General features: G+C 59.5%; 79 protein-coding genes and 1 tRNA gene (1 of these 80 running past the window's edge). 36 read left to right on the forward strand and 44 right to left on the reverse strand.

Annotated features, from left to right (window positions below; translation table 11 throughout):
• On the reverse strand, positions 1-117 hold the beginning of the coding sequence (locus CXU21_RS09490; protein WP_102725846.1) for a hypothetical protein. It extends 1,041 nt beyond the left edge of the window; the window shows 117 of its 1,158 coding nt (coding positions 1-117); the start codon lies at positions 115-117; its stop codon lies off the left edge, out of view.
• Between the two features lie 226 nt (positions 118-343).
• On the opposite strand from CXU21_RS09490, the gene CXU21_RS09495 reads away from it, so the two are divergent.
• A complete protein-coding gene (locus CXU21_RS09495; RefSeq protein ID WP_180972756.1) occupies positions 344-2,698 on the forward strand; it encodes a glycoside hydrolase family 95 protein in 2,355 nt (784 codons plus the stop codon).
• 153 nt (positions 2,699-2,851) lie between these two features.
• On the opposite strand, the gene CXU21_RS09500 is transcribed toward CXU21_RS09495, so the two are convergent.
• The 6 genes from CXU21_RS09500 to galE form a co-directional block, all read right to left on the reverse strand.
• Positions 2,852-4,222, reverse strand: a complete 1,371-nt coding sequence (locus tag CXU21_RS09500) for a DUF2851 family protein (protein ID WP_102725848.1) — start codon at positions 4,220-4,222, stop codon at positions 2,852-2,854.
• Between the two features lie 15 nt (positions 4,223-4,237).
• A complete protein-coding gene (locus CXU21_RS09505; RefSeq protein WP_180972510.1) occupies positions 4,238-4,765 on the reverse strand; it encodes an STAS domain-containing protein in 528 nt (175 codons plus the stop codon).
• A gap of 155 nt (positions 4,766-4,920) precedes the next feature.
• On the reverse strand, positions 4,921-6,447 hold the full coding sequence (locus CXU21_RS09510; protein WP_102725849.1) for a prenyltransferase/squalene oxidase repeat-containing protein: 1,527 nt from the start codon (positions 6,445-6,447) through the stop codon (positions 4,921-4,923).
• Positions 6,448-6,677: 230 nt separating this feature from the next.
• Positions 6,678-8,180 (reverse strand): prenyltransferase/squalene oxidase repeat-containing protein, encoded by a 1,503-nt coding sequence (locus CXU21_RS09515; RefSeq protein ID WP_102715314.1) that lies wholly within the window; start codon positions 8,178-8,180, stop codon positions 6,678-6,680.
• 150 nt (positions 8,181-8,330) lie between these two features.
• Positions 8,331-9,854 (reverse strand): prenyltransferase/squalene oxidase repeat-containing protein, encoded by a 1,524-nt coding sequence (locus tag CXU21_RS09520; RefSeq protein WP_102725850.1) that lies wholly within the window; start codon positions 9,852-9,854, stop codon positions 8,331-8,333.
• Between the two features lie 270 nt (positions 9,855-10,124).
• On the reverse strand, positions 10,125-11,114 hold the full coding sequence (gene galE, locus CXU21_RS09525) for a UDP-glucose 4-epimerase GalE (protein WP_102716007.1): 990 nt from the start codon (positions 11,112-11,114) through the stop codon (positions 10,125-10,127).
• A gap of 322 nt (positions 11,115-11,436) precedes the next feature.
• Here galE and rsmA point away from each other — a divergent pair, with 322 nt between their 5' ends.
• From rsmA to CXU21_RS09545, 4 genes are read left to right on the forward strand one after another with little or no spacing between them, the layout of a single operon-like run.
• Positions 11,437-12,789: a 16S rRNA (adenine(1518)-N(6)/adenine(1519)-N(6))-dimethyltransferase RsmA gene (gene rsmA, locus CXU21_RS09530; RefSeq protein ID WP_102725851.1), complete on the forward strand. Its 1,353-nt coding sequence runs from the start codon at positions 11,437-11,439 to the stop codon at positions 12,787-12,789.
• 14 nt (positions 12,790-12,803) lie between these two features.
• Positions 12,804-13,265 (forward strand): hypothetical protein, encoded by a 462-nt coding sequence (locus tag CXU21_RS09535; protein WP_102715320.1) that lies wholly within the window; start codon positions 12,804-12,806, stop codon positions 13,263-13,265.
• Between the two features lie 19 nt (positions 13,266-13,284).
• A complete protein-coding gene (locus CXU21_RS09540; RefSeq protein WP_102725852.1) occupies positions 13,285-13,548 on the forward strand; it encodes a hypothetical protein in 264 nt (87 codons plus the stop codon).
• Between the two features lie 56 nt (positions 13,549-13,604).
• The gene (locus CXU21_RS09545; protein WP_102725853.1) at positions 13,605-14,423 is read left to right on the forward strand and encodes a hypothetical protein; all 819 of its coding nucleotides are present in this window, start codon (positions 13,605-13,607) and stop codon (positions 14,421-14,423) included.
• Between the two features lie 210 nt (positions 14,424-14,633).
• Here CXU21_RS09545 and CXU21_RS09550 read toward each other — a convergent pair whose 3' ends face one another.
• Together CXU21_RS09550 and CXU21_RS09555 are read right to left on the reverse strand one after the other, a co-directional pair.
• Positions 14,634-15,971, reverse strand: a complete 1,338-nt coding sequence (locus CXU21_RS09550) for an MATE family efflux transporter (protein ID WP_102725854.1) — start codon at positions 15,969-15,971, stop codon at positions 14,634-14,636.
• 140 nt (positions 15,972-16,111) lie between these two features.
• Complete coding sequence (locus CXU21_RS09555; protein ID WP_180972757.1) at positions 16,112-17,911, reverse strand: TrkH family potassium uptake protein; 1,800 nt, start codon at positions 17,909-17,911, stop codon at positions 16,112-16,114.
• A 201-nt stretch (positions 17,912-18,112) separates the two neighbouring features.
• Here CXU21_RS09555 and CXU21_RS09560 point away from each other — a divergent pair.
• From CXU21_RS09560 to CXU21_RS09575, 4 genes are all read left to right on the forward strand, one after another.
• Positions 18,113-18,199 (forward strand) — tRNA-Leu (locus tag CXU21_RS09560).
• A 184-nt stretch (positions 18,200-18,383) separates the two neighbouring features.
• The gene (locus CXU21_RS09565) at positions 18,384-19,430 is read left to right on the forward strand and encodes an L-dopachrome tautomerase-related protein (RefSeq protein ID WP_102725856.1); all 1,047 of its coding nucleotides are present in this window, start codon (positions 18,384-18,386) and stop codon (positions 19,428-19,430) included.
• Between the two features lie 95 nt (positions 19,431-19,525).
• Positions 19,526-20,563, forward strand: coding sequence for a threonine aldolase family protein (locus CXU21_RS09570; RefSeq protein ID WP_102725922.1), 1,038 nt, complete (start codon positions 19,526-19,528; stop codon positions 20,561-20,563).
• Positions 20,564-20,678: 115 nt separating this feature from the next.
• Entirely contained in the window at positions 20,679-21,995 is a 1,317-nt protein-coding gene (locus CXU21_RS09575) for a hypothetical protein (RefSeq protein ID WP_146017044.1), read from the forward strand.
• 2 nt (positions 21,996-21,997) lie between these two features.
• Here CXU21_RS09575 and CXU21_RS09580 read toward each other — a convergent pair whose 3' ends face one another.
• From CXU21_RS09580 to CXU21_RS09610, 7 genes are read right to left on the reverse strand one after another with little or no spacing between them, the layout of a single operon-like run.
• Complete coding sequence (locus CXU21_RS09580) at positions 21,998-24,565, reverse strand: VWA domain-containing protein (RefSeq protein ID WP_102725858.1); 2,568 nt, start codon at positions 24,563-24,565, stop codon at positions 21,998-22,000.
• Positions 24,562-26,289: a BatA domain-containing protein gene (locus CXU21_RS09585; RefSeq protein ID WP_102725859.1), complete on the reverse strand. Its 1,728-nt coding sequence runs from the start codon at positions 26,287-26,289 to the stop codon at positions 24,562-24,564. The genes CXU21_RS09580 and CXU21_RS09585 overlap by 4 nt, the downstream gene beginning before the upstream one ends.
• Positions 26,290-26,319: 30 nt before the next feature.
• On the reverse strand, positions 26,320-27,192 hold the full coding sequence (locus CXU21_RS09590) for a DUF58 domain-containing protein (RefSeq protein ID WP_102725860.1): 873 nt from the start codon (positions 27,190-27,192) through the stop codon (positions 26,320-26,322).
• Between the two features lie 33 nt (positions 27,193-27,225).
• Positions 27,226-28,674: a hypothetical protein gene (locus CXU21_RS09595; RefSeq protein ID WP_102725861.1), complete on the reverse strand. Its 1,449-nt coding sequence runs from the start codon at positions 28,672-28,674 to the stop codon at positions 27,226-27,228.
• Positions 28,671-29,669, reverse strand: a complete 999-nt coding sequence (locus tag CXU21_RS09600) for an ABC transporter ATP-binding protein (RefSeq protein WP_180972758.1) — start codon at positions 29,667-29,669, stop codon at positions 28,671-28,673. The genes CXU21_RS09595 and CXU21_RS09600 overlap by 4 nt, the downstream gene beginning before the upstream one ends.
• 2 nt (positions 29,670-29,671) lie before the next feature.
• Positions 29,672-31,264 (reverse strand): hypothetical protein, encoded by a 1,593-nt coding sequence (locus tag CXU21_RS09605; RefSeq protein WP_102725863.1) that lies wholly within the window; start codon positions 31,262-31,264, stop codon positions 29,672-29,674.
• Between the two features lie 17 nt (positions 31,265-31,281).
• A complete protein-coding gene (locus CXU21_RS09610; RefSeq protein ID WP_102725923.1) occupies positions 31,282-32,307 on the reverse strand; it encodes an AAA family ATPase in 1,026 nt (341 codons plus the stop codon).
• Between the two features lie 246 nt (positions 32,308-32,553).
• Here CXU21_RS09610 and CXU21_RS09615 point away from each other — a divergent pair, with 246 nt between their 5' ends.
• Entirely contained in the window at positions 32,554-33,738 is a 1,185-nt protein-coding gene (locus tag CXU21_RS09615) for a DUF418 domain-containing protein (RefSeq protein WP_102725864.1), read from the forward strand.
• Positions 33,739-33,762: 24 nt separating this feature from the next.
• Here CXU21_RS09615 and CXU21_RS09620 read toward each other — a convergent pair whose 3' ends face one another.
• Positions 33,763-34,284: a YbhB/YbcL family Raf kinase inhibitor-like protein gene (locus tag CXU21_RS09620; protein ID WP_428992369.1), complete on the reverse strand. Its 522-nt coding sequence runs from the start codon at positions 34,282-34,284 to the stop codon at positions 33,763-33,765.
• A gap of 349 nt (positions 34,285-34,633) precedes the next feature.
• Here CXU21_RS09620 and CXU21_RS09625 point away from each other — a divergent pair, with 349 nt between their 5' ends.
• The 9 genes from CXU21_RS09625 (at position 34,634) to CXU21_RS09665 (ending at position 43,420) form a co-directional block, all read left to right on the forward strand.
• Positions 34,634-35,620: a hypothetical protein gene (locus CXU21_RS09625; protein WP_102725865.1), complete on the forward strand. Its 987-nt coding sequence runs from the start codon at positions 34,634-34,636 to the stop codon at positions 35,618-35,620.
• A gap of 76 nt (positions 35,621-35,696) precedes the next feature.
• Positions 35,697-36,374, forward strand: coding sequence for a hypothetical protein (locus CXU21_RS09630; protein WP_102725866.1), 678 nt, complete (start codon positions 35,697-35,699; stop codon positions 36,372-36,374).
• A 433-nt stretch (positions 36,375-36,807) separates the two neighbouring features.
• Positions 36,808-37,674: a TIGR01777 family oxidoreductase gene (locus CXU21_RS09635; RefSeq protein ID WP_180972759.1), complete on the forward strand. Its 867-nt coding sequence runs from the start codon at positions 36,808-36,810 to the stop codon at positions 37,672-37,674.
• A complete protein-coding gene (locus tag CXU21_RS09640; RefSeq protein ID WP_102725868.1) occupies positions 37,671-38,198 on the forward strand; it encodes a lipocalin family protein in 528 nt (175 codons plus the stop codon). Before CXU21_RS09635 ends, CXU21_RS09640 begins: the two co-directional genes overlap by 4 nt.
• 213 nt (positions 38,199-38,411) lie before the next feature.
• The gene (gene ilvC, locus CXU21_RS09645; protein ID WP_102715362.1) at positions 38,412-39,392 is read left to right on the forward strand and encodes a ketol-acid reductoisomerase; all 981 of its coding nucleotides are present in this window, start codon (positions 38,412-38,414) and stop codon (positions 39,390-39,392) included.
• 99 nt (positions 39,393-39,491) lie between these two features.
• Positions 39,492-40,289, forward strand: a complete 798-nt coding sequence (locus tag CXU21_RS09650; RefSeq protein ID WP_102725869.1) for an ABC transporter ATP-binding protein — start codon at positions 39,492-39,494, stop codon at positions 40,287-40,289.
• A 6-nt stretch (positions 40,290-40,295) separates the two neighbouring features.
• Positions 40,296-40,991, forward strand: a complete 696-nt coding sequence (locus CXU21_RS09655) for a FadR/GntR family transcriptional regulator (protein WP_219723172.1) — start codon at positions 40,296-40,298, stop codon at positions 40,989-40,991.
• Positions 40,992-41,252: 261 nt separating this feature from the next.
• Entirely contained in the window at positions 41,253-41,915 is a 663-nt protein-coding gene (locus tag CXU21_RS09660) for a hypothetical protein (protein WP_102725870.1), read from the forward strand.
• Positions 41,916-42,112: 197 nt separating this feature from the next.
• The gene (locus tag CXU21_RS09665) at positions 42,113-43,420 is read left to right on the forward strand and encodes a sulfatase-like hydrolase/transferase (protein ID WP_180972760.1); all 1,308 of its coding nucleotides are present in this window, start codon (positions 42,113-42,115) and stop codon (positions 43,418-43,420) included.
• A 112-nt stretch (positions 43,421-43,532) separates the two neighbouring features.
• Here the strand turns inward: CXU21_RS09665 and CXU21_RS09670 are convergent, their stop codons facing one another.
• From CXU21_RS09670 to CXU21_RS09680, 3 genes are all read right to left on the reverse strand, one after another.
• The gene (locus CXU21_RS09670; protein ID WP_102715374.1) at positions 43,533-43,865 is read right to left on the reverse strand and encodes an FtsB family cell division protein; all 333 of its coding nucleotides are present in this window, start codon (positions 43,863-43,865) and stop codon (positions 43,533-43,535) included.
• 64 nt (positions 43,866-43,929) lie between these two features.
• Positions 43,930-45,210: a phosphopyruvate hydratase gene (eno, locus tag CXU21_RS09675; protein ID WP_102716013.1), complete on the reverse strand. Its 1,281-nt coding sequence runs from the start codon at positions 45,208-45,210 to the stop codon at positions 43,930-43,932.
• A gap of 98 nt (positions 45,211-45,308) precedes the next feature.
• On the reverse strand, positions 45,309-45,965 hold the full coding sequence (locus CXU21_RS09680) for a hypothetical protein (protein WP_102715376.1): 657 nt from the start codon (positions 45,963-45,965) through the stop codon (positions 45,309-45,311).
• Between the two features lie 131 nt (positions 45,966-46,096).
• Between CXU21_RS09680 and CXU21_RS09685 the strand changes: the two genes are divergently transcribed.
• Together CXU21_RS09685 and CXU21_RS09690 are read left to right on the forward strand one after the other, a co-directional pair.
• A complete protein-coding gene (locus CXU21_RS09685; protein WP_102716015.1) occupies positions 46,097-46,792 on the forward strand; it encodes a DNA alkylation repair protein in 696 nt (231 codons plus the stop codon).
• Positions 46,793-46,932: 140 nt separating this feature from the next.
• Positions 46,933-48,174: an LL-diaminopimelate aminotransferase gene (locus CXU21_RS09690; protein WP_102725872.1), complete on the forward strand. Its 1,242-nt coding sequence runs from the start codon at positions 46,933-46,935 to the stop codon at positions 48,172-48,174.
• 240 nt (positions 48,175-48,414) lie between these two features.
• Here CXU21_RS09690 and CXU21_RS09695 read toward each other — a convergent pair whose 3' ends face one another.
• A complete protein-coding gene (locus tag CXU21_RS09695) occupies positions 48,415-51,789 on the reverse strand; it encodes a DUF3472 domain-containing protein (protein ID WP_102725873.1) in 3,375 nt (1,124 codons plus the stop codon).
• A 189-nt stretch (positions 51,790-51,978) separates the two neighbouring features.
• Here CXU21_RS09695 and CXU21_RS09700 point away from each other — a divergent pair, with 189 nt between their 5' ends.
• Positions 51,979-52,995 (forward strand): FAD:protein FMN transferase, encoded by a 1,017-nt coding sequence (locus CXU21_RS09700; protein WP_180972761.1) that lies wholly within the window; start codon positions 51,979-51,981, stop codon positions 52,993-52,995.
• A 105-nt stretch (positions 52,996-53,100) separates the two neighbouring features.
• On the forward strand, positions 53,101-54,702 hold the full coding sequence (locus CXU21_RS09705) for a glycoside hydrolase family 27 protein (protein WP_146017045.1): 1,602 nt from the start codon (positions 53,101-53,103) through the stop codon (positions 54,700-54,702).
• 92 nt (positions 54,703-54,794) lie between these two features.
• Here CXU21_RS09705 and CXU21_RS09710 read toward each other — a convergent pair whose 3' ends face one another.
• Positions 54,795-55,019 carry a hypothetical protein gene (locus CXU21_RS09710; RefSeq protein WP_012420228.1) on the reverse strand — a complete coding sequence of 75 codons (225 nt, stop codon included), beginning with the start codon at positions 55,017-55,019 and terminating at the stop codon, positions 54,795-54,797.
• A gap of 197 nt (positions 55,020-55,216) precedes the next feature.
• Entirely contained in the window at positions 55,217-55,480 is a 264-nt protein-coding gene (gene rpmB, locus CXU21_RS09715; protein WP_012420229.1) for a 50S ribosomal protein L28, read from the reverse strand.
• Between the two features lie 365 nt (positions 55,481-55,845).
• On the opposite strand from rpmB, the gene CXU21_RS09720 reads away from it, so the two are divergent.
• Both CXU21_RS09720 and CXU21_RS09725 read left to right on the forward strand, forming a co-directional pair.
• Positions 55,846-56,847 (forward strand): MDR family NADPH-dependent oxidoreductase, encoded by a 1,002-nt coding sequence (locus CXU21_RS09720; RefSeq protein ID WP_102725876.1) that lies wholly within the window; start codon positions 55,846-55,848, stop codon positions 56,845-56,847.
• Positions 56,848-56,867: 20 nt separating this feature from the next.
• Positions 56,868-57,392, forward strand: coding sequence for a DUF3592 domain-containing protein (locus CXU21_RS09725; RefSeq protein ID WP_180972762.1), 525 nt, complete (start codon positions 56,868-56,870; stop codon positions 57,390-57,392).
• Between the two features lie 38 nt (positions 57,393-57,430).
• Here the strand turns inward: CXU21_RS09725 and ruvX are convergent, their stop codons facing one another.
• The 4 genes from ruvX to CXU21_RS09745 are packed head-to-tail and all read right to left on the reverse strand — an operon-like array spanning position 57,431 to position 61,525.
• Positions 57,431-57,856 (reverse strand): Holliday junction resolvase RuvX, encoded by a 426-nt coding sequence (ruvX, locus tag CXU21_RS09730; RefSeq protein ID WP_102715390.1) that lies wholly within the window; start codon positions 57,854-57,856, stop codon positions 57,431-57,433.
• Positions 57,853-58,911, reverse strand: a complete 1,059-nt coding sequence (locus tag CXU21_RS09735) for a mannose-1-phosphate guanylyltransferase (RefSeq protein ID WP_102725878.1) — start codon at positions 58,909-58,911, stop codon at positions 57,853-57,855. The genes ruvX and CXU21_RS09735 overlap by 4 nt, the downstream gene beginning before the upstream one ends.
• 33 nt (positions 58,912-58,944) lie before the next feature.
• Positions 58,945-59,661, reverse strand: a complete 717-nt coding sequence (locus CXU21_RS09740; RefSeq protein WP_102715394.1) for an isoprenyl transferase — start codon at positions 59,659-59,661, stop codon at positions 58,945-58,947.
• A 22-nt stretch (positions 59,662-59,683) separates the two neighbouring features.
• Positions 59,684-61,525, reverse strand: coding sequence for a DNA topoisomerase IV subunit B (locus tag CXU21_RS09745; protein WP_102716017.1), 1,842 nt, complete (start codon positions 61,523-61,525; stop codon positions 59,684-59,686).
• A gap of 125 nt (positions 61,526-61,650) precedes the next feature.
• Here CXU21_RS09745 and ispE point away from each other — a divergent pair, with 125 nt between their 5' ends.
• From ispE to CXU21_RS09760, 3 genes are all read left to right on the forward strand, one after another.
• Entirely contained in the window at positions 61,651-62,499 is an 849-nt protein-coding gene (ispE, locus tag CXU21_RS09750) for a 4-(cytidine 5'-diphospho)-2-C-methyl-D-erythritol kinase (protein WP_102715396.1), read from the forward strand.
• A gap of 63 nt (positions 62,500-62,562) precedes the next feature.
• Positions 62,563-63,129, forward strand: coding sequence for a hypothetical protein (locus CXU21_RS09755; RefSeq protein ID WP_102725879.1), 567 nt, complete (start codon positions 62,563-62,565; stop codon positions 63,127-63,129).
• 16 nt (positions 63,130-63,145) lie between these two features.
• Positions 63,146-65,131: an ATP-dependent DNA helicase gene (locus CXU21_RS09760; protein ID WP_102725880.1), complete on the forward strand. Its 1,986-nt coding sequence runs from the start codon at positions 63,146-63,148 to the stop codon at positions 65,129-65,131.
• 9 nt (positions 65,132-65,140) lie between these two features.
• Here the strand turns inward: CXU21_RS09760 and CXU21_RS09765 are convergent, their stop codons facing one another.
• Genes CXU21_RS09765 through CXU21_RS09775 form a run of 3 tightly spaced genes read right to left on the reverse strand, consistent with a single transcriptional unit; the run spans position 65,141 to position 67,775 of the window.
• Positions 65,141-65,911 (reverse strand): energy-coupling factor ABC transporter ATP-binding protein, encoded by a 771-nt coding sequence (locus CXU21_RS09765; protein WP_102725881.1) that lies wholly within the window; start codon positions 65,909-65,911, stop codon positions 65,141-65,143.
• Positions 65,908-66,720: a cobalt ECF transporter T component CbiQ gene (gene cbiQ / locus CXU21_RS09770; RefSeq protein WP_102725882.1), complete on the reverse strand. Its 813-nt coding sequence runs from the start codon at positions 66,718-66,720 to the stop codon at positions 65,908-65,910. The genes CXU21_RS09765 and cbiQ overlap by 4 nt, the downstream gene beginning before the upstream one ends.
• Positions 66,721-66,728: 8 nt before the next feature.
• A complete protein-coding gene (locus CXU21_RS09775; RefSeq protein WP_102725883.1) occupies positions 66,729-67,775 on the reverse strand; it encodes an energy-coupling factor ABC transporter permease in 1,047 nt (348 codons plus the stop codon).
• Between the two features lie 291 nt (positions 67,776-68,066).
• Here CXU21_RS09775 and CXU21_RS09780 point away from each other — a divergent pair, with 291 nt between their 5' ends.
• Positions 68,067-68,351, forward strand: coding sequence for a hypothetical protein (locus CXU21_RS09780; RefSeq protein ID WP_102715408.1), 285 nt, complete (start codon positions 68,067-68,069; stop codon positions 68,349-68,351).
• A 15-nt stretch (positions 68,352-68,366) separates the two neighbouring features.
• On the opposite strand, the gene CXU21_RS09785 is transcribed toward CXU21_RS09780, so the two are convergent.
• The 4 genes from CXU21_RS09785 to rplI form a co-directional block, all read right to left on the reverse strand.
• The gene (locus CXU21_RS09785; protein WP_102725884.1) at positions 68,367-68,732 is read right to left on the reverse strand and encodes a lipocalin family protein; all 366 of its coding nucleotides are present in this window, start codon (positions 68,730-68,732) and stop codon (positions 68,367-68,369) included.
• A 12-nt stretch (positions 68,733-68,744) separates the two neighbouring features.
• The gene (argB, locus tag CXU21_RS09790; RefSeq protein WP_102725885.1) at positions 68,745-69,638 is read right to left on the reverse strand and encodes an acetylglutamate kinase; all 894 of its coding nucleotides are present in this window, start codon (positions 69,636-69,638) and stop codon (positions 68,745-68,747) included.
• Between the two features lie 64 nt (positions 69,639-69,702).
• Positions 69,703-70,695 (reverse strand): magnesium transporter CorA family protein, encoded by a 993-nt coding sequence (locus CXU21_RS09795; RefSeq protein ID WP_102715414.1) that lies wholly within the window; start codon positions 70,693-70,695, stop codon positions 69,703-69,705.
• 175 nt (positions 70,696-70,870) lie between these two features.
• Positions 70,871-71,326 carry a 50S ribosomal protein L9 gene (rplI, locus tag CXU21_RS09800; RefSeq protein WP_102715416.1) on the reverse strand — a complete coding sequence of 152 codons (456 nt, stop codon included), beginning with the start codon at positions 71,324-71,326 and terminating at the stop codon, positions 70,871-70,873.
• 245 nt (positions 71,327-71,571) lie between these two features.
• On the opposite strand from rplI, the gene purH reads away from it, so the two are divergent.
• Genes purH through acpS form a run of 3 tightly spaced genes read left to right on the forward strand, consistent with a single transcriptional unit; the run spans position 71,572 to position 74,338 of the window.
• Positions 71,572-73,119 (forward strand): bifunctional phosphoribosylaminoimidazolecarboxamide formyltransferase/IMP cyclohydrolase, encoded by a 1,548-nt coding sequence (gene purH, locus CXU21_RS09805; RefSeq protein WP_102715418.1) that lies wholly within the window; start codon positions 71,572-71,574, stop codon positions 73,117-73,119.
• A 39-nt stretch (positions 73,120-73,158) separates the two neighbouring features.
• The gene (locus tag CXU21_RS09810) at positions 73,159-73,899 is read left to right on the forward strand and encodes a pyridoxine 5'-phosphate synthase (protein ID WP_102725886.1); all 741 of its coding nucleotides are present in this window, start codon (positions 73,159-73,161) and stop codon (positions 73,897-73,899) included.
• Positions 73,900-73,936: 37 nt separating this feature from the next.
• Complete coding sequence (acpS, locus tag CXU21_RS09815; RefSeq protein WP_219723176.1) at positions 73,937-74,338, forward strand: holo-ACP synthase; 402 nt, start codon at positions 73,937-73,939, stop codon at positions 74,336-74,338.
• 113 nt (positions 74,339-74,451) lie between these two features.
• On the opposite strand, the gene CXU21_RS09820 is transcribed toward acpS, so the two are convergent.
• The 4 genes from CXU21_RS09820 to CXU21_RS09840 all read right to left on the reverse strand — a co-directional run bounded on the left by CXU21_RS09820 (position 74,452) and on the right by CXU21_RS09840 (position 82,520).
• On the reverse strand, positions 74,452-75,522 hold the full coding sequence (locus CXU21_RS09820) for a hypothetical protein (protein ID WP_102725887.1): 1,071 nt from the start codon (positions 75,520-75,522) through the stop codon (positions 74,452-74,454).
• 2 nt (positions 75,523-75,524) lie between these two features.
• Complete coding sequence (locus CXU21_RS09825; RefSeq protein WP_146017046.1) at positions 75,525-78,932, reverse strand: alpha-amylase family protein; 3,408 nt, start codon at positions 78,930-78,932, stop codon at positions 75,525-75,527.
• 25 nt (positions 78,933-78,957) lie between these two features.
• Entirely contained in the window at positions 78,958-80,007 is a 1,050-nt protein-coding gene (locus CXU21_RS09830) for a carbohydrate-binding family 9-like protein (RefSeq protein WP_102725889.1), read from the reverse strand.
• A 686-nt stretch (positions 80,008-80,693) separates the two neighbouring features.
• The gene (locus CXU21_RS09840; RefSeq protein ID WP_102725891.1) at positions 80,694-82,520 is read right to left on the reverse strand and encodes a phosphoenolpyruvate carboxykinase (GTP); all 1,827 of its coding nucleotides are present in this window, start codon (positions 82,518-82,520) and stop codon (positions 80,694-80,696) included.
• A gap of 252 nt (positions 82,521-82,772) precedes the next feature.
• Between CXU21_RS09840 and CXU21_RS09845 the strand changes: the two genes are divergently transcribed.
• The 3 genes from CXU21_RS09845 (at position 82,773) to CXU21_RS09855 (ending at position 86,139) form a co-directional block, all read left to right on the forward strand.
• A complete protein-coding gene (locus tag CXU21_RS09845; protein WP_102715430.1) occupies positions 82,773-83,444 on the forward strand; it encodes a peptidoglycan recognition protein family protein in 672 nt (223 codons plus the stop codon).
• 46 nt (positions 83,445-83,490) lie between these two features.
• Entirely contained in the window at positions 83,491-85,557 is a 2,067-nt protein-coding gene (gene recG / locus CXU21_RS09850) for an ATP-dependent DNA helicase RecG (RefSeq protein WP_180972763.1), read from the forward strand.
• A gap of 138 nt (positions 85,558-85,695) precedes the next feature.
• On the forward strand, positions 85,696-86,139 hold the full coding sequence (locus tag CXU21_RS09855; RefSeq protein WP_146016801.1) for a hypothetical protein: 444 nt from the start codon (positions 85,696-85,698) through the stop codon (positions 86,137-86,139).
• A gap of 80 nt (positions 86,140-86,219) precedes the next feature.
• On the opposite strand, the gene CXU21_RS09860 is transcribed toward CXU21_RS09855, so the two are convergent.
• The 4 genes from CXU21_RS09860 to CXU21_RS09875 form a co-directional block, all read right to left on the reverse strand.
• Positions 86,220-89,210 carry a 4Fe-4S dicluster domain-containing protein gene (locus tag CXU21_RS09860; protein ID WP_180972764.1) on the reverse strand — a complete coding sequence of 997 codons (2,991 nt, stop codon included), beginning with the start codon at positions 89,208-89,210 and terminating at the stop codon, positions 86,220-86,222.
• Positions 89,211-89,287: 77 nt separating this feature from the next.
• The gene (locus tag CXU21_RS09865) at positions 89,288-89,866 is read right to left on the reverse strand and encodes a DUF6714 family protein (protein WP_102725894.1); all 579 of its coding nucleotides are present in this window, start codon (positions 89,864-89,866) and stop codon (positions 89,288-89,290) included.
• A 102-nt stretch (positions 89,867-89,968) separates the two neighbouring features.
• Positions 89,969-90,673: a cytochrome c3 family protein gene (locus CXU21_RS09870; protein ID WP_022398105.1), complete on the reverse strand. Its 705-nt coding sequence runs from the start codon at positions 90,671-90,673 to the stop codon at positions 89,969-89,971.
• A gap of 32 nt (positions 90,674-90,705) precedes the next feature.
• Positions 90,706-91,917: a Gfo/Idh/MocA family protein gene (locus CXU21_RS09875; protein WP_180972765.1), complete on the reverse strand. Its 1,212-nt coding sequence runs from the start codon at positions 91,915-91,917 to the stop codon at positions 90,706-90,708.
• Between the two features lie 398 nt (positions 91,918-92,315).
• Between CXU21_RS09875 and CXU21_RS09880 the strand changes: the two genes are divergently transcribed.
• Entirely contained in the window at positions 92,316-92,708 is a 393-nt protein-coding gene (locus CXU21_RS09880; RefSeq protein ID WP_180972766.1) for a hypothetical protein, read from the forward strand.
• A gap of 193 nt (positions 92,709-92,901) precedes the next feature.
• Here the strand turns inward: CXU21_RS09880 and aroB are convergent, their stop codons facing one another.
• Positions 92,902-94,014: a 3-dehydroquinate synthase gene (gene aroB, locus CXU21_RS09885; protein ID WP_102725896.1), complete on the reverse strand. Its 1,113-nt coding sequence runs from the start codon at positions 94,012-94,014 to the stop codon at positions 92,902-92,904.
• Positions 94,015-94,088: 74 nt separating this feature from the next.
• Positions 94,089-94,652 carry a hypothetical protein gene (locus CXU21_RS09890; RefSeq protein WP_102715446.1) on the reverse strand — a complete coding sequence of 188 codons (564 nt, stop codon included), beginning with the start codon at positions 94,650-94,652 and terminating at the stop codon, positions 94,089-94,091.
• Positions 94,653-95,047: the final 395 nt, after the last annotated feature.

Here is a 95,047-nt window from a genome sequence, read left to right on the forward strand (position 1 = left end):
TTTCAGGGCAATCCGGTCTTTCAGGATGTCCGGAACGGTGACCCCGGCAGAGGATATTCCGGAGGCGGTCCCCAGAAGAGCCAGGGAAAAAAGTACGGAGAGAAGGCGTTTAAACATGGTTGTTAAAAGTAGAGGCCCTCCCCTTAAAGACAAGGAAATTTACTGTCCTCGCTACCATTGGCAAAAGAGGTCCCGGGGCACGGGGAAAAAGGCGGGAAGAGGGGCTGTCACGTGGTGACGATAAGTTTGGAAAGGTTGAAAGATAGAGATTGCGGCGGCAGTATATTTATGACATCCTTACCAAAGCATGCATCTCCAATCTCTTTTCTTATCTGCTCTTTCCGTGAGCGCTATTTCCCTGGGGTGGGGCGCGCTGGACAAGCCTTCCGCCTCCAACCTGATCTGGTCTGACCAGCCTGCCGTGGTAGTTTATCCGCAGGAGGACAAGAACCCTGACGGCAACTTCGGCAAGTACAAGAAGCCTTCCGCCGTCTGGGAAGCTGAGGGGTACCCGATTGGCAACGGACGCGTGGGTGCCATGATTTTCAGCGCGCCCAACCGCGAGCGGTTTGCCCTGAATGAAATCAGCCTCTGGTCCGGCGGAGCCAATCCCGGCGGCGGGTACGGTTACGGGCTTAACGCGGGAACCAACCAGTTCGGCAACTACCTGCCTTTCGGCGACCTGTTCGTAGATTTCAAGAAGGGGGACCAGCCGGCTTCCGTTTCCGTAGAGGATTTTACGCGTGCCCTGGATTTGCGCGACGGTATTCACAAGGTAAATTACAAGTCGGACGGCGTGACGTATGACCGGGAGGCATTTGCCAGCACGCCCGCCAATGTGCTGGTGCTGGAGTACAGGGCCAGCAAGCCCGGCCAATTCAGCGCGGACTTTTCCATCAACAGCCAGCTTGAATCCACAATCTCCGCCAAGGGCCCCGTCATCACCTGGAAGGGAACCCTGAAAAACGGCATGAGCTATGAAGGCCGCGTCCTGGTGCGTCCCAAAGGCGGTACGCTTTCCACCGCGGACGATAAGATTTCCGTGAAAAACGCGGATTCCTGCATGGTGGTCGTCGCCATGGAGACGGATTACCTGATGGATTACAAGAAGGACTGGAAGGGTGAGGCTCCCGCCAAGAAGCTGGACCGTTATGCGTCCAAGGCCGCCGCTGGGGACTATGCCGCCATGAAGCAGGCCCACATCGCCCAGTACAAGTCCATGTTTGACCGGGTGAAGGTCAACTTCGGCAAGACGGAGGCGGACGTGGCCAAATTGCCTATTCCGAAGCGCCTGGAAGCCTACAAGAAGAATCCGGTGGATCCCGATCTGGAAGAAACCATTTTCCAGTACGGCCGTTACCTGCTTCTGTCCAGCTCCCGGCCCGGCACGCTTCCGGCCAACCTCCAGGGGCTCTGGAATGTCTACCTCAATCCGCCGTGGGCCTGTGACTACCACAACAACATCAATGTCCAGATGGCCTACTGGGGCGCGGAACCCGCCAACCTGTCCGAATGCCACGAGGCGCTGATCAATTATGTGGAAGCCATGGCTCCCGGCTGCCGCGACGTTTCCCAGGCCAACAAGGGATTCAATACCAAGGACGGCAAGCCTGTGCGCGGCTGGACGGTGCGCACCTCCCAGAACATCTTCGGCGGCAACGGCTGGCAGTGGAATATTCCCGGCGCGGCGTGGTATGCGCTGCATATCTGGGAACATTACGCGTTCACCGGTGACAAGAAGTATCTGGAGAAGCAGGCCTATCCCCTCATGAAGGAAATCTGCCATTTCTGGGAAGACCATTTGAAGGAACTGGGCGCCAAGGGAGAAGGATTCAAGACGAACGGCAAGGACCCGAGCGAAGAGGATAAAAAGGACCTGGCGGACGTGAAGGCCGGCACCCTGGTGGCCCCCAACGGCTGGTCTCCGGAACACGGCCCCCGTGAAGACGGCGTGATGCATGACCAGCAGCTTATTGCGGAACTCTTCACCAATACGATCAAGGCGGCCCGCATTCTGGGCAAGGACGCCTCCTGGGCCAAGAGCCTGGAAGGCAAGCTGAAGAGGCTGGCCGGCAACAAGATAGGCAAGGAAGGGAACCTTCAGGAATGGATGATTGACCGCATTCCCAAGACGGACCACCGCCACACGTCCCACCTGTTTGCCGTTTTCCCCGGCAACCAGATCAGCAAGCTCAAGACGCCCAAGCTGGCGGAGGCCGCCCGCCTTTCCCTGGAATGGCGCGGCACCACCGGAGACAGCCGCCGTTCCTGGACGTGGCCGTGGCGCACGGCCCTGTGGGCCCGCCTGGGGGACGGGAACAAGGCTCATGAAATGGTGCAGGGGCTTCTGAAATTCAATACCCTGCCGAACATGCTCACCACGCACCCGCCCATGCAGATGGACGGCAACTTCGGCATTGTGGGCGGCATTTGTGAAATGCTGGTGCAGTCCCACGCCGGGGGGCTGGACATCATGCCTTCTCCCGTGGAGGCATGGCCGGAGGGTTCCGTGAAGGGACTGAAAGCCCGCGGCAATGTCACCGTGGACTTCACCTGGAAGAACGGCAAGGTGAGCAACCTCAAGCTTTATTCCGACCAGCCCAAGGTGGTGCCCGTGCGCGTCAATGGAAAGATGACGCGCGTGAAGACCCTGCCTCTGAAGCCCGTTGCGGAAGCGCGCCAGACTGCGGCCAGGTAACAAGCGGTTTTATTATCCGGGAGTATCTCCCGCAGGAAGAACAATCATGGCTTCCAGCTTCCTTTTGGGGAGGCTGGAAGTTTTTTTATTCCGCTGGCGCCATGGCGTCAAAAAACCGGAGTCTGATTCGGGAAAAGGAAGAAGGGAGCACGCTCATTTCTTTTCCAGCCGCCCGATCAGGGTGCAGAGGGCGCAGGAATGGCGGGAGCACAGGTCCTCATGAATTTGAAGCAGCGCCTGATGGTGCCACTCCTTCGCAAGAAAAGCCTTTGCATCCGGCCTGCGGCCCAGCAGGGATTGATGGACGGCCAGCACTTTTGTTCCCGCCTGTCCGGCCCTGAGGGAGAGGTAGTGTTTCCACGCGCGTTCCCCTCCCTCCGCAGGCAGGAGGTGGTTGACGGCCAGGGCCTGGATTCTGTCCCGCCCCATCAGGGCCATGGGGCGCGGGGAAGGTGCGGAAGGCAGAGTCACATGGGTGCTCCAGTAGGGATGCGCCAGGGAGGAAAGATAGTTTGCCAGGCCATCCCCGTAGCCAGGGCGGCAAAGCCTCTTGAAGGTATCAAAATCCCCGGCGATGGCTGCCAGCGCCCCCACGCGCCTCTGCGGGTGGTTGGCCGGCCTGTTTCCGGAGAGCGTCCAGGGGAAGGTACGGTCCGGCGCCAGTTCAAATTGTTCCCGGAGAGGCCACCATTCCGTCCAGAGCTTTTTGTGGTGGGCTACTGCCTCCGGCGTGCAGGAGTCCGGCAGAACGGGAATCAGGAACCCGGCGGCGCCAAAGAGAAGGGCTTCCGGACACTTCCGGATGGCATGCAGGGGGGCGCGCAAGGCCAGGTGGCGCATGGCGGTTTTATTGGCATGGTAGCCCAGCGTTTCCGCCAGGCTTTCAAAAAGGGCTTGCTCCTCTCCTGCGTATCTGGCGCGTTCCGCATGGCGGCGGTGCTTGTTCCGGAACCGGTAGGCCGCCGCCGCTTGAAGGAGGGTCTCCAGAAGTTCCGGAGCCATGGAGCCCAGCGCGCTTGTGTGGCGGCAGTAGCGTTCCGGAGCTTTTTCCGGCGGCTTTTCTGCCAGAGCCGGCGCAGAGGGCGGAATGACGGCCAGGGGTATGCGCTCATGCCTGGCATTGCGGGTGAACCATTCCCGGCGGCTGGGCATGCAGGCCAGATGCAGGATGACTCCGTTAAAGGCCGGATTGGAACCGTGACCGTGGCGTTCCCAGTCCTCCGGAGCAGGATCCACTTCAATGTCACCAATCTGCGGGACGCCGTCTATTTGTATCCGGGCGTTCAGGAAATCCGGCCCTGCGGATTTGTTCCAGTCCCCGAAGTCCAGAATGAGGATGTTCCTGCCCAAGTCATCCGTAAATGAGGTCCCGAACCTCCCTTCCAGCAGCAGGAGCTGGAGCGTCCGTTCGTCCGGGAGCCCGGAACGGAGGGAAGAGGCGTGCTCCCTTACGGTATCCGGCTCTTCCTTTTCTGCCGCGGAAAGGGCGTCCCCGTACAGGGAGGCCATGGAGCGCATGTCCATGTGGGTGGGAAGGGATTATTTATCCTTCTGCCGTTCCAGTTCCTCCTTCAGGCAGTCGGTTACATTGCGGAATTTTTCTTCGTTCTCTTCACTTAATTCGCTCAGCGTCAGGTGGGAATTGAGGACGTGAAGTGTCTGGTCCTTCGCGTCCAGATGGACGGTGGGGGCGGTCTCCGCACTCAGGCTGGCGCGTATCTGGTCCACTTTCCCCCGCCAGGGAGCCGTAGGCGGCTCAATGCTGAGCAGGGCGTCCAGCCCCAGGCTTTCCAGCGCGCACAGGCAGCGTTCGCTGGGAGAGGCGATTTGCACGGCTCCGCCGATGGGAAGCAGCCTGCGCGACAGCCCCGCAAGAGTGCCCATAAAGGTGGAGTCAATGCCGGAACAGGTTTCCAGGTCAATGACGATCAGGCGACCTCCGGAAGCGATGTAGTCATCCCCCAGGGATTTGACGGTGGGGCTGTTGGCAAAACTTCCGCGTCCGGAGCACCGGATCCAAAGAAATTCATCAAAAAGGCCGAAAAGAATGGAAGAGTTGTTATTCACGTCGTTGGAAAATGGAAACCGTATGAATAACAAGAGAAAGAGCTGCGGTCAAGTCAGGATTTAACATGCAGCCGATCCGGAAGAAGGCCTGTCCTCCCGGCGTGCGGGGCCTTCTTCCGGCGGCTGCCTCCTGTTCAGGGAAGGGGGCGGGCAGTTCAGGAATTCCTGGTGCCTTCCCCCGTTCCGGGAAGGAAGCGGTAATATACCTCCAGCATCAGCGTAGCAAGGCACTGGCGGTAAATCCGGTCGTTGGCATGCCGGTTCTGGCTGGTCTGGACAACGCCGCCGGGGCCTCCGAATCCGTTGGGAATGAAACTGCCGTCAGGAGACTGGGCTTTCAGCACCGCGTCACGGAAGGCGCGGTTATAGGCCTTCCATACGTCACCGCCGCAGTTCATGGCCGCCTGCACCCCGTAGTAATGCTGGTAGAGGTTGGACGTGGTGTTGCCGGCTTTCCAGTTAAAGGGCTGGCTGGTATTCTTGAGCATCCAGTCCAGGCCCCTGCGCGCTGTGCCGTCCGAGCCGTTGCCGCACATCTGCAGGGAAAGCACTCCTACGCCCACCAGGGAGGGCCTGGGTTCGCTGCCGTTCTCCTGATAGGAGAAGAGCCCGTTTGAAAGAGACGTTTTGCGGCAGTACATGGCCGCCCTGTTCAGGGCGGTGCGTATTTTGCCCCTGGTGGGCTTGATGCCGCCGTGCTCGGCGGCCTTGAGCGCCTGAATATTCCACCCCGTCACGGAAAGGTCCGTATGGGCGCCGGGGCGCGTGCTGTAATGATAGGCCCAGCCTCCGTTGGAGTTCTGCCCCTTCATGATCTGGTCCACCGCTTTCACGGCTACTCTCTCCAGATTGGCGATGGTGGAGGCGTCCATCTGCTTGCACAAGGTGTAGGCCTCGCACAGGGCATAGGTGGCGATGGCGTGGTCATAGCTGACTTCATTCATCTGCGGAACCAGGGAAATGACGGGAGATTGCATTCCCCGGTCCACCAGGAAGGAGATTCCCTTCAGGACAGTGTCTCCAAAGTCTTCCGAAAGAGGAGTTTCACAATGGGCCAGGTAGGAGAGCAGGGCGAGCCCCGTCATGGCGCACTTGTAATTCTGTGGGCCGTCTCCCCAGGAACCGTCCTTGTTCTGCTGCTTCTGGAGCCACTTGAGGGATTTGACCACGGCTTCCTCGCACTGGGGGGTGCCGCCGTTTTCCGTGATGCGCTTCATGCGGTTGTCCAGGCCGCAGCGTTTGGACAGGATTTCGGGGTTCGGGCCGCTGGGGCCCGGTCCCTCTCTGTCGTCGAACCCGAAATCAGTGCCGATGTCGATGCCTGACAGGAGCGATTCCGAGGGTTCGTCCATTTCAGTATCCGGAATTCTAATGGCTGTATCCAGGGTTGCATCCGTGGCGATGATTCTTACCTGCTGCTCCATGGCGGGACTGCTGGGGCGCTGGGCTTTCTGGACGAGCTCTGGTTTTTCAGGTTCCTCCGTCCCTTTTTCCACAACCTCCGGGTAAACGATCGTGGCCGGAGGTTCCGGGAGGAAGGTGATGATATTGACCAGATAGAGCAGGAGGCTCATCATGGCGGCGCCGAGGACGGAAACGGATACCGCCGCCGCCAGGTTTTTAACGCGCTGTCTTTTCAGCTCCGCCAGGGCGTCTTCCGTACTTTCAATATGCAGGCTCATGGATGGGATGGGGTTTGATTAGGATTTCACCATCCCTCCAAGCCTGTGCAGATTCAAGCATGAAATTTATAATATGCTTGTATTTAGTGTGTTGTTATCAATTTGTTACTTAGGGAGAGCTGGGTTGCCGGAGAAGAGGGGCTGCCGTCACGCGCCGGAGGCGGCAGGGAAATGAAAAGCCCTCTTTCCCCGGAAGGAAAAGAGGGCTTTAAAGAATCCGGTGAATGGCGTCAGGAATTCTTGGTGCCTTCACCCGTACCGGGCAGGAAGCGGTAGTAGGTTTCCAGCATCAGCGTAGCCAGGCACTGGCGGTAGATGCTTTCCGACTTGTTAGTCAGGCCGGAAACGTACCCGACGTCATTTTTCCTGAAGCTGCCGTCCGCATTCTGTCCGCTGAGCACGGCGTCACGGAATGCCTTGTTGTAGGAGGTCCATACATCGCCGCCGCGGTTCATGGCCGCCTGAACGCAGTAGTAGTGCATGTAAAGGTTGCTCTTGACGTTTTCCGTGCCGGAACCCTGTCCCCACTGGAGGGTTTTGACGTTGTTCTTGATCCAGTCCAGACCCTTGCGGGCCGCGCTGTCGGAACCGTTTCCGGTCATTTGCAGGGAGAGCACGCCCACGCCCACCAGGGAGGAACGGGGCATGTTGCCGTTTTCCTTGTAGGCGAATTTGCCGTCCGGCATCACGTTCTTGCGCACGTAGCTGGAAGCCTTGCGCAGCGTGGAGCGTATTTCACCCTTGGTGGGCTTGATGCCGCCGTGTTCCGCCGCCTTGAGCGCCTGGACGTTCCACCCCGTGACGGAAAGGTCAATGTCCGGATTGATCTTGTTATTATAGCTGTAGCCCCAGCCCCCGTTAGGGCATTGGGCTTCTATGATCCTGTCCACGGCCTTGATCACGACTTTTTCCAGATTGGCGATGGAAGGGATGTCCATCTGCTTGCAGAAGGTATAGGCCTCGCACAGGGCGTAAGTGGCCACGGCGTGGTCATAGCAGATTTCCTTCAAGGCGGGTTTTTCGGAAATCACGGGATTCTTCATTCCCAGGTCCACGAGGAAGGAAATGCCTTTCAGGACGTTTTCCCCGAATTCCTCGGAAAGGGGCGTTTCACAGTGGGCCAGGTAGGCCAGCAGGGAAATTCCGGTCATGGAAGCGCGGAACTGGCCCTCACCCCAGGAACCGTCCTTGTTCTGCTGCTTTTTAAGCCAGCGGAGGGATTTGACCACGGCTTCCTCACACTGGGGAGTGCCGCCGTTTTCCGTGATGCGCTTCATGCGGTCGTTCAGGTCGCACCGCTTGGAAAGAATGCCGGGAATGCCTCCTCCGTCTCCGTCCCCCGTGCCGGTGCCGAAGCCGTCGCCGATGTCGATGCCCATGGAAAGCTCTTCCGAGGGGACTTCCACTTCAATGTCCGGGTTGACTACCGCCACATCCGCCGTAGCAACGGCGGCAATGACCTTCACCTGAGCGGCGGTGGAGGAGCTGCTGGGCCGCTGGGTGGTTTGGGTCACTTCCGGGGTGTCAATATCCGGATTGTCGCCTTCCTGGGTGGCATAAGCCACCATGGGCGGATCTTCCGGAATGGCGACGATGATGTGTACCAGATAAAGGAGAAGGCCCATGAGGGCAACGCCGAGGAAGGAGACGGAGAAGGCGGCGGTCAGCGTCTTGACGCGCTGCTTCTTCAGTTCCGTAAGGGCTTCATCGGTACTTTCAATATGGAGACTCATAGAGGGACGTGTCTGGTTGGTGTACCTGCAAATGCTCCCGCATCCTTGAAAATGGAGGAGAATTGCCAGGGTACGGGTAAATGCTGCTGGCCTGCCTGTTCACGAGGCTGGCAGCATACTAAAACCAGACGCGCCGGTCTGTCAATCAGATTAGGAATTCTTGGTGCCTTCACCCGTACCGGGGAGGAAGCGGTAATACACCTCCAGCATCAGCGTAGCCAGGCACTGGCGGTAAATCTTGTCATTGATGCTGCCCCCGTTGGTGTTCACGAGGCCCCCCGGGCCGGGGAAGCCGTTCGGGGCAAAGCTGCCGTCGGAAGACTGTGCGCCAAGGGTGGAATCCCGGAAAGCCCTGTTATAAGCCTTCCATACGTCCCCGCCGCGGTTCATGGCCGCCTGCACGCCGTAATAATGCTGGTAAAGGTTGGAGGAAGTGTTGTTCGCCTTCCAGTTAAAGGGCTGGCTGGTATTCTTGAGCATCCAGTCCAGGCCCTTGCGCGCCGCGCTGTCGGAACCGTTTCCGCACATTTGCAGGGAGAGCACGCCCACGCCCACCAGGGAGGGGCGGGCCGTGGCGTCTTCCCGGCCTTCCTGCATGTAGGTGAACAGGCCGTCAGGCTTGCCGCACTTGCGGCAGTAGGAGGCCGCCTTGCGCAGGGCGGTGCGTATTTCACCCTTGGTGGGCTTGATGCCGCCGTGCTCCGCCGCCTTGAGCGCCTGGATGTTCCACCCCGTCACGGAAAGGTCCGTATGGGCGCCTGCCTTGGTATTGTAATTATAGGCCCAGCCGCCGTCCACATTCTGGTTGTCCAGAATCTTGTCCACGGCCTTGATGACGACTTTTTCCAGGTTGGTGATGGAGGGGATGTCCATCTGCTTGCAGAAGGTGTAGGCCTCGCACAGGGCGTAGGTGGCCACGGCGTGGTCATAGCTGACCTCATTCCTCTGCGGTACCAGGGAAAGGACGGGGTTCTTCACGCCCAGGTCCACCAGGAAGGAAATGCCTTTCAGGACGGTTTCTCCAAAGTCTTCGGAAAGGGGCGTCTCACAGTGGGCCAGGTAGGAGAGCAGGGCGAGCCCCGTCATGGCGCACTTGTAATTCTGGGGGGTTCCGCCCCAGGAGCCGTCCTTGTTCTGCTGCTTCTGAAGCCACTTGAGGGATTTGACCACGGCTTCCTCACACTGGGGGGTGCCGCCGTTTTCCGTGATGCGCTTCATGCGGTCGTTCAGGTCGCACCGCTTGGAGATGATGCCGGGAATGCCGCCTCCGTCGCCGTCCCCCGTGCCGGTGCCGAAGCCGTCGCCGATGTCAATGCCCATGGAAAGCTCTTCCGAGGGGACTTCCACCTCAATGTCCGGATTGACGACGGCCACATCCGCAGACGCTACGGCGGCAATGACCTTCACCTGCGCGGCGGTGGAGGAGCTGCTGGGCCGCTGGGTGGTCTGGGTCACTTCCGGGGTGTCAATATCCGGATTGTCGCCTTCCTGGGTGGCATAAGCCACCATGGGCGGATCTTCCGGAATGGCGACGATGATATGAACCAGATAAAGGAGAAGGCCCATGAGGACAACGCCGAGGAAGGAGACGGAGAAGGCGGCGGCCAGCGTCTTGACGCGCTGCTTCTTCAGTTCCGTAAGGGCTTCTTCTGTACTTTCAATGTGCAGGCTCATGCAGTAATAGGAGGTTCCTGGCCGTAGTATAGCGTTTTTTCCGGTTGGGACGAGTGCAAAGATTTTATTATTTCCATGGCCTGCATGATGACCAGATGTAGATGGAGGAATAATTCATGATAAGTAATTTATGTCCGCCGCTGTGGTCTTCAGGCGGGAATTGGGCGTTTCCGGAAGTTCCGTATCAGAGACGTTGACGGTAGAAAAAACGCCCTGCCATGAATTTCATGGCAGGGCGGGAAAGGAACGGTTCTCCTTATGGAGTAGGAATCAATAATGGCCCTTGCGCGGACCGGTCATCCATTTCCAGGCGGTCTCCACAATGGCTCCGGCATCTTTGCACTGGGCTTCCCAGCCGAGGATTTCTTTCGCCTTCTTCGGATTGGCGATCAGGCGGGGCGGATCGCCTTCACGGCGGGGGCCGTAACGGACGGGGATTTTCTTCCCGGTGACTTTTTCTGCCGTTTCCAGGATTTCCCGGACGGAAAGCCCCAGGCCGGTTCCCAGGTTAAAGCATTCCGTGGAGCCGCCTTTCATCAGGTAGTCCACTGCTCTCAGGTGGGCGTCCGCCAGGTCATTAACGTGGATATAGTCGCGGATGCAGGTGCCGTCCGGCGTGTCGTAATCCGTGCCGAAGACTTCAATGTATTCCTTTTCCCCGGTCAGCGTGAGCAGGATGTTGGGGATAAGATGGGTTTCCGGATCATGGTCTTCACCGATGAGGCCGTCCTCACTACAGCCGGAAGCGTTGAAATAACGCAGGAAAACGCTCTTCAGCCCCCAGGCGCGGTCGCAGTCCTGGCAGACTTTTTCCAGCATGTACTTGGAGCTGCCGTAAGGGTTGATGGGATCCTGCTTTTCCGTTTCCGGAATCGGAATCTGGGTAGGAACGCCGTAGGTGGCGCAGGTGGAGGAGAAGACGAAGCGCTTGACGCCCGCGGCCTGCATGGCGCCCAGAAGGACGAGGGGCCGGGCGATGTTGTTCATGTAGTACTTCAGGGGATTCTGGACGGATTCACCCACGTTGATGAAGGCGGCGAAGTGGATCACGGCGTCAAAGCTGCCCTGCATCAGGAGCGGATACACGACGGAGGCGTCTCCCAGGTCTCCCTTGACCAGTTTCACTTCCGGGTCCACAAGGGCCCCGATGTGGCCGTACACCATGTTGTCCAGCACGGTCACGTCAGCGCCGATTTTGACGAGCTGGCGCACTGTGTGGGAACCAATATATCCGGCGCCGCCGGTTACAAGTACTTTCATGATCTTATCAAATTGCTGTTGGGCCGGTTCAACCTTTTCACCGGCAAGGGCGTCCGTACATTCCAGAGCCTGCGGAAGCTTCCGGTTCACGGCAGGCGGTGTCACTGTTCCAGACGCCTGTAAAAGTGACATGTTTTCCCCTTTTTGTCAATTTGGGATATGTCTGCCGCCGGGCAGATGGAGGCCGCGGGGACCATGGAACGGAGCTTCGCATTGATTAGCCCCTTCCGGCAGAGCGGCGCACGGGGCGCATCCGTTCCGATGCCGGAAACTGCCCCGCTTTTTACTGGCTCCGGATGTGCATTTTTGAGAACATCGGCCCATGAAACCATCCGAGATCAGGAATGTTCTGGAAGATCACGAAGTGCGCCCCAGCAAATCCCTGGGACAGAATTTTCTGACGGATGAAAATGTGGCCCGCTGGATTGTGGACCAGCTTGAGATTCAGCCGCAGGACTGCGTGGTGGAAGTGGGGCCCGGAACGGGCGCCCTGACGGAGCACGCCGCCCCCCTCTGCCGCAAGTTGATTCTGGTGGAATTCGACTCCCGCCTGGCGGAATACCAGAAAGAACGCTGGGCCGGAGACCCCCATGTGGAAGTCCACCATGCGGACGGCGCCACCTGGGACCCCCGGGGCTTGTTTGCGGAGGCTCCCGTCAAATTCCTGGGCAATCTCCCCTATTCCGCGGGCGGCGCCATACTTCAGAATTTCCTGTCCCGTCCCAGCGCGGTGGAACGTGCCGTGGTGATGCTCCAGAAGGAGTTCATTGACCGCATCCTGGCGACCCCGGATGATGACGCCTTCGGGCTGCTGTCCCTCCGCATCCAGAAAAACTGGATTCCCCGCGCCCTTAAGACCATTCCCCCGGAAGCGTTCCATCCCCGCCCCAGGATTGACTCCACGGTGATGCTGCTCACGCCGCGCCCCGTCCGCGATCTGCCGCCGTATGACGACCGGCTGATGGACGAGCTGATGCGCAAGGCTTTTTCCCAGCGGCGCAAGCAGTTGAAAAAACAGCTCCCCCCCTCCCCTCCCTGGGAGGAAGTGGCTTCAACCCTGGGGCTCTCCCCCTCCGCCAGGGCGGAGGAACTGAATTTGTCCCAGTGGGTGCAGCTGGCGCGGGCCTATGACGCCAACCCCCTCAGGGATGTGGCGCAGAGCGGTGATGAATTGTTTGACGTGGTGGACGGGCTCAACCAGATGACCGGGCAGGGAACGCGCCGGGAAATCCATGAAGGGAACCTTCTCCACCGTGCCGTGCACATGTTCCTGGTAAACAAGCATGGAGCCGTGCTGCTTCAGAAAAGGTCCATGTGGAAGGACAGGCAGCCGGGCAAGTGGGATTCTTCCGCAGCCGGGCATCTGGATGCCGGGGAAAGCTATGAGGAAGCCGCCGTGCGGGAGCTGAAGGAGGAACTGGGCGTCTCCGGCTGCGAACTGCGGAAAATCGCGGACTTTGACGCGAGTGAAAGCAACGGCTGGGAATTCATCGCCCTGTATGAGGGAAGATATTCCGGGAAGGTCCGTTTTCCCGCGGCGGAAGTGGACAGCGTGCAGTGGTTTACGCCGGAGCAAATACAGGCATGGGTGGAACGCCGCCCGCAGGACTTCTCCCCCGCGTTCATCCCGTGCTGGAATGCATGGCTGGCCGCGAACAAAAAGGCATCATCCTAACTCAAATACATATCATGATTACCCCTGATCAATTATCTCCGGAGCAGGTCCGGTCCATCCGGGACTGGGCGGAAGAAGGGCTGGATTTAAACGCCATCCAGAAAAAACTGCATGAGGACCTGGGCATCAAGCTGACGTTCATGGATACCAGATTCCTGCTTCAGGACCTGGACATTCAAATCAGGCAGCCGGAACCGGAACCCCAGGCCGAGCAGCCGCAAGACGCCCCCGGAGCCATGGCTCCCCCGGCCTCCCTGCTGGGCAAAACCCAGGTAACCGTGGACGAGGTGACGCCCCCCCATGCCCTGATGGCCGGCAAGGTTCTGTTCAGGAACGGGGCGCAGGGTGTCTGGGACATTGACCGCACGGGCCGCATTAACTGGGACGCTACGCTTGGGGAGCCCACGGCGGAGGAACTCCGGGAATTTGAAACGGAATTGCAGGCTGTCATCCGCAGCCGCATGGGCGCCATGTAAAAACAGCAGACAAGGTTTTATGGAAATACCTGATGAAATGATTGAGACGCTGGTCCCCGCCGTGCGGGAGCAGCTGGAGGCTCCGGACACCGCTTACGTCAAGGCATGCCTGGAACGCCTGACGGGGCAGGAAAAACTGGAGGAGCAGGACGCCCTGGAGCTGATGGCGCAGGCCCTGGCAATCACCATTAATGAAATGGTGGTGGGAGGCCGTCCCTTTGATTCGGGAAGGTACAAGGCGCTTTTGAAAGATTTGCCTGCCCTTCCGGATGAGGCTCCGTGATAAATCTCGACAATCTCCGGAATTGATTCATAATCCTTTCTTTCACTTGAAATTTTATGGCAAAAAAACCATTAGAAACAGGTGCTCCGGAAGCGTCCGCAGCCAAGAAAACGGCTGCACGCAAGACGGCTGCCAAAAAAACGGCGTCTACGACCAAGAAGGCCGCCGCGGCTGAAAAGAAGCCCGCTGCTGACGCCGCTTCCGTAGAAGCACCCAAAACCAAAATCAAAACGGTCAAGTCCGCCACGAAAACCGCGGCCAAGGCAAAGACCGTGAAAACCGCCAAAAAGGCGGTTGACAAGAAGGTTCCCGCCGCTGAAACGGTTGCTCCTTCCGTGACCCCGGCTCCCGCCGCCCCCGTTGAAAAGACCCCCGCTCCCGAGGCTTCCCAGAAGCCGCAGGCTGCCGCTCCGGTCAAGGTCAAGCGTGAATCATTCCGCCCCAACCGCAGCCCTGAACAGCAGGAACGCCATGAACAGCACGGCGGAGACACCTTTGCCCAGCCGGAAACCGTGGGCGGAGCGTCTGAAGGCACCTTCAACAAGCGCAAGCGCCGCCGCCGCAATAAAAAGGGCAACGGCTCCGAAGACCGCCAGCCCATGCAGGAATCCGCTTCCTTCAAGCATCTGGACGGCAAGAAAGTGGCCGCCCGGGCCTGGAAGATGTTCCTGGCGGAAGTGTCTGAAGAAGGGCTTGCCCTGATGGATGACCAGACGGCGCGTGAAGCCGCCCGCCGCGCCTTCCGCTGCGCGGAATTCTTCATGATGGAGGAATCCCGCCGCAAGCAGTCCCAGAAGGGCGCCCCCCAGCAGCAGGAAAAAGCTTCCTCCCCGGAGGAAGAACGTGATTCCGAAGAAGAATCCGGCGAGGAATAATTACTCCCTGTTCCGTTTTCGCCCTGCGGCTTTTGCCGCGGGGCTTTTTTATGCCCCTGGAAATGCCGGGAACGCGGAGGCCGTTGCCCCGGAATGGGGTTGTCCCATTACGGCGGGTCTGTCCGCACGGCGTTTGGGAAGGGCAGGGCTTCCCGTATTCCGCCTGCCGGCAGGGTGAAGTATTCCGGACGGCTCCCGGCTTATTCTCTCTTAAACCTTTTTACCGCGCCATTTTCCGCTCTTGAGGTACCACCATGCCAGGATGATCAGGGAGAGGCCGTAAACGTGCTCGGAGAACCAGCAGAGGGCCACATCCGGCTTGAGCCTGATGACGATGAAATAAACGGCGGCGGTGTAAACGGCCAGGGACATCATCTCCATGATAAAGCCTGCCTTCGTATTGCCCGTGCCGGATACGGCATTGAACAGGATGAACGCCGGAGCGATGACCAGGGTGGAAGTGGCCATCACGTACACGGAATTGACGCTGGCGGCGATCAGGGACGGGTTATCCGTGAAAACCCTGAGGACGGGTTCCGGAAACAGGCACAGGACGATAAGCAGGGGAACCAGGATGGCGTATGTCAGGTTGACCGTCATGCCGCAGGTCCGGAACACGTAGCGCTGTTCCCCGGCGCCGATCTGGTTGCTGACGAGGGCTCCCGCTGTGGTGGCGAAGCCGCTGATCACCATGATGAGCATGGCGGAAATGTTGCGCACGATGTTGGTGACGGCCAGGGGGCGTTCCCCCAGGTGTTCGATCGCCAGGAAAAAGATGAACCAGATGGAGACGGAAATGAAGGACTGCACCATGGTCCATCCGGAAATGGACAGCATGCCTTTCAGCAAATGGGGGCGGAATGTAAACGCCCTGCGGAAGCCGTACTTTCTCTTATCCGCCTTGGCGCCCGTGTAAAGGATGAAGAAGAGGAGGGAAACGGCCTCCGACACGCTGGAGGCGATGGCCGCCCCGGCAATGCCCATGACGGGAAAGCCACCTTTGCCGAAGATGAGGCAGTAATTCAGCACCACGTTGCTGAGGAGCATCACGATGGAATTGACCGTGAGAATCTTGGTCTGGGTAATTCCCACGTAATACGCGCGGAACATCACGCAGAGGAAGGAGAAGAAGACGCCGTAGGTGCGCCAGTGGATATAATCCACCGTGGCACCGTACACCTGGGGGGATTCAATGATGTCCCGCAGGATGATGGGGGAAAAATACTGGGAGGCGGTAAAAAGGGCCACTGCCAGGGCCAGCATGAAGTAACAGCCCTGTACCATGGTGGGCCCGATGCGGTTGTACCGCCGCTCTCCGTTGCGGCGCGCGATGATGATCTGCGCCCCGAAGCCGAAGCCGAAGGCCAGCATGAACATGGCCATGTAATACACGCCGCCCAGAGCGCACGCGCCCAGCGCCACGTCCCCCACGCGCCCCAGGAAAACGGCGTCCGTCAGGCCGATCATGTGCTCAATGATCAGGCTGATCATGAGGGGATAGGACATCAGCCATATCTTTTGATAGGAAATAGAGGAAGGATTATTCATAACAAGGGCGCGCTGCGGGCTTGATTTGCCGGGAGCAGGCGCTAAAGGTCCGGCATTCTTGACGCAAACCGGATTCATGCAAGAAAGAAATGCGTTTGTTTTCCATGTATGTCATGAAAAACGGCAGAAGGAAACGCAGGTCAGCTGAGGGGCAGCCGGGTTTCCGGATACCGGAGCGGGGACTTGGTAGGCTGTTTCATGAAAGCCAGAACAAAGGCCACCATTCCCACGCGGCCCACGATCATGTTGAACACAATGATCCATTTGCCTGCATCACTGAGTTCCGGCGTGACGTTCCAGGAGAACCCCACCGTGGCAAAGGAGCTCACCACCTCAAAAAACAGGCGTTCCAGGCTAAGGGCCGGCTCCGCAAAGCACATGACTGTGGTGATCATCCCCACCCAGGCCCCGGCCAGGATGACGGTGATGACGGCGCGTTCCACCACGCTGCGGGCGATTCTCCGCTTGTTCATCACCACGTCCTGCTTGCCCTGCAAAATGCGCGCCACCTCCCCGCAGGAAACGGCGAACGTGGTGGTGTGGACGCCGCCCGTAGTAGAACCGGGATTGCCGCCGATGAACATGAGCGCCGCCAGGAACAGCGCATACGGGATGCTGTTAAGCGCCATGTCTGAAATATTGAAGCCGGCGGTGCGGGCCGTGGCATTGAACAGGCTCTCCCACAGAATCCAGTACCAGGGATCGGCTGAAGTGAACAGGCTGCCGTCAATCATCTTGGTCAGGAACAGGATCAGCCCTCCGCCCAGCACCAGCGCCGCTGTCATGCGCACGACCAGCCAGCTGTACGTGGACCAGTGGCGGCTGATGGTGTTCCGGTTGTCCCAGCCCAGGGCCACCCGCGCCCTGCGGACGATTTCCAGGTACATGGCAAAGCCCAGGCTTCCGCAGAGCACCATGACCATGATGGTAATCTGGCCTCCCATGTTATAGGCTACGTCCGGCGTAGCCAGGTTGTCTGCAAACAGGCTGAACCCTGCATTGCAGAAGCCGGAAACGGAATGGAACACGGCATACCACCAGAGGGTGTCCCCCTCCAGCCCGGGCACGTTTCTCCAGGAGAAATAAAGGGCGATGGCCCCCAGAGCCTCCACCCCGAACGTGACGGCGATGATGTTTTTAATGAACCGGTCCACCTGGGCGATGCCTTCTTCGTCCAGCAGGTTGCTGATGGTGACCTTGGAACGCAGGCTCAGGCCCTGGCCCACCATCAGGGAGACGAAATAGGTGAACGTCATGATGCCGAAGGCGCCCACCTGGAAAAGCACCAGCAGGATGGTCTGCCCGTAATTGGTGAAATGCTCATGGACGTTCAGGGGCACCAGCCCTGTGACGCATACGGCGCTGGTGCTGATGAAATAGGCGTCCGTTGGAGAAAGCACGATGCCATCCTTGGTGGCTCCCGGAGACATGAGCAGGGTGCCTCCCAGCGTGATGAAGACCACCAGGGTAAGCAGGAAAAGCAGGGCCGGGCGGATGCGGGGCATGTGAAACCCCCGGTTCCTGCGGGCCACGCGGAAAAAATACTCCTTCAGGTTCAGCAGGGGGGCTGCTCCGTAACAGAGGCAGAGGACGCGGAAAATGTTCTGGAGCTCTATTCTGGAAATAAAAGTGGAATTGAAAAAATTCCCGGCCAGCATCACCAGAATGATGATGCCCAGCCCCAGTTCCATCCACCGCGGGTTCCGGATGGACCTGGAAAGCCACTTCTCCCGCAGGATGCCGAGAACCCCGGTAAGCTGGCCGAGCACCAGCAGGGACAGGATTTCCCGGAAATAACGCAGGGAAAGCTGGTCCTCATGAATCTCGCCGAAGCCGTTCCACCACAGCAGCCACATCAGGGCAGCCAGCGTACACAGGCCGAACCCCATTTCCATGACCTCAAAACGGTTCAATAGCGGTTTTTCCCTCGTCTCATTCACAAGCCTGAAATGGTGGTGCCTCTGATTCCGGAGCGAGACTACTGCATACCGGAGGATTTGAGAAGCCCTTATATCGTTTCCATGCCGTGCGGAGCGGCACGGAGGCGGAGGCCCGGAAAAATATTTTTTTCCATGTGCAGGAAAATAGTTGCCAATCCGCCGCCGCCGTGCATAATAAGCCCCGTTCTTACCAAACCATGTGCGCTCGTGGCGGAATTGGTAGACGCGCTAGATTCAGGTTCTAGTGGGGGTTCCCCCGTGAAGGTTCGAGTCCTTTCGGGCGCACCAAACAAGGCCCTGCAAGTTAACTGCTTGCAGGGCCTTACTGGTTTCTTGGGGCAGAGTATGTTGCTTTTTTAATTGTGTGGATTCCGGAAGGTTGAAACGGCATGGTGGCGGGTGGTTTTGCAGGGGGTGGAATGAACGCGGGGAGCGCCGGATTTGTCTGTAGTCCATAGGAAGCTTTCATCCCATGTTCCCCGTTAAATGTTTTGTCTTTTCCGCCGCCCTTGTTTTATTTCTTACAGGCGCTTTCGCTGCATCCGGTGATGCGGAGGCGAAGATTGAGGATGTCGCCTCGTTCAAGGGGGCGCAGGTGACCGGGGTTACGGTGACGGACAAGGGCCGGATTTTTGTCAATTTTCCCCGCTGGAGGGAGCATATTCCGTGCTCGGTGGCGGAGGTGGGTAAAGACGGCGGTTACACTCCTTATCCGGATGAAAAGACCAACCGATGGGGAAAAGGCGCGCCCGGGGACGGGGATGCGTTTGTGTGCGTGCAGTCCGTGGTGGCAGACGGGGACAGGCTTTACGTGATTGATACGAAGAACCCCATGATCGGCAAGACCGTCGCCGTGCCCACGCTGTACGTGTATGATCTCAACACGGACAAGCTTGTCAGGAAGTACCCCCTGGCGCAGTCCACCAGGCCGGGGTCCTATGTGAATGACCTGCGCGTGGACCGCGACCATGGCAAAATTTATTTTACGGATTCCAATGATCCGGGCCTGATCGTACTGGATATGGAGAGCGGAGAGAATTACCGCATGCTGGACCGTCACCCCTACACGACCGCGGAACAGGACCACATCACCATAGGCGGCAGGAGGCATGACGGGAAAGTCCATTCCGACGGGATTGCCCTGGACCGGAAGAACGGCATTCTTTATTTCCACGCCCTGACGGGTAAAACCCTGTACGGGATTCCGACAAGCCAGCTCATTGGCCGTCATGTGGATGAAGGGAAGATTTCATCCATGAAGACGCCTTTCCCGGATGGAATGATCATGGATGACCGGGGCAATCTGTACATGGGGGACCTGGAGAAGAGCCGCATCGTTTACGTCACTCCGGACCGCGGGGAGATCAAGGTGCTGGCTTCCGGGGACGGCATCAGCTGGCCTGATACGTTCAGCATCCATGACGGCTATCTTTACTTTACCAATTCCCGCATCCAGGAGGCCGGAGGGGATATTTCCAACATGGAGTTCACGCTGAAAAGGGTGAAACTGCCGGAATGAGGGGTTTTCACCGGAACGTTCCGGAAGGGTGCGGTTCATCTTCCTTTACATGAAGGGGCGCCGGGGCTATGGTCCCCGCGTTTTTCAGGAAGGCAATGATTCTTTTCAACTGTGACTATAGCGAAGGCGCCCATGCGGATATTCTCCGCAGGCTGGCGGAGACGAATATGGAGCAGACGGCCGGGTACGGGGAGGACCCCTATTGCGAACGGGCCCGGGAGCTGATCTCCGGCTTGTGCGGCAGAACGGACCTGGATATTCATTTCCTCATTGGCGGAACGCAGACCAATTTCACGGTGATTGCAGCGGCGCTGCGCCCCCATCAGTGCGTGCTGTGTGCGGATGCGGGCCATATCAACGTTCATGAATCCGGCGCCGTGGAGGCTTGCGGCCACAAGGTTTCCGCCATTCCCACTCCGGATGGGAAGCTCACGGCCCGGCAGATTGAGGAGGCATGGCATGCCCATTGGGACGATGAAACCCATGAACACATGCCGCAGCCCAGGATGGTTTATATTTCCCAGCCAACAGAGCTGGGAACCATTTATTCCCGGAAGGAACTTCAGGAGATTTCCGAAGTCTGCCGCCGCCGGGGGCTGTACCTGTACATGGACGGCGCGCGCCTGGGCTACGGCTTGTGTGATAAGGATAATGATCTGGATTTGCCAGCGATTGCCTCCCTCTGCGACGCCTTTTACATTGGCGGCACGAAAGTCGGCGCCCTGTTCGGGGAAGCCCTGGTCCTGCGCCACGACGCCCTGAAGGAGGATTTCCGCTATATCATGAAGCAGAAGGGCGGCCGCCTTGCGAAAGGCAGGCTTCTGGGCATCCAGTTTCTGGAACTGTTCCGGGACGGCCTTTATTTCCGGCTGGCTGCCCATGCGGACCGCCTGGCCGTGATGCTGCGGGATTTCTGCCGTTCCAGGGGGCTTGCGCTTCCTGTTGCCAGCGGGACGAACCAGCAGTTTGTCACGATGCCCGATTCCGTTCTGGATGAATTGAGGAAGAAGTACGGCTTTGCCTACCTGCGCCGGGAGGATGAAACCCACAGCACGGTGCGTTTCTGCACAAGCTGGGCCACGCGGGAGGAAGATGTGCGGGAGTTGATGGCGGATATCGCCCGCTTGTGCTGAAATTCCCTTCCTGCCGGGGATGCCGGAAGATACGGGGAGAGGCTTTTTCCTCGTCCGTTTGCGGAGAAGTATTTTTTGTCTTTCCGGGGCGCAAAGGATAAGTCATGATGCGGCTATGTCCTTAACAGTGCGACAGGAATGGCAGGGGCGGATTTCCCGCATGCAGTGGCTGCTGAATGCCGTGATAGCGGTGGAGTGCCTCTGCATCCCCTTTTTTGCCGCCGGGGCGGTGGTGGGGATGGTGTGGTACGGCGGCCGCAGGCTGGGGGCGGACTGGGGATTGCTGGCGGGAGTGTCCCTTTCCGCCGCGGTTTTATTTCTGGCGGCGTGGGGATGGATGCGGCTCCGGGGGCGTTTTTTCAGCAGGCGTGATGCGGCGGCTTTCCTGGATGAACAGATGGGGCTGCACGCGGCGTTGAGCGCCGGAGAGGAGTGGGGGGATTCCGTGGAGAACGTTGGAGAAGACGTGCGGAAGAATTCCGTGCTGCGGGTGCGCTCCGTGTGGTGCCTGGGCTGGCTGGCGGGAGGCGCGGCGCTGATGGCCTGCGGGGCTCTTTTGCCGCTGCCCGTTCAGCAGGTTGCGCAGCAGCTTCCGGACCTGCCGCCCGTCCTGGCCCAGGTGGAGGAAGCCCTGGACCGCATGGCGGAAATGGAGAGTGTGGACGGGAAGAGCCTGGAGCCTTTCCGGGAGCAGTTGGAGGAGTTGAAACAGATGTCCCGGAATGAGATGTATTCCCATGCGGGCCTGGAAGCGGCGGATGCCCTGAAGGAGAAGACGGCGGCAGCCGTTGCCGGATTGTCCAACCAGATGTACCAGGCGGATTCCGCGCTGTCCCTGCTGGACAGCAGGAATGGAGCATCCAGCCCGGAGGCCATGCAGTCCCTCCAGGAGGCGTTGAAGGGGATGGAGCCTCTCTCGCTTCAGCCGGGCGGCATCATGAGCCGCCAGCTTCAGGATTTGAAGGGTTCCCTGCCTTCCCGGCAGATTGATCCGGAGACGGCCCGCCGTCTGAAGGAGCAGCTGGAACGCGCCGCCCAGCAGCTGCGGAGCATGTGCGGGCAGTGCGGCATGTCCTTGATGGCGTCACCGGATGAAAACTCCGTGGTGAAGTCCGGTCAGGGGGGAGGGGACGGAACTGAACCGGGCAGCGGCGGAGTGAGCCGCGGGCGCGGGGACGCTCCGCTGGCTTTTGGCATGGAGGAGCGCGAACAGCTTGATACGGTTTCCAGACGGGCGGTGAATGAGGATTTGAGCCGCGCCGCGCTGGGCGAGGCGGCGGGGGTGGAAACGGCGGCTCCCTCTCCGGAAGGGGAGAGGGAAGGCCTGGAACACGGCGGCCGGGGAACGCGCCCTGCCCGTGGGGGTGATGCCGTATGGTCGGACGACCTGACGCCTCAGGAACAGTCCGCGCTGAAGGGAATTTTCAAGTAGGCCTATTTTTCTCCGGTAGGGGAGGTGGGCGGGAGGTTCTGCGGCAGCCGCCTGCGGGGGAGCAGCCCGGTTTTGGTGAACAGGGCGTCCAGCACCAGGAGGGCGCAGGCTCCCCACAGCAGGAAGGGGCGGAGTTGAAGGCTTGTGCCGGGCCTCGGTTCCTGGAAAATGGAGGGGAGGTCCATGCGCTCCCTGCCTCCGGTGCGGTTTACCAGGTCCAGGAAGGCGTTCCTGGCCGCGGGCGGCATGGCCCATTCCGGGTCCACCTGCTGGCTGACGGGGCCGAAGGGGATGACGCTGTTCCCGATGCGGACCGCGCCCCGCGCCATGACGCCATGCGGCAGCGGAAAGCTGCACTGGAATACGCCCGGCTGCAGATGCTCCCAAATGCCGTTTTGCGTGCGGGAGCCTTCCTTTCCGGAGAATTCCATGGATACCTCCGGCATATGTTCCGCCAACCGCGGGATGTTCCCGTCACTGTAGTAAAGGCGTACCCGGAGCCTGTCCCCCGCCGCATCCGCCCGCACGGAATAGCCCTGCGGGGGATTCTGCCTGTTGAGCCACCGGGCCAGGGTCTGGATGAGGTCTCCGTAGCCGTCCCATTGCTGGATGGTTTGCCCGTATTCGCCGCCCATGGCGAACGTGACGGCGGCGGCCCGCCCCGCGCCCCGGTTCCAGAAGGAGATGAGGGGCGCCTCGTTTCCGTCTTGCGTCACGCAGGCCGCCGTAGCTCCGTCCCTTAAGTAGCACAGGTTGTAGCCGTCCACGGCAGGGGGCCACGCCGGCTGCTGCGCCGCGATCTGGAGCCAGCCTGCCGTGCCGTGCAGGGGCGTGCGTTCCCGGATGAAGGCGGCGCGCGCCACGCTGATGGTTTCCTGGGCAAAGATGTTGGGGATGTCCCCCGGGCGGTCGCAGAAGAAGATGCGGCCCTGCCCCAGCTCCGCTATTTCCTTGAGCAGTGCGGCATCTGCGCTTTTTTCCGTTCCCAGGGCAATCACGCTTACGGTGCTCCCTTCCTTGACCATCTCTTTCAGGGTTTTCCGGTAGTTGGCCGGTTCCTCGGAATCGTCGGCGTCCGCAAAAAGAATCAGGTGCCGGATTCCCGCCACGGAGCGCTGAAGTTCCTTCCAGCCCGCTTCCAGTCCCTCGCCAATGAAGATGCCTCCGCCCATGGAGGCAATCCGGGAGACGGTGGAGAGCATTTGCTTGCGGTTGGGCCCCAGCCTGGTCAGGGTGACGATGGGGTGCGGGGCGCTGTCCACGGCGTGGACGGAGATGAAGTCCTGGTCGGAAAGCAGGGAAATAGTCTGGCAGGCTCCGGCGTTGGCCAGGTCCATTTTCGTTTTCCCTCCGGAGACGGAACAGGCCATGGAGCCGGAACGGTCCAGAACGATGCTCATGGCCGTAATGAGTTTCATCTTGTCCTTTTTCATTTCCATGGAGACGGGCAGCAGTTCGTCAAGGGGGGAGGAGAAGTAACCCCCGGAACCGAAGCTTTGCCTGCCTCCGCACATGAGCAGGCCGCCGCCCTGCTCCCGTACGTAGTAGTCCAGGGCATGCAGAAAATCCGCAGGTATGGCGGAGGCGGAGAGGTTGTTGATGATGACCAGTCCCGCGCCGGAGAGGTGGCGCGCGTCCAGCTGGCGCAGGTTGGCGGGGCGCTGGACGCGGAAGCCCTGCGCTTCCAGGTAGGGGGCCAGGGGGTCGCGGTCATAGCCGGAGACCAGCAGGATGTTGTTTCCTCCCGTCACTTCAATGAAGTTGACGGCGCGGTTGTTTTCAGGGATGGGGTCGTTCTGCGGGGTAATGGTCATTTCATACGCGGAGCAGCCGGGAGTGGTGAGCCGGTCTGTCAGCCTCACCGTAGCCTTGCCGTTAACCAGGGTGGCTTCCCCTTTCAGCGGAGGGCCTCCGTTTTTGCTGATTTGCCACGGAACCGTGACGGAGGGGCCGGGAGGTCCCGCCAGGGCGGCTTCCAGAATAAAGGCTTCCCCCGGCCGGATGCGGACCGGGGTCTTGATCTGTTCTATGCGGACGTCCGCTTCCCGGCGGGTGACGGCCAGCCGGTAGTCCACCGGAATGCGGGAATGGATGAGCTGTTCCGCCGCATGGTCCAGGGGCGTGGTGGGCCAGCCGTCCGTCAGCATCAGGATGCGGTTCACCCGGTCCGGCTGCATCTGGGCCATCGTGTAGGCCAGGGCCTGTTCCATGTCCGTTCCTGCGGTTCCTCCGGCAAAGACGGGGTCTCCATGTCCCTGAAGCACGGCGGATTGCGCGAAGTCCACCAGGCGGATGCTGTCTCCGGAATGCTTGTGCCGTTCCAGAATGGCCTGGATTTCCTCCGCTCCGGCGGCCGGAATTCCTGCGGCGGAGTTGGATTTGTCCACCAGCACCCACAGGTCCATGCCACTGCCGCCCTTATTGAAGACGGGCTGCGCCAGGGCTAGCAGGAGGCAGGCCAAGAGCAGGAGCCGCAGAGGGGAGCCCAGGCGCAGGCGCTTGTATTTCCAGCCGGCCGCCAGCAGCAGGGGAACCAGGAAAAACCATTCCGGGGAGTTGAATTGAATCATGGGCGCGGGAATTTGTCAGGGATGGAAGGGAGCCAGGAAATGACCAGGGCCAGGACGGCCAGCGCCAGCCAAAGCGGGGCGAGCGGGTCATGTTTCATGTGCCGGAGCGTTTCCTCATGGGGCCGGGGAAGGCCTGTGTCAAACGTGGAGCAGTGGGAAAAATCCCCCATCCGGGCATCGGAAAACCAGACGGAGCCCTGGAACAGGGGCGTTTTTTCCGTGCCGGGGGAAAGGATTTCCACATATCCGGCCTCTTCCGGAAGCCTGCCGGAGAAAACGGATTCACGGCGTTCCCCTCCGGGCGTCGTCTGAATAAGTTTTCCGCCCGCGGGCACGGATAAAAGGGTGCCTCCGGGAAGGTTGCCGTAACGCGTGCCGGGCAGTTGCTCCTGCACGGACTGCATGAATCTGCGGATCATGAGCAGAGGGGCCGGGACGCGGTCCGCATTGGATTTTTCCCAAGGCCAGTTGAGGAAAAGGCGCTTCCCTTCCACCCAGGCAAGAGGCTCCTCCCCCTGCCAGAGCAGGACGGAGGCTTTTTCTCCCGGGCTCATGGCGCCGATGGAGGGGACGAGCAGGCCGCTCCAGTTCAGACCGTCAGTCAGCGGGTGCTGTTCCGCCGTGACGGGGCCGGATGAGGGTTTGCCGCCGGCTGCCAGCATGATGGACGGGCTGCCGGTCTTCCCGGCATCCTCCGTTTTTTCCGTCAGCAAGCGGAGGGAAGGCGCGGAGCCTGCCGGGGCCGGAGTGAAACCCGGAAGGCCGTCCATGATGTTGTGGAACGTTTCTCCGGCTTTTTCCGGCACGTCCATGCCGACGGTGACGGGTTTGGGGACGGTGCGGACCAGCAGGAGCGCATCATCCGCCGGGAAGGCGTCCGGCGGAAGCCGGAGCACGGCTTTTCCGCATTCCGGGGGGAGGCTGTATTCAAATTCCGTGACGGCCCCGGGGTTCAGATGCAGGGGGCGTTTGGCAGGCGGCCGCCCGTCTTCCGTGTGGATGATAACCGCACTCTGAAGAGGTGCTGAGCTGTTGTTTTTAACGGCAATCCTCCAGCGGGCGGGGCCGGAGTCCTCCACCGGGGTGATTCCCGCAAATCCCGCATTGTCCAGCGGCCTGCCCACGCCCCGTGCGGATTGGCCGGGGGGAACCCGGCGGCCGGTGGAGGTGACCAGCCGTGTGATGCCCGTGGGCCCGGCAATGGCCGTGGCGGTGCGCAGGGCCGGGGACAGGTCATGCGTTCCTTCGCGCGGCTGCCAGAGGTCCAGGGCGTGCAGGGCCTGGCGGGAGTCCGTCCCGCGGTAGAGCGGGCGGCTGGAAGGGCGGCTGCCCAGGAGGACCCAGTTAGCCGGGATTCCGGACTGGCGGATGACGTCCATGTCCCCGGAAACGGCGCGCACGGCTTCTTCACGGAAAGGGGCCATGTCCGCGGAATCGTCCAGGATGAAGACAACGGTCTGGCGGGCGTCTTTGCCGGGCCAGGCGGGCGCCGCCAGAACCCAGGTGAGCAGAAGGGCGGCCAGGATTTGCATCCAGAAGGCGCGGGAAGTGCGCAGCCTGTCCCAGATGTTTCCTTCATGGGCTTCCGGAGCCAGCGCTTCCAGCAGGAAGAGCGTGGCCGTGGGTTGCACCTTTGTCCGGTGCTGGAGGAAGTGGACGGCAATGATGAGGGGGATGGCCAGAAGCGCCCATAACGCAGCCGTATTGGTAAAATGGGGAATCATGGCTTAAGGGGAGAAGGAATGGAGGAAGGTTCAGGAGAGTTCCACGGCTCCCTGCCGGAATGCTTCCCCGGCCAGGGACTCCGTCAGGGCGCCCGTGCAGGGAACGCGGGCAAAGACGGCCTGGTGGCGTAGGCAGGCGGAGGCCCACAGCTCAAAGTGGGCGGCGTAGGCGCGGGCATACCTCCGGGACAGGGAGGGGGTGATGAGCTGGCGGCGCAGGAGGCCGGATTCACAGTTTTTAAGTTTTACGTTCCCGGCGGCGGGGAGTCCCGCTTCTTCCGGCAGCGTGGGGGCCAGGATGACGGACAGGCCTTTCCGGGAGGTCATGGCGCCCAGCAGGGTGTCCGGTTCTCCGGGGTAGAGCAGGTCTGAAATGAGGATTTTCATTCCGTTAGCGCGCCAGACGGAAACGGAGGGCATGGATTCATCCGGGGGAAGGTCCTGAAGCCGGGCGAGCCATTGGCCGGAGAGGATGTCCGCATTTTCCAGAGGGACGGTACGGCGCCCTTTCACCGCGTGGAGCCGCACCTGGGCTCCCGTTGCGGTGGCGGAGAGCAGGCAGAATTGAAGCAGGCCCTGCGTGCGTGCCGCGCGGGCTTCATGAAAGAACATGGATTCGGAAACATCTACTGCCACGTCCACCCGCGGGGACAGCTCCGCCTGGAAGACTTTCATGGTGAGCTGCCCGGTTCTGGCATACGCGGCCCAGTGGATGTCCCGCGGGTCGTCCCCCCACTGGTAGGAGCGGTTTCCCTGGAAGTCAATGGAACTGCCGGCCCCCGTTCCCGTCCAGTTGCCCTGCGCGCCGCTCCAGGCGCGGCTGGAAAAAGGCAGGCGGAAGCGCCGCGCCGCCTGCTCGGCGTCCGGCTGGATTCCCTGGCGGGGTGGCGGGGAAAGGGGCATAAGGTCCTGGGATGTAAAACCGCGGCTGAAAGTTTATTCCTGTTCCGGGAGGACGTTTTCCGGTTTCCGGCGCGGTGAAGAGGAGGAGTTCCGGAACACGTCAAACCAGTGTTTATTGGTGAGGGACAGCATCGCTATTCCGGCCGCCAGGTCCATCAGGCTGAACAGGGAGAATTTGCTGAAGGGCGGCAGTGATTTTTCATCCAGCAGTTCATATAAATAGCCGCCGGGAAGAAGCGGGACGGGCATGTGGATGGCGTCCAGCACGTTCAGCACCAGGAAGAGGATGAGCCAGACCAGGGCGTATGCCAGAAGAGTGTTGTTCTTCAGTTTTTTCCAGAGCGGCTTCAGGAGCATGGCCGGCATGGTGATGCCGTACCAGACGCTCACCGTAAGGCAGAAGAGCATTTGAAGGGACTGGAATTTGGAAGTGACCATGATACGGTCGACCAGGTACACGGCAAGCGCCGTCAGGATGCTGAGCAGGAGCGTGAAAAAGACCCCGCCCGGCAGGCCGGGGAGGAACAGTAGCTTCTGGAGCCTGGAAAATCTTTTGTTGTTCATTTTCTCCACATGAATGGGGAGAAGGTAGGCCGGGTCAGTCAGGTTGACAATCATCAGGAAAGCTCCGTAAATCATCATGAAGATGAAGTTTCCGGTCATAATATCCTGGATGGCGGAGCTTGCGTTCTCCAGAAAGGCAAGGGGGATGATGGAGGCCGCGAAAAAAGCCAGCAGCAGCTTCCGCAGGGGGGCCGCCGTATTCTGTGCGGCGGGGGAAAACCATTCCCTGGCCAAAAGAAGCAGGGATGAGATGACCAGGAATGCATCCGCCAGAATGAGGAACGCCAGAAGGATGCCGTCCCATGGTCCTTCCCGGAAAAGGTTCAGGTCCGTATAGTTGCTGCTCAGGATCACCACGCCGATGCCCAGAAGGAAGAAGGCGATGGTACGCAGCAGGGAGGGCATGGCGGAGGCCCACAGGGTGTACGCGGTCAGAATGCCGGACCCCAGGTAAAGAAGGGAAAACACGGTCACGTCCTGCACCAGGTTGATTTCCCCGTAATAATACCGGATCAGGAAGAAGGGCAGGGAGATGAAGACAATCAGCAGGGACTGGGCCATGAAGGATATCCATTTTCCCAGCACGATGCGGCCCGCGCCCTGCCTGGTGAGCAGCAGCAGTTCATTGTTACGGGAAAGCAGCTCGTCCCTGATGGAGGAGGACGCCCTCAGCGGCATGATGAAAAGCAGGGTGACGACCATGGTTATCCAGAAGATGGCCTGGCAGCCGTCGGGGCTGATGAAGGGTTTCCCTTCAAGAGGATTGATGATAAAACTGAACAGGAAGAAGAAGGAGAGCAGGGTGGGGAACAGGCTGACCAGCAGGATGAACGTCGGCGTCCTGAGGCCCTGGCGCAGTTCCTTGACCAGGGCGGAGGGGACCCAGATGGGGAAATCCAGAGAGCGGGAGTTATTCATAAGGCGGTAGTAGTGGAGGGAGTTTCCGGGGAAACGGCGGTAGCCGGTTCCTGGTCGCGGTGGATGAGGATGTCCACAAAGGCTTCTTCCAGGCGGCGTTCACTGCGGTGGAAGTCAATCACGGGGAGGTCGCGGCAGAGCTGGCGGAGTTCCGCGGCCACGGCGTCCGGCTCACAGGAGGCAAAAGTGGCCACCACCCCCTGTTTCTGCACGGAACGCACGTCCCAGCCCTGGTGCAGGGCCAGCCACTCCTCCAGCAGGGCGGTGGTGTCTCCGGCGGTGCGGATTTCAAAGGCATAACCGGATTCCGTCTGGCGGTGCAGCAGGTCTTCCATATCCCCGTCATGGACGATGGACCCCGCGTCCATGAAGATGAGGGAATCGCACATTTCCCCCAGTTCCGAGAGGATGTGGGAACTGATGAGCAGCGTTTTCCCGCGGGCCTTGAGAAGATGGACCAGGTTTTTGAATTCAATGCGGGCCTTGGGGTCCAGCCCCGCCGCCGGTTCATCCAGAATGAGGAATTGCGCGTCGCTGATCAGGGTGCGCGCCAGGCAGAGCCGCTGCGTCTGCCCCTTGGAGAGCTTGTTGATCATCTGGTCCTGAAGTCCGCCCAGCTCCGTGAAGTCAATCACTTCATCCACGGTGTCCAGCAGCCGTTCCCTGGTGATGCCGTAGGCCCTGGCGAAGAAGTCCAGGTATTCCCGGACGCTGGTGTTTTTATAGGGGTGGAAGTAATCCGGCATCCACCCGATCAGGGGGCGCACCAGTTCGGGATGATCCACAACGTCGGTTCCGTTGATCCGGATATGGCCGGAGTCAGGCATGTCCAGCGTGGCCAGCATGCGCATGACGGTGGTTTTCCCGGCTCCGTTGGCGCCGATCAGGCCGACGACCTGGCCCTGGCGGATGCGGAAGGTGGCATTGTTGACGGCTTTCAGCGTCCCGAACGATTTGGACAGGCCGGAAACTTCCAGCAGAGGTGGCGTGCTCATGGTTATTCGTGTGGCTGGGGAGTGACGGAAACGGGGCCGGAAACGGTGATGACGGTTTTTTCCCAGTTGATGGCCGGCAGGGTGGGGATGGGTTCCAGTTCCCCGGGCGCCGGTTCCATGGACGCCAGGAAGTGCTCCGGAGGCGGTGCGGACAGTTCTTCTTCCGGCACATGCGGGACGGCCTGCATTTTTTGGCCGGGGAGCAGTTGTTCAATGGTCCAGTATTTCCCGGAGGCGTCCCGGTAGGTAAGGCCGTTCAGGGTTCCGGGGAAGGTGCTTTGGAACACAGGGGCGCCGTCCGGAAGCGTTTCCAGCAGGGTGAGCGCCGCCCTGGTGGAGACGGGCATGATGAGACGGTGCTTGAGCGTGGAACGGCTGGTGAACCAGTTTCCTTCACATTGCCCGCCCTGCCGCGCCGCGTTTTCTATGGTTTCCCCCCGTGTGGAGCTAAGTGCTTTTTTCTGTCGGGTTCCGGTGATGCCGGCATTCTCCGGCAGTTTGAAGGTGTTGTTCAGAAGGACGGAGGTTTTGCAGATCTGGCTTTGGGTAATCAGGGCGGTGTGGTCCTGCGGGTTGACTTGGATAAGCACCTCCCGGCTGCCCGTGCCCCCCGTGCCGTCCCCGGCCAGGATAAATAAAAGAAGCAGGATGGAGAATCCTACGGAAATGGAGGGAACCAGCAGGAAAAGCCTCTGCCTCTTGCCCGCGGGAGCCCACAGGAACAGGCACAGCGGGCCTACGAATACGGCAAAGATGATCAGCATCAGCCCCAGCATGGTGGAAGGGGTGGAGAAATAATAGGAAGCGGTGGAGGCAAGCTTCGGATAACTGTCTTCCTTCTCATGGAGTTTGACGAATTCCGCGAGCTTCAGCTTTTTTTCCGTTTCCGGCAGTCCGTCCAGGGACGGCACGCGCAGGATGCGGCCATGGCCCAGCAGCCGGGTGGCGACGGGCTGCCCCTTGTCTCCGATGAGCCACAGGTTGCCCCCTCCCATCACCCATTGGCGGATGGCCTTGCGGTGGGCTTCGTCAAAATAGGTCAGGTAGGTTTTTTCCGGAATGATGAGGCAGGTCTGGCCCTCGTACATCCGGTAGTCGGCAGGCCATTTCATCAGGTCGCAGGAGGAGACGCCCGCATTGTAAGTTGATTCGGTAAGCAGGTGCCAGTCCGCCGGGGCGCTTTCCTGGATGACGGCATAAAGGTTCTTGGAGTCCGTATCTACGGAGACAGAGGAGGTGCCTTCACGGGATTCCCTCACTTCATAGGTAAGGTTATAGGAGATGGGCGGGTAAACGACCGCCTGGACGCTTTCCCCGGCGGGAATGAAGAACGGGTAGGTATGGCTGGTGCCATTGTCCCTGTGCCAGCCTTCCCGGAATTGAAGGGTGGCGTTCTTGTCTGCGGCAGTGGTGTTTTCCAGCTTCACCCGCAGGGGGACGCGGGCGTCCTTCGCGCTGTAGTCAAACGCTTCCTCCACGGATATGATGAGGGGAGGCGTGGGAACGGGGCTTGCGTGGAGCCCTGCGCTGGTGAATGCCGTGAGGAGAAGAAGGCTGAAGAACAGCCATGGACGGGAGAGAGGATGGCGGAACATGGGTAAGGGGAGCTGGATCAATGAATCTTGGCAGCGGCCAGGGAATCCGGCAGGGGCTTGTTCTGGGCCGGGATTTCCTTCATCAGGCGGTCGATGACCGTGGCGGGGGTCATGCCGTCCAGCCGGGCCATGTGGTTGAGCAGGATGCGGTGCCCCAGCACGGGATGAAGCACGGCCTGCACGTCTTCAAAGGAGCAGAAGGCGCGTCCGTGGCGCAGGGCGCGCGCCTTGGCGGCAGCAGCCAGACCCAGGGCCGCACGGGGGCTGGCCCCGTATTTGACACCCCCGGAGGCTTCCGATTCTCCGGGGTGCGTGGCGTTGACCAGCCTGCCTATGTAGTCCGCCACCACTTCCGGAATGGCTATGTTCCGGGCCATCTGCATGAGGTCCTGCAATTCCTGCGCGTCCAGAACCGGGGCAATTTCAGGTTCCACGCCCATTTCCCGGTTGAGGACGATGCGGGCCAGCACGTCCGCCGGGGTACGGCTGACGTTGATTTTGAAAAGAAAGCGGTCCAGCTGCGCTTCCGGCAGGGGGAAGGTGCCTTCCAGCTCAATGGGATTCTGGGTGGCGAGGACGAAGAAGGGCTGGGGCAGGGAATGGGTTTCCCCCATCACGGTGACGCGGCGCTCCTGCATGGCCTCCAGCAGGGCTGACTGGGTCTTGGGGGAGGCGCGGTTGATTTCATCCGCCAGCATGATGTTGGCGAAGACCGGGCCTTCCTGGAAGACGAAGGTTTTTGTTCCGTTCATTTCCTGAAGGACGGGAGTGCCCGTAATATCCCCGGGCAGCAGGTCCGGCGTGAACTGGACGCGGCGTGCCGTGAGGTCCAGCGCCCTGGAGAGCCCCTTGACCAGTTCTGTCTTGCCCAGGCCGGGCAGCCCTTCCAGCAGGATGTGGCCGCGCGCCAGCACGCCGGTGAGGACGAGTTCAATAAGTTCTTCCTTGCCGAACAGCACCTGGTTCATGGCGGCGGCCAGGTCGTCAAGCTTCTGTACGGCGTGGCCGAGTTCTTCCTGGGTAAGAGAGGGGAGGGTATTCATGGGGAACTGCCGGATGGCGGCGGCTTTTTGGAAAAAGGCCGGGGAGTTGTTAGAGTTCTCCATGAGCTTATGCCATGCGTCCGGTGGGTCCGCAAGCAGAAAAAGGCCGGGACCTGTTAATTTTCAGGAATATGGAGAGGAAATGCCCCGGTGAGGATTTTGGTTGTAAACGGTTTTGCCGTGGTGTACGTTGCGTTTGTTGAAATAAAGGCGTTTTCCCCGCTGTAATAACACTATATCACTGCCATGGACCCCGTAATCTCTCCCGACAGCAAACGTATTTATGTAGTGGACGCCCTGCGCGGCTTTGCCGTGATGGCGATCATGCTGGTGCATTTCCTGGAACATTTCATTTATAACTCCTATCCCGTGGCTTCCTCTCCGGTGATGGAGGCGGCCAACCAGCAGTTCAAGGACGCCTTTTTCTTCCTGTTCGCCGGAAAGTCCTACACCATATTCGCGCTGTTGTTCGGCTTTACCTTTGCCATCCAGTACCGCAACCAGGCGCGGAAGGGCCGGGACTTTGCGGGCAGGTTCGTCTGGCGCATGTGCCTGCTGGTTGTGTTCGCCTGCCTGAATGCGATGTTTTTTCCGGGCGGCGACGTGCTGCTGACCTTCGCCATCGCAGGGCTTTTGCTGGTGCCGTGCCGTCGGTTGAAGACCTCCACGCTGGTGATCCTGTCCCTGTTCTTCCTGGCTCAGCCCCTGGAGTGGGTATACGCGGTGGCGCAGTGGATGAATCCGGGCTGGGCGCCGCCCTCCCTGTCCGTTGCGGAATCGTATGCTTCTCTGAAAACTGCCGTGGATACGGGCAATTTCTGGGTAATGGCCAGGGAAAACCTGACGGTGGGCCAGTGGGCCAGCCTGGCGTGGGGCATTGAAGCCGGGCGCCTGATGCAGGCTCCGGGCCTGTTCCTGCTGGGGTTCGTGCTGGGGCGGCAGGACTTCTTTTTGCAGAATGACGGGAACGCCGTATTCTGGACCCGCGGGCTGCTTTTTTCCCTGGCCGGGACCGTGGCGTTTTACGTGGTGATGTCCCTCCCCGGGCTGTCCGCACCGTTGCATACCGTGTTCAACATGTGGCACAACGTCTGCTTTACCGGCATATGGGTGGCCGGATTCGTCCTGCTGTACCGGCTGGAATATTTCCGGAAAGTGACGGTGCCGCTGCTGACCTACGGGCGCATGAGCCTGACCAACTACGTTTCCCAGTCCATGATCGGCTCCCTGATTTTCTTCCCGTATGCGTTGGGGCTGGCTCCCTATTGCGGGTACCTGGCCAGTTTTGCGATCGGCTGTGTCGCCATGATCGGGCAGATATGGTTCTGCCGCTGGTGGCTGGAACGCCACCGCTATGGAGTGCTGGAAGGACTGTGGCACCGGGCGACGTGGATGGGCGCCGGGAAAGAGCCCAAGCCGGAAACCCGGTAAAAAAGGTATTTTCCCCGGTGCTGGCTATTTGGCCGGCACCTGGTCGTAAAAGACGAGGGACGCTTTTTCCAGTGTGTGCTGCCAGAGCTGGAAGCCCACCTGGGCGGCGGGAGTATCCGGCGTCACCGGCAGGAAGGCCGTATCCAGCGCGTAAACGGTGACCAGGTACAGGTGCCAGCCGTGGCCCGGGGGCGGGAAGCTGCCGCTGTAGCCAATGAATCCGGCGTCATTGCGGATCTGGACCGCCTGTTCCGGCATCAGGCGGGTGGGCGGATTCCCGGCATCCGCGTGCAGTTCCCTGACGGAGGCGGGAATGTTGACGACGAGCCAGTGCCAGAAACCGCTTCCGGTAGGCGCGTCCCGGTCATGGATGGTAACGGCAAAGCTCTTTGTTTCTTCCGGCGGATTGGTCCAGAAGAGCTGGGGGGATTGGTTGCCGCCCCCGATGCTGGTGTGCCGGTGGACAGGCGTGGCAACGCCGCCCAGGTCTTTACTGTGAAGCGTGAATGATGAAGGCATAAAGTCAGGAGTCCCTTCCCGGGGCATCCGTTCAAAATGCGGCGGCGGTTTTTGGAAGTTCCGGACAGGAAGCCTGCTGGCCGGCGGCTTTTCCCGCATGCTTCCTGTCCACCCCTTTTAATTTTTTCTTTCCGGTCGTGTTCCGTCACTCTCCTGGTACGGTGCGGGCGCATTCCTTCCCAAAACCGTCCGGAAGGGCCGGGGCGGATTGCAGGAAATGTTGTATCCTACCCTTGTTCCAATGTTCCAGAATCATGCGATTGATGGAAAGCCGCTCTGTTTTCAACCGTTCCCACGCTGTTCCGCCATGGCGGGAAGAAAGGTCCGTTCCACATGGCGCTTTCTTTTAAAGGGTGGATGTAGTATTGCGTAGCGCATGGAAGGGCGGACGGACATAGGCGGCTTTTTCGGTCTGGAACTGCCGGAATACGGCAATTTCCCGCAATGGCATCCGGGCCGGGGCGTGGCCGTAAATTCCGGCAGGCGCGCGCTGGAGTATATCCTGCGCCATCTGGGGGATGTGCGGCGTGTCCATGTTCCCCTGTATACGTGCCCGACGGCGCTGGAACCGATGGAGCGGCTTCAGGTGCCCACTGCCTTTTACCGCATTGACGAATGCCTGGAACTGGAGAAACTGCCGGAACTGGGGGAGGGGGAATACCTGCTGTATACAAATTACTTCGGCGTCAAGGAGAAATACGTGGACCTGCTGGCCTCCTGGTATGGAGGGAGGCTGATTGTGGACAACGCGCTGGCCCTGTACTCCGCGCCGCGCTCCGGGGCGTGCGCCCTGTACAGTCCGCGTAAATTTTCCGGGCTGCCGGACGGGGGCGTTGCCGTCATGGGAGCGCGGGGGCCCCTGCCGGAGCCGGAGGAACAGGATAGATCCCTGCCGGAGGCCTCCTTTCTGCTGGAATGGCTGGAACATGGGCCGGAGGGGGCGTCTATAGCCTGTGAGCGGAATGAGGAGCGTTTGCGGAACACCCCTCTGCGCAGGATGTCCCGTTTGACGGAACGTTTGATTTGCGGCATTGATTATGAACGGGCAAGGCTCCGGCGCATGGAGAATTTCCGGTTTCTGCATGAAAGGCTGGGGGCTTTAAACCGGCTGTCCGTGGACCTTGATTCCGTATCCGGGCCGTTCTGCTATCCGTTTTGGACGGCTTTTCCGGAGTTGATAAACGCGCTGATTGATGAACGCATCCTGGTTCCCCTGCTGTGGCCGGAGGTGCTTGAACAGGCCCCGGCGGACAGCCTGGAACGGAAGCTGGCACTGCACCTGCTGCCGCTTCCCGTGGACCAGCGCTGCGGGCGGCAGGACATGGAGCGCGTGGCGCGGGCGGTAGAGGTGTTTTATTCCTGAACGGAAGGAGAGAATTATTTTGTTAGAGATGGAATAAGGCGTTGACGGTGTGGGGTGGATTATCTAACATTTCCGCATGTCCGACTACCTCTCTTCTCTGGGCTACCCTTTCCGGGGGCGCCCCATGGTGTTTATTTTTGGAGTGCTTATTATATGGGCCATGTACTTGGCTTCATGGGCTTCCCTCATCGGCTTGATTGCCAATTTCTGCTTCCTGCTGCCTTTCATGAGCGTCTTTTTCATGAAGATGGTGCAGCAGTCCGCCATGGGGGAGGAGGAAATCTGCCTTTTCCCGGAACTGGAGGACTGGCTGGACAGCATGATGATGCCGTTCATTCAGCTGGTGGCGTGCATGGTGGTGTCTTTCCTGCCCCTGGTTATCTACCTGAACGTGGCGGACTGGGATTTGGACGGCCCCCTGGTTTGGCTTTTCCTTGCGGCGGGGGTGGTGTACTTCCCCGGCGTTTTCATGAGAACGGCCGTCCTGGATAGTTTTTCCGGGCTTTCACCCGCGGGCTGGTGGATGCTGGTCAGGAGGGCTCCTGTTGCTTATGCCGGGGTGCTTGCCGCCATTGGCGCGGGAGGATGGCTGATCCTGAACCTTCCTTCCGGGCTGCTGCTGGATTTTGCCATGGCTCCCGTGAAGCTGTACATCACCTGCGTGCTGATGAACGTGTGCGGCCTCTTCATGCTCAAGCATGAATTTGCAGAAGAAGGGGAGGAAGACGATTTTTCCATCTCCGGCCCAGCCTGAGGCCTGCCGCCGTTCCGCCGTGCCGGGAAGACCGTGCAGGCGCTTGCACAATCCCGCCCGCCCGCGGAGCGAAAGGCTGCCGGATGAAATTGCAGAGGGTAAAGACCCGCTCCTCCGCAGCCATGATGATCACTGCGGGAGCGGGGAGGGATACGGAGGAGGATAATATGTTCTTGGGGAAGTAGTTGTTGGAAAGTTTTCCAACATAAATGGGGCGTGCGGAAGCCAGGTTCCCTTTTTCCGTGGGCTGCGGGGGAATCCGGTGCGGGGATACGTTGCGGAAGCGGGAGATTACCAAAGTATGTCCTCCGCTGAACGGAGGAGCGCGGAGGAAATGTCTTATTCGTTAAAGGTTATCCGTTCCCGTGCGGGATGTTTCCGGCAGCGTGCCGGAGCGCGGCGGCGGAAACGGACGTTATCTGATTTCAAGGTCATGAATGTAGCCATTACGGGATCCAGCGGGTTTATCGGCAGCCATTTATCCAGCCGCTTGGCGGTGCTGGGGCACCAGGTGACGCCCTTGTGGCGCTACCTGTTCACGCAGGAGAGCGTGGACTGCCTGGCGGAGGCCCTGGCGGGGTGCGATGCCGTCATCAATCTGGCCGGGGCGCCCATTGACCGGCGCTGGACGGATGATTACAAGAAAGAGCTGGTGGAAAGCAGGATCATGACCACCCGCAAGCTGGTGGAGGCGGTCAATCGCCTGCATGAACCGCCGGAAGTAATGATTTCCACCTCCGCCGTGGGGTATTACAGCCCGTCCGGGTGCCATGGCGAGGAGGATGATCCGGCGGCGGATTCCTTTCTGGCGGAACTATGCCTGGCCTGGGAAAAGGAGGCGGAGCTGGTGAACGGCTCCGTGCGGTTGGTCCGCACCCGGTTTGGCGTGGTTCTCTCCCCGGATGGCGGAGCCCTCCCCAGAATGGTGCGGCCCGCCCGGTTCGGCATTACGGCCTCCGTAGGGGACCCTGACCATTCCTTTTCCTGGGTGGCTCTGGAGGACCTGGTGGACGCCCTGATTTTCATCATGGGGAAGGGTGACATTTCCGGCCCGGTTAATGTGACGGCCCCGGAACGCACCACCAACCGGGAATTCTATAAGGCCGCTGCGGAGCATTTCCACACCCGCCTGTCCATTCATGTGCCGGACGCCGTTCTGCGCCTGCTGATGGGAGAGGCTTCCCAGGTGATTACCCGCGGGCAGTGCGCCGTTCCGGAAACTCTGCTGCGGGAGGGATTTGAATTTCAATATCCGGATATCCGCACTTTTTTCAACAAGGCATTCCCCGGCAAATCATGAGCATCATCCAAACCATCTTCACGTCACTGTTTCCCGGCCATTCCGTCAAGACGGCTCCCATGCCGGATTTCAACCTGGAACGTTACCTGGGGGACTGGCATGAAATTGCGCGCCTGGAAAACTGGTTTGAGCGCGGGCTGCGCAAGGTGACGGCCCGGTATGACCACGGAGAAAACGGCACCGTTTCCGTTACCAACAGCGGCTATGACGTCCGCACCGGGGAACGGAAGGAAGCCCGCGCGCGGGCCGTGGTAGCGGATGCCCCCAACCATTTGAAAGTATACTTCGTGCCCCTGGTGTACGGACGGTATGAGGTGGCTTTTCTGGATGAGGATTACAGCCGGGCCGTGGTTTCCGGCGGCTCCCTCAGTTACCTGTGGCTGCTGGCCCGGACGCCGCAGTTGAATGACGGCGAACTTCAGCCCATGCTTCATTGTGCGGAGCAACTGGGATACGATACTTCCCAGCTGATTTACAGTAATTCCCTGTCCACCCCGGACCATGTCGTGGGGCGGGACTTGTAAGGGATGCAGTTCATGAAATGGGAAGTAACGGGAAAGGGTGCGGCTTCATGAAAGAGCCGTGCCCTGTGGTGAAAAAAAGCCTCATCCCGTTCCGTCATTTAAAAAACGCGGTCATCCGTTTAAAAGCGCTTGCAATCGGTCCGTGGATGGCTATGTTGGCATTCATCCAAACATTGGATGTTTGGATGAATTCTACTTAAAGAAGGAGTAACAATGGATATTATTCATGATAACGCCGCTGATCTCAGCGCTTTGAACGGCAAGACCGTTGCCGTGATCGGATATGGCGCCCAGGGCCGCGCCCAGGCGCTTTGCATGCGTGACTCCGGTGTGAACGTGATTATCGGCGTTCGCCCCGGCAAGTCTTTTGACGCCGCCGCCCAGGACGGTTTCCAGGTAATGACCGTAGCTGAAGCCGCCGACAAGGCGGACATCATCCACATTCTGCTGCCCGATGAAAGCCACGGCGCCGTGTATGAAGCTGAAATCAAGCCCCATCTGAAGGCCGGCAAGACGCTTTGCTGCTCCCACGGCTTTGCCTACGTGTTCAACACCATCGTTCCCCCCGCGGATGTGGACGTGATCATGGTGGCCCCCAAGGGCCCGGGCACGGAAGTGCGCCGCGTGTTTGAAGAAGGCTTCGGCTGCCCCGGCCTCATCGCCGTGCACCAGAACCCCTCCGGCAATGCCCGCAACGTGGCCCTTGCCATGGCGAAGGCTGAAGGCCTGACCCGCGGCGGCGTGCTGGAATGCACCATGGCCCAGGAAACGTATGAAGACCTGTTCGGTGAACAGAACGTGCTGTGCGGCGGCATCGTGGACCTGATGAAATACGGCTTCGAGACCCTGACGGAAGCCGGTTATCCGCCGGAAATGGCCTACTTTGAATGCGTGCATGAAGCCAAGCTGATCGTGGACCTGATTTACACGGGCGGCATCCAGAAGATGAATTCCGTGATTTCTAACACCGCTGAATTCGGTGAATACTACAACGGCCCGCAGATACTGCCCGCCGACGTAAAGGAACGCATGAAGGAATCCCTCAAGCGCATTGAATCCGGCAAGTTCGCCAAGGACTGGCTGGAAGAAGCCGCCAAGGGAGCTCCCAACCTCAAGGCCAAGCGCGAAGCCCTGGGCCAGCACCCGGTGGAAATCGTGGGCGCCAAGATTCGCAGTCTGTTTGAAAGGAACTAAGGTTTCTTTTGACTTTTTCACGGGCCGTTCCGCCGTATTACGGAGGAACGGCCCGTATACACCCGGACTTCCTTCCGGAAGTCCGCCATCTTTCAGTTTATGGACAATTCCCTCCCGGCCGTTAATGTGGAGAACGCCAGAGTGTTTCTGGGCGGACATGAAATCCTGCACAATATTTCCTGGCAGGTGCAGCGCGGAGAACGCTGTTTCATCCTGGGTGCGAACGGCGCCGGAAAAACGACGCTGGTCAAGGTGCTGATGGGGTTTGCATGGCCGCTCTTCGGGGCCAAAGTGCAGGTGCTTGGCAAGACCTTCGGGCATGTGAACCTGCTGGAACTGCGCAAATCCATTGCATGGGTGAGCCCGTTCATGCACAAATGGCTGGAAGACGGAGCCTGGAGCGGGCGCGACATGGTGCTTTCCGGCCCCGACGGGACGATCGGCCTGCTGAGGGAGCCGACGCCGGAAGAGGTGGAAAAAGCCGCCAGGATCATGAAATCCCTGAAGGCGGAGCATCTGATGGACAGGCCCGTGGTGGCCATGTCTTCCGGGGAACAGGTGAAGGTGCTGATTGCCCGCGCCCTGATGACGAACCCGGAACTGATGATTTTGGATGAACCCAGCGTTTACCTGGACCTGGCGGGGCGGGAATTTTTACTGAACACCATTGAGGAGCTGGCGGAGACGCGGCCTGATCTGACCATCGTGTTCATCACCCAGCGCATTGAGGATATTCTGCCCGTCTTCAACCGCGGCATGATTTTAAAGTCAGGCGAGATTGTGGCGCACGGAAGCCGGGACGAGGTGCTGACGGAGGCAAACCTGAAGGACGCCTTTGAGCTGGATATCCAGCTGATCAAGACGGAAAAAGGGCGCCTCTGGACCGTTATCCGTTAATTTTTCATGAAGAAAACCAAGACAATGGAGTTGAAAAAGCCTGTGAGAGTGTCCCTGTCCCGGCAGGTGCTCAACGCCATGGAATCCATGATACGGTCCGGCAAATGGAAGGTGGGGGACCGTATTCCCGCGGAGCCGGAACTGGCGCGGGCTTTTTCCGTCAGCCACAATACCATCCGGGAGGCCCTGCAATCCCTGATTCACATGGGAATGCTGGAAGCGCGGCCCGGAGACGGCACCTATGTGATGGCGTCAGACCGGTTTGCCGTAGCGGTAAGCAACCGCCTGAAGGAATCCGAACTGCCCCAGATTCTGGAGGCCCGTCTGGCGCTGGAAAAGGAAATTGCGCGGCTGGCCGCCGTTAAAAGGACGGAGGAGGATCTGAAGGAACTGGAAAACGCCCTGAAGGACTGCCATGCCAGGGTAAGGCCGGGCATTGAGGACGACATGCTGTTCCATGCCGCCGTGGCCCGCGCCACGCATAACCCGGTGCTGGCGGAATTGTACAACGTAGTTATCCGCCATGTGCAGGAGAATCTGGAAGGACTGCTGGAGGAGAAGCAGTATGACGCCGGGGCCATGAAGCTGCATGACGACCTGCTGGATGCCATCCGGCGGCGGGAGGCGGACACGGCGGAAAACATTATTGTGAGAATCGTGGAATTTGACACCGTCAGCATAGGCGGCCAGTTCCGCGCCTGATGTTTGTTTGCCCCCTCTATTGTTTTGTGGGCCGCGCCAGGCCATGCCGTTCCTGCCCCGGAATGCATGGCTCCATTTAACTTTCACCCGCGGGGCTTGTCCGGATTCGCAGGAACCATTCATGAGAGGTTGGTTTGTTTTCTTTCCGGATGGATGGGCCTGTTTATTTCATTCCCCGGTGAAAAGGCGGCGGGGAAAACAGGCAGCAGCAGGATGATTTTTATGCTTTGCAGGGTATGAAAGTTTGTTAGAGTTCCGGGCATGACTACCCCTGTTGAATTGAAGTGCCCGACGTGCGGCGCCCTGCTGGCGATGGAAGATGTGAATATGGCTACGGATATGGCTTTATGCCGCGCCTGCAACAAGATAAGCAGGTTTTCAGACCTTGTGCAGGAGGAACGGGACGAGGAAATCCTTGATTCCATTCCCCGGCGCATGAGCGTAGCGAAAACGGCACGGGGACTGGAAGTGACGTACCGGAGGCCCAAAGGGGTGGGATTTTTCCTGTTGCTGTTTACGCTGATTTGGAATGCCATTACCTATGCGGCCGTGTTTGCGATGATGGGGGAAACGGGCCATGGGGGAATATTCGGGCAATTGTTCCTGATTCCTTTTATTCTGGTTGGGTTCGGTACGCTGCTGGGCGCCGTTTATGTGTTGTTCGGCCGCATGACGCTGACTCTGACGCCCGGCAGGGGTGAGCTGTTCCGCGGAGTGGGAAGCCTGGGCCGCCGTCAGCAGTTTCTTCTGGCGAAGGATGCCCGTGTTTCCATTGAGGCGAGCAACATACAGCAGAATCATAAAGTGCTGAACATGATTGTGGTGGAACAGCCGGACGGCAAGCCGTTTGAGTTCGGTACGGGTATTGCGGAAGAGGAAGCCCAGCAGTATGCAGCGGCCCTGCTGCGGCAGATGCGGGGGTAGGGCCGCTGTTTCAGCATTTCAAGGAAGGCGGGGGAATGCCGGAGTGTGCCGGAAATTTCAGGAATAATTTATGATTGATATGGCCGGCAAGCCGCGTAAATTAACCTATGATGAAGAAACCGCATCTATTGTTGATTCTGTGCAGTTTGCTTTGCGGGGTTGCGGGAGCTCAGGGCCGTCCTTCCACGCCGCCGAACATGATTGTCATTCTGGCGGATGACCTGGGTTACGGGGATTTGGGCTGCACGGGGTCCAAGCAGATTAAGACTCCTTCCCTCGACCGGCTGGCGAAGGAGGGCGTGTTCTGTTCCCGGGCGTATGTGACGGCGCCGATGTGTTCCCCCTCCCGCATGGGGCTGCTGACGGGACGCTTTCCGAAGCGCTACGGCATTACTACGAATCCCAATATCCAGGTGGATTACCTTCCGGAGTCCCATTACGGACTTCCCCAGACGGAGAAGCTGATTCCGGAGTATTTGAAGCCTTGCGGGTACCGGAGCGCGGTGTTCGGCAAGTGGCATCTGGGCCACACGCAGGGGTATACGCCGCCGGAACGCGGCTTTACGCGCTGGTGGGGGTTCCTGGGCGGTTCCCGGTCTTATTTTCCCGTGAAGAAGGAGGCTGAGGGCCTGAATCCCTCCATGATTGTGTCCAATTTTACGGATAAGACGGGCATTACCTACCTGACGGACGACATTACGGACAGGGCGGTGGAGTTCCTTCAGGAGTCCAAGAAGGATAAAAAGCCGTTTTTCATGTTCGTTTCCTACAATGCCCCCCATTGGCCCAACGAAGCCAAGCCGGAGGACATCGCCAAATTCAAGAACGTGCAGGACAGGGAACGCCGGATTTATTGCGCCATGGTGTATGCGATGGACAAGGGAATAGGCCGTATTCTGGACGCCTTGAAGAAGGACGGCCTGGAAAAGGATACGATTGTCGTTTTCCTTTCGGACAACGGAGGCGCGCCGGAAGCCTCTTCCTGCAACGCCCCTTTCCGGGGAGCCAAGAGGCAGCATTTTGAGGGGGGCGTGCGCGTGCCTTTCATCATCAGGTATCCGGCGGACAAGAGGCTGGCGCCCGGCAGCGTCTGCAAGCAGCCCGTTTCCACGGTGGACCTGCTTCCCGCTCTGCTGAAGGCAAATGGCCGTCAAATTCCCAAGAAGCTGGACGGCATGGATATTCTGGAGCTGGTGGGCAATAAAAAGGCGCCCGTTCCGCGCACATTCTTCTGGTGCACGGATTATACGTCCGCCGTGCTGGACGGGGATATGAAGTACCTGCTGGTGGCGGACCGCGCGCCGCAGTTTTACAGCGTTACGGATGATCCCCAGGAACAGAAGGATTTATATTTTTCCAGGCATGGGGATGCGGATTCCCTGGCCAGGAAGCTGGGAACGTACCTGACCACGACGCCTGCCTGCCGTTTCCCGGACAGCATCAGCTGGTCCGCCAAGCTGATGAGGGAATACGACAAGACCATGCCGGACAAACAGCCTGAATGAGCCAGTTTGCCGGGCCCTCTGGGACCGGCTCAAGGCAAACGCGAAGGATGTCCGCCTCCGCTCCGGACGGGGCCATGATGTTCATGGTCCCGTTTTCCATTAAAAAAGCGCCTTATTTAAGGCGCTTGGGTTCCGCGATGCGGAGGATATGCTCACCGGGAAGGGCCAGGTTGCCTTTGTCCCGCGCGATCATTTCAAAGTAGTGGGGGTCCTGGGAAATCCAGATGAATTCATTCTTGGCCTGTTCCATCTGTTCCCTGGATTTTTCCAGGTGCGCCTGGAGGAAGGAACGCTCATGCTCCAGGGAGCGCAGGTCCTTCCACGGCTTGAAACACACCAGGGAAAGCAGCATGGTGAGGCACAGGGCCAGGACAATGGCGAAGAGGCGCAAAGCCCTCTGGACGATCAGGGCACGTTTCTCCCGGCGGATTTCAAGTTCCGCCAAGGTAAAACGATGGTAATAGCGGCGTCTCCAGAGCATTCTTTGCAGTTAAACAACATATTTTTGATCATAGAATGTGGATTTTGCCACCATAAACTGCGTCATCCCCCAGTTCCTCTTCAATTCTAAGGAGCTGGTTGTATTTGGCCATGCGGTCGGAGCGGCTCAGGGAGCCGGTCTTGATCTGCCCGGCGTTGGTTGCCACGGCGATGTCTGCGATGGTGGCGTCTTCCGTTTCCCCGGAGCGGTGGGAGATGATGGCGGAGTATTTGTTGTCCTTGGCCAGTTCCACCGTATCCAGCGTTTCCGTCAGGGAGCCGATCTGGTTGACTTTCACCAGCACGGCGTTCGCCACATGGCGGGAAATGCCCAGGTTCAGGAATTCCACGTTCGTGACGAACAGGTCATCCCCCACAAGCTGGGTATTGTGCCCCATGGCCCTGGTGAGCTGTTCCCAGCCTTCCCAGTCGTTCTCCGCGCAGCCGTCCTCAATGGAGATGATGGGGTATTTTTTCTGGAGTTCCTGATAGTAGGCTGTCAGTTCCGCAGCCGTTCTGCCGCGGCCGTCAGATTTCTTGAAGACGTACAGGTTCTGGGAGGGATCGTAGAATTCGGAGGAAGCCACGTCCAGGGCAATGAAGATGTCCGTGCCCAGGGTATAGCCTGCGCGTTTCACGGCCTGGGCGATGCATTCCAGGGCGTCGTCCGCGGATTTCAGGGAAGGGGCAAAGCCGCCTTCATCCCCCACGGCGGTGGACAGGCCGCGGTCATGCAGCACGTCCTTGAGCGCATGGAAGACTTCCGCACCGTAGCGCAGGGCTTCCCGGAAGGTGGGGGCGCCCTTGGGCATGATCATGAATTCCTGAAAGTCAATGGGGGAGTCCGAGTGGGCGCCGCCGTTGATGATGTTCATCATCGGGACGGGCAGCACTTTGGCGTTCGGGCCGCCCAGGTATTTGAAGAGGGGGAGGTTGAGCTGGATGGCGGCGGCTTTTGCCACAGCCAGGGAGACGCCCAGGATGGCGTTGGCGCCCAGGCGGGACTTGTTGGGGGTGCCGTCCAGGTCAATCATGATCTTGTCAATGGACGGCTGGAGGGTGGCATCATGCCCGGATACTTCCGGAGCAATAATGTTGTTGATATTATCCACGGCCTTGAGAACACCCTTGCCGCCGTAACGCTTGGCGTCTCCGTCCCGGAGTTCCCAGGCTTCATGCTCCCCGGTGGAGGCGCCGCTGGGGACGGATGCGCGCCCGATGGCGCCGCCGGCCAGGGCCACGTCCACTTCTACGGTGGGATTGCCCCGTGAATCAATGATTTCACGGCCGCGGACGTCGATGATTTCCAGTTCGTTCATGATCATAAGATTTTTTATTGTCTTTTTTGGACCATGGAACGGTTCTCCCCGTTCCATGGAAACATGTCATGAACGTGAAAATTCCGGCTTCAGGCGCGGAACTGACGCAGAACGGCGGCGATGTATTCAAGCGTCTCCGGGTCTGAAATGCCGCCGGAAAAGTAAAACGGCCTTCCAGTGGGCTGGGGCACGGAGATGCGGCAATAGTCCGTTTTTTCCCCTCCCTTGCGCTCCATCATGATCAGGGCCCGGGCGGGAAGAAGAAAAGTCCATGTGCTCCCCACCGGGCCGATGCCCCGGAAGAGGGACGCTTTCCCCGGTTCCACCCGGAGAACGGCTTTTCCCAGCATCATGTCAACGCAGAGAAAGATGATGAAGGCTTCCGTGATAGCAAAGAAGGTGGTGAAGACGGGCAGCGCGAAGTCCGTTTTCCCCGGCCCGAAGGACAGGAGGACGAGCACCAGGGTGATGATGCCCCAACCCACGGCCAATCCCGTGTAAAGAAGTATTTTAGCAAGGGAATGCCTGTAGATGAGCGTAATTTTTCCGCTGGAGGATTTTACTGTCAGATGCTTGGGAGGGGCCGCAGGCACATCACGGAATTCATGTTCCCGGACCAGGGGGGACCAGGGGGTGGAAAGGCCGCAGCTGCCGCAGGTGACCGTGTCCCGGCGGTTGTCCACATCCGCCGCGGAAAAGGGCGTGCCGCATCCGGGACATTTGAATTGTTGAAGGCTGGAAGGCATAGGGAACGGCTTGCTGCCTGTCCGCAGGCTACCATAGAAGGCGGGAAGCCGCCATTCCTTTTTAGCCGCTGCCTCTCACACGGGAATTTCCCCTCTTGTGCGGCGCATGGCCTCCATGTAGGATGGCGCCCATGATTGAGAGCAGGCGGAAGCTGAGGGAAAGAATTGAGGCATTGGCGGAACCGGAGTTCCAGAAGTTTTCCGCTGCCCTGATTCCCGGCGTCAACCGCCTGCTTGGCGTCCGCCTTCCCGTTCTCCGGAATCTTGCCCGTATGGAGGTGAGGGGGAATTGGCGGGAGCTTCTGGAGAACCCCGCCGGGGACCCGTATGCGGAGGAAGTGATGCTGGACGGCATGCTGATAGCGCTGGCGCGCATGGAGCCGGAGGAACGCCTGGAACACGTCGCGCGCTTTGTGCCCCGCATGGATAACTGGGCCGTTTGCGATACTTTCTGCACCAGTCTGAAGTTCAGCAAAAAGCATCCGTCCCTGGTGTGGGAGTTCATCCAGCCGTATTTAACATCCGCACGGGTTTATGATGTCCGCTTTGCCGTGGTGATGATGCTGGCCCATTTTATTACGGAGGATTACGTGGAACAGGTGCTGGCCCTGCTGGATGGCGTGCGGCATGAGGATTATTACGTGAGCATGGCCGTGGCCTGGGCGGTTTCCGTCTGTTATGTGAAGTTCCCGGCAGTGACGCTGGAGTATTTGAGGAATTCTTCCCTGTCCGATTTCACTTACAACAAGGCCCTGCAAAAAATTATTGAATCCCTGCGGGTTAGCCGGGAAGACAAGAGTTTGATGCGGAGCATGAAGCGCAAATAGGCCGGGGCTCTCCCTCCGCATGCCGGGGGAACCGCAAAGGCCTGCACGGGATTGTGACGCAGGCAGGGGGGCCATGCCGGAACGGGGCCTTGATTCCATTCCGCGCTAGGTATGGAATGGGTACACTTACTATTAAAACCATGCCTAATATTAACGATAACTTCCTCAAGCTGCAGGCGGGATATTTGTTCCCGGAAATAGGGCGCCGCGTGAATGCGTTCATTGAGTCCCACCCGGAGGCGGCCAAAAGGCTGATCCGCTGCGGCATCGGAGACGTGACGGAGCCTCTGCCCATGGCGGCCATTGAGGCCATGCATGAGGCGGTGGACGATCTGGCGTGCCATGAGCGTTTTCACGGCTACGGGCCGGAACAGGGGTATTTCTGGCTGAGGGAGGCGATTGCCAAAAAAGCCTTCCAGGCCCATGGCGTACATGTGGAGGTGGATGAGATTTACGTGTCTGACGGCGCCAAGTGTGATACGGGCAACATTCTGGACATTTTCGGCCCGGGCAACAAGATCGCCGTGCCGGACCCGGTTTATCCCGTGTATGTGGATACCAATGTGATGGCCGGCAATACCGGGGATCCCGGCGCGGACGGTTCGTATGAAGGGCTGGTGTATCTTCCCTGCACGCCGGAGAATGATTTTGTGCCCCAACTGCCTGATGAACATGTGGATTTGATTTACCTGTGCTTCCCGAACAATCCTACGGGAGCCGTCGCCAACCGGAATGAACTGCTGAAGTGGGTGGAGTATGCCCGGGCGAACCATGCCATCATCCTGTATGATTCCGCGTATGAGGCCTTTATTCAGGATTCCTCCGTTCCCAGGTCCATTTTTGAGATCCCCGGCGCGCGGGACTGTGCCATTGAGTTCCGCTCCTTTTCCAAGCAGGGCGGCTTTACAGGGGTGCGCTGCGGCTACGTGGTGATTCCCAAAGACTTGCACGGCCATGATTCCCGGGGAAACAAGGTTCTCATCAGCCAGCTCTGGAGCCGCCGCACCAGCACGAAGTTCAACGGCGCTTCCTACATCGTCCAGCGGGGTGCCGCGGCCCTGTTCACGCTGGAAGGCATGGCGCAGACCGCCGTGCTGATCAGCCATTACCTGGGGAATGCCGCACTGCTGCTGAATGCCTGCCGCCAGGCGGGAATGCGCGTGTGGGGCGGGGAAAACGCCCCGTATGTATGGGTGCAGTGCCCGGACGGCCTGGATAGCTGGCAGATGTTTGACAAGATGCTGTATGAGGCGAATGTGGTTATTACGCCCGGTTCCGGTTTCGGTTCCAGGGGGGAAGGGTTCTTCCGCATTTCCGCGTTCAATTCACGGGAGAACGTGGATGAGGTCTGCCGCCGCATTCACTCCCTGTTCGCCAGATAAGCAGGCGGCGCGTTAAATGAAACCAGTCCGCTGCGGCCCACCGCCGCGGACTGGAAGATTACCCCGGCTCCGCCATGCCCGTTCCGCCGCGCAGGGTGGGCGCGGGGATGCCCCGGCCTTTGCAGCAGATTCTCTCTCCTCCCTGCCATTGCCGGAGAGTTTTTTCTAAAACCGCCTTTCCTTTAAAACCAGGGCTTGATTTCCGACCGGGGATGCGGAGACACAGGAATTGCCTTATTCTTAATGGCCGGGGTAAACCTGTTTCCAGGTTTTGCCTTCGTCCGTGCTTTCATAGATGCCTTTTTCCGCGTACAGGGTGATGTGCTTGTTGTTCGCGGTGTCAATCAGCAGGTTGAAGGCGGCGCCCCAGTCTTCCTTGTCCGACCGCTTCTGCCAGTTTCTGGCGTTGCGTTCGCTGGAGTACACTCCTTTGCCGTCCAGCGGGACGGCGAGCATGAAGGTATCGTCCAGGCGGCGCCTGTCGATCGCCAGCGTAGGCTGCGTGACGGGCAGCCCCTGAAGCACGCGGTTCATGGTGCGGCAGTCATTGAAGGAGGTGTACACGCCCTGGGTGGAGAAGACGTAGAGCTGGTCTGCGGCGCGGGTGTCGTACACCAGCCTCAGGAAGCCCGCTCCCTGCACTTCATTTTTCTGGGTCCATTTCTTCCCGTTGTTGGTGGAGATGAAGATTTTGCTGGTATTGGCCTTGCGGTCCGCCGTCACGGCCCCGATCCTGCCCTGGGCGGTCGTATGGAAGCCGACGTTGGTGACGGGTTCCCCCGCCAGGCCTACGTTGTTCCAGGTGTCTCCGCCGTCCGTGCTCATGAATAACCCGGCGCGGTCCGAACCGACGATGATTTCCCGCGGATTCCGGGGATTGACGGAGATGAGCTCCCCGGCAATGAAGGAGATGGGGGACGGGTCCACTTTTACATCCGGGTTGGCGACGGTCCACGTTTTACCCATATCCTTGCTGCTGAACAGGGCTCCTCCCTGGGAGGTCGGGGCCAGCAGGAACATTTTGTCCCCGGCAAGCGCCATGGAACGGACGGTTTTGACGCCCTTGGGCAGTGTAAGGGGCTTGCGGGCGTAGGTGCCGTTTTTGCGTTCCAGCAGGTCCGCCCCGGAACGGTAGCGCGCTACTGCCAGCTCCGGGGAGAGCAGGGAATAGCCGATGATTTTTCCGGCAGGCATGGCGGCGGTTATCTTGTGCGGCTGGAGTTTGACGGGTTTGATGGAAATTCCGTCCATGGCGGCGGAAAAGATGCCCTTGCCCTTGCCCGGAATGGTCCTGAACGTGATGCCGGCGATGGCTTCCTCCTTCATCGGGATGATGCGCTGCATGCCCATTTCCCATTTTTTCATGTCCGGGGAGGTGAAGCAGGTGAATTCATTGCCGCGCCGCATGATGCGCACCCAGGAGTGGTCCTTGTTCAGGGTGAAGGTGGATTGGCGGCCCGTTCCGTAGTCGCTGAAGTCCGCGCTGCACCGGAGGCCGCGGCCCACGGTCCGGAAGACGGCGATTTCATCATCGTAGTTGGTGGCCCCGGCGTCCTTGCGCACCATGATGCCCGCCCAGCAGTCGTCCCCGGTGTCCAGCGCCTTGTCGCTGATGGAGCTGATGTGGGCCGTCAGCATGAAGTCCCCCTTGATTTTTCTGTTGACCAGGTATTCCCCTTCCCCCACGAAGCGGAAGGAGTTTCCCGTTCCGCTGATGGAATGGGGCAGCCCCGGTTCCCCGCGCAGCATGGCTTCCCAGCCGGGGGTGATGCGGCTCTGGGAATGGACGGGAACGACGGGGGTGTCCACCGTGCGGGAACCGTTGTAGAAGACGCGCGCCCACAGTTTGTTTTCCCCGTCAAAGAGCATCAGGGGAGCGGTGAAGGGGGCTGCGTCCGCGGAGGCGACCAGCTTGGCGCCGTTATAGTATTCCACCTTGTTCACCCGTCCGGAGGAGACCGCTGTTTTCAGCACGCGTTCCGGCCCCTTGCCTCCCACTTCCAGCCTGGCTTCCGGTATGTCCGCCCGTTTGGGACGCATGAGGCTGGCGAGCGGTATTTCCTCCATGGGGCGGTTGCCGTACTGCCAGCCCACCCACGCCACGGTGAATTCGTGTTCCGGCTTTTTCTTGAAGTAGGTCAGCTTGATGGGCGTAACGCCTTTTTCCAGGAAGACGGAGGCGCGCTTTTCCGACGTGCTGTGCAGTCCGTCGTTGTCAATAACGGTTTTTCCGCCGATGTCCAGGCGGCTTCCGTCGCAGGTTTGGAGGGCAAAGGTGTAGGCCCCCGTCTGTGGGACGACCAGGAAGCCTTCATATTCAAAGGCGAAGCGTCCTTCCCTCGCCCCGCGCAGGGCCGTGTCAAATCCATGGGAGACGCCGGTCCGCAACGGCTTGGAGAAGTCCAGTTCCGCCAGTTTGGACCATCCGTCCTTGTTTTCCAGGTATTTGTATTCCAGTCCGCTGGACAGGTCTTTTTTGCCGGGCAGCCCTTTCAGGGGAGCTTCCGCGGCGGCCTTGGCGAGTTTCAGGGTTTTCTGCTGGTCAAAGATGTCCGTGATGGTGAGCCTGACGAAGCATTGGGAAATGTCCCGGGGCAGAGCGACGGCTTTGGTGCGCACGTGCGGGATTTGTTCTTCCACTGCGTAGACTGGCGTTCCGGAGTATTGCGGATTGTCAAAGACTTCTATCTTGTAACCGAACTGGGGGGAGGACGTTTCCGCCAGCGTCCAGTCCACGATCACCTGGCTGCCGTCGTGGCGCGCCTTGCCTTCCGCCGCGATGGCGTCCATCACGGGCTTGTCCGGCTGGTTCAGCTTGAATGTGTGCTTGCGGCCCGGTTCCAGGTTTCTGGGGAATTGCCTGTTTTCCGTGTAGGACATGGTCAGGACGGAGTCGTTTTCCGTTTGGTGCACCGTCCAGCCGCTGTATTTCATGCCTCCCTCCTTGGGCACGTTAATGGAAACGGTATCACATTTTTCCCAGGCGCCGTTGTTCCGGTAAAAGCCCTTGCCGCGCCACAGTTCCCGCTGCTTGCGGCCCCCGTGCCCGAAGTCCTCCAGAAAGCCGCCGTTTCCCTTGAAGCCGGTGGCCGCATAGGGGATGCGGAAGGTGGCTATGTGGTGCCAACGGTTGCTGGACTGGTCTTTCATCCACCAGCCGGCGTAGCATTCCTTTTTGGCTTCATCCGCACCCCACGTGCGCATGAGCATGGTGTACCACTGCTTGGTCTTGATCCACGGGACGTCGCGTCCTCCGGCTTTTCCGGAAGCGCCTTCACCCACATATTGCTGGGCGTAGACGTGCGGGTTCACGTACACGTTGCGCACCTGGCGCCCTTCGTAGACCGGAGCTGGCCAGAAGGACCATACGGTGGACGGGCGGTAGGTTTCCAGGTTCGTGTTGTCGTTGGCGTTGGCCGCCACACCGGCATAGAAGTAGCCGCCCTTGGGGAACATGTCCAGGTTCCAGCAGGAAAAGTAGGTGGATTCCGGCCAGTAGGGGTAGAGCAGGTCCACCATGATGATGTCGGATCCCGGCTTCACTTCGTCACCGTACCAGCTGGCGGAGACGGGAAGCGTTAACAGGAGCCACAGGGAAAGGATAAATCTGGTCATGGCGGCAGGAGAAGGTGAAATTTGCAAAAACGTGGAACCGTTCCATTTATCATAAAAAGGGGAGGGTGTTCCAGCCTCAAATGCAGGAATGGCATTCCTGTTCTGTCAGCGGGAGATATGGACGCATTCAGGCCTTGCCCCTGTTTATTTGTACAGAGTAAATTTTAAAACATGATTCTTCAGTTGCGCATGAGTTCTTTTTTCAGGCAGTTCTTTGTTGCGGCAGGCTGGTTATGCCTGTTGATTGCCGTGGGAATGGACTGTGCGCACGGGGCGGAGAAGGAGGGCGCGCCGCTGAAGCCGTTTTTCTGCATGCATGCCGCGGACGGGAGGGTGACTGCCCGCGGCGCAGCCATGGGGACGGTGTTTACCGTACGGGCCTATCCCGGGGAAAGCATGGACGCGGCACAGACGGAAAAAGCCTGCACGGAGGCTCTGGCTTGTGCCGTTCACTGGGAAAAGGTGATGTCCGCCATGGATGCGGAGAGCTCCCTGGCCGCATTTAACGCAGCGGAGAGCGGCGTTGCCGTGCCCGTATCCCCGGAGCTGAAAAAGGTTCTGCTCCTGGCGCTGAAATATGCCCGCCTGACGGACGGCGCTTTCGATTTTACGCTGGGGCCGTGCATCCGCCTGTGGAAGAAGAGCCGCCGCCGGGGCGTTCTCCTATCCCGTGAGGAGCTGGAATGTGCACGCCGGGCTTCCGGTTGGGAAAAGCTGTGCGTGGGGAAGAGAGGGGCGCTCAAGAAGGTTCCCGGAATGAGGGTGGACCTGGGAGGCATCGGCAAAGGGTTTGCCGTGGACCGGATGGCGGAGCTTTTAAGGGGGAAAGGGGTGCTTTCCTTCTTCATTGACAGTACCAGCGACGTTCTGGCGGGAGCTCCCCCGCCCGGGGAGAAGGGATGGCGGTTGCGGGTGGACGCCGGGTACGGGGAGGGAAGGACGCTGCTGTTGAGTCATGCCGCCGTTTCCACCTCCGGGAATGCCTGCCAGATGGTGAAGATTGGCGGAGTGGAGTATTCCCACGTGCTGGACCCGCATACGGGGCTGGGCGTTACCGAAGGGCGGCAGGTGAGCGTGCAGGCGCCTTCCGCAGCCATGGCGGATGCCCTGGCGACGGCTGCCTGCGTGATGAGTGAAGAGGATTTCCGTTCCCTGGCGGAGGGGCTGCCCGGAGTTTCCCTGGTAAGTTCTTTCCTGGATTCCTAGTTTTCCGCGGGAGACGGGTATGGCGCACATGGGTCCCGCAGAAAAATTCATCATGAAAGAAGGGGGACGGCTGGGGCGTTGTTAGTAGACACTCATATCACGTTCATGAAAATCTCCCCGTTATTTATTTCCGCCCTGATGGGCGCTGCCGTCTCCGCGACCTCTGGCGCGGAATTTCCGAATCCTTATCCTGCCGCGGAACCCGGAGTGCGCCTGACGCCTGAGACGTCTCCCGCGCCCTCCATCAACGGAGCGTGCGTGTTTGGGGCAAGGCCAGGTTCCAGCGTGTTGTTCCAGGTTCCGGTTTCCGGGGAAAGGCCCATGAAGATTCAGGCGTCAGGACTTCCTCCGGGGCTGAAGATGACTCCGGGCGGCCTGATTACGGGGAAGGCTCCCGCAAAGAGGGGAGAATACAAGGTCACGCTGGAGGCGGCCAACAGCCTTGGGAAGGATTCCGGGGAATGGGTGCTGAAGGTAGGGGACGAGCTTTGCCTGACGCCTCCCATGGGGTGGAGCAGCTGGTATTCCTTCAGTGAGGCCGTGGGGCAGGACAACGTGCTCAAGACGGCCCGGCTGTTTGTTAAACTCGGATTGACCAACCATGGCTGGAATTACATTAACATTGACGATTGCTGGCAGGGGGTGCGCGGAGGGAAGAATGGCGCCATCCAGCCCAACAAGCGTTTTCCGGACATGAAGGCCATGTGCAGCGCCATCCATGCCATGGGAATGAAAGCAGGCATTTATTCAACCCCGTGGATGGGGACGTACGCCGGATTCATCGGCGGCAGCGCGCCCAACGAGAAGGGGGATTATACGGAACTGACCATTCCGGAGAAGGACCGCAAGCAGGAGAACCAGGTGTTTGGCGGCTATCCGGGAGTGCATCGGAGGAAGGCGGACCGCACGGGCCCCGTGTGGTTTTTTGACCGGGACGCCAGGCAATGGGCGGAATGGGGGTTTGATTATGTGAAGGTGGACTGGAACCCCAACGATGTGCCCACGACGGAACGCATCCGCAAGGCGCTGGACGCAAGCGGGCGGGACATCGTGCTGAGCCTTTCCAACGCCGCTCCGTATGAGCAGGCGGAGGGGCTGGCCAGGCAGGCCAACCTGTGGCGGACTACAGGGGATATAGAGGACCACTGGGGCAGCGTCAGCAGGATAGGTTTTTCCCAGGAACGCTGGCAGAAGCACATGCGCCCCGGGCATTGGAATGATCCGGATATTCTTCAGATCGGGAAGCTGGGGAAACCCAATCATGCCAATACCACGTTTGTGCAGACACGGCTCTCTCCGGATGAGCAGTACACGCACGTGACCCTGTGGTCCCTGCTGTCCGCTCCGCTGATTATTTCCTGTGATCTGGAGAACATTGATTCATTCACGATGGGCCTTCTTACGAATGACGAGGTGATTGCCGTGGACCAGGACCCGGCGGCCCGTCCGGCCCGCAAGGCGTGGCACCAGGGGGATTTCCAGGTTTGGACGAAGGAGCTGTCCGACGGCTCCGTGGCGGCGGGCTTTTTCAATACGGGAGGCGCCAGGGGCGTTCTGAGCGTGAACCTGGGGGAACTTGGCCTGCCGGATACGTATGAGGTGCGCGACCTCTGGAAGCGCGCCGACCAGGGCGAGGTGAAGGGGAAGATGTCCGTGGAGCTTAACAGCCACGGAGCTTCCATGTTCCGGTTCATCAAGAAGAACTGATGAGCGGGATAAGGATAAAAAAGAACCGTTCCGGGATGACCGGAACGGTTTTAAAAGGATTTGATGTGACTTGCCTTGACCTCCTGGCGGACTTAGGCGGCAATGCCGAAGTGCTGCTGGATGGAGGCGAAAATCTTGTCGCGGCGGGCGCGGGCTTTTTCGATGTCACGGGTCTTCAGAGAGAATCTCAGGCGTTCGGCCGTTGAGTCAGGCTTGTGAACCGTAACGTGGCACCACCATACCCCCCTGTTGTTCCACAGGTGATGGTTGGGGTTGTCATCATTAATTCTCAGAGCGATTTTGGTTTGGGCTTTCATCTGTGTGATCTTTTCCAGTAGTGGACTCTTTATTTACGTCCTTTGGTATATTAATGTTTCAATAAAACCTTCAACTTGGAGGTGCCTCACTTAAGCAGATGATCCCTTGTCTTTTTGGACATCTTTTCTTTCAGTTGCTCACCTCGTTGAAGCCTTAGAGTTCAAGTGGTGTAACAACGTTCAAAAAAAGAATCTTTTTACAGGAGACCTACCTTTTTAAGAGTATTGTAAGCACCGTTCTTGTTAATCGTACGCAGCGCCTTGGCGGAAATCTTCATTTTAACGAACTGGCCCAGTTCAGGAACCCAGATGCGTTTTTCCTGGAGATTGGGGAAAACGGTACGATTGACAGTCTTAGTGACGTGACGACCAATACCGCCCTTTTTCTTGGCAAGACCGGAGCGATGGATACGACGACCTTTGTGAGGCATGGTGCCTCGGATGATGCAAATTCGGGACATGGCAATCGAAGTTATTGTTAATACGAGAGAGATAATCTAGCGTATTTTCGCCTAAGGTCAAGAATAACCGGATAAAAGACTCGGAATTTGTTCGGGCGGCTCCCGGGGGCGTGCCGGGAGAACGTATCCGGTTCCCGGAGGCGGCCGGGACCTGGGAAGGGAGGGAATTTTGAGGTGGAGCCTGGCGGCCGCGCGAATTTCCGCGAGATTAAATGTCCCTTTTGGAACGTTATTTCCTTCAGAGCCTTCCGGACCTTTATTGAAGGAGGAATCCGGGAATGATCCTGATTGACCCGGAAACGGTATGGCTGCGTAAAACGTACCCGGCGCTTGCACGGGGGGATGCTCCGTGAGAGATTGTGAACATGAATGAAAATCATTATGCAGAGTTTTCCGAGTGCAGCATGAAGCCCCAGGATGTGCTGGAGTATGTTTCCGGTCCCATGCCGGTTCCAGCGGAAGAGGAAGTCCTGATCCGGATGAAGGCCGCTCCCATTAATCCGGCGGACATCAACTTTGTCCAGGGCGTGTACGGCGTGAAGCCCGTGCTCCCCCATTCCCGCGCCGGGCTGGAAGGCTGCGGGGTGGTGGAAGAGTCCCGCGCGGAGGGCTTCCGCAAGGGGGATGAGGTGATTCTGCTGAGGGGCGTGGGTTCCTGGAGCGAGCATGTGGCGGTTCCCTCCGTGAATGTGATGAAGCTTCCCGTGAAGGTGGATCCGGTCCAGGCCGCCATGCTGAAGGTTAATCCCCTGACGGCCCTGCGCATGCTGGAGGGGTTTGTGTCCCTGGTGCCGGGGGATTGGGTGGTGCAGAACGCCGCCAATTCCGGCGTGGGGAGGTGCATTATCCAGCTGGCCCGCGAGATGGGCGTCAAGACGGTGAATTTTGTGAGAAGGCCGGATGAATTAAGGGATGAACTGACCGCCCTGGGGGCCGACCTGGTGGTGGGAGAGGATGATGAGGACGTGGTGAAGAAGACGCTGGCCCGCCTGGACGGGAGAAGACCCGTGCTGGCCTCCAATGCCGTGGGCGGGGAAAGCGCCCTGCGCCTGATGGATATGCTGGCTCCCGGAGGCAGCATGGTGACGTATGGCGCCATGAGCAGGAAGAGCATCAAGGTGCCTAACGGGTTCCTGATTTTCAAGGGCATCAGGCTGGAGGGCCTGTGGGTGACGCAGTGGCTCAAGAATGCTCCGGTTCCGGATATTGAGGCCGCTTACGACAAGCTGGCGCGCCTGATGGCGGACGGCAGGCTGGTGCAGGCCGTGGATACCGTTTATCCGCTGAGCGACGTGCGCCAGGCCGTGGAAAAGGCCCAGGAAGAGTTCCGCAGCGGCAAGGTGGTATTGAGCATGGACCGTGCCTGATGCGGGAGGGGAAAGAACATTTGTTTTCCCAGACTGCGGAACGCTGGAGGGATTTTTTCAGCGTTCCGTGGTTCGGGTGGTATTGGCTGCTGGCCTGGGTGATGGCGGGGCTGAGCCTTTATTCCATGTGGCAGGCCGGTGATTTTTTTCTGGAAAAGAGCCGCTTTGCCCGGAAGGGCCTGTGTACGGAGGGGACGGTGCGGAACATCACGGAGGATACGGTGAAGTTGTGGAGCCGTTCGCGGGCCATGGGGACGTCCGGTCCCTCTCTGGACATATGGGCGCCGGAAGTGCGGTTCCTGCCGCAGACCGGGGAGGGGGAAGTGGTGTTCCAGTCTCCAGCCTTTCTATTCTGGTCTGCCTATTCCCGGGGGGACCGGGTGACGGTCTGCTACCCGCCGGAACGTCCGGAAGACGCCCGTGTGGCGGACAGCTTCATCTGGTGGCCGGAAACGCGCGGGGCCCTGTGGCTGATGGCGTTTCTGCTTGCCGGAGGAACGGTCCTGCTGAGGAAGAGGGACGTACGGAGTTCCGTAGGCGCGTAAAGCAGGGATTGCGCCGCGGCACGGCGCCGTTTGCCGTTTCAGCCAAGCGTGGAATCAAGCCATGTGCTGAGGATTTCCACGGCGGCCACCTGGTCGATGATGGGGCGGAAGCTTTTTTCCTTTTTCCCGGCGGCGTGCAGTTTTTCCTGGGCGATGACGGTCGTAAGGCATTCGTCCATGAATATCATCGGCAGGCCGGGAAGTGCGGCGGCCAGTTCCTTGCCGAAGGCGCGGACCTTGGCGGCGGCGGTTCCTTCCGTGCCGTCCATGCGCACGGGGATGCCCAGCACCAGGGTGCGGATTCCCCGCTCCTGCACGAGCTGGACGATGCGGGTGACGCCGTCCGTTTTGTGCCTGTGGATGGTTTCCACGGGATGGGCCATGATTCCTACGGGGTCCGTAGCGGCTATGCCGATGCGGGCTTCTCCGTAGTCAATGCCCAGGGCCGGATGCTGGGGAGTCATCTGAGATCGTCCGGGAGCTGGTTGACGATTTTTTTAATTTCGTCCGCCTTGTTTTTATCCGCAATGAGGATGGCGTCCGCCGTCTCCACGACGATCAGGTTTTCCACGCCCAGCAGGGCCACGTGCTTGTCCCCGCGCTGGGAAAAGACGATGTTTCCGGAGGCGTCCTGCACGGTAAGGTCCGTGTTGGCGCTGTTCCGGCTGTGGTCTTCCAGATAGTTGGCTACGGAGATCCATGAGCCTACGTCATCCCAGTCAAAGGTGGCTTCAAAGTTCAGCACCCGGTCCGCGTTTTCCATCAGCGCGAAGTCAATGGAGATGGGCGTGAGTTCCGGGAATTCCTCACGGAGGGTTTCCTGCTTGTCCGGGGATTCCGCGATGTGTTCCACGAAGGAGGCCAGCTCCGGGCAGTGCTTGTCAAGCTGCTCGCACACGGTGGGAATGCTCCAGACGAACATGCCGGCATTCCAGCAGAAGTTCCCCTGGTCCAGGTAGGCGGCGGCTGTAGCCGTGTCCGGCTTTTCCCGGAACTGGACGACTTCCCGGCAGGAGCATCCCGGAGCGGAGCCTGTTTCCTCCCCGCGTTCAATGTAGCCGTAGGAGGGGCACGGCCAGGTGGGCTTGATGCCCACGGTGACGAGCGCCTTTTCCCGGGCCGCCGTATCCATGGCGGCTTTCATCAGGGAGCGGAAGGCCGCCTGGTCCTGAATGAGCTGGTCCGAGGGGATGACGAGCATGACTCCGTGCGGGTCCGCCGCCTTGATGAGGCCGATGCCCAGGGCGATGGCGGGGGCGGTGTCCCGGCGCACGGGCTCGGAGATGATGTTGCTTGCGGGGATGTCCGGGGCCTGCCGGCGCACTTCCGCTTCCTGAAGGTGGTTGGTCAGGATGAAGATGTTCTGCCGGGGCACCAGGCCGTCCAGCCTGTCGATGGCCTGGCGGAGGAGGGTTCCTTCTCCGAACATGTTCAGGAGCTGCTTGGGGCGGTGGTCCCGTGAAAGCGGCCAGAAACGGGTGCCGCTTCCGCCGGCTAAAATGAGAGCGTATTGGTTCATGGCGATTCCGTAAGGATAGGTTCTAAGAAGAGGTCAGAGCGCGCCGAAGCGGCGCTTTCTGCGGGAATAGTCCAGCAGGGCGGCTTCCATGTCCCGGTCGCTGAAGTCCGGCCACAGCGTGTCTGTCACATAGAGTTCCGAATAACTGATCTGCCAGAGCAGGAAGTTGGAGACGCGCATTTCCCCGGAGGTGCGGATGAGCAGGTCCGGTTCCGGCATGCCGGCGGTGTCCAGGTGCTGGTTGAAGAGGTCTTCCGTGACTTGGTCCGGGTGGAGTTCCCCCCGGGCGGCTTTTTCCGCAATTTTTCTGGCGGCGCCGGTGATTTCCGCCCTGCTGCCGTAGGAGAGGGCCAGAACCAGGTTGAGCCTGGTGTTTTCCCTGGTGGCCTCCATGCTGGATTGAAGCAGCTTCTGGGTGCGTTTGGGCAGGCGGGAGATGTCTCCGATGGCACGGAGGCGTACGCCTTTTTCCTGCATCTGGCTGAGGCGTTTTTTCAGGAACTCATGCAGGAGGATCATCAGGGCATGAACTTCCATTTTCGGGCGGTTCCAGTTTTCCGAGGAAAAGGCGTAAAGGGTAAGCCAGGGAATGCCGTGGTCAATGCAGAAGTCCACGCAGTGTTCCACGGTATCCGCCCCCGCACGGTGCCCTGCCTGGCGCGGCAGATGGCGGCTGTGAGCCCAGCGCCCGTTGCCGTCCATGATGCAGGCAATATGAACCGGCAGTTTTTCCTTGGGAATGGTAAGCATAGATAGATGTGGCTCCGCTACTCTAGTCCATGACCGGGTCCAGTTCAACACGCAAGTTTTTCAGGATGTATTCCTGCCTTTCGCGCGTATTTTTCCCCATGTAGAAGGAAAGGAGGTCTTTCACCTTGTGGGAATCTTCCAGACGCACGCGGTCCAGGCGCATTCCGTCCCCGATGAAGGCTTTGAATTCCTGGGGGGAGATTTCCCCAAGACCCTTGAAACGGGTAATTTCCGGGTTTTTCCCCAGCAGGGCGATGGCCGCTTCCCGTTCCGCGTCCGAGTAGCAGTAAATGGTCTGCTGCTTGTTGCGCACGCGGAAGAGGGGCGTTTGAAGGATGAAGAGGTGGCCCTCCCGGATCAGTTCCGGGAAGAATTGGATGAAGAAGGTCATCAGCAGGATGCGGATGTGCATGCCGTCGTCATCGGCGTCCGTGGCGATGACCACTTTGTCATAGCGCAGGTCTTCCAGCCCGTTTTCAATGTTCAGGGCATGCTGGAGGAAGTTGAATTCCTCGTTTTCATAGACGACCTTGCGGCTCATGCCGAAGGAGTTCAGGGGCTTGCCCCGCAGGGAGAAGACCGCCTGGATTTCCGCGTCGCGCGCTGTGGTGATGGAGCCGGAGGCGGAGATGCCTTCCGTGATGAACAGGGTGGTTTCCCCCGCGCGGGCGTGCTTGGAGTTGTAGTGCACGCGGCAGTCCCGGAGGTTCTTGTTATGGATTTTTGCCTTGCGGGCGTTTTCACGCGCCAGCTTCTGGATGCCGGAGAGTTCCTTGCGGTCGCGTTCGGAGTCCTTGATCTTGGCTTCCAGCGCTTTGGCCGTTTCCGGATTCTTGTGCAGGTAGTTGTCCAGCTCTCTGGCAATGAAGTTGCCTACGAAGGTGCGGATGGTTTCCCCCTCCGGGCTGATGGTGTTGGATCCCAGCTTGGTCTTGGTCTGGGATTCAAAGACGGGTTCCTTCACCTTGATGGAGATGGCGGCCACGAGGGAGGAGCGGATGTCCCCGGCCTCATAGTTCTTTTTGTAAAAGTCCCTCAGCGTTTTGACGATGGCTTCCCGGAAAGCCGCCTGGTGCGTGCCCCCCTGCGTGGTATGCTGCCCGTTGACAAAGGAGTAGTGCTCTTCCCCGTACTGGCCGCCATGGGTGAAGGCCACCTCGATGTCATGCCCTTCCAGGTGGATGATGGGGTACAGCGGCTCCTCGCTCATGGCCTCCGTGAGCAGGTCCAGAAGGCCGTTTTTGGAGACGTAGCGGCGTCCGTTGTAGTGCAGGGCCAGCCCCTTGTTGAGGTAGGAGTAGTACCGGCACATTTTTTCAATGTATTCCGGACGGAACTGCGTGTTTACCGGGAAAATGTCCGCATCCGCATGGAACGCCGTGCGCGTGCCGTTGGGTTCCTCCGTGGCGCCGTCCTTCCGCCCCCTGGGGATTTCCTCCCCGCGGCAGAACTGGTAGGAGCGGGTTTCCCCGTCCCGGTAGGCCTGGATTTCAAAGAAGTCGGAAAGGGCGTTGACCGCCTTGATGCCCACGCCGTTGAGACCCACGGATTTCTTGAAGGCGTCGCTGTCGTACTTGGCTCCGGTATTAATCTTGGCGGCGCAGTCCAGCAGTTTGCCCAGGGGAATGCCGCGGCCGAAGTCGCGCACCTCGCACAGGCCGTCCGGAGTCACGTCAATCGTGATTTTCTTGCCGTAGCCCATGACGAATTCGTCAATCGAGTTGTCGATAACTTCCTTCAGCAGGACGTAAATGCCGTCGTCCGGAGAGGTGCCGTCGCCCAGTTTGCCGATGTACATCCCCGGACGCATGCGGATGTGCTCCCTCCAGTCCAGGGTTTTAATGCTGTTTTCGTCGTAGGCCATGTGCAGCGGGGTCGCGCCTATTATAGCGGGGCCCCCGGAATTTGCGAAGAAAAAATGCGTGTCCGCCCATTTGCGCCCAATGGGGGCTTGACCCGGAGGCCGTCCCTTGGTGGAATCCATGACGTATGATCAGCTGCAGCGCTCCGTGCAAGGTGAATGTTTCCCTCCGCGTTCTGGGAAAGAGGCCGGACGGCTTCCATGAAGTGGATACCGTGATGGTTCCCCTGGAATTGTGCGACGTGCTGGAGTTTTCCCCGGCGGGGGCGCTGGAGATGAGCTGCGACGCTCCGGGCGTTCCGCTGGATGAGAGCAACCTGGTCATGAAAGCGGGCCGCCTGATGGAGCGGGAGCTGGGGCGGCCCATGCCGTGGCATGTGCGCCTGGTCAAGAACGTACCCCATGGCGCGGGGCTGGGCGGGGGCAGCAGTGACGCCGCGTGCGTGCTTTCCGTCCTGAATGAACTGGAACACGGGGGCTTGCCTCCGGAACGCCTGGCGGAGCTGGCCGGGGAGATCGGTTCCGACGTGGGATTTTTCATTTACGGCGCGGCGTGCCGCTGCACCGGACGCGGGGAGAAGGTGGAACCCCTGCCGGAATGGAGGGAGTGGCGGCCCCAGGTGGTGCTGCTGAAACCGTCCTTCGGCGTTTCCACTCCGGACGCCTACCGCCGCTGGGCAGGTTCAGGGGAATTGCCGGGCATACCGTACGGTGAGCAGCGGGTGGACGGCCATGTGCTGGTGAATGATCTGGAAAGGCCCGTGTTCGAGAAGCATCTGTTTCTGGCGGAAATGAAGAGCTGGCTGCTGGAAAGGCCCGGCGTGCGCGGCGCCATGATGTCCGGCTCCGGCTCCACCATGTTCGCCGTGACGGAGGACGCGGTAGCGGCCCGCAGGCTGATGGAGGATGCCGCCCGGGAGCTGGATCCCACCCTGTGGATGTGGACAGGCCGCGTGATGCAGCGGGGCATCCGGTAAAAACATGTTTCCGCAGGCGGCGTTGCCTTGACGGCGGGGGAGGCATGCCGTTACACTCCAGCCATGATTAAGAGTTTGTTTGCAGGCGTGGTCCTCGCGGCTGCGTGCGCCGTCCAGGCCGGTGAATATGGAGCCAGCGCGGTCCAGGCCGCCCGTGAGCTTTCCGGAGCGGTGAAGACGGGGGACATGATGTGGATGATTGAGAAAATGTACGCGCCCATGAAGAAGCAGCTTGTTTCTTCCTTCCCCGGCGGGGAGGCCGCTTTCATGACGACCATGAGGGAAAAGATGCAGGCCGCCGCCGCCGTGATGAAAGAGCGCGGCATGGTGGTGGAGACGTATGAGATCGGCAATCCCACGGCGGAACATCTGGTGAAGAATGGAGACGAGGTGCTGGTGGTGCTCCCCACGCGGATGGTCATTTCCATGAAGCGTCCGGACGGGGTGCCCGTAAAGATAGAAAATACAGGCGTTCTGGTGCTGGTGAAGGATTTGAAGGATAAGGGGCCCTGGACGTTCATCGATGCTTCCAAGATGAATGCGAATGCCCTGCGCTCCATGTTCTATGACCTGCCGGAAAAGGTGAACCTGCCGCCGGTTTCCTCCCGCCAGCTTCCCGTGGGCCAGTAGGGGAATGCATTCCCGTATGAATGGCGCCGGGGCAGATGAAGGGGAAGGCGTTAGCGCCTTTGAGGCTTATGTCCACCGGGCATTTGCCCGGGACGGCCTGTTCTCCCGCGCCAGGGATTTTGAATACCGTGCGGAGCAGCAGAGCATGGCCCTGGCTGTGGCCAGGGCGCTCCAGGTGGACGCCCCGCTGCTGGTGGAGGCCGGTACGGGCGTGGGCAAGTCCCTGGGCTACCTGCTCCCGGCGGTGAAGTTTGCGCTGGATTTTGACCGGAAAGCGGTCATTTCCACGCACACGATCAATTTACAGGAGCAGTTGTTCAATAAGGATATTCCTTTGCTCCGCTCCGCCCTGGGGATTGATTTTTCCGCCGCCCTGCTGAAAGGCAGGCAGAATTACCTGTGCCATACCCGCCTGCGGCGCGCTCTGTCCCAGATGGATTCCCTGTTTACGCAGGGGGAGGCCGCGGAGCTGAAGCGGATCCAGGACTGGGCGCTGAGAACGCAGGACGGCACCCTGAGCGACATGACGTTCCGCCCCTCTCCCAAGGTGTGGGCCATGGTGTGCAGTGAACCCCATGCGTGCAGCATGCGCCATTGCGGCCCCTCCTGCCCGTACCAGGTGGCCCGCAAGAGGGTGCTGGAGGCCAAGGTGGTGGTGCTGAACCACACCCTGTTTTTCGGCCTGATGGCCCAGGCGGAGGATTCCGAGGAGGCGGGGTTCGTTTTCCCCGGTGATTTCGTGGTTCTGGATGAGGCCCACATGATTGAGAACATTGCCGCCAAGCAGTTGGGCGTGCAGTTGTCCCAGCCGCATTTGAATTATGAACTGCTGCGCATGTTTAATCCGCGCACGCGCAAGGGGCTGCTGAAACCGCTGAATAATGCGGCCTTGTTCCAGTGCGTGCAGGAGGTGATTGACGCGTCGGACCTGTTTTTCCAGAATGCGCGGGATGACCTGGGGTTTGCAGGTTCCGGCAAGATTGTCCGCATTCTCCGGCCGGAGTGGTCCCAGGACATTCTTTCCCTCCCTCTGGCGGAGCTGGTGGGGGAGCTGAAACGGGAAGCCGCCAGGCAGGAGGAGAACGTGGCCGTGAAGGACGAGCTGGCGGACATGGCCGCCCGGATGGAGGAGGCGCAGGCCTCCCTGAAGGTGCTGATGGATATGACGGAGGAGGGGCACGTGTACTGGGCGGAGCGGTCCGGGCCGGAGGGCAGGAGCATGAGCGTGTGCTCCGCTCCCGTAGAGGTGGGGGATATTCTGAGGGAGCGCCTGTTTTCCGCCGGGCGTTCCGCTGTTCTGACTTCCGCCACACTGGGCACGGGGGATGCGGACATGAGTTACTTTGCGGGGCGCGTGGGCGCGGAAAGCGTCCGGAAGCTCCAGATAGGCAGTCCGTTCAATTACCGGGAGCAGATGCGGCTGATTGTGGCCCGCTCCATGCCGGAGCCGGACCAGCCGGAGTATGCGGAAGTGCTGCCGGAGTGGATTAAAAGGTATCTCGCGGAGTCTCGCGGCAGGGCCTTTGTGCTGTTCACCAGCTACCGGCTGATGGTGCAGGTGGCGGAGAAGGTGCGCCCGTTCTGCGAGGAGCAGGGGTGGACGCTGTACGTGCAGGGGCAGGACATGCAGCGGCACGCCATGCTGGAGGCGTTCCGGAAGGATGTGAACAGCGTGCTCTTCGGCACGGACAGTTTCTGGACCGGGGTGGACGTGCCCGGAGAGGCCCTTTCCAACGTGATCGTGACGCGCCTGCCGTTTGAGGTGCCGGACCACCCGCTGGTGGAATCCCGCTTTGAGAGCATCAAGGCGCGCGGGGGGAATCCGTTTTACGAGTATTCCGTGCCCGTAGCCATTCTGAAGCTGCGGCAGGGGGTGGGGCGGCTGATCCGCACGAAAAGCGATTCCGGCATGGTGGTGATTCTGGACCCGCGCGTAGCCACCAAGAGGTACGGGGCGCGGTTCATCAACTCCCTGCCGGATGCCCGGCTGGAATTCGTGTGAGGTTTTTTCTTAAGGCTGGCCGGAGTTTTCCTGTTCCCTGCCGTACTGCATCAGGCGGTAGCTGAGGGGCTGTTCCAGGCGAGCTTCCTCCAGCAGGGCGCAGTCCGCAAAAATGTCCGGGACGGGGGCGTCCGCCAGAATAGAGCCGTCTTTCATCACGATGCAGCGCGTGCACAGGTCCATGACCATGTCCAGATCGTGCGTGGCGATGATCTTGGTGTGGGAGAACTGGCGCAGCAGGCTGATGAGCGTGCGGCGTGAAGCGGGGTCCAGGTTCGCGCTGGGCTCGTCCAGCACCAGGATGTCCGGACTCATGGAGAGGACGGTGGCGATGGATACGGCGCGTTTTTCCCCGCCGGAGAGGTGGTGGGTCATCTTGTCCGCCAGGGCCTCCGCATGGACGTCCCGCAAGGCCTGCCGCACGCGGCGGCTGACTTCTTCCGGAGGGAGGCCCATGTTGAGCGGGCCGAAGGCCACGTCTTCCCGGACCGTGGGCATGAAAAGCTGGTCGTCCGCCTGCTGGAACACCATCCCCACGCTTTCCCGGACGCGGGCGACGGTTTTAGGCGTCACGGGGATGTCTCCCACCCGCACCTGGCCGGAGGAGGGCTCCAGCAGGCCGTTGAGGTGCAGGAGCAGGGTGGATTTTCCCGCTCCGTTCCCGCCGACGACGGCAACGGATTCCCCGTGGGTGATGCGCAGGGAGACGCGGTTCAGCGCCGGAGGAGAATCCGGGTAGCTGAAGCACAGGTCAATGGTTTCTACAAGGTGGTGGCTCATGAGAGGAGGCTGCGGGCGCACTGGCCCGCCAGCATGGTGATGTTAAAGCAGCGGAACAGGATGACGAGGGCGCAGAAGAGGAGGCCGCCCGCCACGCCGCGCCCGGTGATGACGCCGGGGGTGCTGACGAATTCGGGGTCTTCCCCGCCTCTGCACAGGACGGCCTGGTAAATGCGTTCCGCGCGCCCGAAGGTGCGCAGCAGGAGCTGCCCGGTCATGGCCCCCCAGGTGGAGAGGGGGACGGAACCGGAGCCGCCCCGCCGGGAACGGAACGCCATCAGCATGTTCTGGAATTCATCCATCAGGATGAAGGCGTACCGGTACAGGAAGGCCAGGAGCGTGATCAGGATGCGCGGCACGCCAAGCTGCCTTAAGCCGCGGCACAGCGGGGCAAAGCCCGTAGCGGCCAGCAGCGTGAAGGCCCCCAGGATGGTGAGCATGCACCGCAGGATGATGGAGATGAAGGAGATCATGCCCCGGGTGACGGGAATGCCGAACCATTCCCCTGCGGGCGTCCTGTCCACCAGCGGATTGAAGATGCCGATCATGACGGCGACGGGCAGCAGCCACAGGGTACGCTTCAGCAGGTATCCCAGGGGAAGCCCAGCCATGCGGATGACGCAGACCGGGAACAGGAAGAAGGGCAGCAGCCCCGTGATTTCCTGCGGAGGCCAGGAGAGCACGCAGATTTGAAAGACGAGGAAGGCCACGATTTTAATGCGTGCGTCCAGACGGTGGAAGTCCGTGTTTCCGCAGGAAAACCGGTCCATCTGGCGGAAGTGCCGCGCGGCGTCCGTGAATAGGGCCATGGCAGGGGTCAGCGGGGGCAGTGGCCGTGCGGCTTTCTGCCAAAGAGGAAGCCGGCGCCAAAGATGACGGTCGCGATGATGACGCTTCCCAGAACGCCGGCCAGGCTCGTTTCAGGATTGACGATGGAGGAGGATTCCCCCGTTTCTCCGGAGGATGCCGTATCCTCCCCGGCGGGGAGGGCGTAATCCGGCATGATGGCGGTGGATTCCTGTACGGATTCCAGGCTGCGGTGGAGGGAGGAAGGTTCCGCCAGGGTGGTTTCTTCAGACCCGGTGACGCCCGCTACGGACCATTCCAGGCCGTCCGGATAGGCGGAGGCGAACCAGGAGAGGGCCGCCCCGCAGAGCAGGGCCGCTACCGCAAAGATGCCCAGGACGGTGAAGGAGGCTTTTTTGACCGGGCCCGTTTCCAGATCCTCCGGGCGCAGCAGGGAGGGCTGGGCCTTGCTGATGAAGATGATTATGGCTGCCGTGGCAAGCCCTTCCACAATGCCGATCGCCAGATGGATGGGCAGCATCAGTTCCACGAACTGGGCGAAGGGCAGGGCGGAAATGCCGGAGGCCGTCGTTTCCAGAACTACGGAGAAGGCGCCGAGCTGGAGCCCAATGACGGCGGCGGTGATGCTGGCGAGCGTGATGCGCCCCGTGCCCGGGGTTTTTCCGGCAAGCGGCCTGTAAATGAAGGGATAGGCCACCAGGCAGGAGAAGAAGCCCATGTTGAAGATGTTGCACCCCAGGGCCAGCAGTCCTCCGTCCGCAAAGAAAAGGGCCTGCACCGCCAGGATGGCCGCCATGACCAGGAAGCCCGCGTACGGGCCCAGCAGAACCGCAAGAATGAGGCCGCCGCCCAGATGGCCGCTGGACCCGGTGCCCGGGATGGTGAAGTTCAGCATCTGGCAGGCGAAGATGAAGGCCCCCAGCACGCCCATGAGCGGCACGAGCCGCACTTCCTTTTCCTGCCTGACCTTGCGCGCGCAGAGCGCCGTGACCGCGGCGGAAGCCGCCCACATGGTGCAGCCTACCGCCGGTGAAATGAAGCCGTCCGCCATATGCATGATGTTTGTGTCTTTCTAATTGGATGAAGTGAAGTATTGGTAAAGGCCCGGACCGGGGAGATTGACGCCACTTTAGCACAAACGCCGCCAGGCCGAAGAAGGAAATGCGTTCCGGGAAGAAGTATTTTTCTGCACCGCCCGGACTTTTCCAGGAGGAGGGAACGGAGGGTTTTATTCCCGGGAATGACGGCTTTCCATGAGAGGGAGGGCGTGTACCGCCCAGGGCAGCGCCGGGAACATGGACGGATCGGGCGTGATGCGGTCCGGTCCGTGATTTGCTAGACGGAACCCATGATGAATTTTTCCATAGCTAAGTGCCTGTTTTCCATAGGCGGATGTTCGACAATCCTGGGCAATATTTCCGCGGATGCGGCTGTTTCCTCCGCCGGGGCCATCGGCGGCCTGGGCGTTCTGACGATTGCCGTGAATTATACGCTGAACCTGCTCAAGAAAAAGGACGAGCAGTTGATGGCGAAAGACGCCCGCATTGAAGCCCTGATGGACCGCCTGATTGACAAGTGCCCGAATTGCGAGCTGGCGAAGGCGGCCAACAAATCCCTGCTGGAGGAGGAATAGGAGGAGGCGTACCCGTTATTGCTCCGCGCAATGGAGCGTCCGGGTGTAGGCCTCCCGGTTTCCGTCCGTATTCAGGATCAGCCGGGTTCTGCTAAGGCTGTCAATGGTGGAGGTTGCGGTGAAGAGGGAGGAGCTTCCGTTGCCTATGCTTTTTCCCGTCAGGATCAGCCGGTTGCCGTCCAGTTTCCAGCCCGTGTAAAGGAGCGTGTGCATGTTGATGGAGCCGGCGCGCCCGTCCGGCATGAGCGCCATGCCCTGCACCTGCTGCGGCTGTCCGGGAATGGGCTGGGTCCAGCAGCCGGAGAGGCTGGCGGGAGTGGGCTGCATGGAGCAGGAGGCCGCCAGCAGGGAGAGGGCCGGAAGAAGCGGGAAAAGGCGCATGGCGGTGGGTGGTCAGCGCTGTTCCCTGATGACCTCCGTGCCGATGCCGTCCGGAGTGAAGATTTCCAGCAGCAGGGTATGGGGCAGGCGGCCGTCAATGAAGTGCACCTTGCGCACGCCCGCGTTCAGGGCGTCAATGGCGGAATGGATTTTGGGAATCATGCCGCCGGAAACGGTGCCGTCTTCAATCAGGTCCAGGGCTTCCGTGCGCGTGATGGATTTGATGAGGGTGGAAGGGTCTGAGGGGTCCTTCATGATGCCGGGCACGTCTGAAATGTAGATGAGCTTGACCGGCTTGAGTTCCTTGGCGAGGGCTGCCGCCGCCAGGTCCGCGTTCACGTTGAGCGGCTTGTGGGTGCCCAGCTCCTTGGCCAGCGGGGAGACGATGGGGGTGATCTGGAGTTCCAGCGCTTCCGTGATGCGGTCCGTCAGGCAGCCGATGACGTTGCCTACTTCCCCGATGTCCACGGGGTTGCCCTGTTCATCCTTTTCCTGGATGCGTTCCCCCACGAAGATTTCCGTGCCGGGAATGCCCACGCCCTTGCCTCCGTAGTCGCGGAACATCTGGACCAGGCCCGGATTGATGGTTCCGGAGAGGGTGCGTTCCACGATGGAGATGGCCTCTGGCGTCGTGACGCGCAGGCCGTTGACGAAGCGGGCTTCCAGCCCGGCTTCCGCCATGGTCTTGGAGATGGCCTTGCCGCCGCCGTGGACAATCACGGGATTGAAGCCCAGGGCTTCCAGCAGGACGATGTCCCGCATGAGCTTCTTGACCAGGCGCGCGTCGTCCATGGCGCTGCCGCCGAATTTGATGAGGAATGTCTTGTCCCGGTAGGCCTGGAGGTAGGGCAGTGCGCCGACGATGACGGAGGCCTGTTCAATCAGGCGGGTGATTTTGGAGTCCATGTCAGTAATGAAACGTAGGAATGGTTAAGAGAGAAAGAGGGTGGGAATCCGCGGGAGGGGCCGTTCAAAGCAGGCGCCTGTTCCTGAAATAAACCAGGGGAAGGATGATGGAAACGAGCATGACCGCCAGGGAGATGTAGTACCCGTATTCGTTTTCCAGGCCGGGCATGTGGGAGAAGTTCATCCCGTAAATGCTGGCGATGAGGGTGGGGGGCATGAAGACCACGGCCGCCACGGTGAAGATTTTCACGATTTCGTTCTGCTCAATGTTGATGAGGCCCAGAACGGCGTCCAGCATGAAGTTCACGTTGCTGGAAAGGAAGTTGGCGTATTCCGAGAGGGAGGTGACGTCACGGCTCAGCGGGCGCAGCTTGATGTACAGGGTGGAGTTGGTGTCGTCCAGGGCCTCTTCATTGCTGGCGTACGTGAGCAGGCGCAGAAGGTTCACCAGGCAGTCCCGCTGGCGGGTGAGCAGGTCACCCACGCGCCCCAGGTCCTGGAGGATGAGGCGCAGGGCGCTGGAGACGGGGGCGCGCTTGCCGGCTTTACCCTCCGGTTCATCCCTGCGGAAGATGTTTTTGGAAAGGCGGTCCAGTTCCGCGCCGAAGCGTTCCAGCACGTCTGCCTGGCGGTCCACGATGGTTTCCAGCAGGCCGGTGAAAACCTGGTCCCTGCTGATCTGCTTCTGGCGCAGGAGCTGGTGGGAGAAGACGCGGAAGGAGTAGGAGTCCGAATGGCGGATGGTGATGATCTTGGCCCCCATGAGGACGAAGGTGATTTCCGACAGGGAGGGGGACTCCGTATCCACGCGGCTAAGCACCGTGGTGGTCATGAAGCGGGCGCCGTCCTCCGTGTACAGGCGGCTGGTGGCCTCAATTTCCCGCATCTCGTCGTAGGTTGGCATTTCCAGCCCGCAGAGGCGTTCCACAAACTTGATTTCCGCCGGTTCAGGGGTAAGGAGGTCAATCCAGAAGACGGAGTCCAAGTTCTGTTCCGCCGCATCCACCTGGGTGGTGCGCTCAATGCCTTCCGGGGTTTGACGATAAAGTCGAATCATGCCGTTAATGTCGGTTAGGGGGTGGAACGATTCCGTGCATGATGTCGAGTGACACCCAACGCGGGTATGATGCCTTGTTTGTACAGGGAAGGGAAGTAAAAAGGGTGACAAAAAGAGGCCCGGTTCCCAAGGTGGGAACCGGGCCTGCCGGAAAAAAGAAAGGTATGCGCGCCGCTTAGGCGTTTTCCTTGACGATCACCTTGAGCGTGGCTTCCACCTGGGGATGCACCTTGATGGAAACTTCGTGTTCGCCTTCGCTCTTGATCGGCTTTTCAAGCTCAATCGCGCGGCGGTCCACTTCCACGCCCTGAGCGGTCAGGGCATCATGAATGTTCTGGTTGGTGATGGCACCGAATGCCTTGCCGCCCTGGCCCACTTCAAGGACGAGGTCCACCGTCAGTCCGTTGATCTTAGCGGCCACTTCCTGCGCGGCGCTGAGCTCTTCCGCTTCACGCTTGGCGCGGGCGGCCTGAAGATTGGCGATGAAACGGCGGTTGGAGGCCGTTGCTTCGTGGGCCAGGCCCTTGGGAATGAGGTAGTTGCGGCCATAGCCAGCCTTAACGGTCACCAGGTCGGCTTCCGCGCCGAGTCCTTCAATTTTTGTTGCGAGAATTACTTCCATCGTTGCCATGGCTAAAAAGAAATGGTTATTTGTGAGCGGTTGAAGTAGTAAGTATTCGCCCGAATGTCAAGACAAGAGCGATAAAAAGGGCGTTTTTTTATGTTTTGGGAGTAAAAAATCCCCCCGGCTGTCATGATAGGTGACATTGCGCTTGCTTCACGCGGCGGTAGTATGTAGGGAAAGGAACCGCATTTATCGCGTTCGCTCCCAGAGAGGAGGGTTCGCCCGCGGGTACATTACAGATATTTGATCTTATGGCTATTCAGCGCGCATTGATATCCGTTTCCGACAAGACTGGCCTGGAGGAGTTTGCCAAGGGCCTGCACGAGTTTGGAGTAGAGCTTATTTCCACCGGCGGCACCGCCGCTTTCCTGAAAGGCCTGGGCCTTCCGGTGATTGAGATTTCCGACTATACCGGAGAACCGGAATTGTTTGAGGGGCGCCTGAAGACCCTGCATCCCATGGTGCACGGCGGCCTGCTGCACCGCCGCGACAATGAGGAGCATGTGCGCCAGGCGAAGGAAAACGGCATCAAGCCCATTGACCTGGTCTGCGTAAACCTGTACCCCTTTGAGGAAACCGTCGCCAGGCCCGGCGTCACGCTGGAGGAAGCCATTGAAAAGATCGATATCGGCGGCCCGTCCATGCTCCGCTCCGCCTCCAAGAACTACGCCTCCGTCACGGTGGTTTCCGACCCTGCGGACTATCCGCGCATTCTGGATGAAATGCAGACGCACAAGGGGGACACGACCCTGAAGACCCGTGAAAACCTGGCGGTGAAGGTGTTCATGCGCACCTCCAATTACGACAACGCCATCACCAACTACCTGGGCCACCAGAGCGCGGAAAGCACCAAGGGCAGCTTCTGCATCTGCGCGCCCCTGTACCAGGAACTGCGCTATGGGGACAACCCCCACCAGGAATCCAGCCTGTACGGCAGCTTCGGGGATATTTTCCACCAGCTCCAGGGCAAGGAACTTTCCTACACGAACGTGCTGGACATTGAAGGCGCCGCCGAGCTGATTACCCAGTTCCGCCGCCCGACGGTGGGCATTCTGAAGCACACGAATCCCTGCGGCGTGGGCCAGGATGATGAAGACCTGCGCAACGCCTGGCAGAAAGCCTTTGAAACGGACACGCAGGCCCCCTTCGGCGGCGTGATCGTGGTCAACCGTCCGATGACGGAAGGCCTGGCCCGCGTGCTGAGCGCCATTTTCACGGATGTGATCATTGCTCCGGAATACGATGCGGAAGCCCGCGCCATCCTTCAGAAAAAGAAGAACTGCCGCATCATCCGCATGAACACGGAAGCCTGGATGAAGGCCCGCCTGGAACCCATCATCCGCTCCGCTCCCGGCGGCTTCATGACCATGAAGCGGGATACGGACGTGATGGGCCTGGACAATCTGGAAGCCAAGGTGGTGACCAAGCGCCCCCCGACGGAAGAAGAACTTACCGCCATGCGTTTCAACTGGCGCGTCGTGAAGCAGGTGCATTCCAACGCCATCGTCTTTGGCGGCACGGACCGCACGCTGGGCATCGGCGCCGGACAGATGAGCCGCGTGGACTCCGCCCGCATTGCCGTCTGGAAGGCCGGGCAGGCCGGCCTGGACCTGAAGGGCAGCGTGGTGGCGTCAGACGCCATGTTCCCGTTCGCGGACGGCCTCCAGGTAGCCATTGACGCCGGAGCCACCGCCTGCATCCAGCCCGGCGGTTCCATCCGGGACGAGGAAGTGATCGCCGCCGCGGACGCCGCGGGCATCGCCATGGTGTTCACGGGCCACCGCCATTTCCTCCATTAATTTGAATGATCGGCCCCGTCCCCTTGTCTTAAAACCGATATGTTGCTAGGTGTAAATATAGACCACATCGCCACGCTGAGGCAGGCCCGCTATGCGACCATGCTTGATTCCTTCAACGTGGAGCCGAGCGTTTTGGACGCCGCCTACGCGGCGCAAAGGGGCGGGGCGGATTCCATCACCCTCCACGTCCGGGGCGACCGCCGCCACATGCAGGATGCGGACGCCCTGAGCGTCCGGGAGAGCGTGGCCCTTCCCCTGAACCTGGAGATGGGGAATACCCCGGAGATGGTGGACTTTGCCCTTCGGCTGAAGCCGGATTATGTCTGCATGGTTCCGGAAAAGCGGGAGGAAATCACTACGGAAGGCGGCCTGGACGCCGTTTTTCATGAAAAGGAACTGGCCCCCACCATGGAGAGAATGGCTGACAACGGCATTCAGGTGAGCCTGTTCATTGATCCGGAGCTGGCCCAGGTGGACGCCGCAGCCCGTCTGGGCGCGCCCATGATTGAGCTTCATACCGGATGTTTTGCCAACCACGCGGGGAAGGAACGCACGGCGGAGCTGGCCCGTTTGAAACGCGCCGCGGAGCTGGCCCACTCCCTGGGCATCCAGGTGAATGCGGGCCATGGCATCAACTACCAGAATCTGGAACAGCTGATGGACGGCGTGCCTTACCTGCATGAGCTGAACATCGGCCATACGATCGTAGCCCGCGCCCTTTTTGTGGGGATGGAGCAGGCCGTGAGGGAAATGCGCCAGGCGATCGACCGCCTGAGCTGATGTTCCCGTTTCAACTTTAATCCCCGGTTGCAGGAACATGAGCCGCATTGCAGGATTGGGAATGGATTTGATCGACCTGGACCGCGTGCGCCAGGCCCTCCAGAAAAACGGGGAGGCGTTTGCCCTGCGCATCTGCACCCCGGATGAATGGGCCTACTGCCGGAAGCATGCGGACCCCGTGCCGCGCCTGGCGGCCCGGTTTGCGGCCAAGGAGGCCGTGGCGAAGGCCCTGGGAACGGGAATAGGCGAGAAATGCTCCTTCACGGAGGTGGAAGTGGTGCGCAATGATGCGGGCGCTCCCTCCATCCTGCTGCACGGCACTGCCGGGGTGACGGCCCGGGAGCAGGGCGTCACGGGCTGGTTCCTGACCATGACCCATTCCCGCCTGAGCGCCGCCGCCACCGTCATCGCCCTTGCCGAAGCCCCGGAATTTTCCTGACGCTTCAGAATCGCCGTTTTCCCTGAACCAAGGCCGGCTGGAACATATCCGGCCCTGCTCCTCAGAAATTTCTACAGGATGCCTTGCCAGCGGCGCCGATGAACACCGTGTTCCTACAGGTTCTCAAGATTCTTCTTGATGATCTCCGCATTCAGTTTGCGGAGGGCGCCCAGAATTTCAAAACTCGGCGCTTCGGCAAAATCGGTTTCCAGTTCTTTTACTTTCTTTTCGTAGTCCGTCGCATGGCCGCCATCCCCTTTCAGGATGGAGATATTTTTCCGGGTTTCATCCGCAAGCTCTGAAAACGTCTTCCCGTCGGGGACCGGGTTCCAATTGATGGACTTCAGGAAGCTTTCCACTTCCGGAACCGTCACGTTGAAGAATTCCGGGCGCACCTCCTCCGGGTTCCGGTCTTTGAAATAACTTATGGCGAAACTGAAGCTGTCCGACTCCGGTTTCAGCTCAAATTTGATATCATCTCCATGAATCCGGATCTGGCGGAGGGATTCTTTCTCAAAAACGATGAAAGTGCCGAACTCCTTGTAAGCATAGCGGTTGAAGTTCATCACCCCGTTTCCCCCGGTTGTTTTCGTCAGAATCCAGTCCGGCTTTCCGCATGGTTTTTCCCCGTCCCCTTCTTTCAGGGCGAATTGCGACTTCAGTTCCGGCTTCCCGTAACCGTGAACCGGCGACGCCCAGACTTCATACAGTTGTCCGGGATAACTGACCTTGACGAACAGCCAGTCCGGGCGGTCCTTGAACTGCGCTATCCTGACGTCCAGAACACTGTTTTCCGGACGGAACGTGAAGACGGCCATTTCCATCTTGCCGTTTTCCACAGTGTCAATTTTTTCCGCGACTTTCCGGTCCAGCAGTGTTTTGCCGTCCTTGCCGATCACGGCAAGGAAATTGACGGGACTCCAGCTTCCGGGAGTATTGGGGTTCCTCCAATATTCGATGCCGAATCTGAAATCCCCCCATTCCTGCTGAACCGGCTTGTTGTCATTGGGATTGGTAACGGTGTGGTAATTGATTTTTCCGTTGCCAAGGTTGACGGTATGGCGGGTCACAAGGACGGGAGTTCCCTTGCAGTCAAGTTTCTCTTCTTTCTTTTCAATGGAGGGGGCGGCGTACAGCAGTGTGGTGCACAATCCGGCCAGTACGGTCAGGGCGAGTTTCTGCATGATTATTTTACCTCTATTTCGTGTTGGGTATTCAGGCCTGTAGCCGCGTCTTCAATGGTGATGCGGTATGCGCCGGGAAGATCGTTAAAGGCGAAATCCAGCGGATATTCCGTCTTGCCGTAAATGGTTTTGCTGCGGTGCAGAATTTCCCTGCCGTCCGGGGCCGTTACCGTAATCCGGTACGCGCGTTCCCGGGGATTGGCCGGTCCGGAAATCTTAAGCAGGGCCCGGGCGCCTTTGGCCACCTGGGCCGGAGCGGTTACCACGGGCGGCTGCTGCTCCCGGTCAAACAGGGCAAAGCAGCGGAACGGCGCATTGGAGAATTTAAAGACAAGCTTGTCTGATTTCCCCACCAGTCCTTTGCGGCATTCATAGATGTATTTTTCTTCCGGCAATTTAGCGGTGAATGATTTGCCGAGGTCCTTTTCCTGGCCGAGGGCGCCCAGCAGTTCGAATTCTCCGGCCTGCCGCGGACGGACCATCAGGGTGTCGCTGAAATCGGGGATGACGGCCAGAGGACGGACTCCGGCGTTTTTCACCACCTGGTCAAGGAACGTGTTCAGGGAGGAGCCGGGCAGGGAATTATTTTCCAGAACGGAGAGGGAGGCATTCAGCAGGATGGCGTTTCCTTTGCCGGCCTTGCGGAGTTGCAGGCCCGGATTGCCGTGGACCGCATGCGCCTTTTCTCCCGCCAGGGCCAGGGCTCCGCTTGTGCTTTCATAAGGCTGGATTTCGAGCTCTTTCGCCTGGTCGAACGTCAGGTTCCCGAAAAGTTCGCTCAAGGGGTTCCGGGGACGTTTTTTCAGGTTTTCATTCAGGAGCGCGATATTGGCGTCAGCCAGTACGGTGCCGCCGGATTTGACGAAATCCAGAATGGCCGCGCACTCTTTGTCGCTCAGGGAGGAAGCTCCGCAGAGGAAGAGGAGCCGTGCGTTTTTCAGGCGTTCCAGGGTATTTGGCGAGACGAAATTGAAGCCCAGCCCGCGCTGGTAGCAATACCGGAGCAGCGGATTCATGCTGGCGTCCGGCTTGACGCAGCGGCTGTCCGCCTGGGCGGCGGAATTGGAGGTGTGGCTGTAGTAGAAGAGGATGCCGGTATCCGGAAACGGGGTTTTGATCAGCAGCTGTGCGAGGCCGTAGTTCAAGTCATCAAGATAGGGCATGTACTGGCGCAGGTATTCCGCCTCGGAGAGATCGCCGGAATGGCTGGTTTCTCCCAAGGCGGGGTTGATCAGGAACCAGGCGTGGCCGTTGATCGCTCCCTGCAGCAGGTGTTCCCAAAGTTTGTACGGATAGGATGAACGCTCCGAGCAATACCCTCCCCACCAGATGGTCCGGACCCGGTCCGCGCCGAATGCGCGCAATGCCTCGTTCTCCTGCATGCCGCTGTAAGGGCCCCAGAAGTCCAGCCCCTTAATCATTTCTTCAAGGTTGCCGGGAGGGGAGCCTTCCGCGCCTACCCGGGCTCCGGGATGAACCTTTTTGATTTCCGCCGCCAGGAAATGATGCATGTCCACGTACATTTTTTCAATATATTCCCGGTGGTCATTGTAGGCGACCAGATTCCCCGCTTTTTTGGCCGCGTCCAGCCGGAGGTGGGGCACTTCCCCGAAACCGGAGTAGGAGGCGTCGTATTCAAGGTTCAGGTTTTCAATGGTCTGGTACTTCTCCCGCAGGAAATCGGAGAACGGCTGTTTATCCGATTCTCCGAACCCGGCGTCGTAGGTGTAAAAATTCTCGTCGCCCAGGTTGTACAGCACAGGGCTCAGGTCTTTCAGGTACTCTGCCTGGCGTCGCAGATCGTCGCTCCAAAGCTTCCGGACCAATGGATGGTAGAATGATTCGTCACCGTTCAACGTACCCAGCTGCTCCATGTTTTCTTTCTGTTCGGACCATAGCTTGCGCAATACCCTGGTTTCATTGTTCGGCCCAGCTTCCATTCCGATCCGGCAGATGTACGGACACAGTTTTTCGTTCCGCAGGGCGTTTTCAATATCTCCCTTGGTGAAAAATTGCAGTGATACGTTCCAGCCGAGGCGGTCGATGATCCGTTCTCCGAAGGCCGGGTTGAAGGTGCAGCCAACCTGGCCCCAGGTAAGCTGGAGATAATCCTCCAGGGAATAATCCGGGAAAATCACCGGGTTTTCCGCATGGGCCGCGTTGCCCCGGGCATCGTAAACGGTGCAGCGCAGATAACCGCCGATGGTCGGCATCCGGTAATTTTCAAGGCCGAATGAAAGCTCTTTTTTTCCGGCTTCCAAAGGAAGGGTCTTGCTGAACCATACATTGCGGTAGGGTGCGTCCATCAGCTCCACTTTGGCGGAATAACCGTCCTGCGCGGGCGAAGCCAGTTTCAACGTGACGGAGAAGGGGCCGCGGTCCTGCACCAGCCTGGGCGTTTCCACTGATACGTCCCCGAAAGCGGATTCCACCGTAAAGGGAAAGGCGCCGAAGTTGACCAGCGCGCCATTCCGGCGGACCAATACGTCTGCGGTATATCTGCCCGCCGGAAGGTTCGTGAAATCAAGGCTGTTCCGGATAACGGAATTATCCGGCTGCCGGATACGGCCCTCGGCAACGGTTTTTTCCGGAGAGGTCACGGCAAATTTGCCGTTGTCCTGCCGTACTGAGAATGCCGGCAGTTCTATTCCGCTGGCGTAATAGAGCACCTGGGCCAGAAAAGCCTGGGACGTTTCATAGAGAAAGAACCAGTCCGTGGTGTAGTTGAAATACGGCGTCAGCCCCACTCCTGGCCGGTAGCCCGCGCCGTAATCGACTTCGACGATCCGGCCATTGCCGAATTGCCAGGCGTTGAAAATACGCGATTCAAAGTTTTTAGGCCTGGTTCCGGGAAGGCTGTTGCTTCCGGCAACCCATTCCGGCCGGGGCAACGGCTGGGCGTACGGTTTTTTATAAGGCAGTTTCTTAAGTTCTGACCAGGGTTCGCCGGATTGAATCCGGACCAGGCCGGTTCCGTTCCGCACCATCGACATCAGGCGGAATTTCTGTTCATCCGGCAGGACCGCAAAATCGACATTTGCCATGACCACCAGATCATAATCCTTTGCCAGTTTGGCATCCAGTTCCTGAAGTTTGTCGGCGGTGCTCAGCCCCGCGATCGGATTGCTGTAAATATCATCCGCTCCGATGCTATGTTCATTGGCTGTGAGAACCACTTCATACTTAAAGCCCGGGAAACGCTGGACCAGCTCAATGATCTCTCGCGAGGCCGTTTGCTGCATGATAAAAAGTATTTTCTTATGGGGAAGCTCTCCTTTTTCATCCCATGCGGCATGGGGCGTTTTCAGGGTCATTCCGGCCTCATTCATGTAAGTGCCGTCCAGTTTGCCGAATACGGGAGCAACAAGGCCCGCCAGCAGGATGCAGAGCAACAGTGGGAATGGTTTCATCAATGGATGGTCTTTCTTTTTTGAGTTAATTCAGGCTTTCTTCCAGGGCAATTTTCCATTTGAGCGCCCGGCAGCGCTCTTTCAGGACGTAAAGACGTCTTAATCCGCTGACCGTGGTTTTTTCTTTCTCCAGAACACGGCATTCAAGGTTGATCGCATCCAGTTCTTCCCGGTACTTTTTAAAAGCGGATTTCCCGCAGGCCCGTGCCAGTTCGGCTGATAGCTTTTCAATTTCCGCGAATTCATTGTTCTTCACCTGGCCGGGTTCCGTAAGGACACTTTTACCTTTATCTCGCAGGATCAGGGTGTTGCCAGCCATGGCGCACCATGGCTCTTCCGTGGAACGCGACAGCAGGGCGGATATCTTTTCCGGCGAAACAGTGTCATTTGCTCCCTTGAAGTAAATATAGCCGAAGTTGCGCGGGCTTGAATATCCGCCCAGCACCGAACTGGTGGCTCCGGCAAAATTTCCGCCGGAGTAGGCATAACGGACATGGCAGAACATCCAGATATCGGACATTTCCGCTTTGGCGGGCAGGTCGCTCCAGGGGAAAAACGCTTCAATCGTCCAGCGGTCCTTGCCGGTGGAGGTCCGGGCGGTCCAGTCGGTGCCGCTCCAGTCATTCTGATAAACGGCGGCGTCCCGGCGGCGGAAATCGGCGCGCGTTCCGATGCAATTGACCTTGAAACAATGGTAGCTTATTCCATTGGCCCTGGCATCGAAAAAGATTTCGGCGCAGTCGTCGGTCCAGATGGCGGAGTTGTCAAAGTCAGTAATGATCTTCCGCAATTTTTCCGGGTGCTCCTCGAAGTTGATGATGCCCAGGTAAATTCCTTTCTCATCATACAGCATGCGGAATTCCGTCTTGAGTTTTTCCGGAATAGGTTCCGCGCAATTGTAAACATAATAATGACGGAATACGGCCGCTTTTTCCCAGGCTGGCTCGTTCAGGCTGCCGTCGATTACCGGAGCTTTTCCCTCAACCGGGCTGACGACATAAAAGGAAAGCTCGCGGGGAGGGGCGGAGAATGCCAGTCCGCTGACCAGGCTCAATATAATGAAGCTTAATTTCATCTCTTTAACATCCTTGAAATGCCGTTTCCTTATATATCATGACCCTATTGAACCGGGTACTATGCAAGCCGTCCCGGATGAATGCGGAGGGATAAGTGGCCGCGGCATCATGCCGGGAATGACCCAGCAACACATGCCGCGGCCATAAAATTCCATCAAAACACACGGTTGGACATATTCTTACTATACCCGTTTTTCGATTTCTTTCTTTCAGAAGAACCCGGAATAAAAATAGCGGTTCAAGTAAAAATAAAGCTGCAACCCACAAAATTGCTGAATATTTTACTCAGGAAGAAAACGATTTTTGTTTTTCTATTCATGCAGTATCATTACAACTCTTTAAGCCCTTCATTTTCCACGTACCCATAACATGGAAAGGACACGGATTTCCACGATCTTTTAATCGGTATCCGATGGCTGTTGGAGATTTTTGACCATGCCGTAAGAGTGAGCTGGCCGCATGGGTGAATCCCCCGGCATCTTCCTGAGCTTCAGGATTCGTACGTGCAGCGTCCCGTCATTCAAATTCCACTTCTTTTTGTAAGCTCCCTGTTTATGCCAATTGCCGCAAGGGCGCGCGGCGCTCCATGAGCGTGTTTGGAGAAGATGCGGGGGAATAAAAAAGAGGCTGTCCCGCGGATGGGACAGCCTCTGCTGTTGAGTTGACGCTCAGTCAGGAGTTCCGCTTAGGAGAAGCTCTTGATGAGGATCTGGCGCTGTTCTTCCAGTTCGGCCGGGAGCTTTTTGCCCACCTTGTCGAACAGTTCGGTCTGGCTTTCCAGTTCAGCTTTCCATTCGCTCGGGTTGAGAGCCATGTTGGCGTTGAACTGTTCTTCGCTGTAGTCGATGCCGGTCTTGTCCAGTTCGTCGTAGGTTGGGGAGACGCCCAGCACGGTCTTCTGGCCTTCAGCCTTGCCCTTGGCGCGGCGGAGGATCCAGTCGAGGACGCGCATGTTGTCGCCAAAGCCCGGCCAGATGAAGTTGCCGTCCTTGTCCTTGCGGAACCAGTTCACGTTGAAGATCAGCGGAGGATTGGCAACGGTCTTGCCCATGTCCAGCCAATGCTGCCAGTAGTCGCCCACGTTGTAGCCGATGAAGGGAAGCATGGCCATCGGGTCGCGGCGGACCTGGCCGATGTTGCCGAAGGCGGCGGCGGTCATTTCGGAACCCATCGTAGCGCCGACGTATACGCCGTGCGTCCAGTCGCGGGACTGGAAGACGAGGGGCATGGTGGTGGCGCGGCGGCCGCCGAACAGGATAGCGGAAAGGGAAACGCCTTCCGGGTTCTGCCATTCGGGGTCGATCGTCGGGCACTGGGCGGCGGGAGCGGTGAAGCGGGCGTTCGGGTGAGCGCACTTGCGGCCGCAGTCCGGGGTCCAGTCATTGCCCTGCCAGTCGATGGCGTGGGCGGGAGCGGGGCCGTCCATGCCTTCCCACCAGACGTCGCCGTCGTCGGTCAGGCCGACGTTGGTGAAGATGACGTTTTCCTTGATGGTGTCCATGGCGATCGGGTTCGTCTTGTAGGACGTGCCGGGAGCCACGCCGAAGTAGCCGTTTTCCGGGTTGATGGCGTGGAAGGTGCCGTCTTCATGGGGCCAGATCCAGGCGATGTCGTCACCGATGATGGAGGTCTTCCAGCCGGCTTCACGGTAGGAGGCGGGGGGAACGAGCATGGCCAGGTTGGTCTTGCCGCAGGCGGACGGGAATGCGCCGCCGACATAAGCCTTCGTGCCGTCCGGGGATTCAATGCCCAGGAGGAGCATGTGTTCAGCCATCCACTTGTTCTTGCGGGCGATGGCGGAGGCGATGCGCAGGGCCAGGCACTTCTTGCCGAGCAGGGCGTTGCCGCCGTAACCGGAACCGAAGGACCAGATTTCTTCCGTTTCCGGGAAGTGGCAGATGTATTTTTCTTCGTTGCAGGGCCACGGCACGTCGATCTGGCCGTCTGCAAGCGGGGCTCCCACGGTGTGGAGGCAGGGAACGAAGGTTCCGTAGCCGTCGCGCTTGGGGTTGCCGCCGCCCTTGACTTCGTCTTCCAGGCGCTTGAGAACTTGTTCGCCCATCTTGGTCATGATGCGCATGTTGACCACGACGTAGGGGGAGTCCGTGATTTCAATGCCGATCTTGGCCAGGGGGGAGTCCAGGGGACCCATGCAGAAGGGAATCACGTACATGGTACGGCCCTTCATGCAGCCCTTGAAGAAGCCCTTCAGCTTGGTCTTCATTTCAACGGGATCAGCCCAGTGGTTGGTCGGGCCGGCGTCTTCTTCCTTCTCGCTGCAGATGAACGTGCGGTCTTCCACACGGGCCACATCGGAGGGGGTGGAACGGGCGAGGAAGCATCCAGGGCGCTTCTCGGGGTTCAGTTTGATAAAGGTGCCCTTTTCTACCATCATGTTGCAAAGCTCATCATTTTCTTCCTGAGAGCCGTTGCACCAATAGATGGAGTCGGGTTGGCAAAGCTGGGCGATTTCTTCGACCCACTTCTTAGCTGCTTCGTGAGTGGTACTCATGGTGCAAATAGTGTATGCACGGAAATGGCCGTTGGCAAGTCTCCCGTGCGGCTTTTTATGGGGCCGTTTTGTTGCTCCGGGAGGGGAAACCCGGTGCAGGGGAAGGCGTTGTCCGGAATACGGGGCGCTCCGGGCGGGAGCGTTCCCGGGGCGCTGTTTTTTCCCTGTTGTTGTGTTCCCGGAAGAAGAAAAAAGCCTGTTTTGACTGGAAATCTGCTTGCCAGCCCGCGCGCTATAGTCTAGGGAAGAATCATGAATGTTAGAAAGTTGATGGCAAATGCGGTGTTTCTGGTGCTGCCGGCCCTGCTGGCGGCATGTTCGGATGCCTCCCGCCCGCCCGCCGTCAGCTTCAAGATTCAGAACGCCCCCCCCGTGCCGCGCACCATGTCCCAGATGTCCCGGGAGGTGCATATCAGCCGTGATTTCATGTCCCCGCGTTCCCGCCCGCGCCGTGCGGCCCATTCCATGCGCCCGCGCTTTATCACCATCCACAGCACGGCCAACCCCACGGGAGACGCCGCGGCGCACGCCCGGGCGCTGAAAAGGGGTGCCATGGGCTCCCTGAACTGGCATTTTACGGTGGACCAGTACCGGGCCATCCAGCATATTCCTCTGAATGAGACGGGGCGGCATGCGGACCGCGGCGGCCCCGGAGACATGTATTCCATCGGGATTGAGATGGGGGAGGTAAGAAGCCACAACCCTATCGTCACCTGGAACCGCTCCGCCAAGCTGACGGCGGTGCTGATGAAGCAGTACAACATCCCCCTCCGCAATGTGGTGCCCCATTATTACTGGACGGGCAAGAACTGCCCGGCCCCGCTGCTGACCAACGGCCGCCCGGGGCATAAGTGGAGCTGGTTCGTCTCCCGCGTGGATTATTACAGGCGCTGCCTAGAAACCCGTCCCGCCGCGGCGCTCTGACGGAGGCGCGCGCATGATGCGATCTGCGAGGAATACGCCTGGAGCCATGGCCGGAGAGCTGCTTTTAACGTCTCCCCTGGAGGAGTGCGCCTTCATCCGTCCCAGGGAGCTGGCGGCCATGCAGGCTGCGGGAATGGCCACGGTGCGGGATTTGCTGTTCACGCTGCCGCGCAGGTATGAGGACCGCCGCATGTTTGACCGTTATGATTCCCTGTCTTCCGGCGCTCCCGTCTGCCTGAGGGGCCGGGTGGTGGACGTAGGCTGGAAAGGCTGGGGTGGAAAGGGCGGCAAGGGCCGCGGACGGTATGTGGAAGCCGTGCTGGAGGATGAGCAATCCCTGGGGCGCGCCCGTTTTTCCTGCCTGTGGTTCAGCATGCCGGGCGTGGCCAGGATGCTGTGCGCCGGGCAGGAGATGATCGTGTACGGCCGCATGAAGCTGTACGGGAAAAAGCTGAGCATCGTCCACCCGGATTTTGAACTCATCCGGGAGGGTGATGACCAGTCCATTCATTTGAACCGCATTGTTCCCGTATACAGCGGCCGCATGGGGATTGCCGTGCGGAGGCTGCGGGAAATCGTGTGGGAGGCGCTGGCCCGGCTTTCCCCGGCTCCGGAACCGGAGATTTACGAGTTTGTGCCGGACATTCCGTGCAAGACGGCGCTGAAGGACCTTCATTTTCCGGAATCCGTGGAGGCGCGGGACCGGACCAGAAGGCGCTTTGCGCTGGAGGAATGCCTGGCCCAGCAGTTGAACGTGGCATACCGTAGGCGGCGCGCGGAGGCGGTGCCCGGCATGCAGACCGCGGGTTCCAGCCATCTGGTGAAGGACCTGGCGGATTCCCTGCCGTTTGAGCTGACGGAAGCGCAGAAGCGCTGCGTGAGGGAGATTTACCGGGACATGAAGGCTCCCCGTTCCATGAACCGCCTGCTGCAGGGGGATGTGGGGTCCGGAAAGACGCTGGTGGCCCTGTGCGCGATGCTGCTGGCCGTGGAACACGGATATTCCGCCGTAATGATGGCCCCCACCCAGATTCTGGCGGAGCAGCATTACTTGAAGTTCCGGCAGATGCTGGACAAGCTGGACGTTCCCGTGTCCCTAGTGACGGCGGACAGGAAGGAGGAATCCCACGTATCCTTCGGAAAGCAGGGGGGGATTGTGGTAGGAACGCACGCGCTGCTGTACGGGAAGAACGTTCCGGAACGCGTGGGGCTGGTCGTGATAGACGAACAGCACAAATTCGGCGTGAACCAGCGGGAAAAGCTGATTGACCGGAAAGAGCGGCCGGACGTGCTGGTGATGACCGCCACTCCCATTCCGCGCACGCTGACGCTGACCTTTTACGGGGATCTGGACGTCTCCATCCTGGACGGCGTTCCCGGGGGCCGCGGCCCCGTGGTGACGGCCATCCGCACGGAAAAGGATAAGGAGAAGGTGGTGGCGTTCGTCCGGAGCCAGCTGGAGGAGGGACGGCAGATTTACGTGGTTTCCCCCCTCATTGACGGGGAGGAATCCCGGAAGGGCAGGGCCGTGACAAAGGAGCTGGACGAATGGAAGGCGCTTCTGCCCCGGGTGGATGTGGGGCTGCTGCACGGCAGGATGTCCTCCGAGGAAAAGGAGGCAGTCATGAAGGATTTCCGCGCCAACCGCATCAGCGTGCTGGTAGCCACCACGGTGGTGGAGGTGGGGGTGGATGTGCCGAACGCTACGGTCATGATTATCAATAATGCGGAGAGTTTCGGGCTTTCCCAGCTTCACCAGCTCCGCGGGCGCATAGGCCGTGGGGGGCACAAGTCCTACTGCATTCTGATGACGGAGACCCGTCCGGAGGATGAACAATGGGAGAAGCTGCATATTGTGGAGACCACGGCCAATGGTTTTGACCTGGCGGAACAGGATTTGAAGCTCCGTGGTCCCGGAGACGTGCTGGGAACTTCCCAGAGCGGCCTGAAGGGCGTGCGATTTGAGGAATGGCTGCTGGACGCGCGCCTGATCCACCGCGGGAGGGAATTGGCGGAGGCCATTCTGGAGGAAGACCCCGATCTGGAGTCCGCCAAGTACCGCCCGCTCCGTTTTTTGCTGGAAAACGGGGAGGAAAGGCGTGTGACGGGATAATATTGTCTGCCTGTGGCGTGCTGACAGTCAGCAGTTAGGGGATGTATGACAGATACGGAGTGCAACGGATTCCGTCTTGGAATGAATCTAAAGAGGCAAAGAGGATGACTCCTCTTTAACCCGAACACCGATAAAACAATGATTCAAACGTACCAAATACTCCCCGTGGTGGCCATCGTATGCTCCGCCTCCGCCATTGCTCAGAACGCTGCCGATCCCGTGCAGATGGTTAAGCAAAATATCGACCTCATTTCATCCGCCAACAAGGTTCTGGATGACGTGAAGGACAATGCGGCGGTTGACATCGCCATCAAGCAGATCAATGCCCTGACCGAACAGGCCAAGCAGCTGGACAAGGCCATGGAAAAAATGAAGCTTAATTCCGAACAGGCCATCAAAATCACCAAGATGAACGGTGACGCCCAGGATACCATCGTGAATATGCTGGAAAATTGCGAACGCATTCAGAAGGACAAGCTCATGACGCCCGCCCTGCTCAAGGCCGTGAACAACTTCGCTGACGCCGCCAACATTGAAGTGGTGGAAACGATTACGTCTGTGGAACAAATTGTGGAAGACTAAGTGACCAGTTTGTAAAGACCTTTAACTGGTAAGGCCGCCCTTGGAAAAGGACGGCCTTATTCTTTGGCGGAAAAGATGTTTCAATGAATATTCTCCAGGTCTTGCTCCTCCATGGCGGGGTTGGGGTTGCGCGCCGGGGCCAGGTAGCCGGTACCGGGTTCCGTCCCCAGGGAGGGAAGCAGGTTCATGTGGCGCGGCAGGGATTTGGCGCGGAAGACGGCGGAGGACGTGTCCAGCACGTTTCCAAAGGTGATGGCGGCCGCCGGGCACGCGAGCTGGCAGGCGGTCTGCGCCTCGCCGTCCGGCAGGAGCAGGTCCTTCTCCGTCACCCGGATGGTGGTGGAGGGTTGACCCGGATGCTCCTTCATCAAGCGGGATTTGTGCCGGATTTTGGCGCGTTCCACCATTTGGACGCAGTAGGTGCATTTTTCCATGACGCCGCGGGAGCGGACAGTCACGTTCGGATTGCGCTGGAGGCGGGTGGCTTCCTCGGAGGCCTTCGCATAATCAAAAAAGTTGAACCGGCGCGCCCTGTACGGGCAGTTGGTGGCGCAGTACCGGGTGCCCCAGCACCGGGCGTATACCATGGCGTTCAGCCCCTCCGTGGTGTGGACGGTGGCGTTTACGGGGCACACGGACTCGCACGGGGCTTTTCCGCACTGCTGGCAGGCTACGGGAATGGCGGTGAGGGCCCCCTCCTCCGTGAAATACCTGTCAATGCGTATCCAGTCCAGCGCACGGCCCTTAGCCATCTGGTCACGGCCCACCACGGGAATGTTGTTCTCCGCCCGGCAGGCGATCATGCAGGCGTTGCAGCCGATGCAGCGGGACGTGTCAATGGCCATTTTCCACTGATAAACGGTATCCGCGCCGGGGGGGGTGAACAGGGCGGCAGCCGCGCTGCCTCCGGCAGTGAAGGGAGAGGGCTGGACCACCGGGCCTTGAATGGCCTCCGTACGTTCCGGAAGGCCGTGCAGAACAACCTGGTCCGGCGGAATTCCGCATCCGTTCGCCTGGTTCACCTGCGTGCGGAGTTCATACCCGTTGGAATTCCACTGGCCTTCCGCCACGTGGTTCATGCCTCCGTACCCCAGGGGCAGAACCACCAGATTCTCCGCCACTCCGGGGATGGGGCACAGGATTACTTCCATCCGTCCGGCAGAGGCCGTGATCGTGCAGCGCATGGGTTCGGAGCCCGTGCCTCCCAGCCGGCGGAAGGTGGCGGGGGAAACCTGGGCGGAAGCCGCCCAGCTGACGCCCGTGACGGGGTCCGGGCATTCCTGCATCCAGGCGTTGCGCTTCCAGCGGCCGTCACCGATGGTGTAATCCGGGCAAAATTGCAGTTCCAGCAGTCCGCTCCCCGGCGCGTCCGCATGGGTGCGGGCATCCGTAACGGAGGCATCCGGCGTGATGGCTCCAAAACCGGATTCCTCCTGCGGAGAGAGGGGGGGATACGCTGTTTCCTCCGAATAGCCGCGCTGGAGCGCCTCCGTCCAGGCGGCGGTCTTGTTTTCCGGATTCACGGCCCGCTCAAAGCATTTGCGCGCGCGGTGGTAAACGGGGGAAAGGTGGGTGGGTGAATTATCCGCCGTGATGAGCTGCCCCTTGGTGGAAAGCAGGCCGGAAAGCACTTCCTCCGGGGAGATTCCGCCGTACAGGGGAAGGATGACGGGCTGGCGGTAGCAGAACCTTCCGCGGCGGTCCCGCTCCACTCCCCAGGCTTCCAGGGGATGGGCTGCCGGCAGGTGCCACCGGCAGGCGCGGGAAGTCTCATCCTCATACATGCCCAGGTGGATGCTTTCCGTTCCGTTCAGGGCTTCCGCCAGTGTGGGGCCGTGAGCGGAATCAAGCACGGGATTTCCCGAATCCAGCAGGAAAACGATGTCTGTTTTTTTCTGCCGGATGTCCCGGATGAAATCCTCCAGCGTGCCGTGGGGCAGGGAGGCCGGAGCTTTCAAAAGCTGGATGCAGGTTCCGATGGCGCCCAGGAGGCGGTTGAGCTTCCAGACGCACCCGGACAGCTCCGGATGGTCTTCCCCCAGCAGAACCAGGCTTTCTCCGGGATGGCTGTATAAATCATCCCCGCAGCGGCGGAGCCATGCGAGTTCCCGTTCCGTAAGTGAGGCTGGGGCCTCCGGTGCGGGCTGGGGAAACCGGGAGGAGAATTTCCTGCCGGCGATGTAACGGAACAACTCCTCCGTAAAAATTGCCAGACGGGCGGGAGAAACGGGCAGCCTGTGGTCTGCATGGGCTCCGGTCAGGGAAACGCGGCCTTCCGCGGCGTAAAGGCGTGTGCGGTTCCGGTTCTCCTCCTTGTAATGGAGGCCCTCCGGGGAACGGGCGGCGATAAAGTCACGGGTGTTGCCGTAAGGATTTTCATGCAGGAAATCGCAATCCAGGGCCAGGATGCGTTTGGCGCGGGTGAACCGGACGCGGAACCGTACTTCCTGCGGCAGGCCTGCCTGCATGGCGGAGCCGGGAGCGGGAACAGGGGAATCATGGTAAATCCGGACGCCGGGGTTTTTCCTGGTGATTTCCTCCAGCATGGAGTGCACCAGGGGGGAATCTGTTTCCGGTAGAAGAAGGCCTATGCTGCCGCCGTCCCTCAGGTTGCGGGACCAGGAGGAAAAGGCGCCGCGGAACTCGTCCCCGGAGGCCGGCTTGCCATGGAACAGGATGTGCTTGCTGCGGCCCGGATCGTAAAGGTCCAGAATGGAGGCCTGGGCCGTGGCCGGCAGGCCCGGACCGTCCGGATACGGCAGGGAGGGAAGCAGCTTGACGGGCCGCCCTTCATAGCAGGCGGCCAGGACGGGCCGGGCGCTCCCGCCCATGGCCAGGCAGGTGGCGTAAGCCGTTTCTACGCCGGGCACGGACCATTCCGGTCCTTCATTATAGGGAACCAGGTATTTTTCCACACGGCGGCAGGCGGGCAGCCCCACCCCCACCAGGACTGCGCCCGCGCCCATCCATTTCATGAAGGAGCGGCGCGTCATCTCCCGCTCTTCTTCCGGAAGAAAAGCGGGGTGGCTCTGGGGAGCTTCATTCTGGTGAAATGGGGGAAGGGGAGTCAAACCGGAGGATGATGTGGATTAACGGGAAATGGGAACGGCTTGTTTTAGGCAATCCGGAAGGTGAAATCAAGCGGTGATTACCGGCTGCACCCATCTTCAGGGCAGCGGAAGTCCGTGGAAAAAGGGCATCCGTCCTTTTTTTGACGGTATTCAATGTAATTCATTACGGCCTCAAGCTGGGGATCGTTCAGCAGGATGGCCCTGGATTCATAATCCCCGCAATTTTCCGGAACGAGGGGAAGGTAGTCCATGGCGTCGCAGGTTTCAAGCTGGCCGCGGAGGTCCAGCGTCAGCCATGCCGGCAGGAGAAAACGGTATCCCTTTGGATCGGTAAAAACCAGGGCGTCCCGGCATGCCCGGATCATGGAAGGGGTGATGCGGCGCCAGTCGGTCCGCTCTTCATAGGGACCGATGGCGTCACAGGTTTCCCTGGGGGCGTACATGTCGATGAGTTCCGTCGTCATCAGGCCGATGCCGTCTTCCAGAATGACGCCGTCAAAGGCGGAATCTATTTGTTCCAGGAGAAGTTCTTCTTCATGCGAAACAGGTTTGGGGGCGGGGAAGGGGTTGGAAAATTCCTGCTGAAAATAAGCCAGAATATGCGGGGCCGCTTCTTCCGGAGGGCAGGAGTAAACAATGCCGAGGTCCAATTCCATAACTTCATCATACAGTAACGGTCCGGCATTCATCTATCGCGAAAATGGAAGGTATGATGACTGGAAAGGCATGTTTGCCGGGAGCCGGCCTGCGCCCGGTGGTCAATGGTGGCAGGCGGTGCAGTCCATTCTTGGCTGAATCTTCCACTGGTGTTTCAGGAAATCTCCCAATTGAAGCGGAGTTTGGATGCGGTTTCCCTCCCCGTCCCGGATGGAATGCGTGCGAAGGTAATCCGCGGCGGAATAATGGGAGCTGGCCGTTTCCTCCAGCGGGCGCAGGTGCGGGGCGGGGTCGCGGTGGCAGTCCAGGCACCACTGCATGCGGGCATCGCGCGGAGCCCTGATGCGTTCCATGCCTGCCACGTCCCCATGGCAGGAAGTACAGCCGATGCCGCGGTTCAGGTGGGCCATGTGGTTGAAATAGGCATGGCCGGACAGGCGGTTGACCATGACCCAGCGGACCGGTTCCCCCGTATAGCCGGGAAATTGGGGGTCCGCCGCCGCTCGCAGCGGAGCGATGAGCGGGCTGTCCGGGAGAATATGCTGGTGGCAGCCCAGGCAGGACTTCGTATCCGGAATGCCGGCCCTGGGAGAGCGCTGGGCGGCGCTGTGGCAGGCCGTGCAGCTCATCTTCAGGTCTCCGGCGTGGAGCTTGTGGGAAAAACGCACCGGCTGCACGGGTTCATACTCCGGAATCTGGAAATTGACGTAATACACCCCACCCAGCGCCAGCGCGGCGGCAAGCGCAATCAGCGCGACGCCTCCGTAAAAGCGCCTGTTGGTATTGGGTGGAAAGATGTTGGCCATGGTCCGGTAGAGAGAAAAGGCGGGACCCGCCGTCAGGCCGCTCTGCCCGGCCGCGGAATGCGGGCGGGAGGCAGAGGCGTATCCATCGTCAGGTCTTCAGGCACCAGCCGCGTGGCGCTCTTTTTAATCTGTTCCCAGGTGATGCGCTGCCCGGTATGGGCCGCTTCACGCCCCATGATGGCGACCAGCGTTTTATTGGCCGCGCTTTCCAGCGTCTGTGTCCAGGTGCCGGAACGGAGGAAACGGTAAAAGGCCACGTGCGTGTCTGCGTACATATTGCCCCGTTCTCCGCGGAAACGCCAGCGTTTATCCGCCTGGATGTGGGGGCGGTACGGCGTTAGCAGCATGCCTTTTTCACAAACCGTCCGGTCCACGATCTCCCCGTGGCAGCCTACCCACTGCCTGCATGAGATGTGGGCGGCCACGTTGTGGTCATATTCAAAATAAACGTCGTAATGGTCCCATACGTCTCCGTCGTCCCGGCGCAGGGCGCGTCCTCCGGAACCAAAGGCCGCCAGCGGAAGCTGCTCATTCATGGACCATACCATCCCGTCAATCGTGTGGACGATCTGTTCCACGAACTGGCCGCCGCTCAGCCAGTTCCAGGCGGTCCAGTTGCGGAGGGCCCAAGCCACGTCCGTATCGGACGCGGGGCGGGAGTCCAGCGCCAGAGGGGACTTGGGCGGCGTGGTGTAATACAGCCCGTCAAAGGAAAGCACGCGTCCCAATTCTCCGGAGGAAAGCTTGCGGTGGGCTTCCTCATTCGCCTTGTCATAGCGCCAGCAGAACCCGTCCAGAATCACCAGATTCTTGAGCTTTGCCAGACGCACGGACTCCAGCACGGAAAGCACGCCGGGAACGTCCACCGCCACGGGTTTTTCCGCATAAATATGTTTGCTGGCGTCAATGGCCGCCGCCAGGTGCTCCGGACGGAAAGCGGGGGGCGTGCAGAGCAGCACTACGTCAATATCCGTTTGCAGCAGCTTCTTGTAGCCGTCCAGGCCGTCGAACATACGGCTCTTGTCTACCTGCACGCGGCTGCCGTACTCCTCCGCCAGCAGGCTGGAGCCGAAATCAATCCTTTCCTGAAACACGTCCGCCAGTGCCCAGACCACTGTTCCGGGGTCTGCGTCCAGCGCGTTCTTCATGGCGCCCAGGCCGCGGCCTCCGCAGCCGACCAGGCCCACCTTGAGCGGCCTGGCCTCCGTCACGGCTCCGGCGGCGTTTACATTTAAATAGGGCATGGCTGCCAGGAAACCTGCCGTTCCGGCGGCGGTTCTCAAAAAGCTGCGTCTGTTCCAAATAGGGGAACCCATCTCAGGGGAATTATACGGTGTCAGGCCATGGAATCAAACGCTGTATTGGGATGGTGACACAAAAAAGCAGACGCAACGCCCGTTGCCGGAAATTGCGTCTGCTGCAGGGAACCAATGAATGCACTATATTCTGGCTATTAGGTTGAACAGGGATACTCCCCCTGCTCAGAAAACAAAGCGTGCGCGACGGAAAATTTTGTCTGAAAAAACATTTCACAGGAGTAAAAAACTGATTTGACTCCGGATTCTCCTGTGTTCATGATGGATTCAATGAGGCCTCCGGCTCACCAATAGATCATTATTTTATGAAACAAAATCTTATTCCTTTGACAGCGGTTTTAGCGGCATTGGCCCTTGTCTCCTGCGACGGCGGCAAAAAACCGGACCAGACCGGGGAGACTCCCGCTCCCGCCGAACAGCAGATACCCAAAACGCCCGGAGAGAAAATGCTGGCCGTTCTGGTGCTGATTCAGGACCAGGCGACGGCAAACGCCCATGCGGAGGAGGTAAAGGAGCTGGCTGCCGCCCTTCCCAAGGATATTTCCAATGAAGAAGGCGTGAACATCGCCAATGAACTGATGCGTCTGGGCAGCCGGGAATGTTATGGCTCCCTGTCCCTGGAAGACGCGTTAAAAGAGATTAAACTGGACTCCGGAGAATACACCGGAAGTGTGCCTCTGGATGTGGATGCGTTTGAACCTACCCCGGAGGAACCGTAAAAATTACTTGCCTCTGTCCGGCAACTGCTGACTGTTTCAGCGTCTTTCCCTCCCGTTTTTCCGGGAAGGGAGGGGCGCGATTTTTGTAGCGCGCGGCAGCGGTTTTCCTGCTTTAACGGGGAAAAGGCCGTCTTAGAGACGGTCCGCTTAAATTCTTCTTTCCGCAGGATCGGGGAGGCTCCGGGGTGGTCATTCAGGCCAGGGGGCGGCGCAATTCTTCAATGGCTTCCGCCATGTCTTCCCGCGTGATCTTCTTGGAAATGCCAGCTTCTCCCGCCTTGGAGAGGAGGACGAAGCGGATGGTTCCTGCCCGGAATTTTTTGTCGGAGGCCGTTTTCTTGAGTACCAGTTCCGTGTCAATATCGTCCGGAAGGACCAGAGGCAGTTCCAGCGACTCAAGGGCGCAAAGAATCTTCCGGGAATCGGAAGAGCTCAAACCGGCCTTCCTCTCGCTCAGAAACAGGGCGGCGCGCATCCCCAGCGCCACGGCCTCTCCATGCAGGATAGTGCCGTAGGGGACGGCGGCTTCAATGCCGTGGCCGATGGTGTGGCCGAAATTGAGCAGGGCGCGGATATCAAGAGTCTCCAGCTCATCATTCTCCACAATGCGGGCCTTGATCGCCACATTCCGGGCAATCAGCTCCGGAAGCCTGGAGATGGTATTCAGGGAAAAGCCGATGGAAAGCTCCGGCCCCAGCCGTTTCAGGTCATGAAGCATGGAAGCGTCACTGATGGCGGCATGTTTGACGGCTTCCGCCAATCCTTCCGCCAGGGTGCGGCGGTCCAGCGTCACCAGCGTGGTGGGATCAATCACGACGACAGACGGCTGGTGGAAAGCGCCCACCAGGTTTTTCCCTTCCGGAATATTGACGGCTGTTTTCCCGCCCACGGAGCTGTCCACCTGGGCGACCACCGTTGTGGGAATCTGCATGAAAGGAATGCCCCGGTAATAAACGGAGGCTACAAAACCCGCCAAATCTCCCACCACGCCTCCGCCCAGGGCGGCGATGCATCCGGTGCGGTCAATACCCGCCCGTACCAGTTCGGAACACAATTCCTGCGCCTGAAGCATATTCTTGGATGCCTCCCCGGCTTCCACCACGTGCAGGCTGGGCATAAAGCCCGCGCTCTCCAGGGACTTCATCACGCGTTCCGCATAAAGAGGAGCTACGCGTGTATCCGTGATAATCGCGATCTTGCCGTCCAGCCCGGCGCGGTAGGCAAACTCACCCACGCGGTCCAGCGCGCCGTTTTCCACGTGGATATCGTAGGAACGTTCCCCGAGAGCAAGAGAAATGGTAGGCATGGGGCCAGTATGAGGCATTCCGGAAGGAAGCTCAAACGGAAAGTGCGGATGGGGCAAAGAAGACACACTGGTGCCTAATGCGTCCTTGTCTTGGGCGCCAGCGGGGAAAGCGTCTCCAGAATAACTTTCAAATGCTCCACGCGTGCGGGCGTGAAGGCTCCCTCATCCATCCAGATAATATTGCCGTTGCCGTCCAGAAGGACGATGGCGGTCTCAGCCTTCTTGTGAAGGGAAAGCCTGCGGCGTACGAAAGACTGGTCGTAATAGGAGATCAGGGAATTGGTCTTCATGTAGAAATCCGGAATATCCCCCAGGGCCTGAGTAAAAGCCGGAACGTCCCCTTCAATGGGCGGAGGCTGTAAAACCAGCAGAATACTATACTCCACCGGGGTGGGGGTATGCTTGTACTGCTTGCGGATATCCTCGCAGAACGGCAGCCACTTCTTCATGCTGTACAGGGTTTCCGGATGAAAGACGGTCAGCATGATATGAAAACTTTTCGGCACGATGGGAGGCAGGGAGACGTTATCCCCCAGCAGATTCATGCCATTGATATCCGGAAAACGGTAACGCCCGTTTCCCCCTCCGTAAGGATGCTCGGGATCGGGCGTTGGCAAGTGAATTTCCTGATTCTTCATGCGCGGTTAGACAAAATCCGGAGGTGGAATGTTCACGGCGGGAGCGCCGGGAAAACGGTTTAAAAGGGAAAAGAAGTGTGGGGAAGGGGAACGAAGAGAGGCTTTTTATGGAAGGAAAAGGAGTGATAATGGGAAAGAGGGGCTATTTCCCTAAGTGAAGGGAAATCCCCCTCTTCTTTTCCGTCCACTATTCCCTCTCGTCAAGACAGTGGTCCTGGCGTGTAGGGGAGGGATGCAAAGGAGTAGGGAGGGTGAAGCCCCTGCGTTCAATACCCCCTTTTTGGTCCTGGGATGGGGGTAAAAAAGAGGAAGAGTGGTTATTGCGGAAACATCACGGGAGAAAATGTTCAAAAAAATGGCACGGGGATGTGGGAGTATGACAAAAGTCTAATGCA

Origin of the sequence: Akkermansia muciniphila (genome assembly GCF_002884975.1) — a bacterium.
In the GTDB taxonomy this organism is placed as follows: Bacteria; Verrucomicrobiota; Verrucomicrobiia; order Verrucomicrobiales; family Akkermansiaceae; genus Akkermansia; species Akkermansia muciniphila_C.

What these genes read in the sequence shown, in the direction of transcription:
- CXU21_RS09500 (WP_102725848.1), bottom strand. Translation starts at nt 4,222, where the DNA reads ATGGACATGCGCTCCATGGCCTCCCTGTACGGGGACGCCCTTTCCGCG.
- CXU21_RS09510 (WP_102725849.1), bottom strand. Translation starts at nt 6,447, where the DNA reads ATGAGCCTGCATATTGAAAGTACGGAAGACGCCCTGGCGGAGCTGAAA.
- CXU21_RS09515 (WP_102715314.1), bottom strand. Translation starts at nt 8,180, where the DNA reads ATGAGTCTCCATATTGAAAGTACCGATGAAGCCCTTACGGAACTGAAG.
- CXU21_RS09520 (WP_102725850.1), bottom strand. Translation starts at nt 9,854, where the DNA reads ATGAGCCTGCACATTGAAAGTACAGAAGAAGCCCTTACGGAACTGAAG.
- galE (WP_102716007.1), bottom strand. Translation starts at nt 11,114, where the DNA reads ATGAAAGTACTTGTAACCGGCGGCGCCGGATATATTGGTTCCCACACA.
- rsmA (WP_102725851.1), top strand. Translation starts at nt 11,437, where the DNA reads ATGAAACCATCCGAGATCAGGAATGTTCTGGAAGATCACGAAGTGCGC.
- CXU21_RS09535 (WP_102715320.1), top strand. Translation starts at nt 12,804, where the DNA reads ATGATTACCCCTGATCAATTATCTCCGGAGCAGGTCCGGTCCATCCGG.
- CXU21_RS09540 (WP_102725852.1), top strand. Translation starts at nt 13,285, where the DNA reads ATGGAAATACCTGATGAAATGATTGAGACGCTGGTCCCCGCCGTGCGG.
- CXU21_RS09545 (WP_102725853.1), top strand. Translation starts at nt 13,605, where the DNA reads ATGGCAAAAAAACCATTAGAAACAGGTGCTCCGGAAGCGTCCGCAGCC.
- CXU21_RS09550 (WP_102725854.1), bottom strand. Translation starts at nt 15,971, where the DNA reads ATGAATAATCCTTCCTCTATTTCCTATCAAAAGATATGGCTGATGTCC.
- CXU21_RS09565 (WP_102725856.1), top strand. Translation starts at nt 18,384, where the DNA reads ATGTTCCCCGTTAAATGTTTTGTCTTTTCCGCCGCCCTTGTTTTATTT.
- CXU21_RS09570 (WP_102725922.1), top strand. Translation starts at nt 19,526, where the DNA reads ATGATTCTTTTCAACTGTGACTATAGCGAAGGCGCCCATGCGGATATT.
- CXU21_RS09575 (WP_146017044.1), top strand. Translation starts at nt 20,679, where the DNA reads ATGTCCTTAACAGTGCGACAGGAATGGCAGGGGCGGATTTCCCGCATG.
- CXU21_RS09580 (WP_102725858.1), bottom strand. Translation starts at nt 24,565, where the DNA reads ATGATTCAATTCAACTCCCCGGAATGGTTTTTCCTGGTTCCCCTGCTG.
- CXU21_RS09585 (WP_102725859.1), bottom strand. Translation starts at nt 26,289, where the DNA reads ATGATTCCCCATTTTACCAATACGGCTGCGTTATGGGCGCTTCTGGCC.
- CXU21_RS09590 (WP_102725860.1), bottom strand. Translation starts at nt 27,192, where the DNA reads ATGCCCCTTTCCCCGCCACCCCGCCAGGGAATCCAGCCGGACGCCGAG.
- CXU21_RS09595 (WP_102725861.1), bottom strand. Translation starts at nt 28,674, where the DNA reads ATGAATAACTCCCGCTCTCTGGATTTCCCCATCTGGGTCCCCTCCGCC.
- CXU21_RS09600 (WP_180972758.1), bottom strand. Translation starts at nt 29,669, where the DNA reads ATGAGCACGCCACCTCTGCTGGAAGTTTCCGGCCTGTCCAAATCGTTC.
- CXU21_RS09605 (WP_102725863.1), bottom strand. Translation starts at nt 31,264, where the DNA reads ATGTTCCGCCATCCTCTCTCCCGTCCATGGCTGTTCTTCAGCCTTCTT.
- CXU21_RS09610 (WP_102725923.1), bottom strand. Translation starts at nt 32,307, where the DNA reads ATGAATACCCTCCCCTCTCTTACCCAGGAAGAACTCGGCCACGCCGTA.
- CXU21_RS09615 (WP_102725864.1), top strand. Translation starts at nt 32,554, where the DNA reads ATGGACCCCGTAATCTCTCCCGACAGCAAACGTATTTATGTAGTGGAC.
- CXU21_RS09620 (WP_428992369.1), bottom strand. Translation starts at nt 34,284, where the DNA reads ATGCCCCGGGAAGGGACTCCTGACTTTATGCCTTCATCATTCACGCTT.
- CXU21_RS09625 (WP_102725865.1), top strand. Translation starts at nt 34,634, where the DNA reads ATGGAAGGGCGGACGGACATAGGCGGCTTTTTCGGTCTGGAACTGCCG.
- CXU21_RS09630 (WP_102725866.1), top strand. Translation starts at nt 35,697, where the DNA reads ATGTCCGACTACCTCTCTTCTCTGGGCTACCCTTTCCGGGGGCGCCCC.
- CXU21_RS09635 (WP_180972759.1), top strand. Translation starts at nt 36,808, where the DNA reads ATGAATGTAGCCATTACGGGATCCAGCGGGTTTATCGGCAGCCATTTA.
- CXU21_RS09640 (WP_102725868.1), top strand. Translation starts at nt 37,671, where the DNA reads ATGAGCATCATCCAAACCATCTTCACGTCACTGTTTCCCGGCCATTCC.
- ilvC (WP_102715362.1), top strand. Translation starts at nt 38,412, where the DNA reads ATGGATATTATTCATGATAACGCCGCTGATCTCAGCGCTTTGAACGGC.
- CXU21_RS09650 (WP_102725869.1), top strand. Translation starts at nt 39,492, where the DNA reads ATGGACAATTCCCTCCCGGCCGTTAATGTGGAGAACGCCAGAGTGTTT.
- CXU21_RS09655 (WP_219723172.1), top strand. Translation starts at nt 40,296, where the DNA reads ATGAAGAAAACCAAGACAATGGAGTTGAAAAAGCCTGTGAGAGTGTCC.
- CXU21_RS09660 (WP_102725870.1), top strand. Translation starts at nt 41,253, where the DNA reads ATGACTACCCCTGTTGAATTGAAGTGCCCGACGTGCGGCGCCCTGCTG.
- CXU21_RS09665 (WP_180972760.1), top strand. Translation starts at nt 42,113, where the DNA reads ATGATTGTCATTCTGGCGGATGACCTGGGTTACGGGGATTTGGGCTGC.
- CXU21_RS09680 (WP_102715376.1), bottom strand. Translation starts at nt 45,965, where the DNA reads ATGCCTTCCAGCCTTCAACAATTCAAATGTCCCGGATGCGGCACGCCC.
- CXU21_RS09685 (WP_102716015.1), top strand. Translation starts at nt 46,097, where the DNA reads ATGATTGAGAGCAGGCGGAAGCTGAGGGAAAGAATTGAGGCATTGGCG.
- CXU21_RS09690 (WP_102725872.1), top strand. Translation starts at nt 46,933, where the DNA reads ATGCCTAATATTAACGATAACTTCCTCAAGCTGCAGGCGGGATATTTG.
- CXU21_RS09695 (WP_102725873.1), bottom strand. Translation starts at nt 51,789, where the DNA reads ATGACCAGATTTATCCTTTCCCTGTGGCTCCTGTTAACGCTTCCCGTC.
- CXU21_RS09700 (WP_180972761.1), top strand. Translation starts at nt 51,979, where the DNA reads ATGAGTTCTTTTTTCAGGCAGTTCTTTGTTGCGGCAGGCTGGTTATGC.
- CXU21_RS09705 (WP_146017045.1), top strand. Translation starts at nt 53,101, where the DNA reads ATGAAAATCTCCCCGTTATTTATTTCCGCCCTGATGGGCGCTGCCGTC.
- CXU21_RS09710 (WP_012420228.1), bottom strand. Translation starts at nt 55,019, where the DNA reads ATGAAAGCCCAAACCAAAATCGCTCTGAGAATTAATGATGACAACCCC.
- rpmB (WP_012420229.1), bottom strand. Translation starts at nt 55,480, where the DNA reads ATGTCCCGAATTTGCATCATCCGAGGCACCATGCCTCACAAAGGTCGT.
- CXU21_RS09720 (WP_102725876.1), top strand. Translation starts at nt 55,846, where the DNA reads ATGAATGAAAATCATTATGCAGAGTTTTCCGAGTGCAGCATGAAGCCC.
- ruvX (WP_102715390.1), bottom strand. Translation starts at nt 57,856, where the DNA reads ATGACTCCCCAGCATCCGGCCCTGGGCATTGACTACGGAGAAGCCCGC.
- CXU21_RS09735 (WP_102725878.1), bottom strand. Translation starts at nt 58,911, where the DNA reads ATGAACCAATACGCTCTCATTTTAGCCGGCGGAAGCGGCACCCGTTTC.
- CXU21_RS09740 (WP_102715394.1), bottom strand. Translation starts at nt 59,661, where the DNA reads ATGCTTACCATTCCCAAGGAAAAACTGCCGGTTCATATTGCCTGCATC.
- CXU21_RS09745 (WP_102716017.1), bottom strand. Translation starts at nt 61,525, where the DNA reads ATGGCCTACGACGAAAACAGCATTAAAACCCTGGACTGGAGGGAGCAC.
- ispE (WP_102715396.1), top strand. Translation starts at nt 61,651, where the DNA reads ATGATCAGCTGCAGCGCTCCGTGCAAGGTGAATGTTTCCCTCCGCGTT.
- CXU21_RS09755 (WP_102725879.1), top strand. Translation starts at nt 62,563, where the DNA reads ATGATTAAGAGTTTGTTTGCAGGCGTGGTCCTCGCGGCTGCGTGCGCC.
- CXU21_RS09760 (WP_102725880.1), top strand. Translation starts at nt 63,146, where the DNA reads ATGAATGGCGCCGGGGCAGATGAAGGGGAAGGCGTTAGCGCCTTTGAG.
- CXU21_RS09765 (WP_102725881.1), bottom strand. Translation starts at nt 65,911, where the DNA reads ATGAGCCACCACCTTGTAGAAACCATTGACCTGTGCTTCAGCTACCCG.
- cbiQ (WP_102725882.1), bottom strand. Translation starts at nt 66,720, where the DNA reads ATGGCCCTATTCACGGACGCCGCGCGGCACTTCCGCCAGATGGACCGG.
- CXU21_RS09775 (WP_102725883.1), bottom strand. Translation starts at nt 67,775, where the DNA reads ATGCATATGGCGGACGGCTTCATTTCACCGGCGGTAGGCTGCACCATG.
- CXU21_RS09780 (WP_102715408.1), top strand. Translation starts at nt 68,067, where the DNA reads ATGATGAATTTTTCCATAGCTAAGTGCCTGTTTTCCATAGGCGGATGT.
- CXU21_RS09785 (WP_102725884.1), bottom strand. Translation starts at nt 68,732, where the DNA reads ATGCGCCTTTTCCCGCTTCTTCCGGCCCTCTCCCTGCTGGCGGCCTCC.
- argB (WP_102725885.1), bottom strand. Translation starts at nt 69,638, where the DNA reads ATGGACTCCAAAATCACCCGCCTGATTGAACAGGCCTCCGTCATCGTC.
- CXU21_RS09795 (WP_102715414.1), bottom strand. Translation starts at nt 70,695, where the DNA reads ATGATTCGACTTTATCGTCAAACCCCGGAAGGCATTGAGCGCACCACC.
- rplI (WP_102715416.1), bottom strand. Translation starts at nt 71,326, where the DNA reads ATGGCAACGATGGAAGTAATTCTCGCAACAAAAATTGAAGGACTCGGC.
- purH (WP_102715418.1), top strand. Translation starts at nt 71,572, where the DNA reads ATGGCTATTCAGCGCGCATTGATATCCGTTTCCGACAAGACTGGCCTG.
- CXU21_RS09810 (WP_102725886.1), top strand. Translation starts at nt 73,159, where the DNA reads ATGTTGCTAGGTGTAAATATAGACCACATCGCCACGCTGAGGCAGGCC.
- acpS (WP_219723176.1), top strand. Translation starts at nt 73,937, where the DNA reads ATGAGCCGCATTGCAGGATTGGGAATGGATTTGATCGACCTGGACCGC.
- CXU21_RS09820 (WP_102725887.1), bottom strand. Translation starts at nt 75,522, where the DNA reads ATGCAGAAACTCGCCCTGACCGTACTGGCCGGATTGTGCACCACACTG.
- CXU21_RS09825 (WP_146017046.1), bottom strand. Translation starts at nt 78,932, where the DNA reads ATGAAACCATTCCCACTGTTGCTCTGCATCCTGCTGGCGGGCCTTGTT.
- CXU21_RS09830 (WP_102725889.1), bottom strand. Translation starts at nt 80,007, where the DNA reads ATGAAATTAAGCTTCATTATATTGAGCCTGGTCAGCGGACTGGCATTC.
- CXU21_RS09840 (WP_102725891.1), bottom strand. Translation starts at nt 82,520, where the DNA reads ATGAGTACCACTCACGAAGCAGCTAAGAAGTGGGTCGAAGAAATCGCC.
- CXU21_RS09845 (WP_102715430.1), top strand. Translation starts at nt 82,773, where the DNA reads ATGAATGTTAGAAAGTTGATGGCAAATGCGGTGTTTCTGGTGCTGCCG.
- recG (WP_180972763.1), top strand. Translation starts at nt 83,491, where the DNA reads ATGGCCGGAGAGCTGCTTTTAACGTCTCCCCTGGAGGAGTGCGCCTTC.
- CXU21_RS09855 (WP_146016801.1), top strand. Translation starts at nt 85,696, where the DNA reads ATGATTCAAACGTACCAAATACTCCCCGTGGTGGCCATCGTATGCTCC.
- CXU21_RS09865 (WP_102725894.1), bottom strand. Translation starts at nt 89,866, where the DNA reads ATGGAATTGGACCTCGGCATTGTTTACTCCTGCCCTCCGGAAGAAGCG.
- CXU21_RS09870 (WP_022398105.1), bottom strand. Translation starts at nt 90,673, where the DNA reads ATGGCCAACATCTTTCCACCCAATACCAACAGGCGCTTTTACGGAGGC.
- CXU21_RS09875 (WP_180972765.1), bottom strand. Translation starts at nt 91,917, where the DNA reads ATGCCCTATTTAAATGTAAACGCCGCCGGAGCCGTGACGGAGGCCAGG.
- aroB (WP_102725896.1), bottom strand. Translation starts at nt 94,014, where the DNA reads ATGCCTACCATTTCTCTTGCTCTCGGGGAACGTTCCTACGATATCCAC.
- CXU21_RS09890 (WP_102715446.1), bottom strand. Translation starts at nt 94,652, where the DNA reads ATGAAGAATCAGGAAATTCACTTGCCAACGCCCGATCCCGAGCATCCT.